The organism is Microbacterium sp. RURRCA19A, from assembly GCF_900156455.1.
Lineage (GTDB): Bacteria > Actinomycetota > Actinomycetes > Actinomycetales > Microbacteriaceae > Microbacterium.
Genome location: NZ_FTNQ01000002.1, coordinates 56652 through 171994, shown reverse-complemented (window position 1 = coordinate 171994; position 115343 = coordinate 56652). Strand labels below are relative to the sequence as shown.

General features: G+C 71.6%; 104 protein-coding genes and 2 pseudogenes (1 of these 106 only partly in view). 45 read left to right on the top strand and 61 right to left on the bottom strand.

Features of this window, described 5'->3' with window-relative positions; genetic code table 11:
* The 4 genes in view from BW982_RS08775 to BW982_RS08760 are tightly spaced (at most 3 nt apart) and all read right to left on the bottom strand, a layout consistent with a single transcriptional unit that may run on beyond the window.
* Positions 1-668, bottom strand: the 5' end (the start) of a protein-coding gene (locus BW982_RS08775) for a molybdopterin-dependent oxidoreductase (RefSeq protein ID WP_076492323.1). Its footprint begins 2071 nt before the window's first position; the window shows 668 of its 2739 coding nt (coding positions 1-668); the start codon lies at positions 666-668; the stop codon falls past the left edge of the window.
* The gene (locus BW982_RS08770; RefSeq protein ID WP_076492320.1) at positions 665-937 is read right to left on the bottom strand and encodes a hypothetical protein; all 273 of its coding nucleotides are present in this window, start codon (positions 935-937) and stop codon (positions 665-667) included. Before BW982_RS08770 ends, BW982_RS08775 begins: the two co-directional genes overlap by 4 nt.
* Positions 934-1758 (bottom strand): FAD binding domain-containing protein, encoded by an 825-nt coding sequence (locus BW982_RS08765; RefSeq protein ID WP_076492317.1) that lies wholly within the window; start codon positions 1756-1758, stop codon positions 934-936. The genes BW982_RS08770 and BW982_RS08765 overlap by 4 nt, the downstream gene beginning before the upstream one ends.
* Before the next feature lie 3 nt (positions 1759-1761).
* Positions 1762-2376, bottom strand: coding sequence for a pyridoxine/pyridoxamine 5'-phosphate oxidase (locus BW982_RS08760; RefSeq protein WP_076492314.1), 615 nt, complete (start codon positions 2374-2376; stop codon positions 1762-1764).
* A gap of 106 nt (positions 2377-2482) precedes the next feature.
* On the opposite strand from BW982_RS08760, the gene BW982_RS08755 reads away from it, so the two are divergent.
* Entirely contained in the window at positions 2483-3505 is a 1023-nt protein-coding gene (locus BW982_RS08755) for a methylenetetrahydrofolate reductase C-terminal domain-containing protein (protein ID WP_076492311.1), read from the top strand.
* 37 nt (positions 3506-3542) lie between these two features.
* On the opposite strand, the gene BW982_RS08750 is transcribed toward BW982_RS08755, so the two are convergent.
* The 5 genes from BW982_RS08750 to BW982_RS08730 form a co-directional block, all read right to left on the bottom strand.
* Positions 3543-5432, bottom strand: a complete 1890-nt coding sequence (locus BW982_RS08750; RefSeq protein ID WP_076492309.1) for an FAD/NAD(P)-binding protein — start codon at positions 5430-5432, stop codon at positions 3543-3545.
* Positions 5429-6781 (bottom strand): NtaA/DmoA family FMN-dependent monooxygenase, encoded by a 1353-nt coding sequence (locus tag BW982_RS08745; RefSeq protein ID WP_076492307.1) that lies wholly within the window; start codon positions 6779-6781, stop codon positions 5429-5431. The genes BW982_RS08750 and BW982_RS08745 overlap by 4 nt, the downstream gene beginning before the upstream one ends.
* Positions 6778-7983: an LLM class flavin-dependent oxidoreductase gene (locus tag BW982_RS08740; protein ID WP_076492305.1), complete on the bottom strand. Its 1206-nt coding sequence runs from the start codon at positions 7981-7983 to the stop codon at positions 6778-6780. Before BW982_RS08740 ends, BW982_RS08745 begins: the two co-directional genes overlap by 4 nt.
* Before the next feature lie 100 nt (positions 7984-8083).
* Complete coding sequence (locus BW982_RS08735; protein WP_076492302.1) at positions 8084-9109, bottom strand: LLM class flavin-dependent oxidoreductase; 1026 nt, start codon at positions 9107-9109, stop codon at positions 8084-8086.
* A complete protein-coding gene (locus BW982_RS08730; RefSeq protein ID WP_076492299.1) occupies positions 9106-9822 on the bottom strand; it encodes a GNAT family N-acetyltransferase in 717 nt (238 codons plus the stop codon). The genes BW982_RS08735 and BW982_RS08730 overlap by 4 nt, the downstream gene beginning before the upstream one ends.
* Before the next feature lie 280 nt (positions 9823-10102).
* Here BW982_RS08730 and BW982_RS08725 point away from each other — a divergent pair, with 280 nt between their 5' ends.
* Positions 10103-11197 (top strand): FAD-dependent oxidoreductase, encoded by a 1095-nt coding sequence (locus BW982_RS08725; protein WP_076493596.1) that lies wholly within the window; start codon positions 10103-10105, stop codon positions 11195-11197.
* Between the two features lie 87 nt (positions 11198-11284).
* On the opposite strand, the gene BW982_RS08720 is transcribed toward BW982_RS08725, so the two are convergent.
* The 7 genes from BW982_RS08720 to BW982_RS18185 form a co-directional block, all read right to left on the bottom strand.
* Entirely contained in the window at positions 11285-11827 is a 543-nt protein-coding gene (locus BW982_RS08720) for a GNAT family N-acetyltransferase (RefSeq protein ID WP_076492297.1), read from the bottom strand.
* 67 nt (positions 11828-11894) lie between these two features.
* The gene (locus tag BW982_RS08715) at positions 11895-12890 is read right to left on the bottom strand and encodes an ABC transporter substrate-binding protein (RefSeq protein ID WP_076492295.1); all 996 of its coding nucleotides are present in this window, start codon (positions 12888-12890) and stop codon (positions 11895-11897) included.
* 105 nt (positions 12891-12995) lie between these two features.
* Entirely contained in the window at positions 12996-13784 is a 789-nt protein-coding gene (locus tag BW982_RS08710) for an amino acid ABC transporter ATP-binding protein (protein WP_076492292.1), read from the bottom strand.
* On the bottom strand, positions 13781-14848 hold the full coding sequence (locus tag BW982_RS08705; protein ID WP_076492289.1) for an amino acid ABC transporter permease: 1068 nt from the start codon (positions 14846-14848) through the stop codon (positions 13781-13783). Before BW982_RS08705 ends, BW982_RS08710 begins: the two co-directional genes overlap by 4 nt.
* A 308-nt stretch (positions 14849-15156) precedes the next feature.
* Entirely contained in the window at positions 15157-16530 is a 1374-nt protein-coding gene (locus tag BW982_RS08700; RefSeq protein ID WP_254845561.1) for a M20/M25/M40 family metallo-hydrolase, read from the bottom strand.
* Positions 16531-16582: 52 nt separating this feature from the next.
* Positions 16583-17287, bottom strand: coding sequence for an SDR family NAD(P)-dependent oxidoreductase (locus tag BW982_RS08695; RefSeq protein ID WP_076492287.1), 705 nt, complete (start codon positions 17285-17287; stop codon positions 16583-16585).
* A gap of 323 nt (positions 17288-17610) precedes the next feature.
* Positions 17611-18105 carry a pyridoxamine 5'-phosphate oxidase family protein gene (locus BW982_RS18185; RefSeq protein ID WP_076492284.1) on the bottom strand — a complete coding sequence of 165 codons (495 nt, stop codon included), beginning with the start codon at positions 18103-18105 and terminating at the stop codon, positions 17611-17613.
* 210 nt (positions 18106-18315) lie between these two features.
* Here BW982_RS18185 and BW982_RS18180 point away from each other — a divergent pair, with 210 nt between their 5' ends.
* From BW982_RS18180 to BW982_RS08675, 3 genes are all read left to right on the top strand, one after another.
* The gene (locus BW982_RS18180; RefSeq protein WP_175611069.1) at positions 18316-19266 is read left to right on the top strand and encodes an alpha/beta hydrolase; all 951 of its coding nucleotides are present in this window, start codon (positions 18316-18318) and stop codon (positions 19264-19266) included.
* 155 nt (positions 19267-19421) lie between these two features.
* Positions 19422-20798 (top strand): amidohydrolase family protein, encoded by a 1377-nt coding sequence (locus BW982_RS08680; protein ID WP_076492282.1) that lies wholly within the window; start codon positions 19422-19424, stop codon positions 20796-20798.
* Positions 20799-20940: 142 nt separating this feature from the next.
* Positions 20941-21729 carry an alpha/beta fold hydrolase gene (locus BW982_RS08675; protein WP_076492279.1) on the top strand — a complete coding sequence of 263 codons (789 nt, stop codon included), beginning with the start codon at positions 20941-20943 and terminating at the stop codon, positions 21727-21729.
* 41 nt (positions 21730-21770) lie between these two features.
* Here the strand turns inward: BW982_RS08675 and BW982_RS08670 are convergent, their stop codons facing one another.
* The 12 genes from BW982_RS08670 to BW982_RS08615 form a co-directional block, all read right to left on the bottom strand.
* Positions 21771-22979: an MFS transporter gene (locus BW982_RS08670; protein ID WP_076492276.1), complete on the bottom strand. Its 1209-nt coding sequence runs from the start codon at positions 22977-22979 to the stop codon at positions 21771-21773.
* Positions 22980-23007: 28 nt separating this feature from the next.
* On the bottom strand, positions 23008-23787 hold the full coding sequence (locus BW982_RS08665; protein WP_076492274.1) for a creatininase family protein: 780 nt from the start codon (positions 23785-23787) through the stop codon (positions 23008-23010).
* Positions 23784-25112, bottom strand: a complete 1329-nt coding sequence (locus BW982_RS08660; protein WP_076492272.1) for an FAD-binding oxidoreductase — start codon at positions 25110-25112, stop codon at positions 23784-23786. The genes BW982_RS08665 and BW982_RS08660 overlap by 4 nt, the downstream gene beginning before the upstream one ends.
* Positions 25113-25240: 128 nt before the next feature.
* The gene (locus BW982_RS08655) at positions 25241-26419 is read right to left on the bottom strand and encodes a nitrate ABC transporter substrate-binding protein (RefSeq protein WP_076492270.1); all 1179 of its coding nucleotides are present in this window, start codon (positions 26417-26419) and stop codon (positions 25241-25243) included.
* 151 nt (positions 26420-26570) lie between these two features.
* Positions 26571-27467, bottom strand: a complete 897-nt coding sequence (locus BW982_RS08650) for an ABC transporter permease (RefSeq protein WP_076492268.1) — start codon at positions 27465-27467, stop codon at positions 26571-26573.
* Positions 27464-28243, bottom strand: a complete 780-nt coding sequence (locus BW982_RS08645) for an ABC transporter ATP-binding protein (RefSeq protein WP_076492265.1) — start codon at positions 28241-28243, stop codon at positions 27464-27466. Before BW982_RS08645 ends, BW982_RS08650 begins: the two co-directional genes overlap by 4 nt.
* A gap of 7 nt (positions 28244-28250) precedes the next feature.
* The gene (locus BW982_RS08640) at positions 28251-29549 is read right to left on the bottom strand and encodes an amidohydrolase family protein (protein ID WP_083696602.1); all 1299 of its coding nucleotides are present in this window, start codon (positions 29547-29549) and stop codon (positions 28251-28253) included.
* A 314-nt stretch (positions 29550-29863) separates the two neighbouring features.
* On the bottom strand, positions 29864-30298 hold the full coding sequence (locus BW982_RS08635; RefSeq protein ID WP_076492263.1) for a hypothetical protein: 435 nt from the start codon (positions 30296-30298) through the stop codon (positions 29864-29866).
* A 5-nt stretch (positions 30299-30303) separates the two neighbouring features.
* On the bottom strand, positions 30304-32106 hold the full coding sequence (locus BW982_RS08630) for an ABC transporter permease subunit (protein ID WP_076492261.1): 1803 nt from the start codon (positions 32104-32106) through the stop codon (positions 30304-30306).
* A 5-nt stretch (positions 32107-32111) separates the two neighbouring features.
* A complete protein-coding gene (locus BW982_RS08625; RefSeq protein ID WP_076492258.1) occupies positions 32112-33629 on the bottom strand; it encodes an ABC transporter substrate-binding protein in 1518 nt (505 codons plus the stop codon).
* 47 nt (positions 33630-33676) lie between these two features.
* Positions 33677-34318 (bottom strand): ATP-binding cassette domain-containing protein, encoded by a 642-nt coding sequence (locus BW982_RS08620; RefSeq protein ID WP_076492255.1) that lies wholly within the window; start codon positions 34316-34318, stop codon positions 33677-33679.
* Positions 34315-34971, bottom strand: coding sequence for an ATP-binding cassette domain-containing protein (locus BW982_RS08615; protein WP_076492252.1), 657 nt, complete (start codon positions 34969-34971; stop codon positions 34315-34317). Before BW982_RS08615 ends, BW982_RS08620 begins: the two co-directional genes overlap by 4 nt.
* A 32-nt stretch (positions 34972-35003) precedes the next feature.
* On the opposite strand from BW982_RS08615, the gene BW982_RS08610 reads away from it, so the two are divergent.
* Positions 35004-36260 carry an MFS transporter gene (locus tag BW982_RS08610; RefSeq protein WP_076492249.1) on the top strand — a complete coding sequence of 419 codons (1257 nt, stop codon included), beginning with the start codon at positions 35004-35006 and terminating at the stop codon, positions 36258-36260.
* 34 nt (positions 36261-36294) lie between these two features.
* Here BW982_RS08610 and BW982_RS08605 read toward each other — a convergent pair whose 3' ends face one another.
* Genes BW982_RS08605 through BW982_RS08590 form a run of 4 tightly spaced genes read right to left on the bottom strand, consistent with a single transcriptional unit; the run spans position 36295 to position 40134 of the window.
* A complete protein-coding gene (locus BW982_RS08605) occupies positions 36295-37242 on the bottom strand; it encodes a PDR/VanB family oxidoreductase (protein WP_076492247.1) in 948 nt (315 codons plus the stop codon).
* On the bottom strand, positions 37239-37865 hold the full coding sequence (locus tag BW982_RS08600) for a helix-turn-helix domain-containing protein (RefSeq protein WP_076492244.1): 627 nt from the start codon (positions 37863-37865) through the stop codon (positions 37239-37241). Before BW982_RS08600 ends, BW982_RS08605 begins: the two co-directional genes overlap by 4 nt.
* Positions 37862-39160: an amidohydrolase family protein gene (locus tag BW982_RS08595; protein ID WP_076492241.1), complete on the bottom strand. Its 1299-nt coding sequence runs from the start codon at positions 39158-39160 to the stop codon at positions 37862-37864. The genes BW982_RS08600 and BW982_RS08595 overlap by 4 nt, the downstream gene beginning before the upstream one ends.
* Positions 39157-40134, bottom strand: coding sequence for an XdhC family protein (locus BW982_RS08590; RefSeq protein ID WP_076492239.1), 978 nt, complete (start codon positions 40132-40134; stop codon positions 39157-39159). The genes BW982_RS08595 and BW982_RS08590 overlap by 4 nt, the downstream gene beginning before the upstream one ends.
* A 51-nt stretch (positions 40135-40185) precedes the next feature.
* On the opposite strand from BW982_RS08590, the gene BW982_RS08585 reads away from it, so the two are divergent.
* The 6 genes from BW982_RS08585 to BW982_RS08560 all read left to right on the top strand — a co-directional run bounded on the left by BW982_RS08585 (position 40186) and on the right by BW982_RS08560 (position 47332).
* The gene (locus BW982_RS08585; protein WP_076493592.1) at positions 40186-40770 is read left to right on the top strand and encodes a nucleotidyltransferase family protein; all 585 of its coding nucleotides are present in this window, start codon (positions 40186-40188) and stop codon (positions 40768-40770) included.
* A gap of 251 nt (positions 40771-41021) precedes the next feature.
* On the top strand, positions 41022-42140 hold the full coding sequence (gene chvE / locus BW982_RS08580) for a multiple monosaccharide ABC transporter substrate-binding protein (protein ID WP_076492237.1): 1119 nt from the start codon (positions 41022-41024) through the stop codon (positions 42138-42140).
* Positions 42141-42240: 100 nt separating this feature from the next.
* Positions 42241-43770 carry a multiple monosaccharide ABC transporter ATP-binding protein gene (gene mmsA, locus BW982_RS08575; RefSeq protein WP_076492234.1) on the top strand — a complete coding sequence of 510 codons (1530 nt, stop codon included), beginning with the start codon at positions 42241-42243 and terminating at the stop codon, positions 43768-43770.
* 5 nt (positions 43771-43775) lie between these two features.
* The gene (gene mmsB / locus BW982_RS08570; RefSeq protein WP_076492232.1) at positions 43776-44996 is read left to right on the top strand and encodes a multiple monosaccharide ABC transporter permease; all 1221 of its coding nucleotides are present in this window, start codon (positions 43776-43778) and stop codon (positions 44994-44996) included.
* Positions 44997-45086: 90 nt separating this feature from the next.
* Positions 45087-46298, top strand: a complete 1212-nt coding sequence (locus BW982_RS08565; RefSeq protein ID WP_083696601.1) for an ROK family protein — start codon at positions 45087-45089, stop codon at positions 46296-46298.
* A 233-nt stretch (positions 46299-46531) separates the two neighbouring features.
* Positions 46532-47332, top strand: a complete 801-nt coding sequence (locus BW982_RS08560) for a lytic transglycosylase domain-containing protein (RefSeq protein ID WP_076492229.1) — start codon at positions 46532-46534, stop codon at positions 47330-47332.
* Between the two features lie 142 nt (positions 47333-47474).
* Here the strand turns inward: BW982_RS08560 and BW982_RS08555 are convergent, their stop codons facing one another.
* The 7 genes from BW982_RS08555 to purS all read right to left on the bottom strand — a co-directional run bounded on the left by BW982_RS08555 (position 47475) and on the right by purS (position 53859).
* Entirely contained in the window at positions 47475-48398 is a 924-nt protein-coding gene (locus BW982_RS08555) for a 2-hydroxyacid dehydrogenase (protein ID WP_076492227.1), read from the bottom strand.
* Between the two features lie 57 nt (positions 48399-48455).
* The gene (locus BW982_RS08550) at positions 48456-49904 is read right to left on the bottom strand and encodes an FAD-dependent oxidoreductase (RefSeq protein WP_076492224.1); all 1449 of its coding nucleotides are present in this window, start codon (positions 49902-49904) and stop codon (positions 48456-48458) included.
* 2 nt (positions 49905-49906) lie between these two features.
* On the bottom strand, positions 49907-50395 hold the full coding sequence (locus BW982_RS08545) for an ureidoglycolate lyase (protein ID WP_076492221.1): 489 nt from the start codon (positions 50393-50395) through the stop codon (positions 49907-49909).
* A 63-nt stretch (positions 50396-50458) separates the two neighbouring features.
* Positions 50459-51187, bottom strand: coding sequence for a GntR family transcriptional regulator (locus tag BW982_RS08540; protein ID WP_139327382.1), 729 nt, complete (start codon positions 51185-51187; stop codon positions 50459-50461).
* 29 nt (positions 51188-51216) lie between these two features.
* Positions 51217-52659: a LuxR family transcriptional regulator gene (locus tag BW982_RS08535; RefSeq protein ID WP_076492216.1), complete on the bottom strand. Its 1443-nt coding sequence runs from the start codon at positions 52657-52659 to the stop codon at positions 51217-51219.
* A gap of 247 nt (positions 52660-52906) precedes the next feature.
* A complete protein-coding gene (gene purQ / locus BW982_RS08530) occupies positions 52907-53614 on the bottom strand; it encodes a phosphoribosylformylglycinamidine synthase subunit PurQ (protein WP_076492214.1) in 708 nt (235 codons plus the stop codon).
* Positions 53611-53859 (bottom strand): phosphoribosylformylglycinamidine synthase subunit PurS, encoded by a 249-nt coding sequence (gene purS / locus BW982_RS08525; RefSeq protein WP_076492211.1) that lies wholly within the window; start codon positions 53857-53859, stop codon positions 53611-53613. The genes purQ and purS overlap by 4 nt, the downstream gene beginning before the upstream one ends.
* A 250-nt stretch (positions 53860-54109) precedes the next feature.
* On the opposite strand from purS, the gene BW982_RS08520 reads away from it, so the two are divergent.
* The 6 genes from BW982_RS08520 to BW982_RS08495 all read left to right on the top strand — a co-directional run bounded on the left by BW982_RS08520 (position 54110) and on the right by BW982_RS08495 (position 60785).
* On the top strand, positions 54110-55387 hold the full coding sequence (locus BW982_RS08520; protein ID WP_076492209.1) for an ABC transporter substrate-binding protein: 1278 nt from the start codon (positions 54110-54112) through the stop codon (positions 55385-55387).
* Positions 55388-55446: 59 nt separating this feature from the next.
* A complete protein-coding gene (locus tag BW982_RS08515) occupies positions 55447-56526 on the top strand; it encodes a carbohydrate ABC transporter permease (RefSeq protein WP_076492206.1) in 1080 nt (359 codons plus the stop codon).
* The gene (locus BW982_RS08510) at positions 56523-57422 is read left to right on the top strand and encodes a carbohydrate ABC transporter permease (protein WP_076492204.1); all 900 of its coding nucleotides are present in this window, start codon (positions 56523-56525) and stop codon (positions 57420-57422) included. The genes BW982_RS08515 and BW982_RS08510 overlap by 4 nt, the downstream gene beginning before the upstream one ends.
* A 29-nt stretch (positions 57423-57451) precedes the next feature.
* Positions 57452-58927: a glycoside hydrolase family 1 protein gene (locus BW982_RS08505; protein ID WP_076492202.1), complete on the top strand. Its 1476-nt coding sequence runs from the start codon at positions 57452-57454 to the stop codon at positions 58925-58927.
* A gap of 145 nt (positions 58928-59072) precedes the next feature.
* A complete protein-coding gene (locus BW982_RS08500) occupies positions 59073-60086 on the top strand; it encodes a LacI family DNA-binding transcriptional regulator (RefSeq protein WP_076492199.1) in 1014 nt (337 codons plus the stop codon).
* A 111-nt stretch (positions 60087-60197) separates the two neighbouring features.
* On the top strand, positions 60198-60785 hold the full coding sequence (locus tag BW982_RS08495) for a hypothetical protein (RefSeq protein WP_076492196.1): 588 nt from the start codon (positions 60198-60200) through the stop codon (positions 60783-60785).
* 43 nt (positions 60786-60828) lie between these two features.
* Here the strand turns inward: BW982_RS08495 and nhaA are convergent, their stop codons facing one another.
* The 3 genes from nhaA to BW982_RS08480 all read right to left on the bottom strand — a co-directional run bounded on the left by nhaA (position 60829) and on the right by BW982_RS08480 (position 64857).
* Positions 60829-62160, bottom strand: coding sequence for a Na+/H+ antiporter NhaA (gene nhaA / locus BW982_RS08490; protein WP_076492193.1), 1332 nt, complete (start codon positions 62158-62160; stop codon positions 60829-60831).
* Positions 62161-62423: 263 nt separating this feature from the next.
* A complete protein-coding gene (locus BW982_RS08485; RefSeq protein ID WP_076492190.1) occupies positions 62424-63761 on the bottom strand; it encodes a uracil-xanthine permease family protein in 1338 nt (445 codons plus the stop codon).
* A gap of 166 nt (positions 63762-63927) precedes the next feature.
* Positions 63928-64857, bottom strand: coding sequence for a phosphoribosylaminoimidazolesuccinocarboxamide synthase (locus BW982_RS08480; RefSeq protein ID WP_254845560.1), 930 nt, complete (start codon positions 64855-64857; stop codon positions 63928-63930).
* Positions 64858-64976: 119 nt separating this feature from the next.
* On the opposite strand from BW982_RS08480, the gene BW982_RS08475 reads away from it, so the two are divergent.
* The 3 genes from BW982_RS08475 to BW982_RS08465 all read left to right on the top strand — a co-directional run bounded on the left by BW982_RS08475 (position 64977) and on the right by BW982_RS08465 (position 69139).
* A complete protein-coding gene (locus BW982_RS08475; protein WP_076492187.1) occupies positions 64977-66680 on the top strand; it encodes a BCCT family transporter in 1704 nt (567 codons plus the stop codon).
* 201 nt (positions 66681-66881) lie between these two features.
* Positions 66882-67505 (top strand): PadR family transcriptional regulator, encoded by a 624-nt coding sequence (locus BW982_RS08470; protein ID WP_076492185.1) that lies wholly within the window; start codon positions 66882-66884, stop codon positions 67503-67505.
* Positions 67502-69139, top strand: coding sequence for a DHA2 family efflux MFS transporter permease subunit (locus tag BW982_RS08465; RefSeq protein WP_076492182.1), 1638 nt, complete (start codon positions 67502-67504; stop codon positions 69137-69139). Before BW982_RS08470 ends, BW982_RS08465 begins: the two co-directional genes overlap by 4 nt.
* 130 nt (positions 69140-69269) lie before the next feature.
* Here the strand turns inward: BW982_RS08465 and BW982_RS08460 are convergent, their stop codons facing one another.
* Both BW982_RS08460 and purD read right to left on the bottom strand, forming a co-directional pair.
* Entirely contained in the window at positions 69270-69608 is a 339-nt protein-coding gene (locus BW982_RS08460; RefSeq protein ID WP_076492179.1) for a TfoX/Sxy family protein, read from the bottom strand.
* A 58-nt stretch (positions 69609-69666) separates the two neighbouring features.
* On the bottom strand, positions 69667-70938 hold the full coding sequence (gene purD / locus BW982_RS08455) for a phosphoribosylamine--glycine ligase (RefSeq protein ID WP_076492176.1): 1272 nt from the start codon (positions 70936-70938) through the stop codon (positions 69667-69669).
* 157 nt (positions 70939-71095) lie between these two features.
* Between purD and BW982_RS08450 the strand changes: the two genes are divergently transcribed.
* Both BW982_RS08450 and BW982_RS08445 read left to right on the top strand, forming a co-directional pair.
* Positions 71096-71452: a sterol carrier family protein gene (locus BW982_RS08450; RefSeq protein ID WP_076492174.1), complete on the top strand. Its 357-nt coding sequence runs from the start codon at positions 71096-71098 to the stop codon at positions 71450-71452.
* A 92-nt stretch (positions 71453-71544) separates the two neighbouring features.
* Positions 71545-71880: a potassium transporter Trk gene (locus BW982_RS08445; RefSeq protein ID WP_076492171.1), complete on the top strand. Its 336-nt coding sequence runs from the start codon at positions 71545-71547 to the stop codon at positions 71878-71880.
* Between the two features lie 10 nt (positions 71881-71890).
* Here the strand turns inward: BW982_RS08445 and BW982_RS08440 are convergent, their stop codons facing one another.
* Positions 71891-72502, bottom strand: a complete 612-nt coding sequence (locus BW982_RS08440; protein ID WP_076492168.1) for a zinc-binding alcohol dehydrogenase — start codon at positions 72500-72502, stop codon at positions 71891-71893.
* 203 nt (positions 72503-72705) lie between these two features.
* Between BW982_RS08440 and BW982_RS18645 the strand changes: the two are divergent.
* From BW982_RS18645 to BW982_RS08420, 4 genes and pseudogenes are all read left to right on the top strand, one after another.
* Positions 72706-73440: pseudogene (locus tag BW982_RS18645) on the top strand (DNA/RNA helicase); the annotation flags it as partial.
* Between the two features lie 298 nt (positions 73441-73738).
* Positions 73739-74881: a phosphoribosylformylglycinamidine cyclo-ligase gene (gene purM / locus BW982_RS08430; protein ID WP_076492165.1), complete on the top strand. Its 1143-nt coding sequence runs from the start codon at positions 73739-73741 to the stop codon at positions 74879-74881.
* A 6-nt stretch (positions 74882-74887) separates the two neighbouring features.
* Complete coding sequence (purF, locus tag BW982_RS08425) at positions 74888-76354, top strand: amidophosphoribosyltransferase (RefSeq protein WP_076492163.1); 1467 nt, start codon at positions 74888-74890, stop codon at positions 76352-76354.
* A complete protein-coding gene (locus BW982_RS08420; RefSeq protein WP_076492160.1) occupies positions 76351-77568 on the top strand; it encodes an MFS transporter in 1218 nt (405 codons plus the stop codon). The genes purF and BW982_RS08420 overlap by 4 nt, the downstream gene beginning before the upstream one ends.
* A gap of 6 nt (positions 77569-77574) precedes the next feature.
* Here BW982_RS08420 and BW982_RS08415 read toward each other — a convergent pair whose 3' ends face one another.
* The gene (locus BW982_RS08415) at positions 77575-77757 is read right to left on the bottom strand and encodes a DUF3073 domain-containing protein (RefSeq protein ID WP_076492157.1); all 183 of its coding nucleotides are present in this window, start codon (positions 77755-77757) and stop codon (positions 77575-77577) included.
* Between the two features lie 162 nt (positions 77758-77919).
* Between BW982_RS08415 and BW982_RS08410 the strand changes: the two genes are divergently transcribed.
* Complete coding sequence (locus BW982_RS08410; RefSeq protein ID WP_076492154.1) at positions 77920-78435, top strand: universal stress protein; 516 nt, start codon at positions 77920-77922, stop codon at positions 78433-78435.
* A gap of 3 nt (positions 78436-78438) precedes the next feature.
* Here BW982_RS08410 and BW982_RS08405 read toward each other — a convergent pair whose 3' ends face one another.
* From BW982_RS08405 to BW982_RS18175, 3 genes are all read right to left on the bottom strand, one after another.
* Entirely contained in the window at positions 78439-79044 is a 606-nt protein-coding gene (locus tag BW982_RS08405; RefSeq protein WP_076492151.1) for a PadR family transcriptional regulator, read from the bottom strand.
* Complete coding sequence (locus tag BW982_RS08400; RefSeq protein ID WP_076492147.1) at positions 79044-79895, bottom strand: DUF4097 family beta strand repeat-containing protein; 852 nt, start codon at positions 79893-79895, stop codon at positions 79044-79046. The genes BW982_RS08405 and BW982_RS08400 overlap by 1 nt, the downstream gene beginning before the upstream one ends.
* A 326-nt stretch (positions 79896-80221) precedes the next feature.
* Entirely contained in the window at positions 80222-80386 is a 165-nt protein-coding gene (locus BW982_RS18175) for a hypothetical protein (protein ID WP_175611068.1), read from the bottom strand.
* A gap of 219 nt (positions 80387-80605) precedes the next feature.
* Here BW982_RS18175 and BW982_RS08395 point away from each other — a divergent pair, with 219 nt between their 5' ends.
* A complete protein-coding gene (locus BW982_RS08395; RefSeq protein WP_076492145.1) occupies positions 80606-80875 on the top strand; it encodes a DUF7218 family protein in 270 nt (89 codons plus the stop codon).
* A gap of 2 nt (positions 80876-80877) precedes the next feature.
* Complete coding sequence (locus BW982_RS08390; RefSeq protein ID WP_076492144.1) at positions 80878-81843, top strand: DNA topoisomerase IB; 966 nt, start codon at positions 80878-80880, stop codon at positions 81841-81843.
* A gap of 1 nt (position 81844) precedes the next feature.
* On the opposite strand, the gene BW982_RS08385 is transcribed toward BW982_RS08390, so the two are convergent.
* Both BW982_RS08385 and BW982_RS08380 read right to left on the bottom strand, forming a co-directional pair.
* Positions 81845-82123, bottom strand: coding sequence for a metal-sensitive transcriptional regulator (locus BW982_RS08385; RefSeq protein ID WP_076492142.1), 279 nt, complete (start codon positions 82121-82123; stop codon positions 81845-81847).
* Positions 82120-83814: an FAD-dependent oxidoreductase gene (locus BW982_RS08380; RefSeq protein WP_303046677.1), complete on the bottom strand. Its 1695-nt coding sequence runs from the start codon at positions 83812-83814 to the stop codon at positions 82120-82122. The genes BW982_RS08385 and BW982_RS08380 overlap by 4 nt, the downstream gene beginning before the upstream one ends.
* Positions 83815-84070: 256 nt before the next feature.
* Here BW982_RS08380 and BW982_RS08375 point away from each other — a divergent pair, with 256 nt between their 5' ends.
* From BW982_RS08375 to BW982_RS08360, 4 genes are all read left to right on the top strand, one after another.
* Positions 84071-84442, top strand: a complete 372-nt coding sequence (locus tag BW982_RS08375; protein ID WP_254845559.1) for a fluoride efflux transporter FluC — start codon at positions 84071-84073, stop codon at positions 84440-84442.
* A gap of 99 nt (positions 84443-84541) precedes the next feature.
* On the top strand, positions 84542-85471 hold the full coding sequence (locus BW982_RS08370; RefSeq protein ID WP_076492138.1) for a carbohydrate kinase family protein: 930 nt from the start codon (positions 84542-84544) through the stop codon (positions 85469-85471).
* Entirely contained in the window at positions 85468-86118 is a 651-nt protein-coding gene (locus BW982_RS08365; protein ID WP_076492136.1) for a class II aldolase/adducin family protein, read from the top strand. Before BW982_RS08370 ends, BW982_RS08365 begins: the two co-directional genes overlap by 4 nt.
* A 10-nt stretch (positions 86119-86128) precedes the next feature.
* Positions 86129-87586 carry an aldehyde dehydrogenase family protein gene (locus BW982_RS08360; RefSeq protein ID WP_076492135.1) on the top strand — a complete coding sequence of 486 codons (1458 nt, stop codon included), beginning with the start codon at positions 86129-86131 and terminating at the stop codon, positions 87584-87586.
* A gap of 9 nt (positions 87587-87595) precedes the next feature.
* On the opposite strand, the gene BW982_RS08355 is transcribed toward BW982_RS08360, so the two are convergent.
* Complete coding sequence (locus tag BW982_RS08355) at positions 87596-88873, bottom strand: MFS transporter (RefSeq protein WP_076492134.1); 1278 nt, start codon at positions 88871-88873, stop codon at positions 87596-87598.
* Positions 88874-89067: 194 nt separating this feature from the next.
* Positions 89068-89703, bottom strand: a complete 636-nt coding sequence (locus tag BW982_RS08350; RefSeq protein ID WP_175611067.1) for a TetR/AcrR family transcriptional regulator — start codon at positions 89701-89703, stop codon at positions 89068-89070.
* A 56-nt stretch (positions 89704-89759) separates the two neighbouring features.
* On the opposite strand from BW982_RS08350, the gene BW982_RS08345 reads away from it, so the two are divergent.
* From BW982_RS08345 to BW982_RS08325, 5 genes are all read left to right on the top strand, one after another.
* Positions 89760-91172, top strand: coding sequence for a flavin monoamine oxidase family protein (locus tag BW982_RS08345; RefSeq protein ID WP_076492131.1), 1413 nt, complete (start codon positions 89760-89762; stop codon positions 91170-91172).
* Positions 91169-91609 (top strand): SRPBCC family protein, encoded by a 441-nt coding sequence (locus BW982_RS08340; protein ID WP_076492129.1) that lies wholly within the window; start codon positions 91169-91171, stop codon positions 91607-91609. The genes BW982_RS08345 and BW982_RS08340 overlap by 4 nt, the downstream gene beginning before the upstream one ends.
* Positions 91610-91664: 55 nt before the next feature.
* Positions 91665-91889 carry a hypothetical protein gene (locus BW982_RS08335; RefSeq protein ID WP_076492128.1) on the top strand — a complete coding sequence of 75 codons (225 nt, stop codon included), beginning with the start codon at positions 91665-91667 and terminating at the stop codon, positions 91887-91889.
* 40 nt (positions 91890-91929) lie between these two features.
* Positions 91930-92295 (top strand): fluoride efflux transporter FluC, encoded by a 366-nt coding sequence (locus BW982_RS08330; RefSeq protein WP_076492126.1) that lies wholly within the window; start codon positions 91930-91932, stop codon positions 92293-92295.
* Between the two features lie 82 nt (positions 92296-92377).
* Positions 92378-95557 carry an efflux RND transporter permease subunit gene (locus tag BW982_RS08325; protein ID WP_076492124.1) on the top strand — a complete coding sequence of 1060 codons (3180 nt, stop codon included), beginning with the start codon at positions 92378-92380 and terminating at the stop codon, positions 95555-95557.
* A gap of 217 nt (positions 95558-95774) precedes the next feature.
* Here the strand turns inward: BW982_RS08325 and BW982_RS18500 are convergent.
* The 3 genes and pseudogenes from BW982_RS18500 to BW982_RS08310 form a co-directional block, all read right to left on the bottom strand.
* A pseudogene (locus BW982_RS18500) lies at positions 95775-96308 on the bottom strand (DUF998 domain-containing protein); the annotation flags it as partial.
* A gap of 323 nt (positions 96309-96631) precedes the next feature.
* Entirely contained in the window at positions 96632-97537 is a 906-nt protein-coding gene (locus BW982_RS08315) for an aldose 1-epimerase family protein (RefSeq protein WP_076492120.1), read from the bottom strand.
* A complete protein-coding gene (locus tag BW982_RS08310) occupies positions 97534-98157 on the bottom strand; it encodes a putative antibiotic biosynthesis monooxygenase (protein ID WP_076492118.1) in 624 nt (207 codons plus the stop codon). Before BW982_RS08310 ends, BW982_RS08315 begins: the two co-directional genes overlap by 4 nt.
* A 361-nt stretch (positions 98158-98518) precedes the next feature.
* Here BW982_RS08310 and BW982_RS08305 point away from each other — a divergent pair, with 361 nt between their 5' ends.
* Positions 98519-100831: a DEAD/DEAH box helicase gene (locus BW982_RS08305; protein ID WP_076492116.1), complete on the top strand. Its 2313-nt coding sequence runs from the start codon at positions 98519-98521 to the stop codon at positions 100829-100831.
* A gap of 51 nt (positions 100832-100882) precedes the next feature.
* Here the strand turns inward: BW982_RS08305 and BW982_RS08300 are convergent, their stop codons facing one another.
* Together BW982_RS08300 and BW982_RS08295 are read right to left on the bottom strand one after the other, a co-directional pair.
* Positions 100883-103018: an intein-containing Rv2578c family radical SAM protein gene (locus tag BW982_RS08300; RefSeq protein WP_139327379.1), complete on the bottom strand. Its 2136-nt coding sequence runs from the start codon at positions 103016-103018 to the stop codon at positions 100883-100885.
* 47 nt (positions 103019-103065) lie between these two features.
* Positions 103066-104451, bottom strand: coding sequence for an AAA family ATPase (locus BW982_RS08295; protein WP_083696599.1), 1386 nt, complete (start codon positions 104449-104451; stop codon positions 103066-103068).
* A 129-nt stretch (positions 104452-104580) separates the two neighbouring features.
* On the opposite strand from BW982_RS08295, the gene BW982_RS08290 reads away from it, so the two are divergent.
* Complete coding sequence (locus tag BW982_RS08290) at positions 104581-105675, top strand: M15 family metallopeptidase (RefSeq protein ID WP_139327378.1); 1095 nt, start codon at positions 104581-104583, stop codon at positions 105673-105675.
* A 6-nt stretch (positions 105676-105681) separates the two neighbouring features.
* Here BW982_RS08290 and BW982_RS08285 read toward each other — a convergent pair whose 3' ends face one another.
* Positions 105682-106440, bottom strand: coding sequence for an energy-coupling factor transporter transmembrane component T family protein (locus BW982_RS08285; RefSeq protein ID WP_076492114.1), 759 nt, complete (start codon positions 106438-106440; stop codon positions 105682-105684).
* Positions 106437-108182 (bottom strand): ABC transporter ATP-binding protein, encoded by a 1746-nt coding sequence (locus tag BW982_RS08280; protein ID WP_076492113.1) that lies wholly within the window; start codon positions 108180-108182, stop codon positions 106437-106439. Before BW982_RS08280 ends, BW982_RS08285 begins: the two co-directional genes overlap by 4 nt.
* Positions 108183-108337: 155 nt before the next feature.
* On the opposite strand from BW982_RS08280, the gene BW982_RS08275 reads away from it, so the two are divergent.
* From BW982_RS08275 to BW982_RS08265, 3 genes are read left to right on the top strand one after another with little or no spacing between them, the layout of a single operon-like run.
* A complete protein-coding gene (locus BW982_RS08275; protein ID WP_076492111.1) occupies positions 108338-110119 on the top strand; it encodes a TIGR03767 family metallophosphoesterase in 1782 nt (593 codons plus the stop codon).
* Positions 110116-110463 carry a hypothetical protein gene (locus BW982_RS08270; protein WP_076492109.1) on the top strand — a complete coding sequence of 116 codons (348 nt, stop codon included), beginning with the start codon at positions 110116-110118 and terminating at the stop codon, positions 110461-110463. Before BW982_RS08275 ends, BW982_RS08270 begins: the two co-directional genes overlap by 4 nt.
* Positions 110460-111011, top strand: a complete 552-nt coding sequence (locus tag BW982_RS08265) for a hypothetical protein (protein WP_076492107.1) — start codon at positions 110460-110462, stop codon at positions 111009-111011. Before BW982_RS08270 ends, BW982_RS08265 begins: the two co-directional genes overlap by 4 nt.
* On the opposite strand, the gene BW982_RS08260 is transcribed toward BW982_RS08265, so the two are convergent.
* Positions 111008-111562 carry an ECF transporter S component gene (locus BW982_RS08260; RefSeq protein ID WP_076492105.1) on the bottom strand — a complete coding sequence of 185 codons (555 nt, stop codon included), beginning with the start codon at positions 111560-111562 and terminating at the stop codon, positions 111008-111010. The two genes, BW982_RS08265 and BW982_RS08260, sit on opposite strands and share 4 nt — an antisense overlap.
* Positions 111563-111713: 151 nt before the next feature.
* On the opposite strand from BW982_RS08260, the gene BW982_RS08255 reads away from it, so the two are divergent.
* Positions 111714-115286, top strand: coding sequence for a S8 family serine peptidase (locus BW982_RS08255; protein ID WP_076492103.1), 3573 nt, complete (start codon positions 111714-111716; stop codon positions 115284-115286).
* Positions 115287-115343 lie beyond the last annotated feature (57 nt).

Below are 115343 nucleotides of genomic sequence, written 5' to 3'. Positions count from 1 at the left end.
TCGAGGTGGGTGAAGACCGCGACGACGCCGGGGAGGGCGAGCGCGGCGGCCGTGTCGATCGAGGTGATCAGCGCGTGCGCGTGGGGTGAGGTCACGACGCGCAGCACGAGGGGCGGGCCGCCCGGGACGGGCTCGTCGAAGGTGAAGGGCTCCTTGCCCTGCACGATGCGGCGGGCGGCCTCGGGGGCGACCGAAGTGCCGACGCGGCCGGTCGCCGGTCCCGTCTCGCGGACGGGGCCGAGCACGGACTCCCGGATCGCCTCGCGGATCGGGCGATACCCGGTGCACCGGCACAGGTTGCCCTTCATGCGGCGGTCGAGGTCGTCGAGGTCGCTCTCGCACAGCGTGGATGCCGTGACGCTCATCCCCGGGGTGCAGAAACCGCACTGGAACCCGAACCCGGATGCCAGCGCCTCCTGTACCGGGTGCAGCTCGTCGCCCGGGGCGAGACCGGCCGCGGTCGTGATCGACCGTCCCTCGAGCCGCACGGCCGGAACGATGCACGAGTGCGTCGGCTGCCCGTCGATGAGCACAGAGCACGCGCCGCAGTCACCCGCGTCGCATCCCTTCTTCACCTCGACATGGCCGTGCTCGCGCAGCAGCGTGCGCGCGCACTGACCCGGTCGCGGGTCGGCCTCGACGGCGGACCCGTTGACCTGGAACTTCACTCGGTGTCCTCCTGCTGAACCTGTGGCGAGCGACGCCCGTGCCGCGCTCCGGAGAATTCGGCCCGAAGTGCGGGGTGGGGGAGCGCAGCGTCCGCCGCGCCGCGGAACCCTCCGGAGCCCGGGACGACGGCCCGCGGGACGACGGCCCGCGCGACCGCCGCACGCGCGACCGTGGCCCGCGGAACCACCGCCCGCGCGACCGTGGCCCCAGGGGCGCTCCCGCGCGGGACGACGGAGCGCGGGACCACCGCGAGGAACCGGTCGCTCATGCGGCGGCCTCGCGCACGAACCCTGCGCGCAACCGCTCGGCGAGCACCACGCTCACCCCGCGCCGCCAGTCGGCGCTCCCGAGCGGATCGGTGTAGAAATCGGTCGCGGATGCCACGGCATCCCGCAGCTCTCCGGCCCCGGGGATCCGCGCGAACCGCAGCACGCGCGGTCGACGCACCGCGGCGGTGACGACGAACACGGACGATCCGTCCGGATCGACGCGGGCCGTGACCACCGCGCCGGAGCGGCCGAGCTCGGCCAGGGCGATCTTCTGCAGCCCGACGCGCGAGGTGAGCGCGCGCCGCGGGATGTCCAGCGCGCGCAGCACCTCGCCCGGCGCGAGCGAGGTCTCGGCGTTGTCGATGACGAGGTCGGCGACGGCGATTCGTCGCTCGCCGCCCTCGGGCGTCCACACCAGGGCCGTGGCATCCAGGGTCGAGAGGAAAGCGATCATCGCCCCCGCCGCGAACGCCTGACACACGTTGCCGCCGACCGTGGCGGTGTTCCAGATCTTGAACGACGCCAGCAGCGCGTCGGCGGACGGACGCGCGAGCGCGAGCGACGTCCAGTCCGCGGGCGCCTCGCGCTCCGCCCACGCCAGCAGCCGCGCGATGGTGCAGGTCGCGCCGATGCGGAGACCCTCGTCGGAGACCTCGACATCGGGCCAGCCGAGGGTGGTGAGATCGACGAGTCCCGTGGTGTGCGGCTGCGGTTCGCTCATGATCCACGTGCCCCCGGCCATGACGACCTCGCCGGGCGCGAGCGCGAGGTCCGCCCGGGTGCGGGCGGCGCGGTACGAGGTGACGGTGGTGATGTCCACGCGTCAGCCCGCCAGGATCTCGCCCGACCACGCTCCGTCGGCGAGTCGGTAGTGCTGACGCGTGCTCTGTCCGGCGGGGTCGCCGCGCCAGAACGTCAGGGTGAGCGGACGCAGCCGGAAACCGACCCAGCGCTGCGGCGGGTCGAGGAGCGGGTGCGTGGAGTCGAACTCGGCCCACACACGCCGGCGTTCGTCGGCGGGGAGCTGCGCGTTGTCGAGCGTGTTCATCCAGGCGAGCAGCTGCAGATAGCGCGACCGCTGCGCGTACACGGCGGCGGCCTCGCGCGCGCTGACGCGCTCGACGATCCCACGGACGACGAGCTGCCGACCCACCTCGGGCCACGCGACCGCCATCGCCGCGACCGGGTTGGCGGCGATCTCGGTGACCTTCGCGCTGGCGGCGTCGGTGTGGAAGTAGAGGCCCGTGGCATCCCGATCGCTCACGAGCACGTGACGGAGGGAGGGCAGTCCGTCGCGCCCGATCGTCGACAGCGCGGCGAGCGGGCGCAGCTCGCTGTCGTGCGGCGGCAGCCACCGCACCATCAGCGCCAGCGGGTCGGCGACGAGGGTGTCGGTCTCGTCGAGGTCGGAACCGAACGTGGTACCTGCCGTGATCATGGCCACCTCCGGGTTGCAGTGTCATCGCTGAGCGTAGGCATCGTGCGTTTCGGAGATGTTGCCGCCATGAACATTCGCCGAAACACAGGATTCGTACACTCCGGGCATGACGGTGCTCCCTCTGCTGGACGCGTGCCCCAAGCGCATGGAATACGGCCCGTGCGGAGGCGTCGGCTTCGACGGATCGTGCGAGATCGACGCTTCGCACTCCTGCGCGTTCCTCCCGCGGGGGACGGTGCCCTGGACGGGCATCGACCGGGCGACCCTCGTGGACCCCGGCCCGCGCACCGCCGCCGCGACGGAGACCCTGGCCTCGCTCGGCACGCGCCCGTGGGTCGTGGCCGACCTCCCGGCGCGCGCGCTGAGTGTGGCATCCATCGACTCCTGCGCCGCGGTGTTGGCGGGAGAGGTGGATGCCGTCCTCGCCGGCGACGCGGGAACCGCCCGGGTGCAGTTCCCCCCGGCCTACCGTGCCCACCTGCTGCAGCGCGCGGGGCTGCGGGTGTGGACCGGGCTCAACATGCGCGACCGCAACCGCGTGGCCATCGAGGGGGAGCTGGCGGCCCTGGCCGTCGAGGGGGTGGCCGGGGTGCACTGCGTCACCGGCGACCACACCCGCACGGGGGACCGGCCCGATGCCGCACCCGTGTTCGACCTCGACTCGACCGAGGCCGCCGCCCTGGCCCGTGCCGCGGGGCACGTCGTGTCGGTGGCGGCCTCACCCGCCGCGCCGCCGGTGGACCGACGGGACGCGCGGCTCCGCGAGAAGCTGCACGCCGGCGCCGACGTCTGCTTCGTGAACCACGCCGGGGGAGCGGAACCCGTGCGGCGGTTCATCGACGCCGTCGCGGCGCCGGTGTCGTACATCCCGTGCGTGCCGGTCGTCGTGGATCACGCCTCGGCCGACGTGCTCGAGTCGTTCACGACGCTCGTGCTGCCGGACGGGTTCCTGGAGCGGGTGCGGTCGGCGAGGGACCCCCGCGCGGAGGGCATCGCGCTCGCCGTGGCGCTCGCCGAAGAGCTGCTCGCGCTGCCGGGCGTGGTCGGCGTGAACCTGTCGGGCGGTCGCGACGGCGGCGAGGAGTCGTTCGCCGAAGCGCAAGCGGAGATCGCCCGGCGGCTGCGCTGACGCGGGGGTGCGCCGGGCCGACCGCACCCCGCCCGGCTCAGCGTGCGACGGCGGCGACCTCGGAGGACAATGCAAGCGCCAGCGCTCCCGCCACACGGTCGGTCTGGCGCAGCGCCAGGGAATCCGACCGCGGACGCGTGAAGGCGCCCGCCTCGGTTCCCGCCGTGAAGGGGCCGAGGGCGAACAGGGTGGCGTGCGGGTGCCCGTCGCGGGAGACGACCCTGCCGTCCGGGTCGACATCGATGCGTCCGAGCGAGCCCGCGAAGCGCTCGTCGGCGACGTGCACCTCTCTCCCGTGCCGCGATGCGAGCTCGCGCAGGGCGGGGTTGTCGCTGAAGGCCGCGCTCGGCGAGGGGAGCCACGCGTCGAGGAGCACTCGCGCGTCGACCTCCACGTGCGGAGAGGATGCCACGAAGCCACGCGCCGGGTCGACGTGCACCGCGACGTCGGGACCGAGGAACCGCACCACGCCGGCGTCGGCGAGCGCGAGCAGCTCCTCGAGACGGTGGGCCGGCGGCCCTGACGCGACATAGCTGAAGAAGGTGTGCCACGTCACGGGCAGATCGACCGCGCGTGAGCGCGCGCTCCACCGCGAAGTCGGGATGTCGGCGAGGGCGAGGAACGATCCCAGGATCGTCAGGAACAGCGCCTGGGCGGTGCTCCGCTCCTGCGTCGTCCGCAGCTGGAGGTCTTCCACGATGTGCTGCCGGACGCGGTCGTGCACGGCCTGCGCGTCGGGGAACGTCTCCCCGGCGAGCGGGACGTCGAGGGAGACGACGTCGAACCGGTCGAGCGGGTCGGGCACGACCTCGGCGACGGCGGCCCGGAGGGCGGCGACATCGCCGTCGATGCGACGGAGGGTCTCGCGGAACTCCTCCCACGTCGTCGTCACCCGGTCGGGGTGCCCGGTGAACAGCTCACGGTAGTGACCCCACACGAGCTCGCGCGCGATGAGCGGCCAGACGTCGTCGAGGAAGTCGATCGTGCCCGGGCGGGCCAGCAGCCCGGCGACCGTCGGACGCGTCAGGATCTCGAGCGCGGGCGGGTCGCCCTGCAGCTGCGACGACACCTTCGAGCGGTACGGCACTCCGCGACGGGAACCGAGGTGGAGGCGGGGCTCCCGACCGGAGGCGACGTAGCGCAGCAGCCCGTCCGCGTCTCGCACGAAGCGCCCGCCCCGGCCCTCGGCCAGCAGCACAACGGCATCCACCGATGCCAGCCCCATGCCCCGCACGATGACGTCCTGCCCGGGGGCGAGCGCGCTCAGGTCGGCGTCGGCGGTGAACGTCGGCTCGACGTACGAGAGGCCCGCCTGCGCGGCCGCGTCGAGCAGCTCCAGGGTTTCGCCGTCGGGCTCGCGGCCGTTGTGGCCGAGCGCGTAGACGACGGTGTCCGCGACCAGACGCGTTCCGTCGGCGAGCGCGACGTCCCACCCGTCGGGCGTGTCGTCCACCCAGTGGACGCTTCCGGGATGCCAGTGCACGTCGACACCCGGCGGGGCGATGGCGACGGTGCGGCGCCAGAACCAGTCGAGGTACAGGCTCTGCAGTCGACGAGTGGGGAAGCTGTCGCCGCGGAGCGATCGGACCTCGGCGAGCAGTGCGGGATCGTCGATCTCGACGTCGGGTAGCGTGTCGTCGCGGACGCGTTCCGCCCACTCGATCAGGGACGGCCCCGAGCGGACGGGTCCGGAGATCGTGCACGTCTCGTCGGTGAAGACGGTGACGTCGCGCGCCATCGAGTTGAGCTTCAGCAACGGCGACTGATCGCGCCGCCAGATGCGGCCGGCGCCGGGCGGAAACGGGTCGACGAGGGTGACCTGCAGCGGCGGATCCTGGCGGGTCCTCCGCGCGAGAAGGCGTTCCACGAGCATCACGGCCCGGGGGCCGGCGCCGATGATCACCAGGCGGACGGTGCGCGAGGTCATCGTGCGCCGATCGGGGCGGCCACCGGAGGCAGGCCGAGAAGGTCGTGCAGGGTCGCGCCGTCTTCGTAGGATCGGCGGTAGGACCCGCGTTCCTGGAGGAGCGGCACGACCCGATCGGTGAACTCGTCGAGTCCGTGCGGGGTGAGGTGTCCCACGACCGTGAACCCGTCGGTCGCCCGCTCCTGGACGTACCGATCGATCTCGGATGCCACGTGCTCCGGCGTCCCGACGAAGGTGTGCTTCGCGGTCAGACGGATCACCAGCTCCCGGATGCTCAGCTTCTCCTCCGCCGCGAGCGCGCGGAGCTGGTCGATGCGGGCGCGGATCGCGGCGTGACGTCCGGCGAAGCCCTGTGCCGTCTCGGTCCCGGTGTCGGGCTCGACGTCGGGCAGGGGGCCGTCGGCGTCGTAGTCGCTGAAGTCGCGGTTCCAGATCTGCTCGAGGTAGGTGATGGCGGTCTGCGGCCGCACCTGGGCGAGGGCGATCTCCCGCGAGCGCTCGCGCGCCTCGTCGGCGGTGTCGCCGAGCACGAAGGTCGCCGCGGGCAGGATCTTCAGCGAGTCCTCGGTGCGGCCGTGCGCCGCCAGCCGCCCCTTCACGTCGCGGTAGAACTGCTGCGCATCCTCGAACTCGGTGTGCAGCGAGAAGATCACGTCGGCGTGCGCGGTCGCGAAGTCGCGGCCGTCGGCGGAGTCCCCCGCCTGCACGATGACGGGGCGTCCTTGCGGAGACTGGGGGACGTCGAAGACGGCGTCGACATCGAACAGGCGCGAGGAGTGCCGTACCCGGGCGATCGCGTCCTCGCGGAGGAACTCGCCCGCGTCGGCATCCGCGACGATCGCGTCGGGATGCCACGACGACCACAGCGCCTTCGACAGCGCCGCGAATTCCGAGGCCCGCGCGTAGCGGTCGGCGTGGTCGAGGTACCCGCCGCGGCGGAAGTTCGCGCCGTGGAACGCATCCGAGCTGGTCACGGCGTTCCACCCGGCTCGCCCGCCCGACAGCAGGTCGAGCGTGCCGAGCTGGCGGGCGAGTTCGTACGGCTCGTTGAAGGTCGTGGAGAGCGTGCCGACGAGTCCGACGTGCTCCGTCACCGCCGCCAGGGCCGAGAGGATCGCGAGCGTGTTCGGCCGACCCGCGACGTCGAGGTCGTGGAGGCGGCCGCGGTGCTCGCGCAGCCGCAGCCCCTCGGCCAGGAAGATGTAGTCGAAGAAGCCGCGCTCGGCGTTCCGGGCGAAGTGCTCGAACGACGAGAAGTCGATCTGGCTGCCGGACTCGGGGTCTGTCCACACGGTGGTGTTGTTCACGCCGGGGAAGTGGGCGGCGAGGTGGATCTGGCGGCGGGTCATGCGCCGACCTCCTGACGGGCGAAGCGGCTGGCGAGCCGCGGGAGTCCGAGGCGCTCCCGTAGGGTGGGCACCCCATCGTCGGGTGACAGGATGCCGGCGGCCGCCGCGCGGGGGACCACCCGGTCCGCGATCACTGTGAGGTCGGCGGGCAGGCGCGCGGGCCGCAGGCGCACGCCGTCGACGTCGGCGTCGCGGAGGGCGCGGATCTCTTCGACGACGTCGTCCGCGGTGCCGACGACGACGCGGGCGTCGGTGGCGAGCGGGTCGGCGTCCTCGAGGCGCCGCCAGGCCGCCGCCGCCGCGGCGGGTGTGTCCTCGACGAGGACGAGCAGGTCGGCGAACACCCGCAGCCGCTGCTCGTCGGTGCGGACGGACGCCGCGGCATCCGCGAGCTCGTCCAGGATGCCGCCGACGGCGGAGGCGTCGGCGGGCGTGATGAACGCGACGTCGGCGTGCTCGGCGGCGAAGCGGTAGGGCACCGTCTGGTGCGCGAGGGCGGTGATGAGCGGCTGTCCTTGCGGCGACCGGGGAACGATCGAGGCACCCGTGAGGGAGAAGAACTCCCCGTCGAAGTCGACGCGGTGGACGCGCTCGCGGTCCAGGAACTTCCCGGTCTCGAGGTCGCGGACGATCGCGTCGTCCTCCCACGAGTCGGCCAACCGCCGGATGGCCTCGACGACCTCGCCCGCCTCGCGGAAGGCCGCAAGCAGCGCGGGGTCGTCCTCGACACGGCCGGATGCCGGAAGCCCGGCGGGTCCGTCGGCGCGGCGACCGAAGTTCGCCCGTTCCTGCGGCGACGATCCGGCGACGATGCGCGCCCCCGCGCGGCCGCGGCTGACGTGGTCGAGGGTCTGCAGCCCGGTTGCGAGGTGGAACGGTTCGGGGTGGGCGGTGGTGACGGTGGGGATCAGTCCGAGGCGGTCGGTGGTCGGGGCGAGGAAGGAGGCCACGAGCACCGCGTCGAGCCGGCCGCGGACGCGGTCGCGCCGGGTCTCGGCATCCGGATCGAAGGAACGACCGCCCAGGCTCAGCGCGTCTTCGAAGGTCGCGAACAGGATGCCGCCGCTGTCCGCGACGCGCGCGAGGTCGCGCCAGTAGCGCGCGGAGGTCAGCTCCGTCGGCCGTGCCGTGGGCTCGCGCCAGGCGGCGGGGTGCCATCCGGCGCCGTCCAGGGCGACGGCGAGGTGGATTCGTTCGGGCATCGTGCTCTCCCTCCGGGGCGGGAACGGCCCGCCGAGAGGCCCACTGTGCCGTCGGCTCGGTGGGGGCACAACACGTTCCGTAACGCAGCGCCGCGAGGCGTCATGTGACGACCGAATGCGGTGCCGGGCTCCACCCGAGCAGGGGCGCGAGTCGCCCGGCGATGTCTTCGAGGATCTGCGCGTAGTCGTCGGGTGCGAAGTCGAAGGGCAGCGCGAAGGCGACTTCGTCGACCTCGGGGAAGGCTGCCGAGGATCGCAGGCGGTCGGCGATCTCGTCGGAGGTGCCCACGATGTCCGCGGCGAAGAGCAGCCCGCGCGGCCCCTGCGGGATGCCGACGCGAGCGCTCCGCGCCTCCGCGTAGGCCGCGTAGCGTGCGCGTTGCTCGCGTGTGGCGGAGTCGGTCGGGATGACGACGAGACCCTGCGACACCCGGGCGGACTCGCCCTCGGGATGCGTGTCGCGGTACAGCCGGATCTGCGTGTGCTGCTCGGTGTCGAAGTCGGTCGTATCGACGGACTGGATCACGCTGCTGGTGAGCAGGTGGAAGCCGTTCTCGGCCGCCCAGACGGTGGATGCCGGGCTCCCGGCGCCGTACCAGAGCCGGTCGGCGAGGCCCCGGGAGTGCGGTTCGATCCGCTCCGAGTACTCCTCGATGCCCTCGCAGCCGGCGAAGGGGCTGATGCGCTCCCCGGCCAGGAATCGGCGGAGGCGGGCGAGCCGTTCGTAGCCGAACTCCTCGTGTGCGGCGGTGTCGGGGTACAACGCCGCTGCGATCTCGTCGAGACGGCGCGGCGGGCCGACCGAGAAGCCCGGCTCCAGCCGCCCACCGCTGAGAACGTCAACGGTCGCGAGGTCTTCCGCGAGGCGGAACGGGTTCTCGTAGCCCAGCGGGATCACGGCGGTTCCCAGCCGGATGCGGCTCGTCCGCTGCGACGCCGCGGCGAGCACGGCCACGGGCGACGAGATGCCGTACTGCAGGTGCCGGTCGCGCAGCCACGCACTGTCGAACCCGAGGCGTTCGGCGCGCTCGATGATCGCGAGGGTCGCCTCGTGGCCCGCGCGCGGGTCGTCGCGGTCGAACAACCCGATGGTCAGGAAGCCGAGGGAGCGGAGCGCGCGCGTCATGCCGGCGTCCGGACGGCGCTGAACTGGTTCCGGCGGCGCAGCGCGAATCCGAGGCGCTCGTAGGCGGCGATCGCTCCGACGTTCGAGGCGGCCGCGTGGAGCATCGCCCGCTCGCCGCGCGCCTGGATGTGGAAGGCGACGTCGAGCACCAGCCGCGAGGCGAGGCCCTGGCGGCGGTGATCGGCATCCACCGAGACAGCGCTGATCTCGGTCCAGCCGGTGGGGTGGAGGCGCTCCCCCGCCATCGCGATCAGTCGCCCGTCGCGACGGATGCCGATGTACCGACCGAGCTCGTACGTGCGGGGCCGGAAGGGGCCGGGTTGATTCCGGTCGACGATCGCGAGCATGTCCGCCGCGTCGTCGGCCCCGAGCTCGATCGCCTCCTCGTCGGGACGAGGACGCAGGGCGTCGGTCTCGACCAGCTGCACGCCCTCGCCGCCGCCGAGGTACTCCCACCCCTCGGGGAATCCGCCCTCATATCCCGACAGGCCCACCTCGGCCCCCGGCCCGACGAGCTCGCGCAACGCATCCCAGACTCCGGGCTCGTCCCACGTGCGCACCGCGACGAACGGGGCGACGTCGCCGGGATAGCGGCGCACGAGGTCGCCGCCGATCGCGAAAGAGGCGTGCGGGCCGGCCAGCGAATGCCAGGCGGCGTTGTCGAGGACGGTGGCGTCGGCGTGGGGAACGTCGACGGTTGCGGAGGAGGTCACCGGCCCACTGTGCGCCGCTCGTGCCGCGCGTGCAAGCCGAGAGCCGCGGTTCGCAACCGGCGCGGGCTCATGTGACGATGCGTGAAGTCCGGCGTCGGTCTGTGACGCTCGGCGACACGTCGCGCGGCCTCGGCCTCATCCTGGAAGGGATGCCGCCCGCGCGGCGCCATCGACCTGGACGGAAGGCCCCGCCGATGACCGACCGAGACGCCTTCTTCCGTGAATGGACGCGGTGGCACCGGCATCCCGTCCCGATGACGGCGGCGCGGAGGGTCCGCGCATGAGCGAGGAGAAGATCGACATCGCCGTGGTCGGAGCCGGCGCCATGGGTTCCGCGACCGCGTGGCATCTGGCCCGTGCGGGACGCGACGTGGCGGTGTTCGAGCAGTTCGAACCGGGGCACGTCCGCGGTGCCTCGCACGGAGCGTCCCGCAACTTCAACGTCGCCTACCCCCAGCCCGAGTACCTCACGTGGCTGCGCGACGCGCGCGTGCTCTGGCGCGAGCTCGAGCGGGCGTCGGGCACGCGCCTCCTCGAGACCACGGGCATCGTCACGCACGGTCCGGCATTCGACGCCGCGGCGGCTGCGGCGGCCATCGCGGCGGGCGGGTTCGACGCCGACGTCGTCGACCCGGTGTCGGCGGCCGCACGGTGGCCCGGCTTCCGCTTCGCGACCGACGTCCTCCACACCCCCGGTGCGGGACGCCTGGATGCCGACGCCGCGGTGTCCGCGTTCCTCGCCGGGGCCGTGGCATCCGGAGCGCACCTGTCCTGGCGCACGGCCGTGGCCGACGTGGTCGTGCATGGCGACGACGACGTCCGCTTCACCGTGACGGATGCTGGGGGCCCGCGCCGCGTGCGCGCCCGGCGCCTCGTCAGCACGGCGGGGGCGTGGACGGCCAAGACGCTCGCGGGGGTCCGGGGGGTCACCCTGCCCGCGCTGCGGGTCACCCAGGAGCAGCCGGCGCACTTCCGACCGTACGATCCCGCCGCGGCATGGCCGGGGTTCAACCACCACCGCGATGCCGACGATCCCGCGACATCGTGGTTCGCGGCGCCGGTCTACGGCATGCTGACACCGGGAGAGGGCGTCAAGGCCGGGTGGCATGCAGCGGGTCCGGAGGTCGACCCGGATCACCGCAGCTTCGTCCCGGACCCGCGGCTGACCGGCGCGCTGGTGCGGTACGCCCGCGAGTGGTTGCCGGGCGTGGATGCCGAGGCCTTCGCCGAGATCACGTGCACCTACACCTCGACGGTCGACGCCCGATTCGTGCTCGAACGCGTGGGGCCGATCGTCATCGGCGCCGGGTTCTCGGGACACGGCTTCAAGTTCACGCCGGTGGTCGGTCGCACGCTGGCGGCGTTGGCGTCGTAGCCGCGCGCGTCGCCATAGCTTGTCGCCTGCAGGTCGTTCGAGGCGACACGTCGGGGCGACTCGCGCGCGTCTTCGGCGACACGCGGGTCAGAGATCCAGCCCGAAGGCGCGCAGGTCGATCCAGTGCCCCGGCTCCACCTCGATCGGGTGCTCGCGCTCGGTCAGTCGCCGGAAACCGAGCTTCAGGTACAGCGCGTGCGCACCGGTCATCTCCGGCCCGCTGTTCATCACGATGCGGCCCGCGCCGCGTGCGCGGGCGAGGTCGATGACGTGCCGGGTGAGGGCTGCGCCGACGCCGCGTCCGCGCGCCGCGGGGGCGACCGCGAGCTGCCGGAAGTCGAGCTCGCCGTCCTGCGCGAGCTCCGATAACCGCTCGCCGGGCCGGGGCACCCACACCGTGCCGAGGATCGTTCCGTCGGGGTCGACGGCCACCCACACGTCCCCCTCGGCGACACGGCCCGCGACATCGGCGAGAGAGGCGAGATACGCCTCGGTGAGACCGTCGTAGCTGTGGCGGTAGGCCTCCGCCGTGACGCCACCGGCCTCGGCGTACTCGCCCGGGGTCACGAGCCGGATCGTCAGGGCACCGTCGGGACGTGCGTCCGAATCGGCGGGGAGCGGGGTGGTCATGGCATCCATTCTTCCGGCGGGGGAACGCGACGCGGCCCGGTCCGTGGGGACCGGGCCGCGCGTGGGCTCAGGACTTGGGGAGTCCCGGCGGGTTGATCTCGGAGGACGTGATCCCCTCGGAGTCGAGGTTCCAGACCTTGAGGAGGTCGGCGTACTTCCCGTCCTCGATGAGTGCGTTGAGCACGATGTTCACGGGCTCGATCAGGCCGTTGCCTTTCTTCGTGCCCGCGGCGATGTCGGCCTGGAGCGGCCATCCGCCGGGGATGAGGCCGACGAGCTTGGTCTCACCGGTCTCCTTCGCGGCCCACGCCGAGGTGGCGTTGGGGCCGAAGTTGGCGTCGGCACGACCGGACTGCAGCGCCAGCGTCGCGGCGGCGTTGTCGTCGTAATACTGGAGCTCGGCCGGGGCCTTGCCGGCGTCGGTGAGCTCCTTGTTCCAGGCGAGCAGGACCTTCTCCTGGTTGGTGCCCGAGCCGACGATGACCTTCAGACCCGAGATGTCGGCGGACGTCTCGATCTTCGCGATCTTGCTGTCCGAGCGCACGTAGAACCCGAGCACGTCCTGGCGGTAGCTCGCGAAGTCGTACAGCTCCTTGCGCTCCTCCGTCACGGTGACGTTCGAGGTGATCAGGTCGTACTTGCCGGACTGGATGCCGAGCGGCCAGTCCGCCCACGCCACGACGACGGGGTTGTACTCCAGGCCCAGACCTTCCGCGATGAGGGCGCCGATGTTCGGCTCGGTGCCGGCCACGTCGCTCGCCGCGGTCGTGCCGTCGGGCTGGTAGCTCAGCGGCGGGACGAACGCGCCGATGGCGACGGTCAGCTTGCCGGGGGTGATGGGGGTGAAGCCGCTCGCCTTGAGCGCCGCGACGGCCGCGGGCACGGGATCGGTGTGGACCCATTCGATCTCGCCGGTCGACGCGGATGCCGATGCGGAGGGCTCGGGTGCGGCGGCCGCCTCGGCCGGGCGGTTGAGGCCGATCGCGATTCCGACGCCGGCGACGGCGACGACCGCCGCGGCGATCACACCGATCGCGATGCCCTGCTTCTTACTGAGTGCCATGCTGTGACTCCTTGTGGTGCGGGTGGGGGTGCCGCGGCGACGGGTGGCGCCAGGACGTACGGGTGACCGGGGGCGACGGCGGCGCCGTCTCGGGCGGGGTTCGGCTCAGCCCAGGACCTTCGCGAGGAACTCCCGCGTGCGAGGGTGCTTCGGGTGAGTCAGGACTTCGGCGGGCGTGCCCTGCTCGACGACCCGCCCCTGGTCGAGGAAGACGACCCGGTCGGCGACCTCGCGGGCGAAGCCGATCTCGTGCGTGACGATGACGAGCGTCGTCCCGAACTTCGCCAGATCGCGGATGACGTCGAGCACTTCGCCGACGAGTTCGGGGTCGAGCGCGCTCGTCGGCTCGTCGAACAGCAGCACCTTCGGCGTCAGGGCGAGCGCGCGGGCGATCGCGACGCGCTGCTGCTGACCGCCGGAAAGTTGCCGCGGGTAGGCGTCGGCCTTGTCGGAGAGGCCCACGCGATCGAGCAGGCTCAACGCCAGATCCCGCGCGTCGCCCTTGGTGAGCCGCCTCAGTGCGAGCGGCGCCTCGGTGATGTTCTCGAGGGCCGTGAGGTGGGGGAACAGGTGGAAGTTCTGGAACACGATGCCCACCTGCGTGCGACGCTGCAGGATCTCCCGCTCGCGCAGCTCGTGCAGCTTGCCGCCCCGCAACTCGTAGCCGATGAACTCGTCGTCCACCGTCACCGACCCGGCATCCACCGTCTCGAGGTGGTTGATCGTGCGCAGCAGCGTCGACTTCCCCGAACCGCTCGGGCCGAGGAGCGCCACGACCTCGCCCGGGTGAATCGTCAGGTCGATGCCCTTGAGCACCTCGACGCCGTGGAAGCTCTTGTGGACGTTGTGGATCTCGATGAGCCCGCGCGTGGGGGCCTCCGTCGTGGTGCTCATGCGCCCGTTCCTCCGAACGTGGTGTCATTGCCGTTCGAGGTGGGCCGGACGGATGCCACGGGTGCGGCATCCGATCCGCCCGGGGGTGGGACGGGCCCGTCTCCGAGCCGCGCCCACTGCAGCGCGATCCAGCTCCGGGCGCGCTGCAGTGGCGTCGGCGGCAGTGCCCGCGCGGATCCCCGGGCGTAGTACCGCTCGATGTAGTACTGCCCGACGCTCAGGATCGTGGTGATGATCGCGTACCAGACCACCGCGACCAGCAGCAGCGGGATGACGCGGCTGTTCCGGTTGTAGATGACCTGCGCGGCGTAGAACAGCTCGGGGATGGCGATGACGAACACGACCGAAGCACCCTTGACGAGCCCGATCACCTCGTTGGTGGCGTTCGGGACGATCGAGCGCATCGCCTGGGGAAGGATGATGCGGAACAGGCGGCGGGAAGCGGGGATGCCGAGCGCTGCGGCCGCCTCGTACTGGCCCGGGTCGACCGAGATGAGTCCGCCGCGGATGATCTCAGCGGAGTAGGCCGCCTGGTGGAGTCCCAGCCCCAGGATCGCCGCGGCGAACGCGCTGATCAGCTGCACCGTGGGGAACTCCACGATCCAGAAGTCGGTGGTGAAGGGCGTTCCCAGCCCGAGCGTCGGGTAGAGGTATCCGAGGTTGTACCAGACGATGATCTGCACGACGAGGGGCACCGAACGGAAGAACCAGATGTAGCCCCACGCCAGCGAGCTGACCAGCGGCGACCGCGACAGCCGCCCGAGGGCGATGAGCGTCCCCAGCAGGAAGCCGACCGCGGCCGAGATCGCCGTCAGCTCGAGCGTGTACCCGATACCGATGAGGACGGGTTCCGAGAAGAAGTACTGCGCGAACGTGTCCCACATGAAGCGGTCGTTCGTGACGAGGTTCCAGGCGAACTGCGCGACGACGAACAGCAGCAGGCCGCTGAGGATCCACCGCCACCAGTGGCGCGTGGGAACCACGGCGACCGTGCCGAGATCGATCCTGCCGGTCGCGGGTGCGGTGTCGGTGCGGGCGGCGGGCGCCGGCGCGGTGGTGGTCATGTGTGCTCCTCGGGACTCCGGAACGACGCGGGGCGTCGCTGGGTGAGGGTCACGGTACGACCGCCCGTGAGCGCCCCGCGAGGCGCGCATTCACGCGTCGACACGGTCCGCCATGCGCCGAAACCGGAAGCAACGGGCCGTAACACGCTGGACGCGCGGGGCGCGCGCCGCTATGCGGTGTGAGCCCGGTGGGGGCGCCCGGAGGGCCGTGCCGAACTCCGGAGAATCGCGCTCGTCGGCCCTCATCCGGGGCGAATGCGCACGGGCGGATCCGATCTCTCCGGAGTTCGGCCCGGGGGAGGCCCGGGTCAGGCGTCGCGAAGGATGCGCGCCGTCACGCGGGCGCCGAAGTGCACGGCATCCACAGGCACGCGCTCGTCCGCGGCGTGGAACTGGCCGAACACGTCGAAGTCGGCCGGCACGCGGAGCGGGACGAAGCCGTAGCCACGGATGCCGAGGCGGGCGAGGTGCTTGTTGTCGGTGCTGGCCGGGAGCAGGAACGGCACGACGGTCGCGCCGGGGTCCTCGGCGGTGATGGCATCCTGTAGGACGTCCAACAGGCGCGCATCGACGGGGGACTCGATAGCCGGGATGTCACGGGCCCAGGCGACCGCGATGTCGTCGCCGACGACCTCGGCCAGCTGGGTGCGCACCGCCTCGCCCTGGCCCGGCAGGACCCGGACGTCGAGCGTGGCGCTCGCCGTCGCGGGGATGACGTTCGCCTTCCCGCCGGCGGTGAGAACGGTCGGCGAGGCGGTGTTGCGCGTCCCCGCGCCGATCACCGATGCCGCGAAACCGAGGCGTTGCAGGTCGACGTCGAGGTCGTCGCCGTCGAACGGCCGGCCGCTCGCGCGACCGTAGACCTCGAGGAACCGCTCCAGAGTCGCCGTGCGGACGATCGGGAACCGGTGCGCTCCGACCGCGACGACCGCGCGGGCGAGGCGCACGACCGCGTTGTCGTCGGTGGGCCGCGAGCCGTGCGCGGCGTGACCTCTCGCCGTCAGTGTCGCCGTCGTGACGCCCTTCTCGGCCGTGGCGACGAGATACGCGCGGCGGTCGTCCGGAAGGGGCAGCGAGAAGCCGCCGACCTCGCTGATCGCTTCGGTGGCGCCGGCGAACAGTTCGGGGCGGTTCTGCACGATCCAGCGTGCGCCCCAGACGCCCCCCGCCTCCTCGTCGGCGAAGAACGCGAAGATGAGGTCGCGCCGCGGGGTCACCCCGTCGCGGCGGAACGCCCGCGCGATCGCGAGCAGCATCCCCGCGAAGTTCTTCATGTCGACCGCGCCGCGGCCGTACAGCATCCCGTCGTGGATCTCCGCACCGAAGGGCGGATGCGTCCAGTCGGTCTCGTCGACCGGGACGACGTCGAGGTGAGCGTGGGCGACGAGGGCACCGGCATCCGGATCCGACCCCGGGAGGCGCGCGACCACGCTCGCGCGTCCCGGCCACGGCTCGACGAAGTGCGTCTCGTACCCGACCTCGCGCAGACGCTCCTGGACGAACAGTGCCGCGCGGGTCTCACCGTCGCCGATGGTGGCCGGATCGCCTGTGTTGACGCTGTCGATGCGGATCAGCGCGCGAACGAAGTCGAGCGCCTCGGTCTCGAGGTCGGACACGGCGCGATCGTCGGTGGACATGCGGCTCCAGGTCGGCGTGAGGGATGCTCCGCCCACGGTAGTCATGCCCGAATGTCCGTCGCCTCCCTCGGTCACGAAGGGACACACGTACCGGGCCTCAGTGCATGATCATGCCGCCGGTGACGTTGATCGCCTGTCCGGTGAGGTACCCGCCGGCGGGGGAGGCGAGGAAGTGGGTCACCCCCGCGACGTCCTCCGGGATGCCGAGGCGGCCCAGCGGCGACTTCGCGCTCCAGGCGGCGACGTCGGCCTCCGACCGGGTGTCGGCGCCCATATCGGTGAGCACGTACCCCGGGCAGACGGCGTTGACGGTGACGCCGTGGCATCCCCACTCCTGCGCCCCGGCGCGCGTGAGCGCCACGACCGCCGCCTTTGACGCGGCGTAATGCCCCTCGCCGCCGCCGCCGTGCTTCGCGGCCATGCTCGCGATGTTGACGATCGAGCCGCGGCGGGCTTCGAGCATGACGGGCGCGACGGCCTGCATGGTGACGAGGGTCGCGCGGGCGTTGATGTCGAGGACGCGGTCCCAGTCGTCGACCGTGATGTCCAGCAGCGAGGCGTGCTGGAAGATCCCGGCGCAGTTGACGAGCACGTCCACGCCGCCGAGCGCTGCGACGGCCTCGCCGACCGCGCGGCGCGTGTCGAGCGGGTCGAGCAGATCGACCGGGAAGAAGGATGCCGACTCACCCGCGGGCGCGCGCCGGTCGAGCACCGCGACCGCCGCGCCGTCGGCCACGAACCGTTCCACGATGGCGGCACCGATGCCGCCGGAACCTCCGGTCACGATGACGCGCTGGGACATGGCACTCCTCACCCGGGCGTCGGGAGCGCCCGTCGGCGTCACCGTACGCCCGGGCCGCGACGCCTCCGCGACGCGGGTGTTTCGGCGGCGTAACGGGGTGCGGTGGCGGCGGCGCCTCCCTGGCGGCGCCTCTTCCCGGCGGCGCCTCCCTGGCGCCCCCTCCTCGCGAGAAACGGCATCGACGCCCAGACACGGCGGCTCGTCCCGTGTTTCGCCGGGAACAGCGTTTATCGCGCGTGGCGGGGGCCTTGGACAGCGTTTATCGCGCGGCGCGTCGCCCGGGATCAGCGGTTATCGCGCGGCGCGTCGCCCGGGATCAGCGTTTATCGACGGAGGATCGCGAGCTGAGCCCACACCTCGGTGACGTCCACCTCGAGCCTCGCGTCGGTCCCGTGGGACCGCCAGGCGTCACGGTCGAACACGAACGCACGCTCGACCGCGAGCACGTACAGCCGTTTCGTCGGCGCGGCGAGCACCGTCGCCGGATCGTCATCGCCGGCGTCGCGCGGGAGCCGCGCGGCCAGCACGTCGCGGATCGCCGAGGCGTCGGCATCCACCTCCCGCGCCGCGAAGGCGAGCTGCACGCCGTCGGCGTCGGCGGGCGCGGCCGACGAGTCGAACACGACACCGGATGCCACGCCCGACGCCGCGATCGCCCGGGCGTGCCGCGACGAGACGTCGGACTCGACGTACATGCCTCGGGGGAGGAGCCGGTACTGCGCGGCCGCGGTCCAGGGTCCGTCGGCGTCCGCCGTGCCGATCACGACGAAGCGCTGGGTCGCCAGGATCGCGGCCGCGCGCTGCTCGGGAGACGTCATGCGGCCCATCGTCGGGGGTGTGCGCGACGCGGGTGTTTCCGCGCCGTAACGCTTCTGCGGTGGCGAGCCGCGGCACGCGCGGTTCCGCCGTTCCAGGGTGTTGAGTGTCCAAGACACGCGGACGTGGGCGCGTGGCATCCGCGTGTCTTGGACACTCAACGGTGGGACCCGACCCGCCCGCCACACCCGGCCGAACGACACAGGAGCACCGTGAGCGACACCGTCCACCCCGCGATCACCGACCCGGACGTCCGCGCGCACCTCGCGCGGCTCGCGGCGCGGGCGGGCACGATCCCGTCGGGGGCCACGGATGCCGAGGGCGACGACGCCGCACGGATCGCCGAGCTGCGCGCCAACCCGTCGTGGGTGCGGCTGCCCGACGACGACGTGATCGAGTCGATCGACACCGCCGACGGCGACATCGCGCTGCGCCTGTACCGTCCGCGCGCCGGCCACCGCGGAACCCTCGTGTTCGCCCACGGCGGCGGATGGGTCGCCGGCGACCTCGACAACAACGACGCCCTGTGCCGTGCGCTCGCCGCGGCCACCGGCGCGCAGGTGCTGAGCGTCGACTACCGGCTCGCGCCCGAGCATCCCTTCCCCGCGGGTCTCGACGACCTCGACCGAGCCCTGCGCTTCGCCGCGGACGGGGCCGGCGGCCTCGTCGACCCGACGCTCCTCGGCGTCGCGGGGCACAGCGCCGGCGGCAACCTCGCCGCCGCGTTGGCCTTGCGATCTCGCGAGGGCCGGGCTCCTGGCATCCGGGTCCAGGTGCTGCTGTGCCCCGTGCTCGACGCCCCCGACCCCGGCCGGCCGAGCTACCGTGCCCACACCGAGAATCTTCCGCTGACCGCGAAGGGCATGCAGTGGTACTGGGGGCTGTATCTCCCGGATGCCACGGTCCCGGTGCCCGTCGAGGCGGCGCCGCTGCGCGTGCCGGGGCTCGCCGGTTCGGCTCCGGCGGTGATCGTCGCGGCGGGCGTCGACCCGCTCTCCGACGAGGCGGAGGAGTACGCCGGGCGGCTGGCGGCATCCGGAACACCCGTCGAGTTCGTGCGGCGCGAGGGCGTCCCGCACCTGTTCCTCGTGTTCCCCTCGACGCCCGCCCGCGACGAGGTCCTGGCCGCCGTCGCGCCGGCGGTGCGCGCGGCGTTCGCCTGAGGCCGGCGAACCTCGTCCCACTTATGGCCGGTTCGACGGCTCGCAGCCAGCCATAAGTGGGACACGGTTCGCCAGAAGTGGGACGAGGACCCCCGCAAACCTCCCGCCGCACACTCGGAACACCGCGGAAACACGCCATTGTTACCGTCATCAACATGTCGCTTCTGGTCACGAATGCACGGCTCATCACGGTCCCCGCGGGCACCGACGACCCCGGCTACATCGAGCGCGGATACATGCTCGTCCAGGACGGACGCATCGCCGCGATCGGCGCGGGCGACCCCGATCCGGGCCTCACCGCCGACGAGATCCTCGACGTCGACGGCAAGTTCGTCGCCCCGGGGTTCGTCTCCTCGCACAGCCACCTGTTCACCAGCGGCTCGCGCGGCCTCGGCGTCGACCAGACGCTCTACGGCTGGTGCACCTCGATGTTCAGCGTCCTCAACAACGCCTCGCCCGACCAGATCTACTGGGCGACGCTGCACGGTTCGCTCGACTTCCTCGCCAACGGTGTGACCACGGCGTACAACTTCACCGACCCGCTCCTGCCGTGGGAGCCGATGGTCGAGGGCAAGCGCGCCGACGGCGGCGGACAGCTCCGCGATCACGCATGGCACACCCGACAGGCCGACGGATGCCATGACGCGGGCCTCCGCTTCGTCGACTCCATCGCGCTCGATGCGACCGTCGGCACCGACGACGAGATCTTCGCCCGGTTCGAGGCATCCCTGGATCACGTCCTCGCGATGGACCCCGACATCGCGCTCGGCGCGTCGATCATGGGGCAGGTGCAGTGGTCGACCCGGCCGGATGCCGCCGAGATCGAGGTCGCCGTCATGGACCGCTTCGGTGTCACCAACCAGGCGCACTTCCTCGAGACGTACGAGGCGATCGAGCACCAGCAGACGAAGTTCCAGCTGTACAAGAACGCCGGGGCACTGCGCCCGGGCATGATGTTCGGGCATTTCATCCAGACGACGCCGGAGATCATCGCGGATGCCGCCGCCGGCGGCGCCAGCATGTCGTGGCAGCCGGCGTCCAACGGACGCCTCGCGTCGGGGATCGCGCACGTGCCCGAGATGCTCGACCTCGGCATGAAGGTCGGCATGGGCCTGGACGATCAGGCGTGCACCGACGTCGCCGACCCCTGGCAGAACATGCGCATGGGCATGTTCATGCAGCGCGCCCGCACCCACGACCCGCTGTCGATGATGCCCGAGCGCGTACTGCGCCTGCACACCCTCGGCGGAGCCGAGATCATGGGCGTCGACGACCGTGTCGGCAGCCTCGAGGTGGGGAAGTTCGCCGACTTCGTGGTCGTCGACCCGCGGCTGCCGGACGTCGGTCCGCTGTGGAACCCCGTGCGCAGCTACGTGCTCGCGTGCGGCCTGCGCAACCTGAAGCAGGTGTACGTCGGCGGCAAGCTCGTGAACGAGGACGGCGTCTCGACCAACCCGCTGGCCGCGGAGGCGTCGCACGTGCTGCACACCGAGCTCCCGGCGCTGGCCGACGAGTTCGGCGTCATCCTGTAGGTCGCCCGCGCGGGTTCCGAGCGCCACGCGCCTCGAGACTGCATCTTCCTGATGACCCCATTGCAGATTGCAGTGGAGATGTCAGGCGAATGCAGTCTCGGCGTTCCCGCTCGCTGAGGGAGGAACGTGCGAGCCTGGGCGCATGCGCACGGTGATCGCGGGTCTCGACGTCCACGTCTCGCACGACGACATCGCGGGGCGCGACGTGCTGCTGTGGCACCACGGATCGCCGCAGACGGGGGCGATCCTTCCGCCCGTCCGAGCCGCGGCCGACGCTCGCGGGCTCGTCGTCGTGTCGGTCGCGCGGCCCGCATACGCGCTCTCGCCGCGTGCGCCGGGTCGCACGGTCGCCGATGTGGCCGCGGGGCTGCGCCCCGTGCTTGAGGCGTTGGGCGTGGCATCCGTGGTCTCGGTGGGGGCCTCGGGTGGCGGACCGCACGCGCTCGCGTGCGCGGTCGTGATGCCGGATCTGGTCCACCGCGTCGTCACGTTCGCGTCACCTGCGCCGTTCGACGGCAGCGACGAGTGGTTCGCCGGGATGCAGGCGCCGCAGGCGCTCCGCGCCGCGACGGAGGGCGAAGAGGCGCGGCGCCGGTTCGCCGAGATGGACGAGTTCGACCCGGACTCGTTCGTGGATGCCGACTACACCGCGCTGCAGGGGGAGTGGGCGTCGCTCGGCGCCGACGTCGGGGCGTCGGCCGAGTACGGCGACGACGGGCTCGTCGACGACGACCTCGCGTTCGTCCGGCCCTGGGGGTTCGCGCTCGCGGAGGTCACGGCATCCGTCCTGCTCGTCCAGGGCCGACGGGACCGCGTGATCCCGCCGCGACACGCGGAGTTGCTCGCCGAGGCGCTCCCGACCGGAACGCTCGAGCTTCACCCCGCCGACGGACACGTCTCGGTGCTGCGGCACCTCGCGACCGTGCTGTAGCCCGGGTGCGATGCGCTCGACGATGGCGCCGCTGGGTGACCTCAGCGCCGCGCGACCCGCAGCAGGCCCTCGCCCACCACGGCGATCACCGCCGCACACGCCAGGGCCACGGCGATGCTCACGAGCGCGGTCGCGGGGCCGGTGGCATCCAGGGCCGAGCCCGCGATCACGCCGCCGATCGGAACGCCCAGCGACATCGCCGCGGTCGGGTAGGCCAGGGTCTCGGTCACGCGACCCTCGGGGGCGCGGGCCGAGGCCACGAGGATCCCGGAGATCATCACGGGCGACAGCAGCAGCCCGAGGACCAGGATCGCGAGGAACAGCACGGGCGTCACGGCCTGTGTGAGGGGCAGAGCGAGGGCGGCGATCGCGGCCGCCGCGGCGAACCCGATGAACCGGGCGATCGGCGAGAGCTTCCACGCCCGGGCTCCGGTGATGACCGAGCCGACCGCGATCGCGAGGGCCAGCGCGCTGAACGCGGGGCCGGCGAGCCACGGACGTCCCCCCAGCTCTGCCCACCCCACGAGGGTCACGTCGAACGCGCCGAACACGCCGCCCAGCGCGACGCACGCGAGCGCGACCGGCACGACTCCGGCGGGCGGCCACGCGAACCGGGCGCGGCCGGTCGCCCCGGTCGCCGCGGGTTGGGTGCCGCGTTGCGATGCCAGCCACACCCCGCCGATGACGCCGAGGGTCAGCGAACCGAGCATCGCGACCGCCGGGTTCACGGCGGCGGCGACCGCGGTGATGACCGGCGGCCCCGAGATGAACACCATCTGATCGCCGATCGTCTCGAGCGCGAGCGCCGCCGTCCGCTGCGACGGAGGGGCGAGCACCGTCCACCGCGCACGCACGGCCGAGGTGAGGTCGGGCGTGGCCGCACCGGTCGCGAACGCGGCGACGAGCCACGTCCAGAAGGGCGCCGCCGTCAGCACGAGGGCGAGCAGGGCGGATGCCGCGAGCACGAGGCATCCGAGCGAGATCAGGATGACCCGCGCCTGGCCGTGCCGGTCCATGCGCGACGACCAGAGGGGAGCCGCGACGGCCATGCCGCCCACGAGCGGGGCGACGACGATCCCGGCCGACCCGAAGCTGCCCGTCGCGGCCGAGACGAGCAGGATCACGCCGAGCGAGAGGGTCGCGCGGGGGAATCGGGCGAGGATGCCGGCCGCGACGAACGTCCGCGCACCGGGCAGGCGCAGCACCTGTCCGTACGCCCGGACCCCGGTGGCTTCCGAAGCGACGCTCATCGGACGCCGCCCGCAGCTCGCGACGCCGTCACGCGGTGTAGTCGAATCGGCTGATCTCCTCGAGCGCCTCGACGACGAAGGACACGCTGTCCTCGAACAGCTGCGCGCCGTGTGCGGCGTTCGCGCCCGTCGGGTCGCCGAGCACGCCGGTGGGGCCGAAGTCGTTCGACAGCCAGCCGAAGGTCACGGGCTTGCCGTTGAAGCCGATGTGCCGGAAGTCGCCGATGTGCGCCGGAACCGTGGCCTCGAATTTCGTGGCGTCCACGAGCTCGGGGCGCAGGTGCATGATCATGCTGGTTTCGCCGTGGCCCGCGTGGATGCCGGTGCCGTGCTCGTCGGGGCCGCCGTCGGTGCCGTCGAACGAGGGCACGCGCGCGGCGGGCATGAAGAACGTGCGCAGCCCGAAGCGTCGGCGGAGCTCCCGGTTCGCGACGTTCAGCAGCGCGACGTTGCCGCCGTGGCCGTTGAGGAACACCAGGGTGCGGGCGCGGGTGGTCAGCAGCGAGCGGCCGATGTCGACGATGGTCTGCATCATCGTCTCGGGCGTGAGCCACAGCGTGCCCGGCGCCCACGAGTGCTCGTCGGACTTCGTGATTGACAGCGTCGGCAGCTGCCACACGTCGATGCCCTGCGCGGCGGCGCGCGCGACGGCGGCCGTGGCGGAGGCCTCGGCGACGATGGCATCCGTCGCCAGGGGTAGGTGCGGACCGTGGTGCTCGATCGCGCCCGTGGGCAGCACGATGATCGACTTGTCGGTGAGGGCCTCGGCGGCGGCGGGGCCGCTGAGTTCGGCGAGAAGACGGCTCATCGGATGGCTCCCTTGCGTGCGCCGGTGTACTCGGGGTTGAGCTTGCCGGGGTTCAGCAGCCCGTGCGGGTCGGTCGAACGCGCGGTCTCGACCGTCTGCTCGACGTTGAAGTCGACGTTCCACTGGTGCGGGTTGTGCACGCCGACGCCGATCGCGTTGAGCTCGGCGATGCCGCGGTACACGTCCTCCTCGCTCACGTAGGGGGCGGCGAGCATGCCGATCGGGTGCTGCTTGGTCGACTCGATGTGGAGCTTTCCGCCGGCGAAGACCGCCTCGACGGCATCCACGTCCTCTGCCAGCGGGCTGCCCGCGACCTCGAGGTGGAACACCTCGTGCGGCTGGCTCTTCTGGTACCACTCGATCGGGTGGTTGTAGCTGAGCATCGACAGACGGATGCTGGCCTGCGGCCCCTCGCGCACCGCCTCCACGCGGCCGCCCGCGCCCTCGACGATCGCGGTGACGGTGTCGATGAGCGACGCGTCGATGATCGCGCGCAGGCTCGACCGGCCTTCCGGAATGGCTTCGTCGGCGGGGAGGGATGCCGAGATCTCGGGCCCGTCGCCGGAGACCAGGCGCGGGGTGGGGTCGAGGTTGCCGATGGTCTGCAGCACCGCCAGGGTGCCCGAGAAGTCGGGGAAGCTGGCCCAAAGACCCCGCCACTCGCGCAGCGGCTCGAGCCGGACGGTGGCGCGCACGATGACGCCCACGGTTCCGTAATTGTGCACGTACTTCTGGGCCTCGTCGCCCTCGACGTGGATGATGTCGGCGCTGCCGTCGGCGTGCACGACGTCGAGCGCGGCGACGAAGCCGCGGTCGTTCGAGCCGTGCTCGATGGAGCCGGTGCCGCCGGAGCCGCCGGAGAGGAAGCCGCCGAGGGTGGACTGCGCGGTCGACGGGTACATCCAGAGCGCCTGGCCGGCGGCCCACGCGGCCTGCTCGAGCAGCACCATGGGGGTTCCGGCCTCGGCGGTGATGAACCCGTCGCCGACCTCGACGATCGCCTTGGCGCGGGTGGTGTCGATGACGAGGCCGCCCTGCATCGGGATGGCCTGGCCGTAGTTGCCGGTGCCTTTGCCGCGGACGGTCACGGGGACGCCGTGCCGCGCGGCCGCGGCGACCGCGATCGCGATCTGCTCGGCATCCGTCGGGAAGACGACGAGGTCGGCGAGGCCCAGGGGGAGCTTGGCGGCGATGATCGGCGACATCGGCGACCCGTCGACGCTGGCGCGCTCGCGCACGCGCGGTTCGGTGCTGACGGCGGCGGGGCCGAGCAGGTCGAGCAGGTCGTCCTCGAGGGAGAGGACGCGGGTGGCGGTGTCGCTCATGGGTGTCTCCGGGTGACGCGGGTGGGGTGGATGCCAGATGTCGGGGCCGCGGCGGGGAGGGCGGCCGGGGTGGGGCGGAGCGTGCGGGACGCGGCCCGGCCCGCGCGAGGCGGGCCGGGCCGAGCCGGTCAGAACGAGATCGAGGTGTCGATGAACTCGTTCGTGTACAGGTCCTTGGCGGTGTAGCCGGCCGCCGGCGGGGTGCCGAGGTCGGTGTAGACCTTGCTGGCCTTCTCGAAGAAGTCCGCGAAGCGGGCGTCGTCGAAGTTGCCGTAGGTGGAGTCGGGGCCGTCGCCGACGAGGCCGAGGTCGACCTGCGTCTTGACCGAGTAGTCGGCCACACCCTGCGTGTACGTCCAGCCGGTGTTGTACTCCTCGACGAGCTTCAGGATGAGGTCGTTGGCGGCCTTCGGGTCCTTGTAGTACGCCACGCCCGCCTTCTGCAGCACGGGGACGAGCTTGGTGAGGCAGGGGCTCAGCTTGTCGAAGTCCGCGGCCTTGACCGACATGGACGACTGGTAGGTCTGCCATCCCGAGTCGTGGATGAGGGCGAACTTCACCGGCTTGCCCCAGGCCGAGACCTCGTTCTGGTACACGTACGGCTCAGCCGACGCGAAGCCCTGCTGCATGTCCTTGCCGCCGGCGGCGACGAAGTTCGACGGGGTGCCGTCGTACGAACCGTCCAGGATGTCGGCGCTGGCGAGGCCCGCGCTCTTGAGGTACTCGATGTAGGCCGAACCATCGAAGTAGCGCCACACGCCCTTGTTCGCCTCGAGGGCGGGCTTGACGTCCTGGATGGTCTTGACGTCGGGGTAGGTGGTGGGGTCCCACATGACCATGGTGGGGCTGATGTCCAGCGGCGCCATGACGGCCTTGGTGGGCGTCGTGCCGGAGAGCTGGATGGCCTCGTCGGTGCTCACGTAGCCGAGGGTGATCTTGTCGTCCTGGTACATCTGGGCCGACACCGTCTGGAAGCCGATCGCGGGACCGCCGGCGCGGATCTCGAGGTTGACGCCGGTGTACTCGCCGTCCACCTTCAGGGGACCGGTGACGGCCTTGGTGTTGGCGTCGATCGTGTAGTCGTCCTTGATCATCTCGTAGAGGTGACCGTGCTCCGCCTCGGGGTTCCAGTCGGTCTGGACGACGATCGTCGCGGGGCAGTCGGCCGACAGGTCGACCGAGCCGATGGCGAGGTCGGAGCTGCTGGGAGCCGACTCCGCGGCGCTGCCGGCGCACGAGGTGAGCGTGAGGGCGATCGCGAACGCGCCGGTGACGGCGGTGCCGCGAAGGAGGGTGCTGCGCTTCATGCTGTTTCGCTTTCTGTGACGGGTGGAACTCTCGGGTACGGAAGGTGGTGCAGGAGGGGTCGGATGCCACGGCCGCGGGCACGCCCGAGGGCGCGGTGCCGTGGCATCCGGTGTCTGTGTGCGGTGGAGAGTCGGGTCGGGACGGGCGGGGTCAGCGTGCCGATTCGTACCAGCGGCCGACGGCGACCTTCGACAGCCAGCCGAAGAGGGCGAAGATCGCGACGCCGAGGAGGCAGGCCGCGAGGATCGCGGCGAACAGCTCGGCGCTCTGCAGCCGCGACTGGTAGTTGGAGATGAGGGAGCCGATGCCCGGCTCGCCGCGGCGGAAGAAGTAGTCGCCGACGATCGCACCGATGACCGAGAGCCCGGCCGAGGTGCGCATGCCGACGAAGATCGAGGGGAGCGCGGCGGGGAGGGTGAGCTTCGTGAGCACCGTCCACTTGTTGGCCTTCTGCAGCCGGAACAGTTCGCGCTGCGACTTGTCGACCGACTGGAGCCCGAACAGGGTGTTCGAGACCATGGGGAAGAGCGCGATCAGGACGCAGACGATGACGCGGGCGAGGAACTCGTATCCGAACCAGAAGCCCACGAGCGGCACGAGGGCGAGGATCGGGATGCACTGCAGGATCACCGCGTAGGCGTACGTGCTGCGCTCGACCCAGCGCGCCATCGACATCGCGATGGCCCAGCCGATGCCGATCACCATCGCGATCGCGAGGCCGGTGAGGGCGACGCCCGTGGTGCGGAACAGAGCGGTCCAGATGTCGGCGCTGACCTGCGGGTCGAAGAAGCCCTTCGTGAACATCTCGTGCGGCATGGGCAGCAGGAAGCCCTTGCCGGTCGCGGTGAGGACGCCCGAGATGACGTACCAGATGCCGACGAGCACGGCGAGGACGCCGAGCGGCGGGAGGGCGAGGAGCACCCAGCGACCGATCGGCCCACGTCCGCGCGGAGCCCGGGGCGCCGTGTCGGAGGAGGGGGGAACGGGGGTGGATGCCGTGGGCTCGGACGTCTCGGAGACGACCGGCTCTGCAGACGTGGTGCTCATGAGTGTCCTTCCCGGAGGGCGTGGGAGACCTCGCCGACGAGCTTCGCGAACTCGCCCGTGTAGCGGATCTCGGGGTCGCGCGGCATGTCGAAGGGGACCTCGAAGGTGTCGACGAGGTGGCCGGGGCGACCCGACATCACGACGACCTTGGTGGAGAGGTAGACCGCTTCGGAGACCGAGTGCGTGATGAAGAGCCCACCGAACTTCTGCTCGACGAAGATCTTCAGCAGCTCGTCGTTCAGGCGCTCGCGGGTGATCTCGTCGAGTGCGCCGAACGGCTCGTCGAAGAGGAACAGTTCGGGGTCGAGCGTGAGGGAGCGGGCGAGGGACGCGCGCATCTTCATGCCACCCGACATCTGCTTGGGCAGGTGCTTCTCGAAGCCGTTGAGCCCGACGAGGTCGATCGCCCACTGCGCCTTCGGGGTGCGGACGCGCTTGGGCTGCCAGTTCAGCTCGGCGAGGAGCTCCACGTTGGACTGCACGTCGCGCCAGGGCAGGAGCGTGGCGTCCTGGAAGACGTAGCCGATCCGGTCGGTGTTGACCGTCGCGGTGCCTTCGCTCGCGGACTCGAGGCCCGAGGCGATGCGCAGCAGCGTCGACTTGCCGCAGCCCGAGGGGCCGACGACGCTGACGAACTCGCCGCGCTCGACGACGAGGTCGACGCCCGAGAGGGCGGTGGTGCCGTTGGGGAACGTCATGGCGACGTTCCGGAAGTCCAGCAGCGGCGGGGTCGGGCCCGCGAGGGTCGCTGCCGGGGAAGGGGAGGCGAGGGTCACGGAGCGCTCACTTTCCGGTCGGGACGAGGGTCGGAAGCGCCGGTGCGGGTGCGTCGGCGGGCGGTGCGGTTGTCGGGGCGGGGGCGGAGGGTGCGGCGATGCGCGTCGTGACCGTGGTGCGGGCGACGACGCGGCCGCGGTGGAGGACCACGCGGTCTGCGGAGGCGAACGCGACGGTCTCGCCGAGCGAGGCGGCGCGGACGGCGACGAGGTCGGCGCGGGCCCCGGCGACGGGACCGGCGAACGGCAACCCCATGACGTCGCGGGCGCCCGTCGTGACGGCGTCAACGGCGTCCTCGGGGGCCAGGTGCCCCGCGGCGACGAGGAGGGAGGCGGTCTCGAGGTGGTCGCAGCGGCCCACGGGGTTGAAGGGGTCCCGCACGTTGTCGGCGCCGGCGGCGACGCGGACGCCGGCGGTCTTGAGGCGGCCGATCGGCGCGATCCCGCGGGGCACCGCGTGGTCGGCATCCCACCCCTGCAGGTACAGGTTGGTGATGGGGAGGGCGATGATGCCGATGTCGGCGGCGCGCACGTCGTCGGCGAGGGCAGCGAGGTCTTCGGTCGGCATCATGCTCAGGCGTACGCAGTGCCCGGCGGTGCGGGGGCGGTGCCAGCCGGTGACGGCGGCGGCGTAGGCGGTGAGGGTGTCGGCACCGGCGAGGCTCTCGTCGGTGTGCAGGTCGAGGCCGACGTCGCGGCGCCGGGCGATGGCGATGAGGCGGTCGAGGTCGGCGATCGGGTCGTCCGCGAGGTGCGGTGCTCCGCCGACGAGGTCGACGCCCGCGTCGAGGGCCGCGTCGAACACCGCGTCGGGGACGGTCGGTCCGCCGAGCGCGACGAGCTCGATGTCCATGAGGCCGCGCAGTTCCTCTCGCAGCCGGACGAGGGCGCGGACGCCGATCAGCGCGTCGGCGCCGTGCAGCAGGTCGACGTGGGTCCGGACGGCGGTGATCCCGGATGCCAGCATCCGTAGCGCCGTGGAGCGGGCCCGGTCGAGCGTCTCGTCCTCGTCGAGCGTCTGGGCGAAGGCCTGCCAGCTCTCGATGGCGCGGACGAGGTCGCCGAACGGGGGCTGGATGGCATCCCAGGACTGCGACTTGTCGAGGTGCCCGTGGGGCTCGGCGCCGGCCGCCGTGACGACGTAGCCGGCGAGGTCGAGGGTCTCGCCGCCGGTCTCGGGCAACGGCGTCCCCGCCGGGACCACCGCGACGACCGTCTCGCCGTCGATCGCGATGTCCACGAGCGCGCCGGACGCCAGCCGCGCATTGTGGATCGCGGTGATCGAGACGGGTGGAGCGGCGGACACGAGGACCTCCGGAGAATGAGGGTGAGGATGCCACTTCGTCGAGGCGGGCGCCGTCGGGAGCGGCTCTCCAGTGTTGGTGTGACCAACATCCGGGCTGTTTCCGATGCTAGGAACCGGTCGTTTCCGCCGTATTTCCCGCTCGTGACCCTCGTGACAAACCTGCGGCGGGACGACCCCGCGCCCGCCGGGCGAGCCGCGCCCGCGGTGCGCGGGCGTCGCGCGACCTCCGCGATCCGCCCCCGCTCAGTGCGTTCGCGCCGTCTCCGGCTGAGCCCGCGCGGATCGCTGAGCCTGCGCGGGCAGGGTCCTCGGCGTCAGCCCTCGAACTCCACCGTCGACCAGGCCACGTCGACCAGGCACAACCCGTCGTCGGTGTCGCGGAAGAACAGGTCGCCGGGGGCGTTCGTGCCCCCGGCGACGCGGTCGACCGGGAGTGACACGTTGATGCTCCACGCGGCATCCAGAGCGGCCTGGTCGGGCCAGTGATCGCCGACGAGCCGCTCCGGCTCCTCGGCGGCGAGGCCGGTCCAGTCCTCGGGGGCGCCCATCTCGGGTGCGGCGCCCGCGCAGACCAGGGCCGTCGCGTCACCGGCGCTCGCCGCGGCGATCACCCGGTTGGTCGTGTCGATGACCGCGGCGCCGTCCGGACCCCAGATGATCGTGTCGAGCGAGCACGACGCGAGCGCCAGCGTCAGCGTGGCGCCCCCGGTGATCCCGGCCGCGCGGACGAACCCCCGTCGCATCCCCATGCGCCTCAATCTAGAGGCGCTCCCGCGACGCCGGTGAGCGTCCGGTCGTGGCTCTCGGCGTTCTCCCGGTCGGCATCCGCCCGTGCCCGTACCCGCCGCCGCGGGCGCAGCCCCGCCGCCGCCACGGCGAGCACCGACGTCGTCACGAGCGCGAGGGCCGGGGCGAGGGTCGTCCAGGGCGCGCGTTCGACGTAGTCGATGCCCTCCGACAGCAGCAGGCCCCACTCCGGCTGCGGCGGCTGCGCGCCGAGACCGAGGAACCCGAGGGCTGCCAGCGCGAGGGCGACGCCGGGCAGTCGCAGCATGCCGTGGCGCACGAGCGGGCCGAGCGTCGCGGGAAGCACGTGCCGCAGCCAGATCTCCGCGCGGGACGCGCCCGACAGCGGCATCCACTTCACGTGCGGGGCGGCGAGGGCTTCGTCGATCAGCGCGGCGGCGTGCGTCGTCAACGGCGGCCACGTCACCCACAGCACTGCGAGCGCGGCTCCTCCCACGGACGGACCCCACAGGGCCGCGACGATCACGCCCGCCAGGATCGGCGGCGTGGCGTTGGCGATCTCGGCCGGACCCCGCGCGATCTCGCCGGCGACCGCGAGCAGCAGGGCCACGACGATCGCGAGGGCGACGATCCCGAACGCCGGCAGCAGCGTGCCGACCGTGCCGTGGGCGACGCGTCCGAGCAGGTCGCGGCCGCTGGCGTCGGCCCCGAACGGCAGCGCGAGGCTCGGCGGGCTCAGTCGCGGGGAGGCGAGTGCGTACGGATCGCGCGGCAATCCCGTCGCGAAGAGCAGGGCCAGGATGCCGAGGGCCACCGCCACCGTGACCCGGGCGGCGCGGCCGTCGCCGCGCGGCTCCGGCGGCGACGGGAGCGCGCCCGCGGGGAGCGGTCCGCCGCGGAGGGCTCGACGTGCGGCGCCGGTGAGCAGTCCCACGACGATCGCCGCGAGGGCCATCAGCAGCACTCCGGCCTGCAGCGCGGGCAGATCCTGCGCGTTCGCCGCGCCCAGCAGGTAGCGACCGAGTCCCGGAATGGCGAACACCTGCTCGACGGCGACCGCGCCGCCCAGCAGCCCGATGACGACGAGCCCGGCCTGGTCGACCACCGCCGCGCCCGCCCGTCGGAGCAAGCCGCCGACGAGCACCCGGCGGCGCGCGCCCGCGAGCCGCCAGACCTCCACCCACCGCTCCTCGCCGACACCGCCCAGCGCGTCGGCGAACAGCCGCCCGAGCAGACCGCCCGCGGGGATGCCGAGCGCGAGTGCCGGGAGCACGGCGGTGTCCAGCCCGCTCCAGCCGTACGGCGGCAGCCATCGCAGCTGCACGGCGACCACGACCAGCACGACGCTGGCGAGCAGGAACTCGGGCAGGGCCGTGAGCGCCACGCCCACGGGGCCGGAGCCGCGGGGCGGACGGTCCCGCGCGATCCGGGTCACCGCGGGAGAGACGAGCCCCGCCGCCACGGCCAGCGCCACCGCCATCGCGAAGCCGGTGAGCGTCAGCGACACCCCGAGGGCGTGCCAGACCCCGGGGCCGACCTCGCCGCCGCTCACCCACGAGCGACCGAGGTCGCCCCGCAGGGCGTGCGACCACCAGCGCAGGCTCGTCGCGAGCGGTCCGCCCTCGAGTCCGAGCTCGGCGCGGACGCCGTCCAGCGCCTCGGGGGTGGGTTCGAGCTCGGCGTAGCGGGCGCGCAGGATGGATGCCGCGGGGTCGCGCTGCGACAGCCAGGGCAGTGCCCCGGCGACCGTCAGCAGCGCGATCCCGCTCAGCGTCCGCGAGACGAGCCCGGCGACGTGGCTGTGGCGCACGGTCGTCAGTCCGCGATGCGGGTTCTCGCGGTCACCAGCTGACGCTCGCGCGGATCGCGGGCGGCGTCGACGACCGACGTCGACTCGCCCTGCACCACGCGCTCGTGCAGCAGCGGCACCGCGGCATCCGTCGCGAGCACCCGTGCCTCGGCGGCCATCGTGGCGCTGCGGCGGTCGGCGCCGGCGGCGGTGGTCGACGCGAGCGCGACCGCCGCGTCGACGTCGGGGGAGCACAGCTGTGCGATCGAGAATCCCCCGCCGCAGGTGAAGTCCGAGGCGAGGTAGGCCGCCGGGTCGCCGGAGTCGAGGACGGTCGCCCGCGACAGGATGAACGCGTCGAACCTGCCGTCGAGGGCGTCGGCTTCGATGAACTGGTACTCGCGCACGTCCTGCTGCACGACGAACCCGGCGGCCTCGAGCTGCTGCTCCAGCACGACGGCGACCTCGGGCAGCTCGGCGCGGTCGGTGAAGGTGCCGAGCGTGATCGGGATGCCGGACACCGCCGCCGCGGCCGGGCGCGTGTCGACGAGCGCACGGTAGGCCGCGTCCTCGCGCAGGTCAGCGGCCCAGGGGAGCGCGGGACCGAGCAGTCCCTCGGCGACGTCGGCGCGTCCCTCGTACACCGACGAGACGATCGCGGCGCGGTCCACCGCGGCGCGCGCCGCGGCACGGACGGCGGGATCGGCGAACGGCCCCGACGCGGTGTTCAGGTACAGCGTGTTGGTGCGCGGCATGGCGACCTCGTGCAGCAGGCTCGCGTCGATCGTCGCGGTCTGACCCGCGGGGATGGCCTCGACGATGTCGGCGTCGCCGGTGCGCAGTGCCGCGGCCCGCGCCGTGCCGTCGGGCACGAATCGGGCGTCGATGCCCGCCGCGAGCGCCTTCTCTCCCCAGTAGCCGTCGTAACGGTCGAGGGTGGCGCCGACGATCCCGTCGACCGCCGTGAGCACGAAAGGTCCCGTGCCCGTGCCCACGGGGCTGACCCCGTTCGCGGTGTAGGCGTCGTCGGCGAACACCGCCAGCTGCGGGCTCGACAGGCGGTTCGGCAGCAGCGGGTCGGGCGCTCCCGTGGTCACCACGACCGCGTCGCCGTCGTCGACGACGTGCACGTCGACGCCGTTGAGGATCCGCGGCTTCGGGGTGGCGTCGATCGCGTGCTGCAGCGAGTTCGCCACGGCGTCGGCGGTCAGCGGGTCGCCGTTGTGGAACGTGACGCCGGGGCGCACGTCGAAACGCCAGGTGGTGGCATCCACCTGCTCCCATCCGGTCGCGAGCAGGGGCTCGGGCGTGCCGTCGGAGTCGAGTGTCACGAGCGTCTCGGCCGTCGACCAGCGCGACAGCTTGAACGCGTCGTCGCTGAGCGGGTTCAGCCCCGACCTGGGGGGCTGCATCATGGCGACCGAGATGCGCTGGTCTTCGCCGTCGGGGGCGGCCGTGGTGCCGGGCGAGAAGCATCCGCTCAGCAGCGGCACGGCGGCCGAGGCGAGCGCGAGCGCGAGGAGGCGGCGTGACAGAGCCGTCATGGTGGTTCCTTACTTTGTTGGGGAGGGGCGCTGCGGGGGCAGCGCGGTCACGCCGTCGGCGCGGCGAGGGCGAGGCTGTCGTCGCAGCGTGCGGCGACGGCGGGGTCGTGGGTCACGAGCAGCAGCGCGGTGCCCGTGGAGCGGGCGAGGTCGACGAGCGCCTGAGACACGGATGCCGTGCGTTCGGGGTCGAGCGCGCTGGTGGGTTCGTCGGCGATCAGGACGACGGGGTCGACGGCGAGGGCGCGCGCGATCGCGGCGCGCTGCGCCTGGCCGCCCGAGACCTCCGCGGGCCGGCGGTCGAGGAGCGCCGGATCGAGGTCGGCGAGGGAGGCGGCGCGGCGGATCCGCGCGTCGAGATCGCGGCCGTCGGTCAGGCGCTGCACTGCGTCGGCGATCGAGCGGCGCAGGCTCCAGCGCGGGACGAAGGCCGCGGCGGCATCCTGCGGCACACCCTGCACGAGGTGGCGCGAGGCGCGGGCAGCGGGCCAGGGACGGCCGGCGACGGTGATCGATCCGGATGCCGGTCGCCGCAGGCCCAGGACCACTTCGGCGAGCGTGGTCTTCCCGGCCCCCGAGCGTCCGACGATCGCGAGCGAGGATCCGCTCGCGACCGCGAAGGACGTGGGGGCGAGCGCGACGCGGCGCCCGTGGGCGGCGGTGACGCGGTCGACGACGAGGGTGCTCACGAGGCGATCACCGTGCCGTCGACCACACGGAGGCGGCCGGCGCCGAGCCGCGCGGCCACGGCCTCGTCGTGCGTCGTCACCACGAGCGCCTGCGCGGGACCGATCACCGCGGCGAGCACGTCGAGCACGCGGTCCCGTGTCTCGTGGTCGAGGGCGCTCGTGGGTTCGTCCGCGAGCACGAGCGGGGCGTCCGAGAGCACCGCCAGCGCGAGGGCCGCACGCTGCGCCTGCCCGCCCGACAGCTCGGCCGGGCGTCGGCGCGCCGCCCCGGTGTCACCGAGCCCGACCGCCGCGAGCACCGCGGCGATGCGTTCCCGCGGGGCGCGGGTGACGGCGCGGAGTTGTCGCGCGAGAGGGGCGAGCGGGTGCAGGGCGTCGAGGCCGCGCTGTGGGACGAGCGCGACGCGCGGGGCGACGGCATCCCGCCGACCAATGAGCGTGAGTCCGGCGGGGAGCCTTCCCGAGAGCGCCCGCAGCAGCAGGGTCTTGCCCGCGCCCGAGGGTCCGGTCACGGCGATCCGGTCGCCGGCGCGGATGGTGAGGTCGTCGATGCGCAGGAGCACGCGTCCGTCCCGCCCCCGTACGTCGGCACCGGCGAGCGCGACGACGGGCGCGTCGACGGGCACCGAGGGGAGCGGGGGACGGTCAGGCATACTGATAATGATTATCAGAACCAAGGAGTCCTGTGCGAATCCCCCCGACCCGCACCCCCGTGCTGCTGGGGACGCAGCTGCTGTTCAACGTGGGCTTCTACGCCGTGGTCCCGTTCCTCGCGCTCGTCCTGACGCGCGACTTCGGGCTCACGGCCCTCGCGGTCGGCCTGGTGCTCGGCATCCGCACCTTCGCGCAGCAGGGTCTGTTCCTCGTGGGCGGGGTGCTCGCCGACCGATTCGGCGCGCGGCGCGTCATCCTGCTCGGCTGCGCCGTGCGCGTCGCGGGGTTCGCCACCCTCGCCGCTGCTCTGCTCGCCCCGACCCCGGCTCTGCCCCTGTTCGTCGTGGGGACCGTGCTCACGGGGCTCGGCGGCGCGCTCTTCTCGCCGGGCCTGAACGTCCTGATCGCGGATGCCGAGGCCCGCCGCCCCGACGCCGGCGGCCGTTCGCGGGCGTCGCTGTTCGCGTGGCTGAGCGTCACGGGCGAGCTGGGTGCCGTGATCGGTCCGCTCGTCGGCGCCGCGCTCCTGGGGGCGGGCTTCGTGGTCGTCGCGCTGTCGGGCGCCGCGTTCTTCACGGCGATCGGGCTCTTCCTCCGGGTGGCGCTTCCGCCCGACCCCGGCCGGCGCACCGCGCGGACCCGCGGGGGAGCGTGGTGGTCGCTCCGCGACCGGCGCTTCGTCGGATTCTCGGTGCTCCACGCCGCCGACCTCCTCGCCTACAACCAGCTCTACCTCGCCCTGCCGCTCCACCTCGCCCGGACGACGGATGCCGCGGCCGCCACGGCGCTGATGTTCGCGAGCGTGTCGGTGCTCACCCTCGCGCTGCAGTTGCCGCTGTCGCGGTGGGCCGGGCGCGTGGGGGCGGCCGTGGCGCTGCGCACCGGGTACGCCCTGTCGGCGACGGGTTTCGGCGTCCTGGCCGTGGGCGCGACCGCGGCGACCGGTGACGCCGCGGTCGTCTCGGCGGTCTTCGTCTCGGCGGGGCTGATCGCGGCGGGGCACATGCTCGCGAATCCCACCGCCCTCGCGCTCGTCCCGCGGTTCGCCGCCGCCCTCCCCACCGGCTCATTCTTCGGGCTGCTCGCGACGTGCGGCGGAGTCGCGGTGCTCGGCGGCAACCTCGTCTCGGGGGCCCTGTCGACGTGGCCGGCCGTCCCGGCCGCGGCGGCAGCGTTCCTGGCACTTCCGCTCGTCGTCGCCGCGGTGGCGGCGCCCCGGCTCGCGGCGCGCGTCGCGTCCCCTCCGCGATCCGCGCAGGCTTCGTTCGAGGGAGCCGTGCGGGACTGAGGCTGCGCGAATCGCTGAGATCGTGCCGAGGCGGCTACAGCTCCAGCGTGATGCGCGGGCACGCCGCGCGCGACACGCACAGCATCATGGTGCGGTTGGCTTCCTGCTCCTCGGGCGAGAGCACCGAATCGCGATGCTCCACGTCGCCGTCGATCACCGGCACCTCGCACGTGCCGCAGGTGCCGACGCGACAACTCGAGGGCACGACCGCGCCGTACTCCTCGACGACCTCGAGGATCGACTTCTCCGGCGGGACCACGACCGTCAGCCCCGACATCATGAGGTCGACCTCGAACGGCTCGGCCCACACCGGCGGCCCGAGCACCTTCGCCTCGAACCGCTCGACGTGGAGGCTTCCGCGCGGCCAGCCCGACATCGCGGCATCCAGGGATTCCAACAGGCGGGCGGGCCCGCACGCGTAGACGACGGTCCGGGATGCCGGGGTGCCCAGGCGCGCGTCCAGGTCGAGGCGGCGGCCCTCGTCGGCGGCGAACACCTCCACGCGATCGCCGTAGAGCTCGGTCAGTTCGGTGGCGAACGCCATGGTCTTCCGCGACCGTCCGGCGTACAGCAGTGTCCACGCGGCGCCCGCGGTCTCGGCGGCCTCGATCATCGGGACGATCGGCGTGATGCCGATGCCGCCGGCGACGAAGACGTAGGAGCGACCGGCGGTCGGCGCGAAGAGGAAATGGTTCGCGGGTCCGCGCACACGCAGCGCGGTGCCGGGGTGGGCGTTCTCGTGCAGCCACACGGAGCCCTCGCGCTCGCGCAGCACGCCGATCCGCCAGGTGCCGCGCTCGCTGGGCGACCCGCACAGCGAGTACTGGCGCTCGACCCCGCCGGGCAGCACGACGTCGATGTGCGCACCCGGCGACCAGTGCGGCAGCACGCCGCCCGGCCGCTCGAGGTCGAGGACGACGACACCGTCCGCCGCCTCGCGCCGCTCGCGCACGATCGCCTCGAATGTCAGACCGCCGCTCATGTGTCTCCTTCGCCGGGGTCGGGGGCGCCGTGCACCAGTTCCTTCACGATCAGCAGTCGGTAGGGCGCCCCGCCGGGCGAATGCCAGCGGTGGGGGGTGCCCGACCGGCAGTAGACCGAGTCGCCGACCGAGAGCGTCGTCTCGCCGAATGGCCCCAGCGAGATGACGATCGAGCCCTCGAGCACGGTGAGGAACTCGTCCTCCTCGTGGATGTAGTGGTCGCCGGGCTCGGGGTTCGCGCCGGTGAACTCCATGGGCTCGAAGCGGCGCGGGCCCTCGGCGAGCATCCGCGCGCTGCCCTCGGCGTACGGGCCGACGAGTCCCTCGTTCGCCCGCACGAACGTCGGGTGGGCGCTCTCGTCGGGGCGCGGAGGCTCGGACGCGGCGATCAGTTCGACCCGGCTCGTGCCGAGGGCCCGCGCCAGCCGCTCGAGGCTCGCCATGCTGGGGCGCGCGAGGCCGCGCTCGAGCTGGCTGAGGAACGGATGCGACAGCGCCGCCGCCTCGGCCAGTTGCGTCAGCGTCAACCCGCGCGCTTTGCGCAGGCCCCGCAGGTGCGCCCCGAGGCGCTCGTCACCGGTGGCGGGATCGTCGGCGGGGATCGCGGGAGCCATGGTGGTCATCGTCCCACCCTCTCGAACAATCGCGCGGTGATCTCGCTCTCGTCGACGGTGACGAGGCATCCCTCGTCCACGACGACTCGGCCCGCGACCACGACCGTGCGCGGGCGGCGACCGGGCGAGGCCCAGAGCAGTCCCGCGACGCGGTCGGCGACCCCGGCGTCCGCGACCCCCGACACGTCCCACAGGCACAGGTCGGCGGCCGACCCCGGCGTGAGCCGCCCGAGTTCGGGGCGCCCGAGCCCGTTGGCGGATCCGGCGGTGGCCATCGCCAGGACCGTGGATGCCGCCAGCTGCGGTCCCACGAGAGCCGAGACCTGCATCGCCAGACGCGCGTCGGCGAGCAGGTGGCCGGCGTCGTTGCTGCCGCCGCCGCTGGTTCCGAGGCCGACCGGGATGCCGGCGTCCCGGAGCTTCGCGACCGGCGCGACGCCCCAGCCCATCGGCACGTCGCATCCGGGGGCGTGGGTCGCCGTGACCCCCGCGGCGGCGATCCGGGCGATCTCGTCGTCGGTGACCGCGCACAGGTGCGCGAGGGTGACATCGGGGGCCAGCCACCCCCAGTCCTCGAGGAGGTCGAGGGGGCGGCGGCCGTAGCGGTCGAGCGCGATCTCGACGTCGACGACCTCGTTCGCCTGGGTGCGCCGGCGGAGCCCGCGGCGCGCGGCGACCTCGGTCATCAGCGTGAACGTCTCGCGCGGGTCGCTGTGCACGCCCGCGGGTCCGACGGCGACCTGCAGCATCCCGTCCGCGCTGACGCCGCCCGGGCAGTCGTCGACCAGGGCCGCGGCGATCGCCTCGGCCGAGAGCGCGGCCTCCTGCGGATCGTCGCGCGCGGCGCCCCGCACGAAGGCGAGGCGCCCACCGAGGTCGGCGGCGGCCGCCGCCGCGGCGCGGGCCATCCCGACCGTGTCGGCGCCGGAAGGCCAGGTCAGGTGGTGGTCGGCGACCGTCGTGACGCCGCTCAGCAGCGCTTCGGCGAGCCCCGCGCGCGCCGCGATGCCGGTGAGCTCGGGATCGACGCCGGCCGCGGTGTAGGCGCTCGCCATCGCGGGCAGCCAGTCGCGCATCGGGATGCCACGGGTGCCCGGCAGCGTCCGGAACGCCGTCTGCAGCAGGTGGTGGTGGGCGTTCACGAGGCCGGGCGTCACGACGCAACCGCTCGCATCGATCACCGTCGCGTCCGCCGGAGCGGGGGAGTCGACGACGACGCCGTCCACGGTCACGACGTCTCCGGTGCGCACGCGTCCTTCGGTCTCGACGACCGCGACCGCGTCGCGGATCACGAGCGCCGTCATCGGACCGTCACCGGGGTCGGGACCGTGCAGCCGGCCACGGCGTCCGCGTGGAGGGGGCCGCCGGTCGCCCGGAGGGGAAGAGCGCTCGCGCCGCGTCGCGCCGCGACGATCTCGGCGATCACCGCCAGGGCGGTCTCCTCCGGGGTCTCCGCCCCGAGGTCGAGGCCCAGCGGGGAGTGCAGCCGGCCGAGCTCGGCATCCGTCACCCCCGCTTGGGTCAGCAGCGCCGCCCGGCGCGCCACGGTCGCCCGCGACCCCATCGCGCCGACGAAGCCGACGGGCAGACGCAGCGCCGTCCGGATGGCGGGGACGTCGAGGCGCTCGTCGTGGGTCAGCACGCACACCGCGGTGCGCTCGTCGGGTGCCTCCAGGGACGCGAGGTAGTCGTGCGGGGCGGCGACGACCAGATCGGATGCCTCCGGGAAGCGCTCCCGCGTCACCAGCAGCGCCCACGGATCGCACACGGTCACGGCGAATCCGGCGGCGGCTCCCACGCGGCACAGAGCGGCCGCGTGCTCACCGGCCCCGAGCACGATGAGGCGGGGCCGCGGCCGCCGGCGCAGTGCCAGGACGGTGCCGTCGCCGAGGTCGAGGTCGATCGCGCTCTCGCGTCCGGCCGCGGCGCGGCGCAACGCGTCGCGCACGCCGGGGGCGGCGCCGTCGACGGGGTAGGCGACCACCTCGATCGCTCCGCCGCAGGCCAGACCCGCCGCGACGATCGCGTCGTCCGGACCGGTGAAACCGAAGCTGCCGCGACGGACCTCGGCCGAGCGGAGCGCGTCGAGGCCGAGCATCACGGCGTCGCCCTCGACACAGCCGCCGGAGAGCGAACCGATCACGCGGGCGTCCGGGGTCACCGCGAGCGTCGCGCCCACCCCGCGCGGTGCGCTGCGCACGACCCGGGTGATCGTGACCGCGGCCACGGGGACCCCCGCCTCCAGCAGGGGCAGCAGGTCGGCGGCCAGTTCGAGCATGTGGGCGACCGTATCCGCGACGTGTTTCGCGCACGCTACGCTGTCGTGACCATGCGTCCCGAGGCCCCGTCCGACACCCCGTCGGGCCGTCCGGCGGGGCTCGTCCTGGCTGCCGGAGCCGGTCGCCGGTTCGGCGGCCCGAAGGCCCTCGCCCGGGATGCCGACGGCACGCCGTGGGTCGCGAAGGCCGTCGCGGCGCTCCGCTCCGGAGGCTGCGAGCCGGTGATCGTCGTGCTCGGCGCGGGCGCGGACGAGGCGTCGCCGCTCGTACCTCCCGGTGCGCGGATCGTCCGGACCGACCGCTGGTCCGAGGGTGTCGCTGCGTCTCTCCGTGCGGGGCTGGAGGCCGCGGCATCCCTCCCCGCCCCCGCCGTCGTGATCGTTCCCGTCGACACTCCTGAGCTTCCCGCCGCGGCGGTCTCGCGGCTCGCCGAGCGGGCGGCTCCCGACGCACTCGCCTCCGCGGACTACCGCGGGGAACCGGGCCACCCCGTGCTCATCGGGCGCGGGCACTGGTCCGCGCTGGCCGCCGCGGCGACGGGCGACATCGGCGCGCGACCGTATCTTCGCGCACACGGGGCCGAGGCCGTCGAGTGCGGCGACCTGTGGTCGGGCGCCGACCGCGACGTGCGCTGAATCCCGCGTCCTCCGGCACCCGCGCGTTGCGCGGTCGAGCCGCGAACCGACGTTCCGTTACGCGTTCGTTGCATTTCGTCGCTCCCGGGACTCTGGACAAACGCGCATGCCCGGGGATATGTTCACGGAGCCGTCATAATTAACGACGGAGCCAGGAAGCCGGGACGAGGACGTACCCGATCTGACGCCGGGGAGGGCGACGGGTGCGGACCACGGGGGTCCCTGCAGTTCAGAGAGGAACGCAGATCACAATGCTGAAGAAAATCCTGACCGGTGCGGCAATCGCGGCACTCGCGGTCGGCCTCGGAGCCTGTAGCTCCACCCGCCCCGCCGACGGTGGCGGAGACGCCGCCGGGGGCAGCGGCGACTGCAACGTCGGCATCGCGATGCCGACCCGCAGCCTCGAGCGCTGGATCAACGATGGTGAGCAGCTCCAGAAGAAGCTCCAGGACGCCGGCTGCACCGTCGACCTGCAGTACGCCGACAACAAGACCGACCAGCAGATCAGCCAGATCCAGAACCAGATCTCGGGCGGTGCCAAGATCCTCGTGATCGCGGCCATCGACGGATCGACGCTCGGACCGGTGCTGCAGGAGGCCAAGGCGCAGAACGCCACGGTCATCGCGTACGACCGCCTCATCAACGGCAGCGAGAACGTCGACTACTACGCCACGTTCGACAACTACAAGGTCGGCACGCTCCAGGGTCAGTTCATCGAGGAGCAGCTCGGCCTGAAGGACGGCAAGGGTCCCTTCAACCTCGAGCCCTTCGCCGGCAGCCCCGACGACAACAACGCGAAGTTCTTCTTCGCCGGGGCCTGGGACGTGCTCAAGCCGTACGTCGACAAGGGCCAGCTCGTCGTCCCCAGCGGCAAGTCGCCCGCCAACGACGACGCGTGGGCCAGCATCGGCATCCAGGGCTGGGCGTCCGACAAGGCTCAGGCCGAGATGGACAACCGCCTCTCGTCGTTCTACGGCGACGGCAAGAAGGTCAACGTCGTCCTGTCGCCCAACGACAGCCTCGCCATCGGCATCGAGGCATCCCTCAAGTCGGCCGGCTACACCGCCGGTGCGGACTACCCGATCATCACGGGTCAGGATGCCGACAAGGCCAACGTCAAGGCGATCCTCGAGGGCCTGCAGGCCATGACGGTCTGGAAGGACACCCGCGCTCTGGGTGACCGCGTCTTCACCATGATCCAGGAGATCAAGGACGGCAAGACCGTCGAGGTGAACGACACCAAGACCTACGACAACGGCAAGAAGGTCGTCCCGTCGTACCTGCTGACGCCTGAGGTCGTCGTCAAGGACGACGTGCAGTCCAAGCTCATCGACTCGGGCTTCCTCAAGGCCTCCGACGTCGGGCTCTGATCCACTCAGCGGCGGGGCGGGTTCGCCCGCCCCGCCGCTCTCTCCGTCGCCGTACGGCGGCGGAGCTACCTGTCGCCCGCGGGCGACGGAGGGAGACACCATGACCGAACCGATCCTGCGCATGTCGGGGATCTCCAAGTCGTTCAACGGCGTCCCGGCCCTCGCCGACGTCTCGGTCGACGTGCACCGCGGTGAGGTGCACGCGATCTGCGGCGAGAACGGCGCCGGGAAGTCGACGCTGATGAAGGTGCTCAGCGGGGTGTACCCCGCGGGCAGCTTCGACGGCACGATCACCCTCGAGGGGGAGCCGGTCGCGTTCCGCTCGATCAACGACAGCGAGGCCGCCGGCATCGTCATCATCCACCAGGAGCTGGCTCTCAGCCCCTATCTCTCGATCGCCGAGAACATCTTCCTCGGCAACGAGAAGTCCAAGCGGGGCGTCATCGACTGGAACGCCACGAACACCGCCGCCGCAGAACTCCTCAAGCGCGTGGGGCTCCGTGAGAACCCCGCGACCAAGATCTACGAGCTGGGCGTCGGCAAGCAGCAGCTCGTCGAGATCGCGAAGGCTCTGGCCAAGGAGGTCAAGCTCCTCATCCTCGACGAGCCGACCGCCGCCCTCAACGACGACGACTCCGCGCACCTGCTGGATCTCATCGACCAGCTGCGCGACCAGGGGATCACCTGCATCATCATCAGCCACAAGCTGAAGGAGGTGCTCCGCATCGCCGACCGCATCACGATCATCCGCGACGGCCGGACCATCGAGACGATGCGCCGAGACGATCCCGACACCGACGAGGGCCGCATCATCCGCGCGATGGTCGGTCGCGACCTCAACAGCCTCTTCCCGCCGCGCGAACCCGACATCGGGGAAGAGCTGTTCCGCGTCGAGCACTGGACCGTGCACCACCCCGTCGACACGGAGCGCGTGGTGATCGACGACGCGTCCTTCATGGTGCGCGCGGGCGAGATCGTCGGCTTCGCCGGTCTCATGGGCGCCGGACGCACCGAGCTCGCGATGAGCATCTTCGGGCGCATGTACGGCACCGGGATCTCGGGCGAGGTGTACAAGAGCGGCCAGGCCATCGACGTCCGCACCGTGGACGCGGCCATCAAGAACGGCATCGCGTACGCCACGGAGGACCGCAAGAAGTACGGCCTCAATCTCATCGGCGACATCCAGGTCAACGTCTCGGCCTCCGCGCTGTCGCGGCTCGCGCGCCTCGGCGTCGTCGACCGGTACCGCGAGTACAAGGTCGCCGATTCGTACCGCTACAAGATGAACATCAAGGCACCCAGCGTCGCCGCGATCACCGGACGCCTCTCCGGCGGGAACCAGCAGAAAGTGGTCCTGTCGAAGTGGATGTTCACCGGACCCGACGTACTGATCCTCGACGAGCCGACCCGCGGCATCGACGTCGGAGCGAAGTACGAGATCTACGGCATCATCAACGAACTCGCGGCCCAGGGGAAGGCCGTCATCGTCATCTCGTCGGAGCTGCCCGAGGTCATCGGCCTCTCCGACCGCATCTACACCATCTCCGAGGGACGCATCACGGCCGAGGTCAGCCGTGAAGACGCCACGCAGGAGACGCTCATGCGGCACATGACCGCCGGAAGGAACTGACAGCAATGGCCACCGCATCCACCCAGACGGTCGAAGCGCCGACGCAACCGGGGCCCCGCCGCCGCGGTTTGCTCGCCCGCATCAACTTCCGGCAGTTCGGCATCCTCGCCGCCCTGGTCATCATCATCGTCCTGTTCCAGGTGCTCACCGGCGGACGCCTGCTGATGCCCGGCAACGTCAACAACCTCATCCAGCAGAACGCCTACGTCCTGATCCTCGCGATCGGCATGGTCATGGTCATCATCGCCGGCCACATCGACCTCTCGGTCGGCTCGGTCGTGGCGATGGTCGGCGCGATCGCGGCGATCGCGATGAACCAGTGGGGTCTGCCCTGGTACCTCGCGGTCATCCTGTCGCTCGTCGTCGGCGCGATCGTCGGGGCCTGGCAGGGCTTCTGGGTCGCCTTCGTCGGGATACCCGCGTTCATCGTCACGCTCGCGGGCATGCTGCTCTTCCGCGGGCTCACGCTCGTACTCCTCACCGGCGGCACGATCAGCGGTCTGCCCGACGGCTTCACGGCGATCGGTGCGGGATGGCTCCCGCCCCTGCTCGGCTACGTCGGCAACTGGGACAGCCTGACCCTCGTGCTCGGCGCGATCGCCGGCGTCCTGCTCATCGTGCAGCAGCTGCGCACCCGGGCGACGCTCCGCCGGCTCGAGCTCCCCCGCGAGGTCGCATGGTCGTTCTGGCTGAAGAACGCGATCGCGGTCGTCGCGATCATGGCCGTCGCGTTCACGATCGCCGCCTACAACGGCACGCCGATCGTGCTCATCATCCTCGCCGTGCTCGTGCTGGCGTACACGTTCGTGCTCAACCGCACGACGTTCGGTCGCCACATCTACGCGATGGGCGGCAACCTGTTCGCCGCCGTGATGAGCGGTGTGAAGACGAAGTGGGTCAACTTCTTCATCTTCGTCAACATGGGTGTGCTCGCCGGTCTCGCCGCGGTGGTCAGCACCGCGCGCGCCGGTGGTGCCGTGGCATCCGCCGGTCAGAACTACGAACTGGATGCCATCGCGGCGGTGTTCATCGGTGGCGCCGCCGTCCAGGGCGGTATCGGTACCGTCGTCGGCGCCGTCGTCGGTGGACTGGTCATGGGCGTGCTCAACATGGGCCTGTCCATCCTCAGCGTCGACGCGGCCTGGCAGATGGCGATCAAGGGCATCGTTCTGCTGCTCGCCGTCGCGTTCGACATCTTCAACAAGCGACGCAACGGCGGTGTCTGATCGGGTGGGGAGCGCGGCCGTGCGCCGCGCTCCCCACACCGGCGGTAACAGGGGGGCCGCCGATGCGACAATGGGAGAGGTGCCCTCCTCATGACCCCTGCCGTGTTCGAGCCCGCGACGCCGCTCGCACCACCGCCAGGTCGTACGACGAACGACCTGATCCGTCAGCAGAACCTCGCGTCCGTGCTGTCGATGCTGCACCTCCGGGGAGCGCTCTCACGGGCGCAGCTGGGGGCGACCATCGGCCTGAACCGCTCGACCGTCACGGGCCTGGTCATGGAGCTGACCGAGCTGGGGCTCGTGCGCGAGGTCGCCGCCGGTGAACGCACCGGGAAGGTCGGGCGGCCCACGCTCGACATCGAGCCCGACGACCACGTCGCCGCGCTGAGCGTCCGGGCGGAACCCCACGCCGTGACCGTCGCGTTGGTCGGGCTGGGCGGCGTCGTCCACGCGCGGCTGCGGCACGACACCGCGAGTGCGCCGTCGCCGCGTCGCTTCGTGCAGATCGTCGCGTCGAGCGTCGAGGCGATGCGCGCCGACATCGACCGCCACTACCGCGTGGTGGGCGCCGGACTCGCCGTCCCGGGGCTCGTGAACGCGAACGGCTCCGTGCTGGTGTCGCCGACCCTCGGCTGGCGCCGCGATCCGGTGGCCGCGCGGTTGAGCGACGAACTCGGCATCCTGGTCTCCGCCGGGAACGACGCGAGCATCGGCGCGCTCGCTGAGTCGCGGTTCGGCGTCGGTGTCGGCGTCTCCAACCTGCTCTATCTCGGCGGTGCGATGCACAGCATCGGCGGCGGCCTCATCATCGACGGGACGCTCCTGCGCGGGACCTCCGGCTACGCCGGCGAACTCGGCCACACCGTCGTCGACCCGCGCGGCCGCACGTGCGTGTGCGGGCGCAAGGGATGCCTCGAAGCCGAGGTCCGGCTCGACCTCCTCGAGCCGCTGCTCGGACGCCGGAAGCTCGACGAGGACGAACTCGACGTGGAGCTCGGGGTCGCCCGCGACCCCCGGGTGATGGCGGAGGTGACGCGCCAGGTCGAGGTGCTGTCGCTCGCTCTGACGAACTTCGTCAACGCGTTCAGCCCCGAGACCGTGGTGCTCTCGGGGTATCTCGGTGCGCTCCTGTCGGTCAGTCGCGAGCGTCTCGCCGAGGCGGTGCGCGTGCACCCGTTGGGTGCGGAGGGCCGCACGATCCGTCTCGAACGCGCGCACCTGCGCTCGCGCCTGATGCTCATCGGCCCCGCCGAGCTCGCCTTCGCCGACCTCCTCGCGAACCCCGCCGGCTTCCGCGGCTGACGCGCCGCTGCGCTCCCGCGCCCGCGCACGTGCCCCCCGGAGCCGGCATCCACCGGTGAGTGTCCAAGACGCGCCGCACGCGCCCGACGCCATACGGCGTGTCTCGGACACTCGACCGGGTGAGGGTGCCGCAGCACTCCGGCGCGACGGCCCCCGTTCACCCGCACGTCGACTGGCCGGGCTATCCTCGGCGCGGCGCCCGCTGCCCGAGCGGATGCCAGGGGAGGATCCGCGTGGATCTCGACGCCGACCGCGGTCGCTCGTGGTCTTCGATCACCGCTGCCGTCGCGGCGGTGCTCTTCGTCGTCATCGCGGTCGCCCTCGTCGTGTCGTCGCAGGCGGTCGGGCGCGAGCGTCCGCTCGACGAGCGGGTGAGCGCGTACGCCCCCGCGGTCGAGCCGGATGCCGCACCGGTCGCCGCCCCACCGACCTCTGCCCCCGCACCGACTCCGGCCCCGCCCCGTGCGGGAATCGTGCCCGCCGATCCGACCTGGACCGCGCGCACCGCGGCGGCGACCGGCATCCCGGAGCGGGCCCTGCACGCCTATGCGTCGGCGGCGCTCACGCTGAAGGTCGAGCAGCCGGGCTGCGGGCTGGGCTGGAACACCCTCGCGGGTCTCGGGGCGATCGAGTCCGCGCACGGCACGCACTCCGGCGGGCACCTGGACGACGCCGGGTACCCGGAGCCCGCGATCCGTGGCATCCCCCTCGACGGCAGTGCGAGCGCCGCCATCGCGGATACCGACGGAGGAGCCTGGGACGGGGATGCCACCTGGGACCGCGCCGTGGGCCCGTTGCAGTTTATCCCGGCGACGTGGGAGCGCTGGGGCGCGGACGGCAACGGCGACGGCGTGGCCGATCCCGATCAGATCGACGACGCCGCGCTCGCGGCCGGGCGCTACCTGTGCGCCGCCGGGGAGATGACGAGCGCCCCCGGCTGGCGGCGCGCGATCTTCTCGTACAACCACCTCGACAGCTACGTCGACGACATCGCGGCCGCGGCGAACGCCTACGCCGCGCGCGCCGGCGGCTGAGCGGGGCCGGCCCGCACTGGCATCCTGTTCGAGTTCCGGATCGCCGAGACTGCATCCTCCCGACATCTCCACTGCAGCCTGCAATGGAGATGTCGGCTGGATGCAGTCTCGCGCCCGCCGCGACGCGGAGCCCGCGCGGGGGTCAGCCCCGCAGCACCACGTTCTCGGGCTCCTCGCCCGCGAGGAGGTGGTCGATCTGGCGGCGCACGAGCCGCGCGATGCGGGGACGCATGGCGCCGGTCGCCCCGCCGACGTGTGGGGCGATGAGGACGCCGTCGAGCGACCACAGCGGGTGGTCGCTCGGGAGGGGTTCGGGGTCGGTCACGTCGAGCGCGGCGCGGATGCGTCCTCGCCGCACGTGATCGACGAGCGCGTCGGTGTCGATGACGGGGCCGCGGCCGACGTTAACGACGAGTGCGCCGTCGGGCAGCGCCGACAGGGCCGCGTCGTCGACGAGGCGTCGCGTCTTCTCGCCGCCGGGCAGCGACACGATCAGCACATCGGTGCGGGCGAGGACGTCGTACAGCTCGCCGAGGGGGAGCACCTCGACGTCGTCCTGCAGGCGGCCGTGCGAAGCAATCGCGCGCAGCTCGACCTCGAAGGGCTTCAGGCGGGCGGCGATCGCGCGCCCGACGCCGCCGAATCCCAGGAGGGTCACGCGCGCGTCGGCCAGTCCGGGCGTCCAGCCGCCCTTCCACTCGGCGCGCCCCTGAGCCCGGACGTAGTCGGGCAGCGAGCGTTGGGCAGCGAGCGCCAGGGCGACGGCGAGCTCGGCGGTGGCGGTCTCGTGCACGGTGGTGGCGTTGGCGAACACCAGGCCTGCGGGCAGGCGTCCCTCCACGTTGTCGTACCCGATGGACTGGCCCTGCACCAGCCGGGTCGTCGCCTCGGACAGGCGCGCGATCACGCCGTCCATCGACATGTACGGCGGCACGACGATGTCGATGTGCGGGCGGGGCGCGGCATCCGTCATGTCCCAGACCAGCACCTCCACGCCCTCGGGGAGGGGCTGCAGATCGTCGCGGAGCTGCGCGGTGGGCACGGACACGATCAGCGAGGAAGTCACCCGTCCCACGCTACCCGCGGCCCGCACCGCACACGCCGTCGACCGCCGCGGCGCGGGTCACGCGGGAGCGTCCACCGGCACGGGCCGCCGCCCCACGTGCACGCCCACCGGGACGTCGTACGCCAGGTACTCGGCCATGAGGGCTCCCGCGTCGCGGGTGAACAGCCGCCGCGACAGGGCCGCGGCGAGCGCGGTCGCGCCACCGACGAGTCCCGGGATCTGGTGGCTGAGCATCCCCTGGCTGATCCGGGCGCCGTGGTTGAACATGTGGATGCGCGACAGCGCCGACCCCTCGGGCGCGCTCCGGCTGATCAGCCCGAAGTCGTCGTCGAGGTAGGGGAAGGCCGCGAGCCCGGGGTTCTCGGCGATCTGCGCCGGGGCGAGGTGGTCGCTCCAGATCGCGGCATCCGCTGCCACCGCCGAGAGCTCCGGACGGCGTGACAGGTCCGCGACGATTCCGGTCGCGGCGATGACGACGTCGTACCGATGGATGCCATGCGGCGTCGTCACGACGATGTCGGTGCCGTCCCACTCGACGGAGCGCCACGGCGAGGAGGTCAGGAATCGGAAGCCGTCGAAGGCGTGCGCGCGCCAGATCGCGTTCTGCGTCGCGGGCTGGTCGACAGCCGAGAGGTGCACGTTGAACGTCCACTTCTGGGCGTCGGAGAACGCGCCGTAGTTCTCGATGAGGCCGGCGAACTCCATCCACCGGTAGGGGCTGACCTGCGGCATCGCGGGGCGTCGCATGTGCACGTCCACGGATGCCGCACCGTGCTCGAGGGCGGTCGCGGCATTGTCGAACGCGCCCGTCCCGGCGCCCAGGATGCCGATGCGCTTCCCGGCGAGGGCGGGGAAGTCGATCGCGTCGTGGGTGTGGTGCACGCGCTCGGCGGGGAGGGCGTCGAGGAGCGCCGGAACGTGCCGTCCGCCGGCGCCTTCGATCCCAGTGGCGAGCACGACGTGACGGGCGAGCAGCACCCATGACCCGTCGGCGCCGGTGAGATGCAGGCGCAGCGGGCCCTCGGCATCCGTCGGGGTGATCGCCGTGACCGTCGTCGAGCCGACCACGTCGATCCCCGCGACGGTCCGGTACCACTGCAGGAACCCCTGCCAGGCGACGGTGGGGAAGAAGGCGATCTCTTCCCACGCGGCGGCCCCGTACACCGCTTCGAACCAGGCGCGCGGGCTCGCCGCGGGCACGCCCCAGGTGGGCCAGGCGATGTCCTTCGGTGTGCGCAGCGTGTGCATGCGCGCGTAGGTGGTCCAGGGGCCGGTGGCATCCACGGGGGCGGAGTCGAGCACGATCACGTCGTCGATTCCGCGGCGGCGCAGGCCGCGGGCGAGCACCAGGCCGGCTTGACCGGCACCGACGATGACGACCGGATGCTCGCCGTCGCGCTCGCCGACCCACGCGCGGCCGTCGCCGGCGCTCAGGTGCTCCTGATGCGCGGCCTCGCGTTCGAGCGCGGCCAGGCGTGCCGCGGCGTCGGGGAGCGGTTCGGGCATGCTCACTCGACGACGACGCGCACGCCGTAGGTGTCGTCGAGGCGGAAGTTGTGGTGGTCGGTGACGTTGGTGTCGTCGAGTTCGAGGTTGACGAAGTCCATGCTCGGCTCGTCGAAGAACGGGCCCGCGTGCCAGGTGCCCTTGAGCATGGTGATCGCGGTGCGCGCCGGGATGCGGAACGCGCGGAGGTCGTCGAGGGCGGGCTCGTCGATGCCCGCGGGTGCGACGGCGATCGTCCACTCGACGTCGCCCACGGCCATCAGGGTCTGCGTGGTCTCGAGGTGGCGGGTGACCCGGACGAACTCGGGCTTCTTGTCGTCCAGGGCCATCAGGTAGAAGCGGGGGATGCCGCCCGACACGTCGAGCACGGCCTCTTCCGCGGTGAAGGGTGTGCCGTCGGCCATGGGGGTGAGCACGACGCCGAAGGGCGCGAACGTCTCGGCGGTGACGGTCGTGGCGGTGAGGGGGTGTGCGGGAAGCGGCTCGGTCATGCCATGAAGATACGCCTGTCTGACAAGTGCATCGGCAACTTGTCTGACACGTTCACGACCTCGTTACGCCCCCGAAACGCCCCGATCGTGACGGACGCGCCGGATGAGGGCGTTCCGCAGCCCCGCGGGGGCGGACACCTGCACCTCGCGCGACCAGTACCCGACGTCGTCGCCCGTCCCGTACCCGCAGTACGTCATCTCCACGACCGGAACCCCCGCCGTCGCGGACAGCAGAGCGGCGCGCTCGCCATCCAGGCTCACCGCGTCGACCCACAGGGTCTCCCACGCGACCCGGATGCCATTGGCCTCCTCCGCCAGCTCGAACACCGGTCGGTGCGGGTCGAGGTCGACGTCGCGGGCGAGGGGCACGAGATCCTCCGCCAGCGCGTACGACGCCCCGTCGACACTCCACACCTTGACGGTGCGGAACACCCGCGTGCCGTCGGGCAGGTCGTCGAACCGTTCGGGGTCGTCCGCAGCCAGAATGCGGACCCCGGATGCCACGACCTCGAGCCGCGGCTCGTATCCGGCCGCACGGATGGAGAGGGAGTGATCGAACTGCTCGTCGATCCGACGGCCGACGTCGGGCAGCCGGCGGTTGGGGGTCGTGCGCGTGCCCTGCGTCCGATGCACATACCCGCGCTCCTCGAGCCGCACGAGCGCCTCCCTGACCGAGGCCCGGCTCGCCCCGGTGAGCTCCGCGAGCCGCGGCTCGGACGGCAGCGTCTGGAGGTCGCCGCTCCACAGTGCGAGGATCCGGTCGATGACGGCATCCTGGTCTGTCGCTCGCATGGGCTCCTCGTTCGGTCCGAGCTCCCCGGTCACTCGTCCGGACGCTGTAGCAACGCGACCGCATCCTCTCGGCTCGACACCCCCAGCTTGCCGTAGATCGACCGGACCTGTGACTTCACGGTGTTCACCGACACGTTGCGCGCACGCGCGATCTCGGGGATCCCGAGGCTCGAGGTCAGAAGGTAGGCGAGCTCCCGCTCGGTGGCGGTCAGGGTCGAGAAGGCGCCGTCGCGAGCGGAAGGCGCGGCGATCTTCGGCAGCATCTGCCGGGTCGCCGCCGCCGCGGAGGCGAGGTCGGGGATGGTGGCCGACAGTCGATCCAGGAGGCGATCGGTGTCGGAGAACGGGATCATCAGGAACGGCATCATCGAACCTCCCGTGCGTTGGATGAGCCGAAACGCGGACTCCATGCTCTGCAGCGCGCGCTTCTCGCCCCCCAGCCGCAGAAAGGCGACGGCGCGGACGGTGAGGACCTGGGTGAGGGTGCGCAGGCAGTGCTCGTCGTGCAGCGCGACGCAGGCGTTGGTGCTGTCGATGACCTCGCGCTCGCGTCCCATCTGCAGCAGCGTCCGCGAGCGCTGCATGGGGAAGCAGACCGCGTGGCCGGGATGGGTGACGGCGTTGTCGAGCACGGCGAGGGCTTCTTCGTACTCGCCGAGCGCGGTGAGCATGTCGGCGTGGAGACCGAGGAGCAGGCCACGGACGATCCGGAAGCTTCGCGTACGGCCCGACGAGTGCAGGAGCTCCCAGCTCTTGGCGAGCGCCTCCGCGACCGAACGGCCGATGAACATCGCCGCGACCCGGGTCATCTCGGCGCTGAAGATCCAGTAGGGGTCCTCGGGCTGAGCGTGCTCGAGTTCGTCGGCGATGGCGTGCATGCGCGCCGAGTCCGCGCGGCTTGCGGCGACGAATCCGTCTCCGAGAAGGAGGCAGTGGGACACGTCCTCGGCGGCCCACCCGCAGGCCCTGTACAGTCGGCGCGCTTCCTCGATCGCCTGTGCGGCGCCGGGGTACTCCGCGTTCAGCCCCAGATTCAACGCCTGCACGCTCAGCGCGCGGTAGCGCTGCGCCGGGGTCTCGGCGAAGAGCAGCGCTTCGCCGGCGTAATGTCCCCCGACCTGCGGCCAGCCGACGGCGGCGCAGTACTCGGCGACACCCGCGTACAGCGCCGAGCGCGCCGGACCCGACAGGGCGGCGGGGCGCGTCAGGCGCCCGCTGTCGAAGTAGCGCGACACGAGTTCGATGCCGTCGCCGAGCGCGTCATGGCGCGCGCGTGCCACCAGCATCGACGTGAGGACCATCGCGCGGGTGTCGGTCCAGACCAGCGGGGTCGCGCCCGGTTCCGCTTCGGCGAGGAGCGCGAGGTGACGCGGAAGCGGTTGCCCGTGCCCCGGTTCCAACCGCGCGAATGTGTGGGCCGCCGCCGCGCGCAGCGCGACGCTCGGGCCGATGGGACCATCGGAATCGCTCATGTGACCTCCGCGACACGAACGCGACCGTCCGTGCGCGCGTCAGCGCGCGCCACGGTCGCGTCATGGATAGACAGGCACCCAGGACGGGCGGTCGGACACGGATTCGGGTTCGCGAGCGGCCGCTCGAACCGCCAGCCCCCGGGGAGCGGTTCTTCCCTGAGGATATGACAAATGTCCCACTAACGCCCGCGGTGTGACCGCAGAAAACAGTGGGAGGGGAATCCTCCGCGTCGGGGGAGAGGAGGAGCTACGCGGCGGCGGCGACCACGGCGGAGATGGCGGAGGTGAAGAAACCGAGCCCGTCGACGCCGGAGCGCATGGCTGCGGCGGTGCCGGGGCCGAAGCCCGGTTCGACGGCGTGCTCGGGGTGGGGCATGAGGCCGACGACGTTGCCGCGCTCGTTGGTGAGGCCGGCGATGTCGTCGAGCGAGCCGTTCGGGTTGACGCCCAGGTACCGGAACGCGACGAGGCCTTCACCGTTCACGCGGGCCAGGGTCTCGGCATCCGCGATGTATCCGCCGTCGGCGTTCTTCAGTGGGATGACGATCTCGTCGCCCTCGTCGAACGCGCTGGTCCACGCGGTCGAGGCGTTCTCGACCCGCAGGCGCTGGTCGCGGCGGATGAACTGCTGGTGGGCGTTGCGGATCAGGCCGCCGGGCAGAAGGTGCGCCTCGACGAGCATCTGGAAGCCGTTGCAGATGCCGAGGATCGGCATGCCCTTCGCCGCGGCATCCTTCACCTCGGCCATGATCGGCGCGAACGCGGCGATCGCGCCGGCGCGGAGGTAGTCGCCGTAGCTGAAGCCGCCGGGGAGGACGAGGGCGTCGACCCCGCGCAGGTCGTGCTCACCATGCCACAGGGCGACGGGCTCGGCGCCCGCGAGACGGATCGCGCGCTGCGCGTCGCGGTCGTCGAGCGAACCGGGGAAGGTGATGACCCCGATGCGAGCGGTCACTCCACGACCTCGATGTTCACGACGTCTTCGATGACGGCGTTCGAGAGCATCTCGTCGGCGAGCTCGCGGGCGCGCGCCAGCGTGGCGTCGTCGACCTCGCCCTCGACGGTCAGCTCGAAGCGCTTGCCGATCCGCACGTCGGAGAAGCGGTTCTCGCCCAGTCGCGACAGGGCGCCGGCGACGGCCTTCCCCTGGGGGTCGAGAAGCTCGGCCTTGGGCATGACGTCGACGACGATGGTGGGCATTCCAGCTCCAGGTGTCGGAAGGGCAGTGGATGCCATTCTACGCAGCCGTGCCGTGCCGCCGCCGACACCCCGATTGCGCCGTCGATACAAGGTCTTGCGCGTCGCGGCGATTCATGGGAGCGCTCTCTTGACACCTTGGGAGCGATCCCATAGCGTCGTGCGGGATCGGTGAGAGCGCTCCCACGGTTCAGAGGTCGAGGGAGCGTCGCGCAGAGGAGCACACCGACCCACCACCACGAAGGAGTGTCCAGTGAAATCACGTGCCCTGCGTCGGGCCGCCGTCATCGCGGCCGTCGCCTCCACCACAGCTCTCGTCCTCGCCGGGTGTTCCGGCGGCGGCGACTCCGCTTCCGGCGGAGGAGACGAGAAGATCACCCTGACCGTCGCCACCTTCAACGACTTCGGATACACGCAGGAACTGCTGGATGCCTACACGGCCGAGCACCCGAACATCACGATCGTCCACAACCGCGCGGCCAAGTCGAACGATGCGCGCGCCAACTACTTCCAGAAGCTCGGCAAGACGGGCCTCGCCGACATCGAGGGCATCGAGGTCGACTGGCTGCCCGAGGTCATGAAGTACTCCGACCTGCTCGCGCCCGTGCCCGACGATCTCAAGGGCCGCTGGCTGGACTGGAAGGTCAAGGCCGCCACCGACGCGTCGGGCAACCTCGTCGGGTACGGCACCGACATCGGCCCGGAGGCGATCTGCTACCGGTCCGACCTCTTCCAGGCGGCCGGCCTCCCCACCGAGCCCGCCGACGTCGCCGCCGCGCTCGAGGGCGACTGGTCCAAGTACTTCGAGATGGGCGACAAGTACGTCGCCGCGACCGGCAAGCCGTTCTTCGACTCCGCCAGCAGCGTCTACCAGGGCATGATCAACCAGGTCGAGGCGGCCTACGAGAACCCCGACACGGGCGAGATCACGGCCACGACCAATCCCGAGGTCAAGAAGATCTACACGGAGACGCTCGATGCCAGCAAGACGCAGTCGGCGCACCTCGAGCAGTGGCAGCCCGACTGGTACGCGGGCATGGCGAACGGCGCGTTCGCGACGCTCTCCTGCCCCGGCTGGATGCTGACGCAGATCGAGGGCAACGCTCCCGAGGTCTCCGGCTGGAAGATCGCCGACGTGTTCCCCAACGGCGGCGGCAACTGGGGCGGCTCGTACCTGACGGTTCCGGCCAACGGTCCGCACGTGGCCGAGGCGCAGGCGCTCGCCGACTGGCTGACCTCGCCCGAGCAGCAGGTGAAGTTCTTCCAGCAGGCGGGGACGTTCCCCAGCCAGGTCGACGCGCTGACCTCCCCCGACCTCCTGAACGCCAAGAACGCCTTCTTCAACGACGCCCCGATCGGTGAGATCTTCACCAACCGGGCCAACGCCGTGACGGTGACGCCGTTCAAGGGTCAGTACTACTTCCAGGTGAACGACGCGATGTCGAAGGCCCTGCTCCGGGTCGATCAGAACACGCAGGACGCCCAGACCTCGTGGGACCAGTGGGTCTCCCAGGTGGAAGCCATCGGCTGACCTCGGTCGTCGCGGGCCGGGCGCCTCGTGCGCCCGGCCCGCACCCCGGAAGGAGACTCATGACCACGACACTGCAGCCGCCCGCGGCCCCCGCGGCATCCGGCCCCGACGATTCCCCCGCCCGCACCCCCCGACGCGTCGGGTTCGGCTCGAAGCTCAGCGCCTGGGATCTGAAGCTTTCCCCGTACCTCTACATCTCCCCGTTCTTCGTCCTCTTCCTCATCACGGGGCTCTTCCCGATCCTCTACACCGGCGTGATCTCGTTCATGGACTGGGATCAGATCCGTGGCTCGGGCACCTTCGTCGGCTTCGACCAGTACGCGTACGTGCTCTCGCAGCCCGCCTTCTGGGACGCCCTGCGCAACACCTTCAGCATTTTCGTGCTCTCGACGGTGCCGCAGCTGCTCCTCGCGATCTTCATCGCGGCGATGCTCGATCAGAACATCCGGGCGAAGACTCTCTGGCGCATGGGTGTGCTCGTGCCCTACGTCATGGCCCCTGTCGCCGTCGCGCTCATCTTCAGCAACATGTTCGGCGACCAGTACGGGGTCGTGAACACGCTGCTCGGCCGCATCGGTCTGCCCGGAGTGGGCTGGCACTCCGACGCCTTCGCCAGCCACATCGCCATCGCCACGATGGTCAACTTCCGCTGGACCGGCTACAACACCCTCATCCTGCTCGCGGCCATGCAGGCCGTGCCGCGCGAATACTACGAAGCGGCGACCGTCGACGGTGCGGGCAAGGTCCGTCAGTTCTTCTCGATCACGCTGCCGAGCCTCAAGCCGACCCTCATCTTCGTGATCATCACGTCGACCATCGGAGGCCTGCAGATCTTCGATGAGCCGCGCATGTTCGACCAGGGCGGCACCGGTGGCTCGAACAACCAGTGGCTGACCATCTCGCTCTACCTCTACAACCTCGGCTGGGGCGAGTGGAACTTCGGTCGCGCGGCCGCGCTCGCGTGGATCCTCTTCCTCATCATCCTCGTCATCGGGGCGGTCAACCTGTTCATCAGTCGCTCGCTCGTCCGCGACGAGGGCACCCGCGACGGCCTGAGCCGCGCTCAGCGCCGCGCCGCCGCGCGCGCCGCGCGGCAGCGGGTCGTCACCGAATCCACCGGAAAGGGCGCACGTCCATGAGCGTCATCGACACCTCTCCCCTCACCGGAGCGGCGGATGCGAAGCCCGCACGCCGACGGCCCCGCGCCGTTCGGGGGTCGCGACCCGGCTGGTTCGTCTACGCCAGCCTCGGTGTCGTGCTCCTCGCCGCGATCGTCCCGTACTACTGGGCGCTGCTGATCGGCTCGGGCGACTCGTCCACGATCCGCAACACCGACCTGTCGTGGATCCCGGGCGGGAACTTCTTCGCCAACGCCGCCGCCGTCCTGAACAACCCCGCCGTCAACTTCTGGACGGGCCTGTGGAACTCCATCCTCAGCTCGACTCTGATCGCGGCATCCGTCGTCTTCTTCTCCACCCTCGCGGGCTGGGCATTCGCGAAGCTGCGCTTCCGCGGCGGTCCCTGGCTGCTGCTGTTCGTCGTGGCGACGATGGCCGTGCCGACGCAGCTGGGCGTCGTGCCGCTGTACATCCTGTTCAGCGAGCTCGGCTGGACCGGGCAGATCGGCGCCATCATCGTCCCGGCGCTGACGAGTGCGTTCGGTGTCTTCTGGATGACGCAGTACCTGCGTCAGGCGGTGCCGGACGAGCTGATCGAGGCCGCGCGCGTCGACGGTGCCAGCTCGTTCCGCACGTTCCTCACGGTGGGCGTCCCCGCGGCACGGCCTGCCGCGGCGATGCTCGGCCTCTTCACCTTCGTGACCGCGTGGAACAACTTCTTCTGGCCGTTCATCGTGCTCGACCGCCAGAACCCGACGCTGCCGGTGGCGCTGTCGCTGCTGCAGTCCAACTATTTCGTCGACTACTCCATCGTGCTCGCGGGCGTGCTGCTGTCGACGATTCCGCTGCTGCTGCTGTTCGTCTTCGCGGGCAAGCAGCTGGTCAGTGGCATCATGCAAGGGGCGGTCAAGGGATGACGCTTGCGCCCACGGAAGGAACCCGATCCATGTCCCACACCCGAGCCTTTCCCGAGGGCTTCCTCTTCGGTGCGGCGACCGCCGCCTATCAGATCGAGGGGGCGGCGTTCGAGGACGGCCGGAAGGCGTCGATCTGGGACACCTTCAGCCGCGTGCCGGATGCCGTGATCAACGCCGACAACGGCGATGTCGCGTGCGACCACTACCACCGGTACGCCGACGACGTGCAGGTGATGAAGAGCCTCGGTCTGCAGACCTACCGCTTCTCCACGTCGTGGTCGCGCGTGCGTCCCGACGGCGGCCCGCTCAATCCGAGAGGCGTCGACTTCTATAAGCGCCTCGTCGACGAACTCCTGGATGCCGGCATCCTCCCGTGGCTGACCCTGTACCACTGGGATCTTCCCCAGGCCCTGCAGGACCGCGGTGGCTGGACCGTCCGCGAGACGAGCGACCTCTTCACCGAGTACGCGCTCGACATGCATGATGCGCTCGGCGACCGCGTGAACGTGTGGACGACGCTGAACGAGCCGTGGTGTTCGTCGTTCCTCAGCTACACGGCCGGGGCCCACGCCCCCGGCCACTACTCGCAGGCCGAGGGCATGCTCGCCGCGCACCACCTGCTCCTGGGACACGGCCAGACCGTGCGCGAGCTGCGCGCCCGCGATGCCTCGCTCAACCTCGGCCTTACGCTGAACCTGACGGTGGCGGATGCCGTCGACCCCACGAACCCGGCCGACCTCGACGCCGCGCGGCGCATCGACGGCCAGTTCAACCGGTGGTTCCTCGACCCGGTGTTCCGCGGCAGCTACCCGGCCGACATCATCCAGGACTTCCGGAACGCGGATGCCGAGGCGGTCCTCCGCTGGCAGGATGCCGTGCAGCCGGGCGACCTCGAGGTCATCGCGACCCCGATCGACACTCTCGGCGTGAACTACTACCACGGCGAGTTCATCGGGGGCACGCCGCCGCTGGTGAACCCGCCCGGGGGCGACGCCCCCACCGTGCGCCCGATCGCGTCGCCGTTCCCCGCGCACGAGAACCTGTACTGGCACGAGCGCGGCCTGCCGCGGACAACGATGGGCTGGGAGGTGCAGCCCGAGGCGCTCACCGATCTGCTCGAGCGCGTGAGCACCGAGTACTCCGCCGAACCCGGCGTCGCGCTGTACATCACCGAGAACGGCGCCGCCTACGACGACGTCCCGGTGGTCGAGGACGGCGAGACGCGTGTCCACGACATCGAGCGGGTGGAGTTCGTGGAGGGGCATCTCGCCGCCGTCCTGGACGCCGTCGACCGAGGCATCGACGTCCGCGGCTACTTCTACTGGTCGCTGCTCGACAACTTCGAGTGGGCCTGGGGCTACGAGAAGCGCTTCGGCATCGTCCACGTCGACTACGCGACGCAAGAACGTTCCGTGAAGGACTCGGGCCTGGCGTACGCGCGGGTGATCGCGGAGCGGGCTCTGGTGGCGCCGGCGGCCGCGGCCGACGCGCTGCCTGCCGCCTGAGGTTCTTCACCTGTCATCGTCGACCCGCTCGGCGCGTCATTCTGTCGCGGCGAGCGGGTTCCGAGAGGGTCCGGAGGAGTACGCTCGCAACGTCGCCGGGACTGATCCGGCGCGTCGTCGCGTCGCAGATTCCGGGAGGAGACCGATGTCACTGACCCCGGTGCGCGGTGCCGCCACCATCGAAGAAGTCGCCGCCCGGGCGGGGGTCTCCCGCTCCACCGTGTCCCGCGTCGTCAACGGCTCGACCTCCGTCTCGCCCTCGGCGCTCGAAGCGGTCCGCCGCGCGATCGAAGAGCTGCAGTACGTCCCCAACCGCGCTGCCCGCTCGCTCGCCAGCCGTCAGACGCGCGCGATCGCCCTCGTCATCCCCGAAGACACCGATCGGTTCTTCGGCGACCCGTTCTTCGGTTCGATCGTCGCCGGGATCTCGCAGGTCATCGGCGAGTCCGACTACGTGATGAACATGCTCATCGCCACCGACGACGCCAGCGCCAAAGCGCTCGGCTACCTCCGCGGGGGCAGCGTCGACGGTGCCATCGTCGCTTCGCACCACACCAGCGACACGTTCGTGGACCGCCTGGCCGACACCGTGCCCGTGGTCTTCGGCGGACGCCCCGCACGCGTGCGCCCCGCCGACCACTACGTCGACGTCGACAACGTGCAGGGCGCGCGGGATGCCACCCGCTACCTGCTCGAACGGGGCCACCGCCGCATCGCGACGGTCGCCGGTCCCGCCGACATGCCCGCGGGCATCGACCGGCTGCAGGGCTTCCGTGACGTGCTCGCCGAAGCGGACCTCGCGCCCGCAGCCGTCGAGGACGGCGAGTTCACCGAGGCCGGGGGTGCCGCCGCGATGCGGAGGATCCTGGCATCCGGGGATCTTCCCGAGGCGCTGTTCGTCGCGAGCGACCTCATGGCCCGGGGCGCCTACACCGCCCTGCGCGAGCAGGGGCACGAGCCGGGGCGCGACATCGCGATCATCGGGTTCGACGACTCGGCCGTCGCGACCTCGCTCGTTCCGGCGCTGACCACCGTGCGGCAGCCCTCGCGCGACCAGGGGCGCCAGATGGCGACGATGCTGCTCGACGTGCTCGCGGGTCGGGCGACGGCGAACACCGCGATCCTGCCCACGGAGATCATCGAGCGCGCTTCCGCCTGACCCCGTCGATCCGATCAGGACCGACCGGGCGAACGTCGCCGCCAGCCGATACTGTGAGCGCTATCGAGCGCGCGGGCACCCGAACCCGCGCCGGTGTCGAGAGGATCGACGATGCGTCGATGGAGAAGCGTTGCCGTCGCGGCCGCCCTGGTGGCCATCGCAGGCCTGGCCGGCTGCGTACCCGAACAGGCGACCCCCGTCGCGTCGGAATCCGCGACGCCCACGGTCACCGTCGAGACACCGACGCCGACGCCGACCCCCACCCCGTCCGAGACCCCGGCGAGCGCCGCCGCCAACATCCCGGCGTCGTGCGACGAGCTCGGCACCGCGAGCAGCCGGGCCGAGACCGTCGGCGGGCTCACGGCGCAGCACGCCGACGGATTCGTCCGGCCCTCGCCTCCGAACGCCACCACGAAGCTGTCGTGCAACTGGATCCAAGAGGAAGCGGCAGCGGTCCTCATCATCGTCAGCACCGCCACCGACGTTGACGTCTCGACGGGCCTCCAGCAGCTGGCGTCCGAGGGGTACCAGTGCCAGGCGGCGCAGGACTTCGGCGCGCAGTACTGCATGCGCCCCGGCGACGCGGCGACCAGCGAAGACGTCATCGTCGCGCGCGACGACGTCTGGATCTACCTCGAGACCGTGAACGTCAACGCGCGGGCCTGGTTGTCTGACATCGCCGCGCAGATCTACGGCTGACGCTCACCGGCTCACCGGCTCACCGGCTCAGCGGCTCAGCGGCTCAGCGGTCGCGGGGGAGCGGCTGCTGGTACACGTCGGGGACGTCGTCGCCGTCGGCATCCACTTCTTCCTCCGCCGCGAGCTGCTTGTAGCGACGGTTGCGGACGAGCAGGACGCTGGCCGCCAGCACGGATGCCAGCAGCGACGCGACCATGATCGCGATCTTCGCGTCGTCGGTGTGCTCCGAACCCGCGGGGAAGCTGAGTTCCGCGATGAGCAGCGACACCGTGAAGCCGATGCCCGCGAGGAGGCCGACGCCCGCGAGGTCGATCCACTTCAGCGCCGGGTCGAGACGTACCTTCGTCACGAGCGTGAGGATGCGGACCCCGAGCAGGATACCCAGCGGCTTGCCCAGCACGAGACCCGCGACGACGCCGATCGTGACGGGGTCCATGATGGCGCGGGCCAGGCCCTCGCCGCCGCCCACGGCGACTCCCGCGGCGAAGAACGCGAAGATCGGCACCGCGATACCGGCCGAGAGCGGACGGAACCGGTGTTCGAACTGCTCGGCGAGGTCCATGCCCCGGATCTCGGGCTTGCGCTTCGACGGAGCGACCGGGATCGTGAAGGCCAGGGCGACACCCGCGATCGTGGCGTGGACGCCCGAGGCGTGCAGGAACGCCCACGCCGCGAAGCCGATCGGCAGCAGCACCACCCACGCGGCCCACGCGTGCCGTGCGAACCACGCACGACCGAGGTGCGCGATGGTGCCGTAGACCACGACGAGGACCGCGAAGACCGCCAGCGGGACCAGTGAGATGTCACTGGTGTAGAACAGCGCGATGATCGCGATCGCGATGAGGTCGTCGACCACCGCGAGTGTCAGAAGGAAGATGCGCAGCGGCCCCGGCAGGTGGGAGCCCACGAGCGCGAGAACCGCGACGGCGAACGCGATGTCGGTGGCGGCGGGGATCGCCCAGCCGGCCAGCAGGCTCGGCTGCGAAGACGTCACCAGCACGTAGATCAGCGCGGGCATCGCGACGCCGGCGGCGGCAGCCGTGATCGGCACGATCGCCGTGCTGAAGCGCCGGAGGCTCCCCACGACGATCTCGCGCTTGAGCTCGAGGCCCACCATGAAGAAGAAGATCGCGAGCAGCCCATCGGCGGCCCACGCGCCGACGCTCAGCTCCAGGTGCCACGGCTCGTACCCGAAGCGGAAGTCGCGCAGCGCGAAGTACGCGTCCGAGGCGGGGGAGTTGGCCCAGATGATCGCGGCGATCGCGGCGACGACGAGCAGCATGCCGCCGACCGACTCGCGTCGCAGCACGGTGGTGACGCGGTGGACTTCGCGGTAGCCCGGCCAGCTCGGCGCGCGCAGGGAAGTTTCGTTCATGGCATCCATTTCGGGGTCGTCGACACAGTCGTCGACCAGACTTCCCGACACGCCGGCTCCAGTTTACCCGTGCGGCGCGAACGCCCGGCGCCGGGGGTGTGCGGCGCCAGATCACGTGAAGTGGCCGAGCGCACCCGAGGTGGTCGACCACGACGGGTACGTTCGGCCAGATCACGTGAAATGGCGGGACAGGGATGCCGCGGTGCGAGGTCGCGGCGCGGCGGTGGCACGACGACGGGCGCGGATGCCACCCGCCCCGCGCGTCAGGACGGGTCACCGCCCAGCGGACCCACCGCGGGGATCGGACCGCCGTCGTCGGCGCCGGTCTTGCGGGCGCGGGCGATCGCGTTGCCGAGGTGGTAGATCACGAGCGCGGCGACCGCGCCGAGCACGATCGCGCCGAGCTGGAAGTCGCCCCACTGCATCGTGAACCCGGCGATCGCGAGCACCAGTGCGACCGCACCCGTGTACTGGTTCACGGGGCGCGAGAAGTCGACGCGGTTGTCGACCCAGATCTTGATGCCGATGATCCCGATGAGGCCGTACAGCGCGGTGGTGACACCGCCGAGAACGCCCGCGGGGATCGTGTTGAACACCGCCCCGACCTTCGGCGACAGGCTCAGCACGATCGCGGCGAGGCCGGCGACCCAGTACACCGCCGTCGAGTACACGCGGGTCGCCGCCATGACGCCGATGTTCTCGCCGTACGTCGTCGTGCCCGAGCCGCCGAACGTTCCCGCGAGCGTCGTGGCGACGCCGTCCGCGATGAGCGCGCGTCCGGTGGAGCGGTTGGCCGTGGCATCCGTCATCGCCGCCACGCCCCGCACGTGCCCGACGTTCTCGGCCACGAGCACCAGCACGACGGGGAGGAACATCGCGATCACCGACCAGGTCTGCGGTGTTGTGAAATCGGCGAGGTGGAACTCCGGCAGGCCGATCCACGGCGCGGCCTCGACGGGCGCGAAGTCGATGAGCGTCTCGCCCGACGCGGCCTGGATCAGGACCGTCGCGACGTAGCCGACGATGACGCCGAGGAAGATCGAGATGCGCCCGAGGAATCCGCGGAACAGCACGCTGAACAGGATCACCGCGACGAGCGTGATCGTGCCGGGGAGCGGCTGCTTCTGGAAGTTCGACCAGGCGACGGGCGCGAGGTTGAAGCCGATCAGGGCGACGATGGCGCCGGCGACCACCGGCGGCATGACCTTGTCGACCCAGCCGAGACCGACGAACTGCACGACCACGCCGATGAGCGCGAGCAGGATGCCGACGGCGACGATACCGGCGAGGGCGGAACCGGTGCCGCCGATCGCGGTCGCCGCGGTGACGGGCGCGATGAACGCGAACGACGACCCGAGGTAGCTGGGGAGCCGGTTACGGGTGACGAGGAGGAACAGCAGCGTCCCGACGCCCGAGAACAGCAGCGTCGTCGACACCGGGAACCCGGTGAGCACCGGCACCAGGAACGTCGCGCCGAACATCGCGATGACGTGCTGCAGCCCGATCGCGATCGTCGCGCCCCAGTTGAGCCGTTCACCGGGGGCGACGACCGCGCCCGGCGCGACCGTGCGCCCGTTCCCGTGCAGCTTCCAGCGGAACATGTGGTCTCCTCGGGGGTGGGGGGTGGATGCCGAGATCACGTGATCTGGTCGACACCACTGGCTATGGCGTCGCGCGGCGTGTGATCTCGTCCAGATCACGTGATCTGGGTGCCGGTGGCGGTGGCGGTGGCGGTGGCGGTGGCGGGACGACCGCGCCGGCCCGGCGTCAGGACGTCAGGCGCGACAGCAGTTCGGCGTAGCGGGCGCGGGTGCGCGTCACGATGTCGTCGGGGAGCGCGGGCGGCTCGCCCTGCTTGTCCCAGTGCGCGGCGAGCCAGTCGCGCACGATCTGCTTGTCGAAGCTTGCCATGCGCTCGGCGGGGGTCGAGCCGGTGCGCCAGGCCTCGGCATCCCAGTACCGCGACGAGTCCGACGTCAGCACCTCGTCGGCCAGAGTGAGAACGCCCTCGGCGTCGTAGCCGAACTCGAACTTCGTGTCGGCGAGGATCAGTCCGTGCCGCTCGGCGACCGCGGCGGCGCGGCGGTAGATCTCCAGCGACAGGTCGCGGAGCGCAGCCGCGGTCTCTTCGCCGACGAGTTCGACGGAGCGCTCGTACGTGATGTTCTCGTCGTGCTCGCCCATCGGCGCCTTGTACGCCGGGGTGTAGAGCGGCTCGGGAAGACGGTCGCCGTCCGTGAGGCCGTCGGGGAGCGGGATGCCGCACACCGTGCGCGACGCCTGGTACTCGGCCCAGCCCGACCCGGTCAGGTAGCCGCGGACCACGCACTCGATCGGCTGCATGTCGAGCGACCGGACGAGCATGGCGCGTCCGCGGACGGCATCCGGGATCAGCTCGACGCTGTCGTCGCCCCGGAGCACGTGGTCGGCGGCGAGGTGATTCGGGATGCCACGCCCCCCGTCGGAGCCGGCGAGAAGGTCGAACCACCACAGGCTCAGCGTCGTCAGCAGCACACCCTTGTCGGGGATGCCGGGGCTGAGCACGTGATCGAAGGCGCTGACCCGGTCGCTCGCCACCACGAGGAGATGTGCGGGGGATGCCCCCTCGACGGTGTCGGTGGGGACGTACAGGTCGCGGACCTTGCCCGAATAGACGTGGCGCCAGCCGTCGAGAGCGAGGGGGGAAGCGGGGATCACCCGCTCATTATCGCGGGTCGGCCCGCCTCGCGACGGCCGCGTGACCAGAGATTTTGCCATATGGCGGGCCGGAACGCCTGCCCCCCTGCGTTGCCGGGACACCTCGCTACGGTCGAGGGATGACCGAGGCGACCCCCGACACCGCGGCATCCACGGATCCCTCCGACGGAAGCTCCCGCCACACTCTGCGCGCGTGGGTCTTCTGGCCCGCCGCCGCCATCGCGCTGGCGTTCATCTCGTTCGCGCTGATCTTCCCGGCCGCGGCCGAAGCGGCGTTCGGCACCCTGCAGACCGCGATCGTCTCGGCATTCAACTGGTACTACGTGCTGATCGCGGCGTTCTTCGTCGTCTTCGCCCTGACGATGGGCTTCAGCCGGTTCGGCCGTATCAAGCTCGGGCGCGACGACGACGAACCGGAGTTCTCGACGCTGTCGTGGTTCTCGCTGCTCTTCGCCGCGGGCATGGGCATCGGGTTGGTGTTCTACGGCGTGAGCGAACCCCTCAGCCACTTCACCTCCCCGCGTCCGGGGGTGGAGGGCACGCCCACGCAGCTCGCGCAGCAGGCGATGTCGCAGACGTTCCTGCACTGGGGCGTGCACGCCTGGTCGATCTACGTCGTGATCGGCCTCGCGCTCGCCTACGCCTTCCATCGTCGTCAGCGTCCGCGCACGATCCGGTGGGCGCTCGAACCGATCCTCGGCGCCCGGCTCGTGCAGGGCGGATGGGGCAACGCGGTCGACGTCGCGGCGCTCGTCGGCACTCTGTTCGGTGTGGCGACGTCGCTCGGTCTCGGCGTGATCCAGATCAGCGCCGGTCTGGAGTTCCTCGACGTGGCATCCCCGTCGATCATCAGCCAGGCGATCCTCATCGGCGTCATCACGGCTTTCGTCCTGTTCTCGGTGCTCTCGGGCGTCGGCCGCGGGATGAAGTGGCTGTCGAACATCAACCTGGTCCTCGCGGGCGTGCTGATGCTGTACCTGCTCTTCGCCGGTCCGACGGAGTTCCTGCTGCGCGACGCCGTGCAGTCCATCGGCAACTACATCCAGAACTTCGTGGGCCTGTCGTTCACCACGAGCGCCTACGCGGGCGACGCGGGAGTCGCATGGCAGGGCGCGTGGACCGCCTTCTACTGGGGCTGGTGGATCTCGTGGGCGCCGTTCGTCGGCATCTTCATCGCCCGCATCTCGCGCGGACGGACCGTGCGCGAGTTCGTCACCGGCGTGATCCTGGTGCCCACACTCGTCGGCATCCTGTGGTTCACCGTCCTCGGGGGCTCGGCGATCTACGCGGAACTCACCGATTCGGCGTCCTTCGTCGGGCCGGACGGCACGGTCGACGTGTCGACGGCGCTGTTCCAGATGCTCGAGACCGTGCCGGGGTCGGTGTTCCTCGTCGTAGGGTTCCTGCTTCTGATCGGCATCTTCTTCATCACGTCCGCCGACTCCGGCGCTCTCGTCATGAGCATGATCGCCACGGGTGGCGAGGAAGAGCCCCCGCGGTGGACCCGCGTGTTCTTCACCCTCGCGACCTCGGTGATCGCTTTCGCGCTGCTCATCGCGGGCGGACTCACCGCCCTGCAGGCGGCGGCCATCAGTATCGCGCTGCCGTTCAGTCTCGTGCTGCTCGCGATCTGCTGGGCGACGGTCGTCGCCTTCCGGCGCGAACTGCGGGCGCGGGATCGCGCCGAGCGGGCACGGTTGCGCGACCAGATCGGCGAGCACTACGGCCTCGAGGTCGAGGAAGAGAATCGTCGCGGCATCTTCGGCCTCCCCGCCCGTTGGCGACGGCACCGCCCGGCGGACACCGACGCCCCGGTCGGCTGACGCGCCGGTGGGCTGACGCCCCGGTTCCTGGCATCCCGTGTCCCAGGCCCCGCTCCGGTTCGAGTGTCCAAGACACGCGGATACCGGGCGAACGCATCCGCGTGTCCTGGACACCGAACGTTCACTCACTTCGCGCGCCTACTCGTGCCGCTCGTGCGATATAGTCCACGTGGACTAGTCGACACGGACCATGGAGGGTGGATGCCGGACATCACGCGACTCACCCCGCTCGCGGTCATGCTGCTCGCGACCCTGCGCGAGGGCGACATGCACCCGTACGAGCTGCTGCGTCTGCTGCGCGAGCGCAAGGACGACCGTCTCGTGCCGTTGCAGAAGGGCACGATCTACCACACCGTCGCGCGCCTCGAACGGGATGGTCTGCTCGCCGAGGTGGGCGTCGACCGCGACGGGAACCGCCCCGAACGCACCACCTACACGCTGCTCGAGGCGGGACGCCTCGCGGTCGAGGAGTGGGTGCGGGCCGAGTTGCCCCAGATCGAACGCTCGAGCGACTTCCGTGTCGCCCTGTCGGAGGCGCACAACCTCGAGCGCGACGAGGTCATCGCCCTGCTCGATCAGCGTCGCGCCCTGCTCGTCGCCTCCGTCGACGAGCACCACGCCGGCCTCGCGGACTCCGCGGAGCGCGGCACCCCCGAGCAATTCCTCGTCGAGCTGCAGCGGCAGTCCGCTCTGCTCGACGCCGAACTCGCATGGCAGGACGCCCTGCATGCGCGTCTCGCCGATCGCTCCCTCGCCTGGGGCGTCGCCGAGATCCCCGAACACATCACGTCGAAGCACCGCCTCGCGAAAGAAGCCCACGCATGACCGACTCCCGCGCCGCCTCCGCGGCATCCCCCCGAACCGGGGCGCACGGCACTCCCGCGCGCAGCCCGTGGCCCGCCCTCTGGGCGCTGGTCATCGGCTTCTTCATGATCCTCGTCGACACCACGATCGTCTCGGTCGCGAACCCCGCCATCAAAGCGGCCCTCGACCCGAGCACCAACAACCTCGACAACGTCGTATGGGTCACCAGCGCCTACCTGCTCACCTACGCGGTGCCGCTGCTGATCACCGGGCGCCTCGGCGACCGCTTCGGGCCGAAGAACGTCTACCTCACGGGTCTCGCGATCTTCACCCTTGCCTCGCTCGCCTGCGGTCTGGCTCCGACCCTCGAGGTGCTCATCATCGCCCGGGCGGTGCAGGGCCTGGGCGCAGCGCTCATGACCCCGCAGACGATGGCCGTGATCACCCGCACCTTCCCGCCGCAGAACCGCGGCGCGGCGATGGGCCTCTGGGGCGCCACGGCCGGCGTCGCCACCCTCGTCGGCCCGCTCGCCGGCGGACTGCTCGTCGACGGGCTGGGCTGGGAGTGGATCTTCTTCATCAACATCCCGGTCGGCGTGATCGGCTTCATCGCCGCGCTCATCCTCGTGCCGCAGCTGCCGCGCACCGCGCACAAGTTCGACATCCTCGGGGTCGTCCTCAGCGCCGTCGGTCTGTTCCTCATCGTGTTCGGCCTGCAGGAGGGCGAGCACTTCGACTGGGCTGCCTGGATCTGGGTCATGGTCGCCGCCGGCGTCGTCGTCATGGCGCTGTTCGTGTGGACGCAGGCCCGCAGCAAGGGCGAGCCCCTCGTGCCGCTCGACCTGTTCCGCGACCGCAACTTCTCGATCGCGAACATCGCCATCGCCGCCGTCGGCTTCACCGTCACGAGCATGGCGCTGCCGCAGATGTTCTACCTGCAGCTCGCGCGCGGTCTGACCCCCACCGAATCGGCGCTCCTGCTGGTCCCGCTCGCGATCCTGTCGGGCGTGCTCGCCCCGTTCGCCGGCAAGCTGCTCGACCGCACCGACCCGCGTTTCCTTCTCGTCCCGGGTCTGCTGCTGGTCGGCGGATCGCTCGGCATCTACACCGCGCTCATCCTGAACGACGCCCCGATCTGGGCGTTCCTCATCCCCTCGGCCCTCATGGGCATCGGAAACGCCGGTATGTGGGGTCCTCTCGCCACGACCGCGACGCGCAACCTGCCGCCACGGCAGGCGGGTGCCGGTGCGGGCATCTACAACACCACCCGCACCGTCGGGTCGGTGATCGGCTCGGCATCCATCGCGGCTTTCATGCAGGCCCGTCTCGAGGCGAACCTGCCCGGCTCCGCGGATGCCGGTGCGAGCTTCGGTTCCGGGGCGCTGCCGCCGCAGGTCGTCGGCCCGTTCTCGCAGGCGATGGGGCAGTCGCTGCTGCTGCCGATCATCGTCATCGCGGTGGGCCTGGTCGCCGTGCTGTTCATGCAGCGTCCCTCGATGATCCGCCCCCACGGCGCCCCGCGCGACGCGGCGCCCGCCGCGGGTGCGTCCGCGCAGGGTGCCCCGTCCGCGCAGGGTGCCCCGGCCGCGCAGGGTGCCCCGGCCGCGCAGGGTGCCCCGGCCACGCAGGGTGCCCCGGCCGCGGCCGGCGAGTAGCCGCGCGGCGTTCACCCCGGCGATCGCCGAGACTGCACGCGCCTGACATTCCCACTGCGGACTGCAGTGGAGATGTCACGCAGATGCAGTCTCGGCGATCTCGCGAGGGCGCAGCGCGCGCGGCGCGGCGTCAGGGCGTGATCGAGTCGACGAAGCGATGCGCCTCGTCGATGACCGCGGCCCACGTCTCCCCGGCGTCGGGCGAGATCTCGGCCCATTCCCGGAGCGGGCGGCCCCGCATGACCATCGGGGCCCCGACGCCGTCGGCGGTGAGTTCGCCGATGCGCTGCTGGGGAAGCTTCACGACCAGCGCCCCCTCGTGGGCGACGAACGCGAACACCTTGCCGCGGACGCGGACGCCCTCGGTGCCGAACATCCGACCCATGTCGACGTCGGGCAACGCACACAGGCGCTCCGCGATCGGGTCGAAGATCGCGTGCGCCCGCGCCATGGCATCCCGGTCCACCATGCGCACACCGTAGCCCCGAACCGGATGCCACGGCGAGAGGCCGCGGAAGGTTCCGGTGTCAGTCCTCGATCACGCCGGCGGCGATGTCGGTGCGGTACTGGCCGCCCTCGAGCCCGATCATGCCCAGCGCCTCGTAGGCCGCGGAGCGGGCCTCGCGGAACGTCGTGCCGAGGGCCACGACGTTCAGGACACGGCCCCCGGTGGCGTGCAGCCGACCGTCGCGCAGGACCGTGGCGGCGTGGGCGACGTGCACACCGTCGACCTCGTCCGCCTCGTCGATGCCGGTGAGCACACGACCGGTGATCGGCGCCTCGGGGTAGCCCTCGCTCGCGAGCACGACCGTCACGGCTGTCGCCTCCGCGAACGCGGGGCGCGGCTGATCTTCCAGGGTGCCGGACGCGGCGGCCATGAGCAGCGTCGACAGCGGGTCGAGGAGGCGCGGAAGCACGACCTGCGTCTCGGGGTCGCCGAAACGCGCGTTGAACTCGATGACCTTCACGCCCGCCTCGGTGAGGATGAGCCCGGCATACAGGAGTCCGATGAACGGCGTGCCCTCGGCATCCATCTGCCGGATCACGGGCTCGGCCACCTCGCGCGTGACCTGATCGACGAACTCCTCCTCGCCGCCGAAGCGTTCGAGCAGCCACGGAAGGGGGGAGTACGCCCCCATCCCGCCGGTGTTGGGTCCCTCGTCGCCGTCGCGGAGGCGCTTGAAGTCCTGGGCGGGGCTGAGGGGGAGCACCCGGTCGCCGTCGCTGAGGAAGAAGAGCGAGACCTCGGGGCCGGCGAGGAACTCCTCGATGAGCACCGGACCGGTGGGCAGATACGCCTCTGCGTGGGCCAGGGCGGCGGCGCGGTCGGACGTGACGATGACGCCCTTGCCCGCGGCCAGGCCGTCGGCCTTGACCACGTGGGGAGCGCCCAGTTCGTCGAGGGCCGCCTCGACCCCCGCGAGATCACGGGCTCGTACGGCTCGCCCGGTCGGCACGCCCGCGGCATCCATGATCCGCTTCGCGTAGGTCTTCGACCCCTCCAGCTGCGCCGCGGCCTTGCCCGGACCGAACACCGGGATGCCGCGCTCGCGGAGCGCGTCGGCGACGCCCGCGACGAGCGGAGCCTCGGGGCCGATCACGACGAGGTCGATGGCTTCGGTCTTGGCGAACTCGGTGACGGCGACCGGATCATTCGCGTCGAGGTCGACGACGTGGGCGTCGCGGGCGATGCCGGCGTTGCCCGGGGCGGCGTAGATCGCGTGCGAGACCTCCTCGGAGCGCAGGGCGAGGATGATGGCGTGCTCGCGCGCGCCCGAACCGAGGACCAGGATTCTCACGCCGCCAGCCTAGCGAGCGCCCCGGACACCGCCCGCCCCGCGTCCGGCCCCTCTCGTTCGTTGTCCAAGACACGCGGACGCCGCGCCGCCCCATCGGCGTGTCTTGGACACTCAACCGACGCCCTCGCCGATCCGCCCCGCGGGTACCGTGGATGCCATGCCTCCCCGCCGTATCGAGACCGGAGACGGCCGCGCCGCGCTCGCCGCCGTGGCCGCGGGCGGTGCGCCCCGAACGGCGACCGCCACCGCGGTCCGATACCTGCTGCAGCTGCTGGTCGAGAAGGCGCCGGGCAATTCGGTGGAGATGCGCGTGCCGCCGTTCGGCGCCGTCCAGGTCATCGAAGGGCCCCGGCACACGCGGGGCACACCGCCCAACGTCGTCGAGACCGACGCCGCCACCTGGATCGCCGTCGCCACGGGCGCCGAGAGCTGGGCGGATGCCGCGGCCGCGGGCCGGATCGTCGCCTCCGGCGTCCGCGCCGACCTCAGCGCGCTGCTGCCGCTGCGGCCGTGATCCGGCCGTGCCGCCGCGGTCCGCGCCGCCGGTGATCTCGACATCGCCACATCGGCGACCCAGCGGCTCCGCGGCGGTGGGACAATGTGAGCATGGCTGAGCAGCCCGCCCCCGAACGCAAGCCCCTCGTGCACGAGGAGATCGTCACGCTGCGTGTGCGGCGCGCCCCGAAGTACGGCGTGTTCTTGGCCGCCGGTGCGGTGCTCGGCATCCTGGCTGCCCTCATCCTCACGTTCGCGATCGACGGCTCCGATCTGAGCCCGTACACGAACGTCGTCTACTCGCAGCTGCAGGTCTTCGGATTCACCGCGCTCATCTGCATCGTCATCGGCGCGACCCTCGGGGCGATCGCGGCGCTCATCTTCGAGCGGGTCGTGGGCCGGAAGGTCCGCGACGTCGCCGTCGACCACGAGCGCTACCGCTACTGATCCCGGTCGGTCACGCCAATTCGGCGATGATCGGGTGGATGGCGGCGTCGAAGGCGACGACGTCGCTGCGCAGGCCGTCGGTCACCGCGACGGTGAGTGAGCCGATCCACCACACGCCCCGCTGCGCGAGCGGAAGCACCTGCACGTTCAGCTCGAACGAGTGCGCACGTCGGCCGACCCGGCGTTCGTGCACCGCGATCGCACTGGCGTACGCGCGGTACGAGACGCCCGGTCGCGCGGCTCCCTCGGCCCCGTAGCGCGCGTGCGCGAGCCGGGCGAACTCCCGCGCGTCGGCGGCGTGCGGGGCGATCGCCGCGCGGAGCGCCTCGGCCCGACCGACCGGGAGGGCGAGCAGGTCGTCGAACCCGTCGACCAGTTCGAGCGGGACGGGCGAGGGGTGCGCCAGCGGCTCGACGCTCATCGCCCAGTACTCCCGCCACTCCCGCTCGAGGAGCGCCTGCTCGGGGTCGGGACGTGCGGCGCCGTCGTACCCCGGAACCCGGCGCAGCGCGGGCAGTTCCTCCGGGGAACGGATGCCGCACACCTGACGGAGGTAGAGCGCGATGAGCACCGGGATCGCCGCGTCTTCGCGGATCACCCACTCCGGCTGGCCGCCCGTCATGGCGCCATTGTAGGGACGGCGGCGACCCGCCGGGGCGGGCCTTGCGTCCGACGTCGCTCCCGCGGGGGAGGAGATTCGGCGAGGGGAGGACGGCAACCGGACGCGGCATCCTCCGCTCCCCGAATCTCCTCCCGTCACGCAACGCCTACCCCTCCTCCCCAGAGCGGTCATCCACAGGTTCCGGACGCGGCGCCCCCTCCCGGATGCGATCGGTCGGGCACTCTGGCGCCGTGAACCCCCGCATCTCCCTCCGCATCGACGAACTCGTCGTCCGCGTGCGCAGTCGCGGCGGTGTCGTCGCCTCCGCCGCACTTCACCGCGACGGGGTGTCTGCGGGCACGATCACCGCGGCGGTGTCGGCGGGTGCCCTGGTCCGCCTTCGCCGGAGATGGGTCGCCGTCCCCGACGCGGATCCCCTCCTCGCCGCCGCCGCGCGAGCGGGAGTGACGCTGGCGTGCTCGACCGCGGCCGTCCGGCACGGCCTCTGGGTCTTGTCCCCGGGTGGGATCCACGTCGCGGCGCCCGCCCACGCGGGCCGCATCTCCGTCGCGTCGGAGACCCGGGTCCACCGGTGTCGGCCGCTCGTCCCCCGGCATCCGGAGCATCTGGTGGACGACGTGGTCAACGTGCTGGGCGTCGTGAGCGGCTGCCTCCCCGACGAACAGGCGCTCGCGATCTGGAACTCGGCGCTGAACAAGAAGCTGGTCACCCTCGACGAGATGCGACGGTACCCGCTGACGAGCCGCGGACTCGACCTCGCGACGCGAGCCACTCCGCTCGCGGATTCGGGGCTCGAGACGTTCCTCATCGAGCGTCTCCGATGGCTCGGCGTGCGGCTGACCGCCCAGGCCTGGATACTCGAACACCGCGTCGACCTCCTGATCGGCGAGCGGCTCGTCGTCCAGGCCGACGGAGGTCACCACGTCGGAGCCCAGCGCGAGGCCGACGTCCGGCACGACACCCTTCTGGCGCTGAACGGCTACCACGTCATCCGGGTGGGTACCACCAGCTCGTCGGCGATTGGCCTTCGGTGCAGCGGGCCATCGTGTCCGCCATCGCCCAGGGGCTGCATCGAGCCCGCTGAGGCCCGCAGAGGAGGAGATTCGGCGAGGGGAGGATGCCAGAAGTCGAGGCCGTCCTCCCTTCCCCGAATCTCCTCCCCGGGCCCGCACGCCCCACCCCGCGGTCGAACGGCGACGCGGGGAGCGTGTCGGATCCTGCGGGTAGTCTGTTGCCGTGGCCTCCGCTCCCCACGAAAACCCCTATTCCGCTGCCGGCGTCGACACCGCCGCGGGCGACCTCGCCGTCGAACTGATGAAGTCGGCCGTGAAGCGCACGCACGGCCCCGAGGTGCTGGGCGGAGTGGGCGGCTTCGCCGGCCTCTTCGACGCCTCGGCGCTCCGCGACTACGCCCGCCCGCTGCTGGCGACCAGCACCGACGGCGTCGGCACGAAGGTCGCGATCGCGCAGGCCATCGACAAGCACGACACCATCGGCGAAGACCTCGTCGGCATGGTCGTCGACGACATCGTCGTGGTGGGGGCGCGTCCGCTCTTCATGACCGACTACATCGCGTGCGGCAAGGTCGTGCCGACGCGCATCGCCGACATCGTCGCCGGGATCGCCCGCGGCTGCGCGGCCACGGGCACCGCTCTGGTGGGCGGCGAGACCGCCGAGCATCCCGGTCTCCTCGGCATCGACGACTACGACGTCGCGGGGGCGGCGACGGGCGTCGTCGAGGCCGACCGCGTGCTCGGCGCCGATCGGGTGCGGGGCGGCGACGTCGTCCTGGCCCTCGCCTCGAGCGGCCTGCACTCCAACGGTTACTCGCTCGTCCGTCACATCGTCGCCGGCCGTGGCATCACGTACGGCTCCGCCTCCGCCGAACTCGGCGGGACGTGGGGCGAGGCGCTGCTCGAACCCACGCGTCTGTACACCTCGCCGCTGCTGCGTCTGCTCGGCGATGCGGCGGTGGGCTCCGGCATCCACTCGCTCAGCCACGTCACGGGCGGAGGCATCGCCGCGAACCTCGCGCGCGTGCTGCCGCAGAACACCTGGGTCGACGTCGATCGCTCGACCTGGAGCCCGTCGCCGGTGTTCCGGGTGCTCGCCGACCTCGGCGGGCTCGAGCTGACCGCGACCGAGGGGACGTGGAACCTCGGCATCGGCTTCCTCGCGGTCGTCGCCCCCGAGGTCGCCGACGCCGCGATCGCGGCGCTGTCGGCCGACGGCATCGACACGTGGCAGGTCGGTGTGGTGCGTGACGACGCGCGCCCCGACGGAGAGTTCGAACAGGGCGCGAAGGGCGTCGACGGAGGCGCCGTGCGCCTGGTCGGCTCGTACGCGGATGCCGGTCACCCGGCGAACGGAGCGAAGTAACCCCCCATGTGCGGCATCGTCGGCATGGCCGGGCAGGGCCCGGTCAACCAGGAGATCTACGACGCGCTCCTGCTCCTCCAGCACCGCGGGCAGGATTCCACGGGCATGGCCACCGCCGAGTCCAGCGGGGTGTTCCACATCCACAAGGCCCGCGGCCAGGTGCGTGAGGCGTTCCGCACGCGCGACATGCGCGCGCTGCTCGGCGACATCGGTCTCGGCCACGTGCGGTACGCCACGAAGGGCACGGCCTCCAGCGAAGAAGAGGCGCAGCCCTTCTACGTCAACGCGCCCTACGGCATCGTCCTCGTGCACAACGGCAACCTCACGAACACGCGCGAGCTGACCAGCGAGCTGTTCCACAAGGACCGTCGGCACCTGAACACCAGCTCCGACACCGAACTCCTGGTGAACATCCTCGGCTCCGAACTGCAGTCCGAGATCTCCGGCCCCGACCTCGACCCGGCGCAGGTGTTCCGCGCCGTCGCCCGGGTGCACGAGCGCGTCGAGGGCTCGTACGCCACGATCGCCCTGATCGCGGGCTACGGTCTCCTCGCGTTCCGCGATCCGTTCGGCATCCGTCCCCTCATCCTCGGCAAGCGCCCGGCGGGTGGGAACGACGGCCGTGAGGAATGGGTCGTGGCCTCCGAGTCGCTCGTGCTCGAGAACGCCGGCTTCGAGGTCGTCCGCGACGTCGAGCCCGGCGAGGCCGTGTTCGTCACGCTCGACGGCACCCTCCACGCGCAGCAGTGCGCGCAGAACCCGACGCTCGCGCCGTGCTCGTTCGAGTACGTGTACCTCGCTCGCCCCGACTCCGTCATGAACGGCATCTCGGTGTACGAGGCGCGCCTGCGCATGGGCGAGCGCCTGGCCGACACGATCGCGAAGTACACCCCGCACGGCTCGATCGACGTCGTCATGCCGATCCCCGACTCGTCGCGACCGGCGGCGATGCAGGTGGCGCGCAAGCTGGGCATCGAGTACCGCGAGGGCTTCTACAAGAACCGCTATGTCGGCCGCACCTTCATCATGCCCGGCCAGGCGATCCGCAAGAAGAGCGTGCGTCAGAAGCTCAACGCGATGTCGACCGAGTTCCAGGGCAAGAACGTCCTCCTCATCGACGACTCGATCGTGCGCGGCACGACCAGCCGCGAGATCATCCAGATGGCGCGGGATGCCGGTGCGAAGAGCGTCACGTTCGCGTCGGCGGCTCCGCCGGTCCGGTACCCGCACGTGTACGGCATCAACATGCCGTCGCGGCAGGAGCTCGTGGCGCACGGCCGCACGATCCCGCAGATCGCCGAGGAACTCGGCTGCGACTACCTCGTGTACCAGGAGGTCGACGATCTCAAGGCCGCGATCATGGAGGGCACCGACCTCGTCGACCTCGACATGAGCTGCTTCGACGGCCGCTACGTCACCGGCACGGTGTCGGATGAATACCTCGCCTGGGTCGAGGGCAGCCAGGAGTCTTGACCCCGCGCCGCCGCGGGACGGTCGTGTGGGCCGCGGCCGCGATCGTGCTGCTCGCGTTGACGCTGCGGATCGCCGTGGCTTCCCTGTCGCCGCTGCTCACCGTGATCTCGCGCGACTTCGCGCTGCCGGCGGCGGTCGTCGGTCTCATCGGCATGGCGCCGCCGGTGGCCTTCGCGCTGTCGGCGGTCGTGACGCCCGTCATCGAACGTCGGGTGGGACTCGAGCGCCTCGTCCTGATCGCGGCGGTGGCCGCAGCGGCGGCGCTCGGCCTGCGGGCGGTGGCGGTGGATGCCTGGACGCTCCTCGCCGCGACCGCGGGGGTGTTCGCGGCGGTCGGTGTCGCCAACGTGCTCATCCCGGCGGTGGTGAAGAAGTACTTCCCCGCCCGCGTCGGGCTGATGACCACGGTGTACACGACGACGATGGCGGTGGCCACCTTCACTCCGCCGCTGGTGGCCGTACCGCTCGCGGGCGCGATCGGATGGCGCGGGTCGTTCGCGGTGTGGGCCTTCGTGGCGGTCGCGGCGGTCGTGCCCTGGGTGGTGACGAGCCTGCGGGCTCGGGCCGGCCGTGACGACATCGTCGAGGAGCCGCGTGCCTCGGTGCTCTCGCGCGTGGTTCGGGTACCGCAGGCGTGGGCGCTGGTGATCACGTTCGCGGTGAACTCGTCCGTCGCCTACGGCATGTTCGCGTGGCTGCCGACGATCCTCATCGACACCGCCGGGGTCGACGCGGCCACGGCCGGTAGTCTGCTCGCCCTGTTCTCGTTCATGGGGCTGCCGGTATCACTGGTGGTGCCGCTGCTCGTCGCCCGCTTGCGCCGGACCACCCCGTTCTACGTCGTCGCCGTCGCCAGCGGTCTCGTCGGGGTCGCGGGGCTGCTCTTCGCTCCGGGTGCCGCCACGGTGCTGTGGGTCGTCCTGATCGGACTGCCGCCGCTGATGTTCCCGATGGTGCTGGTGCTGTTCGGCCTGCGCACCCGTTCGCACGAGACGGCGGTCGCGCTGAGCGGGTTCGTGCAGAGCCTCGGCTACGCCTTGGCGGCGCTCGTTCCGCTCGCGATCGGCGTCACCCACGAACTCACCGGCGGATGGGCCGCGGGACTGATCGTCCTGGGCGGGGTCATCGCGGTCGTCGTTCCGGCGGCCATCGTCGTGGCGCGCTCGGAAACGATCGAGGAGGCGTGGGAACGCCGCCACGGTCGAGCGTGGTGACGAGGGCTAGGCCTTCTCGTCTTCGTACTCGTCGGCGTACTGGTCGGCCCACTTGTCGACGTACGCGTCCTCACCCGTTTCGGGTGCACCGAGTTCGCGCTCGAGAGCGGAGTAGTTCACCGAATAGGTGTCGTACTTCAGCTCACGGGCGATCTTGGTGTTCTTCGCCTTCTGACGGCCACGCCCCATGCGAGACCCCCTCACGATCGACGTCGAGGGCCATGCTGTGGGCCCTGCGTATTGCGGTTCCGGACCGAGCCGGTAAGAGTAACAGCCAGGATATCACGGTGCTTTCCGCCCCCGCCTGCCGCCGGTCCGCGGGGGCCGCACCGCTTGAGCAGAGGAGCCACGATGGCAGACGACAGCACCGTCCCGAAGCGGGCCGGAGTGGTGATCGTGGGCGTCGTCCCCGGGCAGTCGCCGCGGGTTCTGCGTGCCGCAGCCCGGCAGGCCGCACTCGCCGGCACCGACCTCGTGGTCGCTCATGTCGACACGACGCGGTTCGTCGCCTTCGAGGATCCCGACGGCTATGTGAGTCCCTCCACGGTCGACGTCGCGGGAGCGGCGGCCGCAGCTGCGCTCTCCGACGTGCAGGCTGCGGCGGACTCCGCGCTGGCCGACGCGCAGGTGTCGTGGACGGTGCGACAGGTGATCGGCGACCCCGCCCTCGCCCTCATCCACCTCGCGGACGAGCTGGACGCGTCGCTCCTGGTGGTGGGTACCCGTAAGCGCGGACTCGGCGAGTCGTTGCGCGAGTTCCTCACCGGGTCGGTCGCCGCGCGGCTCACCCATCGACAGCGACGACCGGTGCTGGTCGTCCCGTTGGGTGAGCCGCTCGCGCCCGATGAGGACCTCGTCTGGGAGTGATCCTCAGCCGCGCACCGCGCGGGCGACGGCCTCCGAGGCCTGTTGCAGCGCGGACTCGATGGCATCCACACCGGATGCCGTGAGCTCGCCGCCGCGCGCGACGTGCGACCGCAGTTCGGAGCGGACCCGACCACGGAACTCGGTGATCGCGGCATCCGCACGATGCAGCTGCTCCCGGCTGAGGGCGCGCGGGTCGTGCGCGGGGGTCCGGTCGGCCTGCTCGCGTTCGTCGCGCGATGCGGCGGCGAGGTCGGCGCGGAGGCTGCGCATGGCATCCCGGACGCTCCCGCGGACCTCGTCGGCGATGAGGCGGACGCTGTCGGCCAGACCCGCCTGGATGCCCTCGAGGTCGCCTTCGCGCGCGGCGACCTCCGCGCGGCCGGCGTCGGTGATCTCGTAGACGGTCTTGCGGCCGTCGACCGTCTTGGTGACGAGCCCTTCCTCCTCGAGCTTCGCGAGCCGCGGGTAGATGGTGCCGGCCGAGGGCGAGTAGGTGCCGCCGGTGCGCTCGGTCAGGGCCTGCATGAGGTCGTAGCCGTGGCGCGGAGCTTCGGCGAGCAGGCTGAGGATGTACAGGCGCAGGTCGCCGTGGGAGAAGACGGGGCTCATCACCATTCCTCCTCTCCGGCGAGTTCGTCGGGACGCAGCCCCGACACGCCGCGGCGGAGGACAGTGATCTCACCCGAGACGGTGTTCGCCCGCACGTCGACGAAGGACCCCGCGAGCGCGCCGGTCGATCCCGTGTAGTTGGTGGGGCCCGAGCCCGAGCGCACGCTGCCGTCGATCTGCACGCGTCCGCTGACGGAGCGCGCGACGTAGTTCGCGGGGAGGCCGCGGTCGAGGCGGATCGTCGCCGAGCCGCTGACGGAGTTCAGGCTGATCGACTGCACCGTCCCGGTGGAGTCCACGAGCAGGGCGCCCGCGACGGTGTCGATCGAGGCCTTCGTGACGGCGCCGGTCGCGGCGATGTCGCCGGAGACGCTGTTCGCGGTGAGGGCGCCCTGGAGCTCGCGCACCTGCACGTCGCCCGAGACGGCGTTGAGGCTGACGTCGCCCACGAGCCCGTCGACCATGATGTCGCCCGAGACCGTGTTGAGCTTGGCATCCGTCCGCAGGCCCGACACGAGCGCGCTGGCGCTGACGACGCCCAGCGTCAGGGCGACCGTGCGCGGTACGGCGACGCTCACCTCGGCCTTCGGGCCGCCCGCGCCGAAGTTGCGGAACACTTCGAGGAAGTTGTCCCAGCGCAGCTGCGGGTGGTCGATCTCGAGCCGGCCGTCGACCATCTCGATGCGCAGGTCTTTGACGGTGACACCGTGCACCTCGATGCGGGCGCCGGGGTCGTCGTGGGCGATGACGTCGACCTGGCCCCCGACGAGGCCGATCTTCAGTTCCCGCAGTCCGTCGACGTCGATGACGCGCGTCTCGCCCGGGTGGACGATCCATTTCTCCATGGCGATCCCCTAACTCAAGATATATCGCGTTAAGTCGAGTATCACGATATATCGCGAGTTCGTCAAGAGGCGGCGTCCCTGGCATCCACTTCACGTGATCTGGTCGAGCGGACACGCTCTGGGCGGGCATGACGCGTGTACTCGGCCGGTTCACGTGAAGTGGCGCCCAGAACGCGGCACAACGCCCGGACGCGACCCGGACCCGCGCCCGTGCCCGCCCCGCAAACGACGGATGCCACGTCCTGGGGGAAGGACGTGGCATCCGGGGCGGGCGAACCCGCGGGGGGATGAGGAGGCTCGTGCACCCGAAACGCGAGCGCTCCTCTCGGGGGTTAAACCGGCTTGCGGCCGCTGATCAGGCGGAAGAGCAGCACGATCAGGGCGATGAGGCCGACGATGATGGCGACCCAGAGCAGGAAGCTCGCGGCCTGGCCCAGGCCGCTGAAGATCGCGATGACGATCGCGGCGACGATGATGATGATCAGGAAGATGTTCATGGGGGACTCCTTGCTGTGTCCGCTCACGCGGCAACCGGCGAGTGGTTGACCTCCACGTTCCCACCGCGTGCCGATCCGGGCCGGGGGGTTGACGTTTCTGGAAATTCGCTGTTAGCGGCCGCGGGGCGACGCGGAGCGGGAGGGTCGGCTCTGTCAAGCCTGCTCCGGGGCCGGGTGGGCGGGTCGTAGCGTCGGGGCATCCCACGGAAGGAGACGACCATGCCCCAGGGGCGAGGATCGAGCAGCCTGAAAGACCCCGATCTCTACGAGGAGCTGCGGAAGCAGGGTGACTCGAAGGAGAAGGCCGCGCGCATCTCGAACGCCGCCGCCGCGCAGGGGCGGAGCGCGGTCGGCTCCCGCGGGGGACATGCGGAGGACTATGAGGACCGCACGGTCGACGAGCTGAAGAAGCGCGCGAAGGAACTGGGCATCACCGGGTACTCCGGCAAGAAGAAGGCGGAGCTGATCGACATGCTCCGCTCCCACTGACGGTGGCGCGTCTCGTCCGGGTCCGGCCCTACGAGGACCCCGGGTTCCGTCGTGTCCGGTCCGGCTCCGGATTCCGCTTCGTCGATCACACCGGTTCCGCCGTCCCCGAGCGCGAGGCGGAGCGCGCCCGGGGGCTCGTCATCCCGCCCGCCTGGCGCGAGGTGTGGATCGCGAAGGAGCCGAACGCCCACATCCAGGCGGTCGGAACCGACGAGGCGGGGCGGCGGCAGTACACGTATCACGCGGATTGGTCGAAGGGGCGCGACAAGGGCAAGTTCGCCCGTGCCCTGCAGCTCGCCGAGGCCCTGCCGCGGGCACGTGCCCGGGTCACTCAGTCGCTGCGCCGGTCGGACGTCGATCGCGAGCGCGTGCTGGCGGTGTCGTTCCGTCTGCTCGACCAGGTCGCCCCGCGTGTGGGCAACGCCCGGTACTTCGTGACGAACGGCAGCCGTGGACTCACGACCCTCCAGCGGAGGGATGCCACGGTCGAGGGCGATCTCATCCGGTTGTCGTTCCCCGCGAAGAGCGGCAAGCGCGCGGAGCTGTCGCTGCAGGACGCCGAGGTCGCGGCCCTGATGTCGGAGCTCGCGACGGGGCGTTCCCGGGCCGCCCTGCTCAGCTACCGGCGCGGGCGCCGTCGCGTGCCCCTGACGCCGGGAGATGTGAACGCGTACGTGCGGGCGTTGACCGGCGGTCCGTTCAGCGCCAAGGACTTCCGGACGCTCCGTGGCACGATCCTGGCCGCGGAAGCGCTGGCGAAAACGGGAGTCGCCCCGACGAAGAACGAGCGCAAGAAGGTCGAACTCGCCGCGGTCCGCGCCGCAGCGGACGCGCTGGGCAACACCCCCGCCGTCGCGCGTTCCAGCTACATCGATCCGCGGGTGTTCTCCCTCTACCGGCGCGGCCGCACGATGGAGCTCGGCGGATCGAAGGATGCCGCGATCCGGCGCCTCATCCTGGGGGAGTGACTCAGGCCAGGGTCAGGAAGAGCTTCTCGAGGTCCTCGAGGGACAGGCGATCGTCGTCCTGCGCAGCGGCGTCGTCGTCGGTGAGGCAGGTCCGCATCGCCGTGCTCACGACCGCGAATCCCGCCCGGTCGATCGCCTTGCTGACCGCGGCCAGCTGCGTCACGACGGCGCGGCAGTCGCCCCCCGCCTCGATCGCCTCGATGACGGCGGTGAGCTGACCGCGCGCGCGCTTGAGGCGGTTGGCGGTTCTGCGGATGGTCTCGGCGTCGGTCTCGGTCACGAGCGGATCCCCTCGGTGGCGGTGGCGGTGGCGGTGGCGGTGGCGGTGGCGGTGCGGCCGGCGAGCCACGTGAGGTACCCGCCGTCGAGATTGCGGACGTCGTGCCCGGCCGCGGTGAGCAGCCGTGCGGCCGTGTGTCCACGCTGTCCGACCTGGCAGTGTACGACGAGGGGCCCGTCGGGGAGTGCGACGTCGCCCGCGCGGAGGGAGTCGAGCGGGATGCTGAGGGCGCCGGGGATGGCTCCCGCGGCGACTTCGGTCGGCGTGCGGACATCGATCACGGTCGCTCCGCCCGCGATCGCGGCGTCGAGTTCGTGCCACTGGATCGTGCGGGTCAGGCCGCTGCGGACGTTGTCGGCGACGTACCCGATCTGGTTGACCGCGTCCTTGGCCGACCCGAACGGCGGGGCGTAGGCGAGTTCGAGGCGGGCGAGCCGTGAGGCGCGCACGCCGGTCTGCATCGCGAGGGACAGCACGTCGATCCGACGGTCGACGCCGTGGCCGCCGACGATCTGGGCGCCCAGGATGCCGTCGTCCGCCGGGTCCACGAGGAGCTTCATCGCCATGCGTTCGGCGCCGGGGAAGTAGCCGGCGTGATCGGTGGGGTGCGTGTGCAGCACGCGGTGCGGTCGGTGCTCGGCTCGCAGGCGCGCCTCGCCGGCCCCCACGCTGGCGATGACGAGATCGAACACGCGGAGGATCGCCACGCCGGTTGCCGCGTCGGCGGGATCGACGGCATCCGTCCCGAGCGCGATGACGTCGGCGGCGGTGCGGCCGTGACGGTTGGCGAGACCCGCCATCGTGACCAGCCCCGCTTCGCCCGAGACCGCATCGATCTTCTCCACGGCGTCGCCGACGGCGAGGATCCGCGGGTCGGAGGTGCGCTGCCACGGATCGACGGCGATGCCGCCCGTGGGTCCGAGCGTGAGCCCCGCGGCCGCGGCCGCGGCCAGTGCCGTGTCGGGGCGGGTTCCCCGCGCGTCGATCACCACCTCGGCGTCGATCCGCGCGCCGGAGGCCAGGGCGACGCCGGTGGAGGTCACGCGGGAGATCTCATCGGAGAGGTGCAGGTCGACGTCGTGCTGCCGCAGCTCTTCGATCAGGGGCCCGGCCATCTCGGCGTCCAGCGGACGGAAGGGGTGCGCTCCGCGGTGCACGAGCGAGACCCGGATGCCGCGGCGCGTGAGGTTCTCGACGGCTTCGAGGCCGATGAATCCACCGCCGGCTACCACGGCGCGCGTCGCGCCCGCGTCGAGCCGGGAGACGATGCGGTCGACGTCGTCGACCGTGCGGAGGGTGAGGACGGGGACCGCGTCGTCGTCGGCGGGCGGCGGATCGACGGGCACGGACCCCGGCGAAAGGATGAGGTGGTCGTAGACGAGCGTCTCGACGACGTCGGTGTCGAGGTCGCGCACGTGTACCGCGTGGGCGGCCGCGTCGATGCGGACGACCTCGTGTCGCACGCGGACGTCGAGCGCGAACCGGCTGCGCAGGCTGTCGGGCGTCTGCACGAGGAGTGCGGATCGATCGGCGATCTCGCCGCCGACGTAGTACGGCAGGCCGCAGTTCGCGAAGCTCACGTACGGGCCGCGCTCCACGACGACGATCTCGTGGTCGTCGTCGAGTCGGCGAAGGCGCGTCGCGGCGGACATCCCGCCCGCGACGCCGCCGACGATGACGGTGCGGGGCACGGTCACCGTCCGAACAGACGCGCCCACAGCCCGCCGCTCTCCGCGCGTTCATGGCCCGGGCAGCGGTCGGAGCGGGGCACCCCGGCCATGACCATGTCTACGTGCTGGCCGCATCCGGCCCAGGTGGTCTTTCCGCAGGTGCGGCAGGTGACGGCTCGACACATGTCGTTCTCCTTCTCTCGTCGCCCCACCCTAACAGATACCCCCGGGGGTATTCATCACGGGGATGTGCGTCGGCGGGCGTAGGGTGTCGTCCGTGGTGTCCTGGCGTGATCTCGTCTCGGTGGCCGTCGGCGGCGCGATCGGCACCGCGGTGCGCGCCGGCCTCACCCTGGCGCTCTCGGCCGACCTCGGCCCCGCACTCGTTCCGCTCATCAACGTCGTGGGCGCGTTCGCGATCGGCATCCTGTTCGGGATCCGCGCCCGGATGCCGATGTCCACCCGCGCTCAGCGGGCACAGCTGTTCTTCGGGACGGGTGTCCTCGGCGGCTTCACGACGTACAGCGCGCTCGCGGTGGAGTCCGCCGATCTGTCGCTTCTGTGGTGGGGGGCGGTGACCGTGGTGGTGGGGACGTTCGCCGCGTGGGTCGGCGTGCTGATCGGGCGGGGTGGACGCCGCCGCGTCTGACGCCATCGCGCCCGCGCTTGTGGGGTTTCATCGATTTTGGTACAAATGTGCCATTAAGTGAGGCGCGCCGCTTCACGTCCTCGACCCGGAGGCTCAACGATGACCGCCGCCCCCCGAATCGTCACGCTCGGAGCACACGTGCTCGACACGATCGTCCAGCCCGTGGACGAGATCCCTCCGGGGCAGGGCTCCCTGCTCGTGGACGAGATCGTGATGTCCGCCGCCGGCCCCGCCGGCGGGACCGCCCTCGTCCTCGCCAAGCTCGGCGCTCGCGTGATCACGAGCGGCGCCGTCGGCGACGACGTCGCGGGACGGGTCCTCCGCGGCCTGCTGCGGGATGCCGGGATCGACGTCACCCACCTGCGCACCGACGACCTGCCGACCTCGGCATCCGTCCTCCCCATCCGCTCCGACGGGTCGCGACCCGCGCTGCACGTCGTCGGGGCCAACGCGCTCGCCGCCGACGTCGTGCCCTGGGACGAGCTGACCGCCGCCGACCACGTGCACGTCGGGGCGCCCGAGCTCCTCGGGCCCGAGAACGTCATCGAGATCCTCGACCACGCGCGCGCGAACGGCGCGACGACATCGCTCGACTTCCTCATCGGCGGCGAGCAGGCCTTCTACGCTCTGATCGAACCGCTGCTCCCGTACACCGACTACGTGCTGCCGAACGCCGAACAGGCCCTGGGCTGGACCGGCGCCGCCGACCTGCACGCGGCCGCCCGGGCGATGGCGGAAGCCGGCGCCGGAGTCGTCGCGATCACCAACGGCGGCGACGACATCGTCGTCGTGGACGGGGCGGAGCTGCACGAGATCCCGATCGTCCCCGCCGAACCCGTGGACACCAGCGGCGGCGGCGACGCGTTCTCGGCCGGATTCGTCTTCGCGAAGCTGCGCGGCCAGACCTCGGTCGAGGCCGCGCGGTTCGGTTCGGCCGTGGCGGCACAGGTGGTGGCGGGTGTGGGCACCGACCACGGTACCTACGACGCGGCATCCATCGACGCGGTTCTGGGGCAGGCGGCCCGATGACGGATGCCGACGCGGTCCGCGCCGCGATCGCCGACGCCTGCCGCGCACTCGCCGCGGACGGGCTGGTGAAGGGGACCGCGGGCAACGTCAGCGCGCGGGTCGACGGCGGGGTCGCGATCACCGCGACCGGCGTCGTGTTCGCCGAGGCGACCATCGACGACGTGTCCGTGGTCGATGGCGGCGGGCGGGTCGTGGCCGGCTCGCTCGCCCCGAGCTCCGAGCTCGGGCTGCACCTCGCGGCGTACGCCGACGAGGCCGTGGGAGCCGTCGTCCACACGCACGCCCCCGGGGCGATCGCGGTGTCGCTCGTGTCCGACCGCCTGCCCTGCATCCACTACCAGCAGCTGACCCTGGGCGGCGAGATCGAGGTCGTCCCCTTCGCCGTCTTCGGTTCGGCGGAGTTGGCCGAGACCACCGGCGCCGCGCTGGCTAGTGCGAACGCGGCGATCCTCGCCCACCACGGCGCCGCCACGACCGGCCGCGACCTGGCCGACGCCGTCTCGAACACCACGCTGCTCGAGTGGGCGTGCGACATCTACCTGCGAGCGCGCGCGGCCGGCGACCCCGCCGAGCTCAGCCCCGCGCAGCAGGCCGATGTGGTGGCCACCGCCGTCGCGACCGCGTACGGCCAGAAGCGGACGGTGTGAGATGGATGCCATGACCACCGCGACGTTCGACTCGCTCAGCCCGCTCGACGGAACCGTCGTCCGCACGTTCCCCGTCCACGACGCCGACGACGTGGCCGCGGCGGTCGCCCGCGCCCGCCGTGCGGCGCGGGACTGGCGTGCGCGCGGATTCGCCGGACGCCGCCGCGCGCTCGCGGCGTGGCGCCGCGACATCGTGGCGCACCTCGACGACCTCATCGCCGTCGTGCGCGCCGAGACCGGGAAGCCCGCCGGCGACGCGCGGCTCGAGATCATGCTCGCGCTCGATCATCTGGCGTGGGCGGCGTCCCATGCGCGGCGGGTGCTGCGCCGGCGTGCGGTGTTCCCCGGGCCGCTCATGCTCAACCAGTCCGCGAGCCTCGGGTACGTGCCGTACGGCGTCATCGGGGTGATCGGCCCGTGGAACTACCCGGTCTTCACCCCGATGGGGTCGCTCGCCTACGCACTGGCGGCGGGGAACGCCGTGGTGTTCAAGCCCAGTGAGTACACGCCCGCGGTGGGCACGTGGTTGCGGGACTCGTTCGTGCGCGCGGGAGGCCCTGCCGGCGTCTTCGAGGTGGTCACCGGGCTCGGCGCCACTGGGGCGGCCCTGTGCCGCGCGGGCGTCGACAAGGTCGCGTTCACCGGATCCACGGCGACCGGCACAGCCGTGATGGCCGCGTGCGCCGAGTCGCTCACACCGGTCGTGATCGAAGCCGGCGGCAAGGACGCGCTCCTCGTCGACGAGGACGCCGACCTGGATGCCGCGGCCGAGGCGGCCGTCTGGGGCGCGTACTCGAACGCGGGGCAGACGTGCATCGGCATCGAGCGCGTCTACGCGCACACCCGCGTCCATGACCGCTTCGTCGAGAAGGTCGCGGAACGGACGGCGGAGTTGCGGGCCGGGGCCGATGACGCCGCGCGGCTCGGGCCGATGACGATGCCGCGGCAGGGGGACGTCGTCCGCGCGCACGTCGCCGATGCGCTCGCCCACGGGGGGACGCTCCGCGTCGGCGCGGCCCCGGGCGGCGGCTCCACGCTGCAGCCGGTGCTGCTCGTCGGCGTCGGCGAGGAGTCGACCGCGGTCCGGGAAGAGACGTTCGGGCCGACCCTCGTCGTGAACCGCGTGGCATCCATGGAGGAGGCCGTCGACCGGGCCAACGCGGTGCGCTACGGGCTGTCCGGCTCGGTGTTCTCGCGTCGCCGCGGGCGCGAGCTGGCTGCGCGACTGCGCGGGGGGATGGTCGCGATCAACTCCGTCATCGCCTTCGCCGCCGTCCCGGCGCTGCCGTTCGGGGGCGTGGGCGACTCCGGTTTCGGGCGGATCCACGGTGCCGACGGGCTCCGGGAGTTCGCCTACGCGAAGTCGATCACGCGGCAACGGTTCCCGCTGCTGACGCTCACGACGATGCGCCGCACCGCGAAGGTCGACGGGGTGGTGGGCCGGATCATCCGCGCGCTGTACGGCTGAGGCGCGTGCTCACCGGACCGAGCGCACCCGCATCACCGTCACCGCGCCGAGCAGGCCGATGACGCCGCTCGCGAGGAACAGGCCCGCGAAGCCGCCGAACAGCACGACCGCTCCGGCGCCGAGCAGCGGACCGAACGCCTGCGGGCCGGCGAGGGCGATGTTCATGATGCCGACGTCCTTGCCGCGCGTCTCCGCGGAGGGCAGTACCTGGGTGGCGAGGGCCTGATCCACCGCGAAGAAGCAGCCCTGACCGAGTCCGAGCAGCACCGCGCCGACGATCGCGGTCGACTCCGCGGGGGCCACGGCGAGGAGCAGCGCGGCGACGGCCTGCGCCGCCCCCGAGGCCAGGACGAACACCCGCCGCCGTCCGAGGACGTCGCTGAGCTTCCCGAAACCGATGGATGCCGCGATCGTGACCACCATGTAGATCACCGTCGTGAAGACGAGGAACTCCGTCGGGTCGGGCAGGTGCAGCGCGAACGTGAAGAAGTACAGCAGCATCGTCGTCGCGATGGCGTTGCTGAGGTTGATCAGCACGCGGCTGACCACCGTCCACGCGAAGTCGGGGTGGCGTCGCGGGTCGACCCAGATCGACGACAGCACGGCGCCGATCGTGAGGGGGCCGAGCATCGCGGCCTCGGCGGGCGTGAGCGGGATGTCGCGCAGTCGGAGCAGGAACGGGACGGCGAGCACCACCGCGCACACGGCGAGGGCCAGGTAGCCGGACGCGGTGGTCGTGAACACGGCCGTGACGAGCACCATCCCGAGCAGGATGCCGAGAGCGTTCGGGGCCGAGATCCACCCGGACACGAGGCCCCGCTGCCCGGCGGGCACGCGGTCGGCCATCACGGCGGTGAGCGCGGCGGAGGCCATGCAGAAGCCCAGCATCGTAAGCGTCCACGTCGCCACGGTGCCGATCGTCTCGGTCTGGATGCCGAGGAGGCTCAGGCCGACCCCCACGCACAGCACACCGGCGAGGATCCAGGGGCGTCGACGCCCGAAACGGGAGCGCGTGCGGTCGCTCAGTGCGCCGACGATCGGGTAGGCCACCACCACGACCGTGCCGGCCACGGCGCTGACGATGCCGTACGCCACGAGCGAGGCCAGCCAGTCCTCGGTGCGGTGCTGGTCGGCGATCTGCAGCGGCAGGAGCACCTGCACGGGGACGAGCTGCGCCATCCACAGGCCCAGCCACACTCCGGCGAAGGCGGCGATCCAGCCGGCGCGGACCGGCCGTGTCGGCTCGGCGTACGCGCTGAGCTCGTGCGGGCGGGGCTCGGCGGTCACGCGCGTGCCCCGATGCGGAGCAGATGGTCCTGGGGGCGTGGATGGATCATCGAGCGAACCCTTCTGTCGAGCGCGGCGCTGCGTTCGACTATCGGGTCACTTTATTGCACAGGAGTACAGGTTTCTGTATCGAGAATGTGAATTCCGCCGCGATGATGCGGTAGCACACACTCATACCGGTACATTTGTGCCAATTAGTTGGTCGCGTTGCCCGCGTCGCCGAGAGAGGACGTCGCGGCGAGGGTCACGAAACCGACCAGGGCCGCGCGCAGCGCGTGCGCCAACGACTGGTACTGGACTTCTTCGGAACGGGCGATGCGATGCAGGGCGAAGCCGTCGATCAGGGCGACGACCGCGGACGCGGCGTGCGGATCGGTCACGCCGTTGGCGCGCAGCACGCCCGCGGACAGGTCCCGCGTCTCGTCGAGCATCCGCTCGACGTGGACGCGCAGCGCCGGATGCCGCGAAGCGAACAGGTAGATCTCGAACTGGGCGACCGTGTAGTCCTCCGACTGCTGACGGACGATCTCGACGAACTCGTCGATCGCCGCACCCGGGCCGCTCGCCCCGCTCTCCAGCAGCGTCCGGAACTGCTGCAGCCGTTCGAACTCGGCCGCCATGGCATGCGCCACGGCCTCGCCGATCATGTCGTCGAGCGAGTCGAAGAAGTACGTCGTCGACGAGTGGGGGACGCCCGCGGCGGCGGCGACGGAGCGGTGCGTCACCCCGGCGATACCGCGCTCGGCGATGATCGCCAGGGTCGCGTCCAACAGCAGCTCGCGGCGCGCTCGGCCCCGCGCGCGCATCGACCGATTCCCCGTCTCGCTCACAGAGTCCTCCTCGCCGCCCCGCACGGTCGGCATCGCACCAGGAACGGAGTAAGCCTATGACCGCCCCCGCGACTCCCTCGGACGCGACCGACGTCGACGTCGTCGTCGTCGGCGCCGGACTGTCCGGTCTCGCCGCCGCACGTCGGCTGCGGCAGTACGGCCTGACGGTCGCCGTGTTCGAGGCCTCGGCCCGCGTGGGCGGGCGCGTCGCTTCGGCGTCGGTCGACGGCGTCCACGTCGACCTCGGCGGGACGTTCGTCGGGCCGGGACAGGATCGCATCCTCGCGCTCGCCGAGGAGATGGGGGTGTCGCGCTACGTCACGTACGGCGCGGGCGAGAACGTCATCCGCTGGCGCGGGCAGCACAAGCGCTATCGCGGAACCGTTCCCTCCATCGGCGCGGGGATCGTCGACGTCGGCCGCATCCAGCTCATGATCGACCGGCTCGCCCGCACGATCCCGCGGGGAGCCCCGGCCGCCGCGCCGCAGGCCGCTCAGCTCGACGCCGAGAGCCTCGGCTCGTGGCTGCGGCGCTCGCACGCGACCTCGGCATCGCGCGACCTCATCGCGATCGCTGCGCGCACCACGTGGGGCTGCGAGCCCGACGAGATCTCGCTCCTGCACGCGCTGCACTACATCCACCAGGCCGGGGGACTCTCCTCGATGCTCGACACGGAGGGCGGCGCGCAGGAGGAGCATTTCGTCGAGGGGTCCCACGCGATCGCCGTCCGCATCGCGGGCGAGCTGGGGGATGCCGTCCGCCTCGGCGCCCCGGTCCAACAGATCCAGGCCCGGGGCGACCGGGTGCTCGTGAGCACCGCCGACGAGACGGTCACCGCGGGGTCCGTCATCGTCGCCGTGCCGCCGGCGCTCCGGGACCGCATCGCCTTCGCGCCCGCCCTGCCCCCGCGTCACGCCCAGCTGGCGCAGCGGTGGCCCGCCGGCATCCTGTCGAAGGCCTACGCCGTGTACGAGAGGCCGTTCTGGCGGGATCGGCAGCTATCGGGGCAGGGGCTCTCCGACACCGGGCCGGTGTTCATCACCTTCGACGCGAGCCCGCCCGACGCGGACGGTCCGGGCGTGCTGCTCGGGTTCGTCGGCGGCGTGTACGCCCGCGAATGGGACGACCTGCCCGAACCGGAACGGCGCGCGCGTGTGCTGTCGTCGTTCGCCGATCTGTTCGGACCGAAGGCCCTGGATACCGTGGGCTACATCGACCAGCGCTGGGGCGCCGAGACGTGGGTCGGGGGCGGCCCGACCGCCGCCCCGGGCCCCGGCGTCGTCGTGCCGTACGCGGGTGCGCTCGCCGCTCCCGTGGGCCGGATCCTCTGGGCCGGGACCGAGACCGCCGACCGCTGGACCGGTTTCATGGACGGCGCGGTCCGCGCCGGCGAACGCGCCGCCCTCCAGGCCCGCACCCTGCTCCGCACCGCTTCGCCCGACCACACGACGACGGGAGTCACCCCATGACCTGGCGCCGCACCTACACCCACCTCACCACCGCGTCCGCCGACGCGGTGTGGAAGCGCTGGACCACGCCCGAGGACTGGGCGGTCGACGACCCCGACCTGAAGGCGGCGACGTTCCCCGTGCCCGTCCGCGTCGGCACGGTCGGTCGGGTGGTCAACCACGGCACGCCGCCGCAGAGGATCACGTTCACCGACATCCAGCCCGGGGTCGCGATGAACTTCCGGATCGGACTGCCGGGGGCGACGCTGTCGTTCCCGCACCGGATGACGCCGACGCCGCACGGCCTCTCGGTGACCCACGGTGTGGAGATCACCGGTCCGCTCGCGCGGGTGTTCGGGGCGCTCGTCGGGCGGTCGATCGCGGCGGGGCTCCCCGCTGTCGTGCGGCTCGTGACGACGAACGCGCTCGCCGACGACGCCGCGGCCCACAGAGACTGACGGTACATTTGTGCAAGAATCGCCGGGGACGACGACGTCCCGCTCAGGAGGAGAAATGGCCGCACGCTACGACCTCGCCAAGGTCAAGCTCGGAAAACTGATGACCGACCCGGAGGCCGAGGCGATCATCCTCGATGTCATCCCCGACCTGAAGAAGAGTCCGACCTACCTCGTCGCGCGGACGCTCACGGCGAGCGCCGCTCTGCAGCTCGCGGCGGCGCAGCTCGGGGCCGACACGGCCGCGGAGCTGCGCCGTCGTGTCGAGGCGCTCGAGGCCTGAGGCCGGGGCGGCACGCCGCCGGAGCGCGTAGATTGAGGGCGTGACGCCCCTGGTCTTCCTGGCGGTGGTCGTGGCCGGTGGGCTCGGTGCGGCCGCCCGCTTCGTCCTCGATGTCGTCGTGCGCCGCCGGACCGGCGATCGGTTCCCCTGGGGGATCCTGGTGGTGAACCTCACGGGAGCGTTCGCGCTCGGTCTCGTCACCCCGCTCGTCGTGGACGAGGCGTGGCGATGGATCGTCGGCACCGGATTCCTGGGCGGCTACACGACGTTCAGTGCGGTGGCGGTGACCACGGCCCTCCTCGCGGAGGAAGGCCGCACCCGCGCGGCCACGACGTACGCGGTCGCCTCCTTCGCCGGATCGGTCCTCGCCGCCGCGCTGGGTCTCGCCCTCGGTCACGCCCTCTGAGCGGGCTTCGGCGGCCGGATGCCGTGGGATACTGGCCCTCGATACAGTCCTGTATCGAGTCGGTCGACCCGAAAGGCCCCGCGTGTCGTATCTGGCCGTCCTGAGCCTCCGCAACAGAGCGCTCATCGCGCTCATCACGATCGTCGCCGCGGTGTTCGGCGGGCTCGCTCTGACGAACCTCAAGCAGGAGCTGATCCCCTCGATCGAGTTCCCGCAGCTCGCGGTCGTCACGACCTACCCGGGTGCTTCGCCCGAGGTCGTCGAGGCCGACGTGTCGACCCCGATCGAAGGCGCGATCCGCGGCGTCGAGGGCCTGGAATCCACGACGGCCACGAGCACGACGAACTCCTCGATCGTCTCGGCATCCTTCACCTACGGCACCGATCTGGCCGCCGCGCAGCAGAAGATCCTCGCGGCGATCGCCCGGATCAAGGACCAGCTGCCCGACTCGGCCGACACGACCGTGGCATCCGCGAGCATCGACGACTTCCCCGTCATCCAACTCGCCGTCACCGGCTACTCCGACGCGCAGACCATCCAGTCGACGCTGGAATCGGTCGTAGTGCCGGCGCTCGAGGACGTGAAGGGCGTGAACGCCGCGCAGGTGGTCGGCGGCACCGGCCAGCGCGTCACGATCACGCCCGACCCGACGCGCCTGGGCGAACGCGGGTTCAGCCAGCAGGCGATCAACGACGCACTCGAGGCGAACGGAGCGCTGTTCCCCGGCGGATCCGTCGGCGAGGGCGACCAGACCCTGACGGTCCAGACCGGCGCGAAGCTCACCAGCGTCGACGAGATCACCGCGCTCCCGCTCGTCCCCACCGACGCCGCCCAGGCGGCCGCCGGGCAGACGACGATCGGCGACGTCGCCACCGTCGCGCAGCAGTCCGACCCGGTCACGACCCTGTCGCGGGTCAACGGCGAGCCCGCGCTCACGATCGCGGTCACGAAGCTCCCGGCGGCCAACACCGTCGACGTCTCGAAGGCCGTGCGGGCGGCGATCCCCGACCTCGAATCCTCCCTCAACGGCGCCACCTTCACGGTCGTCTTCGATCAGGCTCCGTTCGTGGAGCAGTCGATCGAGGCGCTCGCGCAGGAGGGCCTGCTCGGACTCGTCTTCGCCGTCATCATCATCCTCATCTTCCTGATGTCGGTGCGCTCGACGCTCGTCACGGCCATCTCGATCCCCACCAGCGTCCTGGTGACCTTCGTCGGGCTCCAGGCGTTCGGCTATTCGCTCAACGTCCTCACCCTCGGCGCCCTCACGATCGCGATCGGGCGCGTCGTCGACGACTCCATCGTCGTCATCGAGAACATCAAGCGGCACTACGTCGGCGACGCCGAGAAGATCCCCACGATCATCCGCGCCGTGCGCGAGGTCGCGGCCGCCATCACGGCGTCCACGATCACCTCCGTCGCCGTCTTCCTCCCCATCGCGTTCGTCGGTGACGTCACCGGCGAACTGTTCCGGCCGTTCGCGCTCACCGTGACGATCGCGATGACCGCGTCGCTCCTGGTGTCCTTGACGATCGTGCCCGTGCTCGCCTCCTGGTTCCTCAAGCCGGGGAAGGTGATCCGGGATGCCGAGGGCAACCCGGTCGATCCCGAGTCGCCGACGGCCCCGCCCTCGCGTCTGCAGAAGGCGTACGTCCCGATCCTCAGCTGGACCCTCCGGCACTCCTGGGTCACACTCGGGCTCGCGGTCCTCGTGCTCGCCGGCACCGTGGCATCCGTCCCCCTCCTCAAGACCGACTTCCTGGGTGACTCGGGACAGAACACGTTCACGGTGACCCAGAAGATCGGTTCGGCGCCGAGCCTCACCGCCGAGGACGCCGCCGCTCAGAAGGTGGAGGCCGTGCTGCGCGACATCCCCGGCGTCGAGACCGTGCAGACCTCCATCGGCTCCAGCGGCTCCGCGCTGCGCGACGCCTTCTCGGGCGGCGGATCGGGCATCACCTACTCGATCACGTCGGAGGCCGGGGTCGACCAGGTCGACCTCCGTGAGCGTGTCCGCACCGCCGTGTCCGACATCGCCGACGCGGGCGACATCGAGGTCAGCGCCCAGGGCAGCGGCTTCGGCTCGACCGACATCACCGTCGACGTGACCGCCGCCGATGCTGACGGTCTCCAGCAGGCCACCGACGCGGTGGTCGCGGGGCTCCAGGGGCGCGACGGCATCGGGCAGGTGTCCAGCAGCCTGTCGGCCTCGTTGCCGTTCGTCTCCGTCCGCGTGGACCGGGATGCCGCCGCCGAGCGCGGACTCTCGGAGCGCACCGTGGGGGCGCTCGTCTCGGGTGCGATGCAGCCGCGCCAGGCGGGCACCGTCGAGATCGACGGGCGCGGCCTCAGCGTGTACATCGCGTCGGACGACCCGCCCACCACGATCGACACGCTCAAGGCGCTCAAGATCCCCACCGCGCGCGGTGCGGTGCGACTCGACGAGATCGCGACGGTCGAGACGAGCCAGACGCCCCCGACCATCACCACGTCGCGGGGCCTGCGAACGGCCACGGTGACCGTCACCCCGACGACCGACAACCTCAGCAGCTCCTCGGCGAGCGTGCGCGACGCCCTGGCGGACGTGTCGCTCCCCGACGGCGCCACCGCGAAGCTCGGCGGTGTCGTGACCAACCAGCAGGACGCCTTCGGGCAGCTCGGTCTCGCGCTGCTGGCGGCGATCCTCATCGTCTACGTCGTCATGGTCGCGACCTTCAAGTCGCTGCGTCAGCCGCTCGAGCTGCTCGTGTCCGTGCCCTTCGCCGCCACGGGCGCGATCCTCATGCTGGCGATCACGGGCGTTCCGCTCGGGGTGGCCGGCATGATCGGCGCCCTGATGCTCGTCGGCATCGTCGTCACGAATGCCATCGTCCTCATCGACCTGGTGAATCAGTATCGCGCGCGCGGACTCAGCGTCTTCGAGGCCACCGTCGTGGGCGGCTCACGCCGACTGCGTCCGATCCTGATGACCGCGCTCGCGGCGATCTTCGCGCTCGTGCCGATGGCGTTGGGCATCACCGGACACGGGGGCTTCATCTCGCAGCCGCTGGCCGTCGTGGTGATCGGCGGACTCGTGTCGTCGACGTTCCTGACGCTGCTCGTGCTGCCGACCCTGTACAACCTCGTCGAGGGAGCCCGGGAGCGGCGGGTCGCGCGCCGCGCGGCGACATCGACGCCGGACGCAGGCGCGGCGGAGCCCCCGACGGGCGAGCACCCGACGGGCGAGCACCCGCTGAGCCGGCGACAGCTGCGCGAGGGCCACTGACGATCGCCGGACGGCGTCGGGCGAGGCTCGGACGCGCCCGACCGGTGCCGGCGAGCGCCGTGCGCGTGCGACGCGACGGCCGCGACGCGAGAGTCGCCACGGCGACGTCGGTGCGCGTCGGCAGGGGGCGCGGCGCGACGGCGGCGGCCGTCTCGGCGGCGGGCGTGACGGCGCTGCGCGCCGCGACTCCGCTGAGGCAGTGGGTGAACACGCCCGACCACGCGAACATGGCGCTGAAGGCGATGACCTCGAACAGGGCGAGGTTGATCGTCGCCGTCACGAACAGCCAGGCGCCGGCGAACAGGAACACGAACACCACGGACGTCGAGATCACGAGGCGCTTCGGGAGTCGGTGCAGCAGGAACGGCGAGGTGAGCAGGAGCGCCGCGAAGCCGAGGACCATCATCCCGGCGACCTTGTCGTGCAGGTCTTTGTCGGTGTTGAGCGGGACGCATCCGACGAGGGCGAGGTTGACACCGATCACGGTGAGGAAGAACGCCGCGGCCGTGGGTGCCCCGCGGCGCCCCGCACGCCGGCCGAGCCGGCGGAGATCCCGTCGGACGCGGACGGCGTAGACGACGACCAGTGATCCGCCGACCTTGAGGGTCGTGTTGAAGAAGGCGGCCGAGAGGTCGTGGAACGTGCCGAGCTGGCTGAAGTGCAGCTGCCACCAGAGCGGGTCGCTCGTGGTGAGGATCGACGCCAGGATGCCGCCGACGAGAACGACGAGCACGAGCCCGGCGAGATGCATGGTGGGGATCTCGTCGAATCGACGGGGCAGGCGCCGCGCCCAGACGGGGATCGTGACAGAAGGGGTGGGACGGACCGCGATGCTCATGTCGGGCACTTTCGTCGTGGACGGATCGGGTGTCCCCCCACACCGCGAGACCCCCAGCCCCCGTCGGCTCATTCGGGTATTCGGCCGAGGGAACGATGGTCCTCGGTCTCCCCGGCGGCGACGGAATCCGTCAAGGGAATGGTAACTTTCCCCGCGGCCTCATAGGAAAGGTCTTGCCTGCCAATTCCCCAGATCGTATGCGAAATTCGTTGTCCCCCATTTGGGGGACAAGAGCCTCATTCGCGGTAAGAAACGCCCCATTCGCGACGCATTTCACCGCCCGGCGGAAGGGACACGAGGTCCACTCCGGACGCGAAAGAATTCGACGGCGCGGTCATCGGTTCGATCGCGACCGCCAGAGCGTTCCCCGGGTAGCGATCGGTGGTGAAGACCTGCACCCACGCGAAGCCCGCGTCCTGCCAGAGTTCCACCGCCCGCCCGTCGGGCGCCGTGAGGGTGTGGCGCGCCCGCCCCTCGGCATCCCGTTCCAGGCCGCGATAAGCGTTGTCGAGGGTGACGTCGCCGAGGCGGCGACCCGCGCGGAGGTCGGTGGCCCCGTCGACCGGAACCTCGTCGATCGGGAGCTTGCGGTCGTCCAGGACGAGTGTCGTCGTCCCCGTCGATCGCACGACGAGCTCTTCGGTGGGGACCCCGCCGATCTGCAGGTACGGATGGATGCCGAGCGCCACCGGAGCGGTGTCGGCACCGACGTTCTCGATGTGGTGCTCCACGTGCAGGCCGTCGGAAAGGAGGGTGTAGGTGACGCGCGTGCGCAGGTGGAAGGGGTAGCCGGTCTGCGGCACGACGTCGGCGGTGAGCACGAGGCGTTCGTCGGTCTGCTCGGCGGCGGTGTAGGAACCGAAGCGGAGGAGACCGTGGCTGGCGTTGCCGAACGCCGGCTCGCTGATCGCGAGCTGCCGGTCCACGCCCCCGAAGGTGTACTTGCCGTCGCGGATGCGATTGGGCCACGGGACCAGGACGACCCCGGATGCCGCCGGCGTCGGGACGTCGTCGGCGTAGCGCGGAACGAGGTCGACGCCGTCGACGGTGAGGGCGCGCAGCGCCGCGCCCACCTGCGCGATCTCGGCGGAGGAGCGGGGGCCGCGGAGGCGGAAGCGGTGGCCGGTGGGGTCGGCGGTCATGGGGCGGCCTTTCGAGGACGGGGCGGGCGTTGCAACCAGGGTCGCAGGAGTCGCGTCACCCACGGAAGCACCGCGTACGTCATCACCGGCGTCAGCAGCACCGTCGTGCACAGCACGCGCAGCGGCAGCGGGATCTCGGCGAAGCCCGGGACGAACCCGAGCAGCCAGCTGGCCAGCAGGTTCGTGGGGAAGAAGCCGACCCAGATGGTGACGGCCTGCTTCCACCGCGGGGGAGCGGCGGGCACCGGCTGCTGCACGGGCGAGGTCGTGGCATCCACGGCATCCAGGACCGAGCCGAACGGAGCGTCGAACCATCCCTCGATGCCCGTCCGGCGTTCGACGCGCTCCTCCCGCGCGAAGGGGCGGCCCGAGTCGAGCCACCACTGCCGCTGCGACGAGGTCTCCCACCCTTCGAGCGTCGTGATGTCACGGAAGCGGTACAGCATGTACCAGAGGTCGCTGTCTTCGCCCGCGCGCACCCACCCCGAGCCGAGGAAGCCCGGGAAGGCGGTCGCGAGGTCGGTGCCGGCCTGCATCCAGGAGGTCGCTTCGGCGATGCGCGTCGGGTCGATGCGCCGCTCGATCGCCACCGTGATGGGGTGGGCGTCGGTTTCTGCCATGGTTCCATCTTCGGGCAGCGGGGGTGGGCACTGCGCGCTGGTCATGCCGACCTCGTCCCACTTATGACGGTGGATGTCCCACTCGTGGTCGTTTCCGCGCCCCGCAGACAGCGATAAGTGGGACGAGGGCAGACGGCAAAGACATGGATGCCATTCCCAGGCGCGACCGGTAATGTCGGGCGGTCGGCTCTAGACACCGCATCGTATGCGGATGGGTTTGTGAGTCTCAGGGGCCGATGGACAGGACGCGATCGCGGCCTCGACCATCTCCAGTGAATGGCCCCCGGCCGACGACAGTCCGGGTAATCGCACCGCCACGCGGTGTCGCTGTTTCGCGCGAACAGAACCCAGGAAGTCACTCATGCCCAAGAACAAGAAGCCCGCCGGCGGTCGCGCCGCGAAGAACTTCGAGCCCCGCTACGGCGCCCAGACCTCGTTCCAGGACCGCAAGCGCCGCCCCGGCGGCGAAGCACCCGCCAAGCCGGGCAGCAAGAGCCCCGGCCACCGCGGTTACCGTGCCCCCGAGGCGGACGCCGCCCCGGCCAAGCGCCGGTGGACAGCGCAGGACCGCGTCGGCCGCGACGACGCCCGTGGCATCCAGAACCAGGCCCGTGGCGACGAGCGTCCCGCGCGTTCGTTCGACCGGAACGATCGGCCCGCGCGTTCGTTCGACCGCAACGACCGTCCGGCCCGTTCGTTCGACCGGAGCGAGCGTCCCGCGCGTTCGTTCGACCGTCGTGACGAGCGTCCGGCCCGCGACGACCGTCCGGCCCGTTCGTTCGACCGGAACGATCGTCCCGCGCGTTCGTTCGACCGGAACGACCGGCCGGCCCGTTCGTTCGACCGTTCGGACCGTCCGGCGCGCGATGACCGTCCCGCGCGTTCGTTCGACCGGAACGATCGTCCTGCGCGTTCGTTCGACCGTTCGGACCGTCCGGCGCGCGATGACCGTCCCGCGCGTTCGTTCGACCGGAACGACCGTCCGGCCCGTTCGTTCGACCGTTCGGACCGTCCGGCGCGTGATGACCGTCCCGCGCGTTCGTTCGACCGGAGCGAGCGTCCTGCGCGTTCGTTCGACCGGAACGACCGGACGGCCCGTTCGTTCGACCGTTCGGACCGCCCCGCGCGTTCGTTCGACGACCGCCCCGCGCGGTCCTTCGACCGTCGTGACGACCGTCCGGCCCGTGACGACCGCCCGGCTCGCTCGTTCGATCGGAGCGAGCGGCCCGCTCGTTCGTTCGACCGCGACGACCGTCCCCGCCGTTCGTTCGAGGACCGCCCCGCGCGTTCGTTCGACCGCAGTGACCGTCCCGCTCGTGACGAGCGCCCCGCGCGTTCGTTCGAGCGCAGCGACCGTCCGCGTCGCACCGACGGTCCGAGCCGGAGCGATTGGAACGCGACTCCGAAGCGCTCGGCAGAGCACGAGCAGCGCGTCGACGTCGTGCACGAGCGTCTTCAGGCCGAGGCCGTGGACGCCGCGACCGTGACCGGCGCCGGCTTCGCCGACCTGGGGCTGGGCGACAACATCGTCCGCGCCCTCGCCGGTCTGGGCGCCGCCAGCCCGTTCCCGATCCAGGCCGCCACCGTCGCCCCCATCCTCGAGGGCCGCGACGTCCTTGCCCGCGGCCGCACCGGCTCGGGCAAGACCATCGCGTTCGGCGCCCCGCTCGTCGAGAGCATCCTGCGCGCTCAGGCGGGCAAGCGCCGCGAATTCGGCCGCGCCCCGAAGGCGCTCATCATGGCCCCGACGCGCGAGCTCGCGCTGCAGATCGACCGCACCGTGCAGGAGCTCGCCCGCAGCGTCGGCCTGTTCACCACGCAGGTGTACGGCGGTGTCCCGCAGGCTCGTCAGGTCGGTGCGCTCAAGAAGGGCGTCGACATCGTCATCGGCACGCCGGGCCGCATCGAGGACCTGCTCAATCAGGGCAAGCTCGATCTGTCCGACGTGAGCATCGCGGTGCTCGACGAGGCCGACCACATGTGCGAGCTCGGTTTCCTCGAGCCGGTGCAGCGCATCCTCCGCGCGACCGCGGACGGCAGCCAGAAGCTGCTCTTCTCGGCCACGCTCGACCGTGAGGTCGCGGCCCTCGTCGACGAGTTCCTCGTCGAGCCGGCCGTCTACGAGGTCGCCGGCGAAGACCAGGACTCGAGCACGATCGAGCACCGCGTCCTCGTCATCGAGCACCGCGACAAGGCGCAGATCCTCGATTCGCTCGTCGACCGCGAGGGGAAGACGCTCGTCTTCGCCCGCACTCGCGCGTACGCCGAGATGCTCGCCGAGCAGTTCGATGAGGCCGGTATCGCCGCGGTCGCGCTGCACGGTGACCTCAACCAGCAGAAGCGCACCCGCAACCTCGAGAAGCTCACCTCGGGTCGCGTGAACGTCCTCGTCGCCACCGACGTTGCCGCGCGTGGCATCCATGTCGACGACATCGATCTGGTCATCCAGGCGGACGCCCCCGACGAGTACAAGACGTACCTGCACCGCTCGGGCCGCACCGGTCGCGCCGGTCGTCGGGGCACGGTGGTGACGCTCATCACGCGTCAGCGCCGCCGCCGCATGACCGAGCTGCTGGACCGCGCCGAGATCGAGGCGCCGTTCGAGGAGACGCAGCTCGGTGACGACGTCATCGAGGAGCTCGCGGGTCGTCAGCTCTCCGACGTCACGTCCTGAGCCTCGACCCGAGAGCCCCGTCCGCCGTGTGCGGGCGGGGCTCTCGCGTTCTCAGAACAGGGTGGGTTCGCTCGCCGGAGCGACCGAGGGGCGAGCGGATGCCGCGGACGCGGTCGTCCGCACCGGTCCGAGCCGCGGTGTCGTCGCGGTGCGGGCCGCGAGCCCGGGCTGCGGTCTGCCGCGCGGGTGGTCGTCTTCGTCCCACCCGTCGAGGTGGTGCATCCGCAGCAGCGGCTGCACACGTTTGCCCAGCCAGCGCCGGTACGCTTGGGGCGCCTGGGCCGACACCCCGGGGTAGAGGCCGCGGTACGACGACACGAGCTCGGGATGCTCGCGTTCGAGCCACTGCAGAAACCACTCCTTGGCGCCGGGTCGAAGGTGCAGCGCGCCGTAGACCACCCGTGCGGCGCCGGCCGCCTGGATCCTCCCCAGGGCGTGGTCGAGCGCGACGACCGAGTCGGTGAGGTGCGGGAGGATCGGCATGAGGAAGACGGTCACCCGGAACCCCGCCTCGGTGACGGCGCGGACGGTGTCGAGCCGGGCCTCCGCGCTGGGCGTCCCGGGTTCGAGCGAGCGCTGCGTCGCGTCGTCGAAGACCGCGATCGACATCGCCAGCGTGACCCGCACCTCTTTCGCCGCGTCCGTCAGTATCGGCAGGTCACGGCGCAGCAGCGTGCCCTTGGTGAGGATCGAGAACGGCGTCCGGTTCTCGGTGAGGGCGCCGATGATGTCGGGCATCAACCGGTAGCGCCCCTCGGCCCGTTGGTACGGATCGGTGTTGGTGCCGAGCATCACGGGCTCCCTCGCCCAGGACCCCCGGCGCAGTTCGCCGCGCAGCACGTCGGCGACGTTGACCTTCACCACGATCTGCGAATCGAAGTCGGCTCCCGAGTCGAGGTCGAGGTACTCGTGCGTCTTGCGAGCGAAGCAGTTGTGACTGATGACGCCGTTCGCGATGAAGTCGCCCGTGCCGGTGGTGATGTCGACCATGTCGATCTCGTAACCCAGATCGTCCACCGCGACGACGCGGAGGTCGGAACCGGTCTTCACGGCCGTTCCGACGATGTCGAGCTTGCGTGTCAGCGCGGGACGCGCAATGCGGAAGAACCGCTGACGCGCAGCCAGGCCGCCTCGGAGGCGCACCGCGCAGACGTCGGTGTTCGGTCTGATTTCGCGCACCGCGTCGAACCCGAAGTGGGCGAAGCCTTCCTCGATGAGGTCGAGCAACTCCCTGTTCGCGTTCGAGATTCGAAGGATGCCGCGCGAGCAGGATCCCTCCGCGTCGAAAATGCCGCCGAGAAACCCCGCGTACCACTCGGACGACCTGTGCTTCGGGACGGCGATGTGCTCCTCGAGGCGCGCGATATCGGCAGCTCGGGCGGTATGGATTGCCGTCATCGGCCGATAGCCCATCGGCACGGCGAAGGGGCGCTGATCGGTTCGGATGTCACGGTCCTCGAGATACGTGCGTGTCAGCGCCAAAGGCTCCCTGTCCGCGAGCGCGAGACGGAATCTGTGGATGTCGCGAACCCGCTGCCCGTCGTCGTAAGTGCGATGGAAGATCATGCCATCGCCACGGACCATGCCTGTGAGGTACCCCTGCTTGCGGTCTTCGCTTTCCATGGCGTCCGTCAGAGGGGCGCCCAGCCCGAAACCCTGCAGGTGGTTCGACGGGGTCAGGTAGGGGCGCTGCTCCGCCCCCTGCATCGCGCCGCGGACGAACTTCCACCCTCGCTCAGTGAGGAATCGATGGTCCGCGCTCGCGATGATCTCCGTGCCGTCTGCCAGCGCCACCCGGAAGGCTCGCCTTCGCGTCGGCCATTTCGCTTCGACGACCGTGCGCACGAACCGGCGGTACGCGCCGTGTCGCTCGGTCCCGACGATCTCGTCGCCGACCTTCACCTCGGCGAGAGGCTTGTGCCTTCCGTCCGCCATCATGATGAGCGTTTCCGGAGAGAGGCAGTAGGCACACGAATGACTGCATCCCCGGTAGGGGTTCACGGTCCAGTCGAAGGGCATGGCGGAGGCGCCGGGGACACGGTTGAGCGCGGTCTTGGCGAGTACTTCGTGGAACGTCATGCCAGCGAACTCGGGTGTCGTCACCGACCGGACCAGGCCGTCCATCCGTTCCATGCCGGGAAGCGCGGCCGTGTCGTCGACGCCGAGCTTCTGTCCCTGCCATCTCATCGCACTATGGGAACATGTGTTCGAAGAAAGGGCAAGCTCATTCATCCTCACATAGAAGAAAAAGACTCCTTCGCGCCCAGCAGCATGCGGGTCAGCGCCTCCCCCGACGACAGGAGTTCCTCGAGGGACGCGGCCAGATCGCCGTCGGTCGGAGCGTCGTCGCCGCGGAGCGCCGCACGCAGGACCGCACGACGCATCACCTCCTTCGCGAACGAGCCGGTCGTGCCTTCTGCTCGCTCGGCTGCGGCGTCCAGGGCTTCGGGGGAGAAGCGGAGGCCGCCGCCGAAGTGCTGGAACAGGCGCCGCCGCGCGGCGACGTCCGGGAGGGGGATCTCGACACCGAGGTCGACGCGGCCGGGCCGGGCGGCCAGGGCCTCCTCGAGGATCTGCACGTGGTTCGTGGTCATGACGAAGGCGATGTCGGCATCCGGCTCCAAGCCGTCGAGGGCGTCGAGGACGTCGAACAGGACCGGCTGCGGGGAGTAGGCGCGATCGGCGGCGACGAGGTCGATGTCTTCGAGCACGACCAGCGCGGGGGCGAACGTGCGCGCAATCTCCGCGGCGGCCGTGACGAAGCGCACGCTCGACCCGGTCAGCACCACGGCCGTGGTGCCCGCGGTGCGCGACAGCAGGTGGCGCACCGTCAGGGTCTTGCCCGTGCCGGGCGGCCCGTAGAGGAGGACGCCCCGCTTGAGATGCTGACCGGCGGCGCGGAGCGCGTCGCGATGGTCGCCGATTCCCACGACGTGATCGACGATCCTCTGGAGCACGCCGTCGCCGAGCACGACCTCCTCGGCGTCGACGGTCGGGCGTGCGAGGAATGTCGCCCCCGCCTCCGACCCGTATTCGGTCGGCACGAACGACAGCACGTGGCCGCGGAGGACGCTCCGCTCGACCATGAGGCGACGGATCTCGTCGAGGGCGGCACCCATGGCATCCGGGTCCGCTCCGAAGAGCTCGAGCTGCGCGGTCGGAGGCATGACGTTCCTCGCGCTGGATCGCTGCACGACAGCGAGGGGATGACCGTCGAACGTGAACAGGCGCACCCCGAACGCGACGACGCGCCGCTCCGCGCCGGGCCCGACCGCGCGCGTCTCGTACGAGATGGGGCCGGGCGCGAAGCGGGCGTAGGAGGCGGACAGGAGATCGGATGCCGAGAGGTGCCACCGCTGGTCGCCGCCCGTGACACCGATCACCCGGCCCTCGCCGAGCGCGCTCAGCTCGTCGAGCGCGATGTCCGCGTCGACGTAGCGGTGCAGGGGGAGCGACTCGGTCGTGACCGGAACCGTCGTGGCATCCACGCCCAGGTGGGCCGAGATGACCTCGGCGAGCTCGCTCTGGCGATGCGCGGCGTCCTCGGCGGCCAGCCGGTGCACGTGCTCCAGGTAGCGGTGCGCGGTGCGCAGGATGTCGCGGTCCTCGTCGTCGATCATGGATGCCCCCCCGGTTCGATCACAACGCTCCCCAGCCTGCCCGCACGGGTGGGGAGAGGCAACCGCGGATGTCGTCGGACGCCGAGCGCCCCCTCGACCGAGGCGGACGACCGAGTCAGAATGGATCGAGTGACGTCCTTCGATCCCGAGCTCTCGCCGCGCCGCGCCGCGCGCGCCGAAGCGGAGCGACGGGCGACGGCGGCGGTCGCCGTGGTGCCTCCGACCGAACCGTCGCCGACACGACGTCTTCGGCGGGAGGATACGGCGAGTCCGCGCCGCGGCCCGGTGCGCTGGGCGTCCCGCCCTCGTCGGGTCCGTCGGCGGCTCGCGGCGCTCGCGCTGGGACTGACGGTCGTCGTCGCGGGAGCGCTCGCCGTCGGCATCGCGACAGCGGGGGGCGCCTCGACGCCGCTGGCTGCTCCGGAGGCGGCGGCGAGGGTCGGGCCGCCGCCGGTGCCGGCCGAGGGACTGCCGGTCCCGGTGCTCGCCGAGGCGCCGGCGCCGAAGAGCCCGTGCGACGACCCGTCGTTCACCTCCGTCCTCGCGACGGGCGACGACACCGCGACGATCGCCGCGATCGGCGGGGCGGCGGCGTTCCGGGCCGCCGTGGCATCCGGGATCGCCCCGTGCGTCTCGCTGTCGGACCCGAACCGCGAATGGGTCGTGGTGAACAAGAAGCGTCCCTTCGACCCCGCCGACTACCGGCCCGGCGACATCGTGATGCCCGACGATGTGCGGGCGCTCAAGGAGTCGGGTCTGCGCCGGACCGCGGCGGACGCTCTGACGGCGCTCGTGCGCGGAGCGGCGGATGCCGGGGCCGGTGAGATCGGGTATCTCAGCGCCTTCCGCTCCTACGAGAACCAGCAGTCGACGTATGCGGACCGCGTGTCGGTCAGCGGGGTGGAAGAGGCCGACCGCGAGAGCGCGCGTGCCGGGTTCAGCGAGCACCAGTCGGGGCTGGCGGTCGACATCGTGCCGTGCGACGGTTCCTGCGGGACGCTCGACGATGTCGCCGCATCGAGTCAGGGCGCGTGGGTGCGCGACCACGCGTGGGAGTACGGCTACATCACCCGGTACGACGTGGGGCGCATCGATGTCACCGGCTACGAACCCGAGGCGTGGCACCTGCGGTACATCGGTCCGGAGCTGGCGAAGGCGTACCACGACGGCGGCTTCACGACACTCGAGGAGTTCTTCGGACTCCCGGCGGCTCCGACGTACTGATCCGCATCACACCAGCACGAACACGGCCGCCGACAGCAGCCAGAACGCGAGCACGAAGACGGTGTCCCGCCGCCGCCACGGGACGACACGGCGTTCGGTGCGGTCGGCGTGGGCACCGAAGGCGCGGGCATCCATCGCCAGGGCCACCCGCTCCGCGTGGCGGATCGCTCCCGCCAGGAGCGGGACGACCGTGCGGATCCACCGCGTCGGCGCGAAACCCCCGACGCCCCGCACGCGGTGCGCCTGGCGGATGACCTCGAGCTCTCGACCGAACCTCGGAACGAACCGGATCGCCGCGAGAGCGGCGTACCCGATCCGGTACGGCACGCGCAGGTGCTGGACGAGCGCGCGGACGAGATCGGTGCCCCCGGTGGTGAGGCCGCCGAGGAACGCGAGGGCCATGATCGCCGCGAGGCGCAGACCGGTCGCGAACCCGACGGAGAGTGCCGCGTCGGTCAGCGCCCAGTCGCCGACGCGCACCACCGGATGGCCGCCGATCGACGGATCGACCCACACCGCGAACCCCAGGCCGACGACGACCACGGCGAGCGGCACCACCGCGCCGAGCAGGACGAAGAGCCGTGCCGAGAGCGGCGCGCCGCACACGAGCAGGACGTACGCGACGACGAGGAACGTCGCCGGGGTCGCGAGATCGCGCACGAAGACCAGCGCGATCATCGCCGGGATCGCGGCCGCGATCTTCGCGAGCGGGTTCAGCCCGAGCAAGAACGCCGGCCGCGCGGGCGAGAGTGTGACGGCGGTCACCGGTCGCCTCCGGGAAGGTCTCGAAGGCGCGTGAGGGATGCCAGCTCCGGATGCCGCACCAGCCCGGCGAACGCGCGCCGCAGCGGCGGAAAGCCCAGGCCCGTGCGCTCGAGCAGTGCCGCGTCGGCGAACACGGCGTCGACGGATGCGTCGGAGGCGATCCGGCCGGCATCCATCACGATCACTCGATCCGCGTGCTCGGCGACGAGCTGCGGGTCGTGCGTGACCACGACGATGGTCGTCCCTTCGGCGCGGAGGTCGTCGAGCATCGCCATCATCTCGTCGGCGCGCGCGCGGTCCTGCCCGTACGTCGGTTCGTCCAGGACGAGGAGCCGTGCTCCGCCGACCAGCGCCGTGCCCACGGAGAGCCGTCGCTTCTGGCCGCCGGAGAGCAGGAACGGGTGCGTGTCGGCGCGGTCGGCGAGCCCGAACCGGTCGAGCATCTCGTCGACGCGGGCGCGCACCTCGGCCTCGGGCAGCCGCCGTCGCCGCAAGCCGTGGGCGATCTCGTCGAACACCGTCGTCGTGACGAACTGGTGCTCGGGGTTCTGGAACACGAATCCGACATGACGCGACAGCTGCCGCGGGGGCAGGCGCCGCACGTCGAGCCCGTCCACTCGCACGGTGCCCCGTGGAGGCGTCCGCACGCCGGAGATCGCCTGGACGAGGGTCGTCTTGCCGGCGCCGTTGGGGCCGACGACGGCGACGAACTCGCCAGCCCGCACGTCGAGATCGACGTCGTGCAGCACGGTCGTGCGGGCCCGCGTCACCGTGAGCCCCCGGACCGCGACGATCGGCTCACCCACCGGGTGCTCCATGGTCGGGCGGGGGAGGGATGCCGGGACGGGGGGCAGCTCTTCCAGCGACGCCCGCAGTTCTTCGGGCGTCAGCGGCAGCCGCGGGAGCGCGTATCCCGCGCGACGCAGGCGCAGGGCCGCGAGCGTCGCGGTCGGCAGCCACACGCCGAGGTCGTGGAGTTCGGCCGCCCGATCGCGCAGGACCTCGTCCGCATCGCCGTCCGCGACGACACGCCCGTCTCCGTCGAGCGCGACGACCCGGTCGACCAGTTCCACCGCGGCATCCAGATCGTGCTCGATCAGCACGATCGCGCGGTCCCCCTCGGCGACGACCTCGCGCAGCGCCGCGTAGACCTCCGCGACACCGGCCGGATCGAGGCTCGCGGTGGGCTCGTCGAGGACGAGCAGGGGGGATGCCATCGCCAGCGCGCACGCGATCGCGAGGCGTTGCCGGCCCCCGCCGGAGAGCACGTCGGGGGAGTCGTCGCGCCGCTCCCAGAGCCCCACACGGCGGAGGGCGGCCTCGGCCCGGGCGAGGACCTCGGGCACGGGGAGCCGGAGGTTCTCGGGCCCGAAGCACACCTCGTCGAGCACGCTGCCGGTGATGAGCTGCGCGTCGGGGTCCTGGAAGACCATCGCGACGGTCTGCGCGAGCTCGGCGACCGGGGTGGTCGCGGCATCCGCTCCGCCCACGGCCACGGTGCCCGTGACCTCGCCCGGGACGGCGTGCGGGAGCAGTCCGTTCAGGGTGAGTGCCAGCGTCGACTTCCCCGACCCGCTCGGGCCCAGCAGAAGCACCACCTCGCCGGGATGCACCTCGAAGCTCACGTCGGCGGGCGTCGGGCGGTCGGCCTCGAGATGTGTGACGGCCACGTTCCGCAGGCGCAGCAGCGCGGGCACGCCCGCGCGGGGCGCCGCGGCTGTGGGGTGCGGATGGGTGGTCACGGGTGTCCTTCGGCGAGGCCTCCAGTCTAGTTAGGTGCGCCTTACCCGCGTCGGCGGCGTCTCGACGTCGAGGCGACGGCATCCCGCGCGCTCTGGACGCCCCGATTGCGCGAACGGTACATTCGAGGTCTTCCTCCGCCCGAACGGACGATCTCGTGACCGGTCTCTCCCGCCGTCAGTTCCTGCACGCCACCGCCGCCGCTGCCGCCGCGACGGGGCTCGGGTTCGACGTCCTCGCGCCGCAGCTCGCGCGCGCGGCCACGCCGCCGGCCGGCATCCCCTCGACCCTCCTGCAGACGATCCGGCAGGGCTCGCTCCTGTCGGGGAACTACCGCACGCTCACCACCGGCCCCGGCGAGCCGTATCTGCCGCGCATCGACGTGCTGCGGCGCTCGCCGTCGCCCGCGCGCGCGACCGCCCGCCGCTCGCTGCTGTACCTCGGGCATCTCTCCGACCTGCACGTCATCGAGGCGCAGTCGCCGGGGCGCATCGAGCCGATGATCGTGCAGGCCCACGCGGCGTGGGGGTCGGCCTTCCACCCGCAGGATCCGCTCAGCCCGCACGCCACGGCGGCGATGGTGCAGGCCTTCTCGGACGCCCGGTACAGCCCGCTCACCGGGGCGCCGATGAGCGCGGCGATCGTCACCGGCGACAGTGCCGACATGCACTCGCACCTCGAGCTGCGCTGGTACATCGACCTCATGGACGGCCGGGCGGTCGACCCGGCCACCGGCGGACCGACGTGGCAGGGCGTGCAGGCCTGGAGCGAGGCGACGTGGGCGTACCGTCCCGGAGACCCGAGCGGCGGCGACTTCGGCGACTACGGCTTCCCGCGCCTCCCCGAGATGCTCGCGCAGGCGATCGCGCAGCCCGTGAAGTCGGTCGGCCTGCCCGCGCCCTGGTACGCCGTCTACGGCAACCACGACACGCTCCTCCTCGGAACCTTCGACATCAGCCCGCAGCTCCGAGCGCTCGCGGTCGGCGCCCGGAAGTCGTACACCCTGGATGCCACGGCATCCACCGCCCTCGAAGGGTGGGCCGCGGGCACCAGCGTCCTCGCACAGGTGCTGGGGGCTCTGGGGCTGGCATCCGGGGGGCCGGGGTTCAAGGAGGTCACGGCCAACCCCGAGCGGTACCTGTTCGAGCAGCGCGACTTCATGGCCGAGCACTTCCGTACCGAGTCGACGCCCGGGCCCGTCGGCCACGGTTTCACGACCCACAACCTGACGTCGGGAGAGACGTGGTGGCAGGCCGACCTCAGCCCGCGGATCCGGGCGTTCGGGCTCGACACGTGCAACGCCGTCGCGGGACCCGACGGCGCGGTCCCCGAGTCGCAGATGCAGTGGCTGCGCGCGCAGCTCGAGATCGCGCAGCGCGACCAGGTGCTGGCGCTGATCTTCAGCCACCACAACAGCCTCACGCTCGAGAACCGCGCCACCCGTCCGGGGGCCTACGAGAAGTTGTACGGCGCCGAGGAGTTCGTCGCGATGCTGCTGGAGTTCCCGGTCGTCGTGGGGTGGCTGAACGGCCATACGCACCTCAATCAGATCCTCGCCCACACGAACGCGAAGAGCGGGTTCTGGGAGATCACGACCGCGTCGTGCATCGACTTCCCGCAGCAGCAGCAGGTCGTGGAGATCGTCGACAACCGCGACGGGACGCTCTCGCTGTTCACGACAGTCCTCGACCACGCCTCACCCGCCGTGCCGGGGAACTCGGGCTCGGTCGCCGACCTGGCGAGCCGCAGCCGGGAGCTCGCCGCCAACGACTGGGCCGAGACGCCGCTCATGCGCCGCGGCTCGCCTCTGGACCGCAACACCGAACTCCTGCTGCCGGCTCCGTTCGACCTGTCGGTGATCACCGACGCTCAGCTCGAGGCGCAGCACGTCACCGAGCGCGCCCGGATCCTCGCGTACGAGAAGGAGCGAGGGCTGTGAGGCGCGCTCTCCTCGCCCTGCCTCTGCTCGCAGCTCTCACCCTGACCGGCTGCTCGCAGATCGCCGCGATCGCCCCCGTCGGCGGGAATCACCTGACGGAGGTGCGGTTCGCGACCATCGACGTCCTGCAGCAGAAGGGCATCGCGCTCGAAGCCGTACCCACCTGCACCCGTTCGGACGACGGCGCGATCTCGTGCACCGGGACGACCGCCGCGGGCGAAGCCGTCACCGCCGCCTCGCCGTCGACCGACCCCGACAGCTTCCGCGTCACCGTGGGCTCCGACACGGTGTTCACCGGCAGCGTCAGCGCTGTGATCGACCAGGCCGCGGGGGTCGACCCGTGAAGCGCGTGTTCCTGGTCGCCGCGGTCGTTGTGGTGAACGCCGTGGTCCAAGCCCTGTGCGTCGTGCCGGGGGCGACGCCCGCGGTCACGCCCGGCTTCCTCGGCCTGCTCGCGGCCTCCGTGGGGGCCCTCGGCGCCGCGGCGACCGCGGTCGTCGCGCTCGTGGGCGGTCCCGGCGCACGGTGGCTGCGCGCGCTCGCCGCGGTGGCGCTGTCCCTCGTGATCGTCGGTGCGCTCGCGGTGGTGTCGTCGACGACGCTCCTCCCCGCGCTCCTCGTCGCTTTCGTTTTCGCCTCCCCCGCCGGCACCCCGGATGCCACGGCGTGGAGCGGTCCGCGCGCGTTCGCGTGGCATCCGGTCCGGGCGGTGCTGTTGGCGGTGCTCACCGCGCTGGCGATCGCGGTGCTCGTCGTGGCCGCCCTGCTGTTCGGGTTCCTGGTCACCGGCGGGCTCGGGTCGTTCCTGACGTGGGTCGTCGTCGGGGCACTCGCCGCTCTCCTGGCGCGAGCATGGGCGCGGCTGGCGGTGCGGCCGCGTCGGTCCGTCTAGCGCCGCGACAGTCCCCGCGCGACGCCCGCGCCGCGCAGGCCCGCGCCGATCGCGATGCCCACGGCCGTCCAGACGACGGGGCCGAGCACACCGATCACGAGATAGGTGATCTGCGCCCACGGGGCGAGCGCGCCGATGTCGGCGGCGAACCACACGGCCGCGGCCACGAGCAGACCGATGATCACGGCCGACACGAAGAAGCGGGCCGCGGCCCACACGCGGTAGCGGGTGAGGGCGGCGACGGCCTCCTGGATGCCGCCGAAGAGGATCGCCGTGCCGAGGAAGCGGAAGGTCCACTGCGGCGCCATGGCGCTGGCGACGAGCGCCGCGAGTACGTGCGTGAGAAGCGCCACCCAGGCCCGGCGGACGACCTGCTGCGCGATGATCCCGGGGAGGACGTGCGACCCGAGCACCAGACCGTACGCCCAGGGCGCGGTGGCCAGCACGACGAGCGTCAGCCAGCCCGCGGCGCCGCCGAGGATGCCGGTGCCCACGCCGATCGCAGCGCAGACGAGGAGCACGCGGGTGGACAGACGGGATGCCGACGACACGGGGTCAGCGTATCGGCCCGACGGCATCCGATTCTCGGACGCGGTCCAAAAGAAAACGTTGGTGATGAATTTGCCGTGAGTTATGTTTGTGCGACGCGCGCCGAAGATGTCGCGCACATCGCTCAATTCATCCCCCCGTTTGGAGCGCACTATGGGTCGTACCCTGCGTTCGGCCGCGGTCATCGCATTGGCCGGGCTGTTCACCGCTGCCGGAGTCACCTCCGTGCAGGCTGCCGTCGTGGACGAGGGGGTGACACCCCCCACACCCATCGAATCCGCCACCGGCCGGTACATCGTCGTGCTCGACGAGGCCCCGGTCGCGACCTACGACGGCGGCGAGGCCGGCCTTCGCGCCACGAAGTCCGACGATGCGCGTCTCGACACCGGTTCGGACGCGGTCCGCGAGTACTCGGCCTTCCTCGAGCAGCGTCAGCAGGACGTCGCCGCCGAGGCCGGAGTGGATGCCGACTATTCCTACACGCTGGCCGTGAACGGCTTCAGCGCGGCGATGGACCCGAACCAGGCGGCGAAGCTCGCGGCCACGAAGGGCGTGCAGAAGGTCGTCCCCGACGAGATCCGCCACCCGGCGGCCGTGCCGTCGACCGAGTTCCTCGGTCTCGAGGGCGACGGCGGCGTGTGGCAGAAGGTCGGCGGGATCGACGCGGCCGGCGAGGGTGTCGTCGTCGGTGTCATCGACACCGGCATCGCGCCCGAGAACCCGTCGTTCGCGGGCGACCCGCTCGGTACGACCGCGGGCGACGAGCCGTACCTCGACGGCAACGACGTCGTGTACCGCAAGGCCGACGGCACCGACTTCCGGTCGCCGCGCGTCGCGACCGGCGACGGCTGGTCGGTCGACGACTACTCCACGAAGCTCGTGGGCGCGCGCTACTTCGATCAGGGTGCCGCCGCGACCGGTTTCACCTTCGAGGCCGACTACCGCTCTCCGCGCGACGGCGACGCGCACGGTTCGCACACCGCGAGCACCGCCGCCGGCAACAACGGCGTCGAAGCCAGCGTCGAGGGCATCGACTTCGGCGCGATCTCGGGAGTCGCCCCGGCGGCCAAGGTCGCCGCCTACAAGGCGTGCTACTCGGGCCCCGACCCGCTGGTCACCACCGACGACGTCTGCGCGCTGAGCGACCTGCTCGGGGCGATCAACGCCGCCGTGGCCGACGGCGTCGACGTGATCAACTACTCCATCGGCGGTGGGGCGGCCACGACCACCCTCGCCCTCGAGGACGCGGCGTTCTTCAACGCCGCCGCCGCGGGTGTCTTCGTCGCCGTCTCGGCGGGCAACTCCGGCCCCGACGCCTCGACCGCTGACCACGCGTCGCCCTGGTACACCACCGTCGCGGCCTCCACGATCCCCACCTACGAGGGCACCGTGAAGCTCCCGAACGGCTTCCAGGCCGCGGGCGCGTCCGTGTCCGTGCGCGCGGGCGAGGACGTCACCGGGCCCGTCGTGTACGCGGGTGACATCGCGGCATCCGGAGCCGACCCGGCCGACGCGGCCCTGTGCCTGCTCGGATCGCTCGACGCGGCGCAGGCCGCGGGCAAGATCGTCGTCTGCGACCGCGGGCAGAACGCCCGCATCGAGAAGTCGCAGGCCGTGAAGGAGGCGGGCGGGATCGGCATGATCCTCGTCAACGTCACCCCCGCCTCGGTCGACAACGACTTCCACTCCGTGCCGACCGTGCACATCGACGCGCGGTACCGCGACGACCTGCTCGCCTACGTGCAGGGGACCCCGGATGCCACGGCCACGCTGATCGGCGAGAACGTCACGGGTGTCGAGACGCCGACGCCGCAGGTCGCCGGCTTCTCGAGCCGCGGACCGATGCTCGCCGACGGCAGCGACGTGCTGAAGCCCGACATCTCGGCTCCCGGTGTGGCGATCCTCGCCGCCGCCGCGAACGCCGAGGGCGCGGCTCCCACGTTCGAGTTCCTCTCCGGCACGTCGATGTCGTCGCCGCACATCGCCGGTCTCGCCGCGCTGTACCTCGGGGAGCGGCCGCTGGCCACGCCCGCCGAGGTGAAGTCGGCCATGATGACGACCGCGTACGACACCGTGGACGTCGACGGCGCCCCGGCGCAGGACCCGTTCGCGCAGGGCGCCGGACACGTCGACCCCACGAAGTACTTCGATCCGGGGCTGCTGTACCTCAACGGTCCCGCCGACTGGGCGGCGTTCCTGCAGGGCAAGGGCCTCGAGGACTCCGGCGTCGAGCCGATCGATGGCAGCGACCTCAACCTCGCCTCCATCTCGATCGGTTCGCTCGCGAAGCCCCAGACCGTCACCCGCACGGTGACGTCCACGCAGGCGGGCACGTTCACGGCATCCATCGACGTCCCCGGCCTGGATGCCACGGTCGAGCCGTCGACGCTGACGTTCGGCGCCGCGGGCGAGACGCAGGACTTCACGGTCACGTTCACCCGCACCACGGCCCCGGCCGAGGAATGGACGACCGGGTTCCTGACCTGGACGAGCGGCGACAGCCATGTGCGTTCGCCCATCGCCGTGCGTCCCACGACCGCCGAGGCCCCGGCCGAGGTCGCGGGCGCGGGGCTGTCGGGTTCGACGAACGTCGAGATCCTCCCGGGCGTCAGCGGCGACCTGCCGCTGACGGTGTCGGGTCTCTCGGCCGTCACGCTGCTGACCGATCCCGACAACCCGGTCGACGGACACTCCGGCAACCAGGACTCGGGTGACGCGGACGGTTACGTCCGGTGGATCGTGGACGTGCCCGAGGGGACGACCCTCTCGCGCTTCGACCTCGACTCCTCCGACGACACCGGCAGCGATCTCGACCTGTTCGTGTCGCGTGTGGTGAGCCCCGACGACCTCCGGTACTACGAGCGGTTCACCTCGGCGACCGGTTCGGCGGACGAGCGCGTGTCGCTGCCGAACCCGACCCCGGGCACGTACCTCGTCGAGGCGAACATCTACTCGTTCACCGCGCCGTTCACGTGGGACATGTCCTACGCGAACGTCCAGCCCGGCGGCGAGGGTCAGCTGACGGCCACGCCGAACCCGATCCCGGCCGAGCAGGGCGTCGCCACCTCGTACGCCCTGTCGTGGCAGGGACTCCAGCCGCAGACGCGGTATCTCGGAGTCGTGCAGTACGGCGAGTCCAGCGTGCAGACGGTGCTGACGGTCGACTCCGGCCAAGCGGCACCGGTCGTCGTGGAGGCGCCGACGGTGTCGGGCACGGCCAAGCTCGGCCGCACCCTGACCGCCACGGCAGGGACGTGGGATCCGGCCGAGGTCACCACGACGTTCCAGTGGCTGCGCGGCGGCGAGCCGATCCCGGGGGCGACGTCGTCGACCTACCGGGTGACGCGCGCCGATCTGGGCACCGTGCTGACGGTGCGGGTGACCGCGACGTCGACGGCCACCGGTCTCACCGGCACGGCCGACAGCGCGGGCGTCCCCGTCGTCGTCGCCTCGTTCACCACCGTCACGGTGAACCCGTGGGTGGGGCGCAGCTCCGACACGTACACCCTGACCGTGAAGGTGCGTCCGCTCGCCGGGCCCACCCCGACGGGAGAGGTGACGGTGACCGTCGCCGGGAAGCCCTACACGGCGACCCTCGAGGACGGCCGCGCCACCATCACGCTCGACCCGCAGACGCGGGGCCTGCGCGTGGTGACCGTGAAGTACTCGGGCAGTGAGACGGTCGAGGCCTCCACCGCGCACAGCGCGTTCATCGTGCTGCGCTGATCCGCAGCACCCGCGCGGCGTCCGGGCTCCGGCTCGGGCGCCGCGTTCGCGTGTGCG

Excerpts from the sequence above, each read along its gene's own strand:
- BW982_RS08770 (WP_076492320.1), bottom strand. The coding sequence starts at position 937 with ATGAGCGACCGGTTCCTCGCGGTGGTCCCGCGCTCCGTCGTCCCGCGC.
- BW982_RS08760 (WP_076492314.1), bottom strand. The coding sequence starts at position 2,376 with ATGATCACGGCAGGTACCACGTTCGGTTCCGACCTCGACGAGACCGAC.
- BW982_RS08755 (WP_076492311.1), top strand. The coding sequence starts at position 2,483 with ATGACGGTGCTCCCTCTGCTGGACGCGTGCCCCAAGCGCATGGAATAC.
- BW982_RS08750 (WP_076492309.1), bottom strand. The coding sequence starts at position 5,432 with ATGACCTCGCGCACCGTCCGCCTGGTGATCATCGGCGCCGGCCCCCGG.
- BW982_RS08745 (WP_076492307.1), bottom strand. The coding sequence starts at position 6,781 with ATGACCCGCCGCCAGATCCACCTCGCCGCCCACTTCCCCGGCGTGAAC.
- BW982_RS08740 (WP_076492305.1), bottom strand. The coding sequence starts at position 7,983 with ATGCCCGAACGAATCCACCTCGCCGTCGCCCTGGACGGCGCCGGATGG.
- BW982_RS08735 (WP_076492302.1), bottom strand. The coding sequence starts at position 9,109 with ATGACGCGCGCGCTCCGCTCCCTCGGCTTCCTGACCATCGGGTTGTTC.
- BW982_RS08725 (WP_076493596.1), top strand. The coding sequence starts at position 10,103 with ATGAGCGAGGAGAAGATCGACATCGCCGTGGTCGGAGCCGGCGCCATG.
- BW982_RS08720 (WP_076492297.1), bottom strand. The coding sequence starts at position 11,827 with ATGACCACCCCGCTCCCCGCCGATTCGGACGCACGTCCCGACGGTGCC.
- BW982_RS08715 (WP_076492295.1), bottom strand. The coding sequence starts at position 12,890 with ATGGCACTCAGTAAGAAGCAGGGCATCGCGATCGGTGTGATCGCCGCG.
- BW982_RS08710 (WP_076492292.1), bottom strand. The coding sequence starts at position 13,784 with ATGAGCACCACGACGGAGGCCCCCACGCGCGGGCTCATCGAGATCCAC.
- BW982_RS08705 (WP_076492289.1), bottom strand. The coding sequence starts at position 14,848 with ATGACCACCACCGCGCCGGCGCCCGCCGCCCGCACCGACACCGCACCC.
- BW982_RS08700 (WP_254845561.1), bottom strand. The coding sequence starts at position 16,530 with ATGACTACCGTGGGCGGAGCATCCCTCACGCCGACCTGGAGCCGCATG.
- BW982_RS08695 (WP_076492287.1), bottom strand. The coding sequence starts at position 17,287 with ATGTCCCAGCGCGTCATCGTGACCGGAGGTTCCGGCGGCATCGGTGCC.
- BW982_RS18185 (WP_076492284.1), bottom strand. The coding sequence starts at position 18,105 with ATGACGTCTCCCGAGCAGCGCGCGGCCGCGATCCTGGCGACCCAGCGC.
- BW982_RS08680 (WP_076492282.1), top strand. The coding sequence starts at position 19,422 with ATGTCGCTTCTGGTCACGAATGCACGGCTCATCACGGTCCCCGCGGGC.
- BW982_RS08675 (WP_076492279.1), top strand. The coding sequence starts at position 20,941 with ATGCGCACGGTGATCGCGGGTCTCGACGTCCACGTCTCGCACGACGAC.
- BW982_RS08670 (WP_076492276.1), bottom strand. The coding sequence starts at position 22,979 with ATGAGCGTCGCTTCGGAAGCCACCGGGGTCCGGGCGTACGGACAGGTG.
- BW982_RS08665 (WP_076492274.1), bottom strand. The coding sequence starts at position 23,787 with ATGAGCCGTCTTCTCGCCGAACTCAGCGGCCCCGCCGCCGCCGAGGCC.
- BW982_RS08660 (WP_076492272.1), bottom strand. The coding sequence starts at position 25,112 with ATGAGCGACACCGCCACCCGCGTCCTCTCCCTCGAGGACGACCTGCTC.
- BW982_RS08655 (WP_076492270.1), bottom strand. The coding sequence starts at position 26,419 with ATGAAGCGCAGCACCCTCCTTCGCGGCACCGCCGTCACCGGCGCGTTC.
- BW982_RS08650 (WP_076492268.1), bottom strand. The coding sequence starts at position 27,467 with ATGAGCACCACGTCTGCAGAGCCGGTCGTCTCCGAGACGTCCGAGCCC.
- BW982_RS08635 (WP_076492263.1), bottom strand. The coding sequence starts at position 30,298 with ATGGGGATGCGACGGGGGTTCGTCCGCGCGGCCGGGATCACCGGGGGC.
- BW982_RS08625 (WP_076492258.1), bottom strand. The coding sequence starts at position 33,629 with ATGACGGCTCTGTCACGCCGCCTCCTCGCGCTCGCGCTCGCCTCGGCC.
- BW982_RS08615 (WP_076492252.1), bottom strand. The coding sequence starts at position 34,971 with ATGCCTGACCGTCCCCCGCTCCCCTCGGTGCCCGTCGACGCGCCCGTC.
- BW982_RS08605 (WP_076492247.1), bottom strand. The coding sequence starts at position 37,242 with ATGAGCGGCGGTCTGACATTCGAGGCGATCGTGCGCGAGCGGCGCGAG.
- BW982_RS08600 (WP_076492244.1), bottom strand. The coding sequence starts at position 37,865 with ATGACCACCATGGCTCCCGCGATCCCCGCCGACGATCCCGCCACCGGT.
- BW982_RS08595 (WP_076492241.1), bottom strand. The coding sequence starts at position 39,160 with ATGACGGCGCTCGTGATCCGCGACGCGGTCGCGGTCGTCGAGACCGAA.
- BW982_RS08590 (WP_076492239.1), bottom strand. The coding sequence starts at position 40,134 with ATGCTCGAACTGGCCGCCGACCTGCTGCCCCTGCTGGAGGCGGGGGTC.
- BW982_RS08585 (WP_076493592.1), top strand. The coding sequence starts at position 40,186 with ATGCGTCCCGAGGCCCCGTCCGACACCCCGTCGGGCCGTCCGGCGGGG.
- chvE (WP_076492237.1), top strand. The coding sequence starts at position 41,022 with ATGCTGAAGAAAATCCTGACCGGTGCGGCAATCGCGGCACTCGCGGTC.
- mmsA (WP_076492234.1), top strand. The coding sequence starts at position 42,241 with ATGACCGAACCGATCCTGCGCATGTCGGGGATCTCCAAGTCGTTCAAC.
- mmsB (WP_076492232.1), top strand. The coding sequence starts at position 43,776 with ATGGCCACCGCATCCACCCAGACGGTCGAAGCGCCGACGCAACCGGGG.
- BW982_RS08565 (WP_083696601.1), top strand. The coding sequence starts at position 45,087 with ATGACCCCTGCCGTGTTCGAGCCCGCGACGCCGCTCGCACCACCGCCA.
- BW982_RS08550 (WP_076492224.1), bottom strand. The coding sequence starts at position 49,904 with ATGCCCGAACCGCTCCCCGACGCCGCGGCACGCCTGGCCGCGCTCGAA.
- BW982_RS08545 (WP_076492221.1), bottom strand. The coding sequence starts at position 50,395 with ATGACCGAGCCGCTTCCCGCACACCCCCTCACCGCCACGACCGTCACC.
- BW982_RS08540 (WP_139327382.1), bottom strand. The coding sequence starts at position 51,187 with ATGCGAGCGACAGACCAGGATGCCGTCATCGACCGGATCCTCGCACTG.
- BW982_RS08535 (WP_076492216.1), bottom strand. The coding sequence starts at position 52,659 with ATGAGCGATTCCGATGGTCCCATCGGCCCGAGCGTCGCGCTGCGCGCG.
- purS (WP_076492211.1), bottom strand. The coding sequence starts at position 53,859 with ATGCCCACCATCGTCGTCGACGTCATGCCCAAGGCCGAGCTTCTCGAC.
- BW982_RS08515 (WP_076492206.1), top strand. The coding sequence starts at position 55,447 with ATGACCACGACACTGCAGCCGCCCGCGGCCCCCGCGGCATCCGGCCCC.
- BW982_RS08510 (WP_076492204.1), top strand. The coding sequence starts at position 56,523 with ATGAGCGTCATCGACACCTCTCCCCTCACCGGAGCGGCGGATGCGAAG.
- BW982_RS08505 (WP_076492202.1), top strand. The coding sequence starts at position 57,452 with ATGTCCCACACCCGAGCCTTTCCCGAGGGCTTCCTCTTCGGTGCGGCG.
- BW982_RS08500 (WP_076492199.1), top strand. The coding sequence starts at position 59,073 with ATGTCACTGACCCCGGTGCGCGGTGCCGCCACCATCGAAGAAGTCGCC.
- BW982_RS08495 (WP_076492196.1), top strand. The coding sequence starts at position 60,198 with ATGCGTCGATGGAGAAGCGTTGCCGTCGCGGCCGCCCTGGTGGCCATC.
- nhaA (WP_076492193.1), bottom strand. The coding sequence starts at position 62,160 with ATGAACGAAACTTCCCTGCGCGCGCCGAGCTGGCCGGGCTACCGCGAA.
- BW982_RS08485 (WP_076492190.1), bottom strand. The coding sequence starts at position 63,761 with ATGTTCCGCTGGAAGCTGCACGGGAACGGGCGCACGGTCGCGCCGGGC.
- BW982_RS08475 (WP_076492187.1), top strand. The coding sequence starts at position 64,977 with ATGACCGAGGCGACCCCCGACACCGCGGCATCCACGGATCCCTCCGAC.
- BW982_RS08470 (WP_076492185.1), top strand. The coding sequence starts at position 66,882 with ATGCCGGACATCACGCGACTCACCCCGCTCGCGGTCATGCTGCTCGCG.
- BW982_RS08465 (WP_076492182.1), top strand. The coding sequence starts at position 67,502 with ATGACCGACTCCCGCGCCGCCTCCGCGGCATCCCCCCGAACCGGGGCG.
- BW982_RS08460 (WP_076492179.1), bottom strand. The coding sequence starts at position 69,608 with ATGGTGGACCGGGATGCCATGGCGCGGGCGCACGCGATCTTCGACCCG.
- BW982_RS08450 (WP_076492174.1), top strand. The coding sequence starts at position 71,096 with ATGCCTCCCCGCCGTATCGAGACCGGAGACGGCCGCGCCGCGCTCGCC.
- BW982_RS08445 (WP_076492171.1), top strand. The coding sequence starts at position 71,545 with ATGGCTGAGCAGCCCGCCCCCGAACGCAAGCCCCTCGTGCACGAGGAG.
- BW982_RS08440 (WP_076492168.1), bottom strand. The coding sequence starts at position 72,502 with ATGACGGGCGGCCAGCCGGAGTGGGTGATCCGCGAAGACGCGGCGATC.
- purF (WP_076492163.1), top strand. The coding sequence starts at position 74,888 with ATGTGCGGCATCGTCGGCATGGCCGGGCAGGGCCCGGTCAACCAGGAG.
- BW982_RS08415 (WP_076492157.1), bottom strand. The coding sequence starts at position 77,757 with ATGGGGCGTGGCCGTCAGAAGGCGAAGAACACCAAGATCGCCCGTGAG.
- BW982_RS08410 (WP_076492154.1), top strand. The coding sequence starts at position 77,920 with ATGGCAGACGACAGCACCGTCCCGAAGCGGGCCGGAGTGGTGATCGTG.
- BW982_RS08405 (WP_076492151.1), bottom strand. The coding sequence starts at position 79,044 with ATGAGCCCCGTCTTCTCCCACGGCGACCTGCGCCTGTACATCCTCAGC.
- BW982_RS18175 (WP_175611068.1), bottom strand. The coding sequence starts at position 80,386 with ATGAACATCTTCCTGATCATCATCATCGTCGCCGCGATCGTCATCGCG.
- BW982_RS08395 (WP_076492145.1), top strand. The coding sequence starts at position 80,606 with ATGCCCCAGGGGCGAGGATCGAGCAGCCTGAAAGACCCCGATCTCTAC.
- BW982_RS08370 (WP_076492138.1), top strand. The coding sequence starts at position 84,542 with ATGACCGCCGCCCCCCGAATCGTCACGCTCGGAGCACACGTGCTCGAC.
- BW982_RS08365 (WP_076492136.1), top strand. The coding sequence starts at position 85,468 with ATGACGGATGCCGACGCGGTCCGCGCCGCGATCGCCGACGCCTGCCGC.
- BW982_RS08360 (WP_076492135.1), top strand. The coding sequence starts at position 86,129 with ATGACCACCGCGACGTTCGACTCGCTCAGCCCGCTCGACGGAACCGTC.
- BW982_RS08345 (WP_076492131.1), top strand. The coding sequence starts at position 89,760 with ATGACCGCCCCCGCGACTCCCTCGGACGCGACCGACGTCGACGTCGTC.
- BW982_RS08340 (WP_076492129.1), top strand. The coding sequence starts at position 91,169 with ATGACCTGGCGCCGCACCTACACCCACCTCACCACCGCGTCCGCCGAC.
- BW982_RS08335 (WP_076492128.1), top strand. The coding sequence starts at position 91,665 with ATGGCCGCACGCTACGACCTCGCCAAGGTCAAGCTCGGAAAACTGATG.
- BW982_RS08315 (WP_076492120.1), bottom strand. The coding sequence starts at position 97,537 with ATGACCGCCGACCCCACCGGCCACCGCTTCCGCCTCCGCGGCCCCCGC.
- BW982_RS08310 (WP_076492118.1), bottom strand. The coding sequence starts at position 98,157 with ATGGCAGAAACCGACGCCCACCCCATCACGGTGGCGATCGAGCGGCGC.
- BW982_RS08305 (WP_076492116.1), top strand. The coding sequence starts at position 98,519 with ATGCCCAAGAACAAGAAGCCCGCCGGCGGTCGCGCCGCGAAGAACTTC.
- BW982_RS08300 (WP_139327379.1), bottom strand. The coding sequence starts at position 103,018 with ATGAGATGGCAGGGACAGAAGCTCGGCGTCGACGACACGGCCGCGCTT.
- BW982_RS08295 (WP_083696599.1), bottom strand. The coding sequence starts at position 104,451 with ATGATCGACGACGAGGACCGCGACATCCTGCGCACCGCGCACCGCTAC.
- BW982_RS08255 (WP_076492103.1), top strand. The coding sequence starts at position 111,714 with ATGGGTCGTACCCTGCGTTCGGCCGCGGTCATCGCATTGGCCGGGCTG.